Origin of the sequence: Amycolatopsis minnesotensis (genome assembly GCF_039529815.1) — a bacterium.
GTDB lineage: Bacteria > Actinomycetota > Actinomycetes > Mycobacteriales > Pseudonocardiaceae > Amycolatopsis > Amycolatopsis minnesotensis.
This window is the reverse complement of sequence record NZ_BAAANN010000015.1, coordinates 1-115343: the sequence shown is the minus strand read 5'-3', so window position 1 is coordinate 115343 and position 115343 is coordinate 1. Positions and strand designations below refer to the sequence as shown.

Annotated in this window: 87 protein-coding genes and 1 pseudogene (1 of these 88 running past the window's edge); 30 read left to right on the top strand and 58 right to left on the bottom strand. The window is 70.7% G+C overall.

Features of this window, described 5'->3' with window-relative positions:
• From ABD256_RS20245 to ABD256_RS20225, 5 genes are all read right to left on the bottom strand, one after another.
• Positions 1-634 carry the 5' portion of an SDR family oxidoreductase gene (locus ABD256_RS20245; RefSeq protein WP_344420792.1) on the bottom strand. Its footprint begins 6041 nt before the window's first position, so only the first 634 of its 6675 coding nucleotides appear in the window; the start codon lies at positions 632-634; its stop codon lies beyond the left edge, outside the window.
• Positions 635-989: 355 nt separating this feature from the next.
• On the bottom strand, positions 990-2060 hold the full coding sequence (locus tag ABD256_RS20240; protein WP_344420789.1) for a class I SAM-dependent methyltransferase: 1071 nt from the start codon (positions 2058-2060) through the stop codon (positions 990-992).
• A gap of 131 nt (positions 2061-2191) precedes the next feature.
• A complete protein-coding gene (locus ABD256_RS20235; protein ID WP_344421005.1) occupies positions 2192-2986 on the bottom strand; it encodes an APH(3'') family aminoglycoside O-phosphotransferase in 795 nt (264 codons plus the stop codon).
• Between the two features lie 22 nt (positions 2987-3008).
• Positions 3009-3692, bottom strand: coding sequence for a class I SAM-dependent methyltransferase (locus ABD256_RS20230; RefSeq protein ID WP_344420786.1), 684 nt, complete (start codon positions 3690-3692; stop codon positions 3009-3011).
• A 676-nt stretch (positions 3693-4368) separates the two neighbouring features.
• On the bottom strand, positions 4369-5133 hold the full coding sequence (locus tag ABD256_RS20225; protein WP_344420783.1) for a hypothetical protein: 765 nt from the start codon (positions 5131-5133) through the stop codon (positions 4369-4371).
• Between the two features lie 162 nt (positions 5134-5295).
• On the opposite strand from ABD256_RS20225, the gene ABD256_RS20220 reads away from it, so the two are divergent.
• Both ABD256_RS20220 and ABD256_RS20215 read left to right on the top strand, forming a co-directional pair.
• Positions 5296-5952: a peptide deformylase gene (locus tag ABD256_RS20220; protein WP_344420780.1), complete on the top strand. Its 657-nt coding sequence runs from the start codon at positions 5296-5298 to the stop codon at positions 5950-5952.
• A 141-nt stretch (positions 5953-6093) separates the two neighbouring features.
• On the top strand, positions 6094-6588 hold the full coding sequence (locus tag ABD256_RS20215; protein WP_344420775.1) for a hypothetical protein: 495 nt from the start codon (positions 6094-6096) through the stop codon (positions 6586-6588).
• Positions 6589-6656: 68 nt separating this feature from the next.
• Here the strand turns inward: ABD256_RS20215 and ABD256_RS20210 are convergent, their stop codons facing one another.
• Complete coding sequence (locus tag ABD256_RS20210) at positions 6657-8006, bottom strand: sensor histidine kinase (protein WP_344420772.1); 1350 nt, start codon at positions 8004-8006, stop codon at positions 6657-6659.
• Entirely contained in the window at positions 8003-8686 is a 684-nt protein-coding gene (locus ABD256_RS20205) for a response regulator transcription factor (RefSeq protein ID WP_344420769.1), read from the bottom strand. Before ABD256_RS20205 ends, ABD256_RS20210 begins: the two co-directional genes overlap by 4 nt.
• Before the next feature lie 413 nt (positions 8687-9099).
• On the opposite strand from ABD256_RS20205, the gene cmk reads away from it, so the two are divergent.
• A complete protein-coding gene (gene cmk / locus ABD256_RS20200; protein ID WP_344420766.1) occupies positions 9100-9768 on the top strand; it encodes a (d)CMP kinase in 669 nt (222 codons plus the stop codon).
• 245 nt (positions 9769-10013) lie between these two features.
• On the top strand, positions 10014-10466 hold the full coding sequence (locus ABD256_RS20195) for an HIT family protein (protein ID WP_344420763.1): 453 nt from the start codon (positions 10014-10016) through the stop codon (positions 10464-10466).
• On the opposite strand, the gene ABD256_RS20190 is transcribed toward ABD256_RS20195, so the two are convergent.
• The 4 genes from ABD256_RS20190 to ABD256_RS20175 form a co-directional block, all read right to left on the bottom strand.
• Complete coding sequence (locus tag ABD256_RS20190; RefSeq protein WP_344420760.1) at positions 10408-11067, bottom strand: class I SAM-dependent DNA methyltransferase; 660 nt, start codon at positions 11065-11067, stop codon at positions 10408-10410. The two genes, ABD256_RS20195 and ABD256_RS20190, sit on opposite strands and share 59 nt — an antisense overlap.
• Entirely contained in the window at positions 11067-11834 is a 768-nt protein-coding gene (locus tag ABD256_RS20185; RefSeq protein WP_344420757.1) for a hypothetical protein, read from the bottom strand. The genes ABD256_RS20190 and ABD256_RS20185 overlap by 1 nt, the downstream gene beginning before the upstream one ends.
• A gap of 66 nt (positions 11835-11900) precedes the next feature.
• Entirely contained in the window at positions 11901-12983 is a 1083-nt protein-coding gene (gene thiL, locus ABD256_RS20180; protein WP_344420754.1) for a thiamine-phosphate kinase, read from the bottom strand.
• A gap of 29 nt (positions 12984-13012) precedes the next feature.
• Positions 13013-13678, bottom strand: a complete 666-nt coding sequence (locus ABD256_RS20175; protein WP_344420751.1) for an HIT family protein — start codon at positions 13676-13678, stop codon at positions 13013-13015.
• A gap of 309 nt (positions 13679-13987) precedes the next feature.
• On the opposite strand from ABD256_RS20175, the gene ABD256_RS20170 reads away from it, so the two are divergent.
• A complete protein-coding gene (locus ABD256_RS20170; RefSeq protein ID WP_344420748.1) occupies positions 13988-14872 on the top strand; it encodes an endonuclease/exonuclease/phosphatase family protein in 885 nt (294 codons plus the stop codon).
• Positions 14873-14914: 42 nt separating this feature from the next.
• Complete coding sequence (locus ABD256_RS20165; RefSeq protein ID WP_344420746.1) at positions 14915-16852, top strand: glycoside hydrolase; 1938 nt, start codon at positions 14915-14917, stop codon at positions 16850-16852.
• Between the two features lie 34 nt (positions 16853-16886).
• Here the strand turns inward: ABD256_RS20165 and ABD256_RS20160 are convergent, their stop codons facing one another.
• Complete coding sequence (locus ABD256_RS20160; protein WP_344420743.1) at positions 16887-17441, bottom strand: PadR family transcriptional regulator; 555 nt, start codon at positions 17439-17441, stop codon at positions 16887-16889.
• 110 nt (positions 17442-17551) lie between these two features.
• Here ABD256_RS20160 and ABD256_RS20155 point away from each other — a divergent pair, with 110 nt between their 5' ends.
• On the top strand, positions 17552-18175 hold the full coding sequence (locus ABD256_RS20155; RefSeq protein ID WP_344420740.1) for a VC0807 family protein: 624 nt from the start codon (positions 17552-17554) through the stop codon (positions 18173-18175).
• A 6-nt stretch (positions 18176-18181) separates the two neighbouring features.
• Here the strand turns inward: ABD256_RS20155 and ABD256_RS20150 are convergent, their stop codons facing one another.
• From ABD256_RS20150 to ABD256_RS20140, 3 genes are all read right to left on the bottom strand, one after another.
• Positions 18182-18835: a response regulator gene (locus ABD256_RS20150; RefSeq protein WP_344420737.1), complete on the bottom strand. Its 654-nt coding sequence runs from the start codon at positions 18833-18835 to the stop codon at positions 18182-18184.
• Positions 18832-20106: a sensor histidine kinase gene (locus ABD256_RS20145; protein ID WP_344420734.1), complete on the bottom strand. Its 1275-nt coding sequence runs from the start codon at positions 20104-20106 to the stop codon at positions 18832-18834. Before ABD256_RS20145 ends, ABD256_RS20150 begins: the two co-directional genes overlap by 4 nt.
• 496 nt (positions 20107-20602) lie before the next feature.
• A complete protein-coding gene (locus ABD256_RS20140) occupies positions 20603-22357 on the bottom strand; it encodes a sensor histidine kinase (RefSeq protein WP_344420731.1) in 1755 nt (584 codons plus the stop codon).
• Between the two features lie 156 nt (positions 22358-22513).
• Here ABD256_RS20140 and ABD256_RS20135 point away from each other — a divergent pair, with 156 nt between their 5' ends.
• A complete protein-coding gene (locus ABD256_RS20135) occupies positions 22514-23482 on the top strand; it encodes an Acg family FMN-binding oxidoreductase (protein WP_344420728.1) in 969 nt (322 codons plus the stop codon).
• Here ABD256_RS20135 and ABD256_RS20130 read toward each other — a convergent pair.
• The 12 genes from ABD256_RS20130 to aztB all read right to left on the bottom strand — a co-directional run bounded on the left by ABD256_RS20130 (position 23479) and on the right by aztB (position 36159).
• Positions 23479-24132, bottom strand: coding sequence for a response regulator (locus tag ABD256_RS20130; RefSeq protein ID WP_344420726.1), 654 nt, complete (start codon positions 24130-24132; stop codon positions 23479-23481). The genes ABD256_RS20135 and ABD256_RS20130 overlap by 4 nt on opposite strands.
• Positions 24133-24268: 136 nt before the next feature.
• Entirely contained in the window at positions 24269-25693 is a 1425-nt protein-coding gene (locus ABD256_RS20125; RefSeq protein WP_344420723.1) for a CYTH and CHAD domain-containing protein, read from the bottom strand.
• A gap of 106 nt (positions 25694-25799) precedes the next feature.
• The gene (locus ABD256_RS20120; protein ID WP_344420721.1) at positions 25800-26378 is read right to left on the bottom strand and encodes a CBS domain-containing protein; all 579 of its coding nucleotides are present in this window, start codon (positions 26376-26378) and stop codon (positions 25800-25802) included.
• Between the two features lie 452 nt (positions 26379-26830).
• Positions 26831-28363 carry a bifunctional 3-(3-hydroxy-phenyl)propionate/3-hydroxycinnamic acid hydroxylase gene (locus ABD256_RS20115; protein WP_344420719.1) on the bottom strand — a complete coding sequence of 511 codons (1533 nt, stop codon included), beginning with the start codon at positions 28361-28363 and terminating at the stop codon, positions 26831-26833.
• Positions 28360-28818: an alcohol dehydrogenase catalytic domain-containing protein gene (locus ABD256_RS20110; RefSeq protein WP_344420717.1), complete on the bottom strand. Its 459-nt coding sequence runs from the start codon at positions 28816-28818 to the stop codon at positions 28360-28362. The genes ABD256_RS20115 and ABD256_RS20110 overlap by 4 nt, the downstream gene beginning before the upstream one ends.
• A gap of 150 nt (positions 28819-28968) precedes the next feature.
• Positions 28969-29655 carry a hypothetical protein gene (locus tag ABD256_RS20105; RefSeq protein ID WP_344420715.1) on the bottom strand — a complete coding sequence of 229 codons (687 nt, stop codon included), beginning with the start codon at positions 29653-29655 and terminating at the stop codon, positions 28969-28971.
• 3 nt (positions 29656-29658) lie between these two features.
• A complete protein-coding gene (locus ABD256_RS20100; RefSeq protein WP_344420713.1) occupies positions 29659-31227 on the bottom strand; it encodes a hypothetical protein in 1569 nt (522 codons plus the stop codon).
• A gap of 27 nt (positions 31228-31254) precedes the next feature.
• On the bottom strand, positions 31255-31842 hold the full coding sequence (locus tag ABD256_RS20095; RefSeq protein ID WP_344420711.1) for a hypothetical protein: 588 nt from the start codon (positions 31840-31842) through the stop codon (positions 31255-31257).
• Between the two features lie 97 nt (positions 31843-31939).
• Positions 31940-33112 (bottom strand): zinc metallochaperone AztD, encoded by a 1173-nt coding sequence (gene aztD, locus ABD256_RS20090; RefSeq protein ID WP_344420709.1) that lies wholly within the window; start codon positions 33110-33112, stop codon positions 31940-31942.
• A gap of 49 nt (positions 33113-33161) precedes the next feature.
• Positions 33162-34082 carry a zinc ABC transporter substrate-binding protein AztC gene (gene aztC / locus ABD256_RS20085; protein WP_344420707.1) on the bottom strand — a complete coding sequence of 307 codons (921 nt, stop codon included), beginning with the start codon at positions 34080-34082 and terminating at the stop codon, positions 33162-33164.
• Complete coding sequence (locus tag ABD256_RS20080) at positions 34079-35290, bottom strand: hypothetical protein (protein ID WP_344420703.1); 1212 nt, start codon at positions 35288-35290, stop codon at positions 34079-34081. Before ABD256_RS20080 ends, aztC begins: the two co-directional genes overlap by 4 nt.
• The gene (aztB, locus tag ABD256_RS20075; RefSeq protein WP_344420700.1) at positions 35287-36159 is read right to left on the bottom strand and encodes a zinc ABC transporter permease AztB; all 873 of its coding nucleotides are present in this window, start codon (positions 36157-36159) and stop codon (positions 35287-35289) included. Before aztB ends, ABD256_RS20080 begins: the two co-directional genes overlap by 4 nt.
• 55 nt (positions 36160-36214) lie before the next feature.
• Here aztB and aztA point away from each other — a divergent pair, with 55 nt between their 5' ends.
• Both aztA and ABD256_RS20065 read left to right on the top strand, forming a co-directional pair.
• Entirely contained in the window at positions 36215-36883 is a 669-nt protein-coding gene (gene aztA, locus ABD256_RS20070) for a zinc ABC transporter ATP-binding protein AztA (RefSeq protein ID WP_344420698.1), read from the top strand.
• Between the two features lie 344 nt (positions 36884-37227).
• Positions 37228-37647 (top strand): hypothetical protein, encoded by a 420-nt coding sequence (locus tag ABD256_RS20065; protein ID WP_344420696.1) that lies wholly within the window; start codon positions 37228-37230, stop codon positions 37645-37647.
• 30 nt (positions 37648-37677) lie between these two features.
• Here the strand turns inward: ABD256_RS20065 and ABD256_RS20060 are convergent, their stop codons facing one another.
• Together ABD256_RS20060 and ABD256_RS20055 are read right to left on the bottom strand one after the other, a co-directional pair.
• Positions 37678-38841 carry a GDSL-type esterase/lipase family protein gene (locus ABD256_RS20060; RefSeq protein WP_344420694.1) on the bottom strand — a complete coding sequence of 388 codons (1164 nt, stop codon included), beginning with the start codon at positions 38839-38841 and terminating at the stop codon, positions 37678-37680.
• A 12-nt stretch (positions 38842-38853) separates the two neighbouring features.
• Positions 38854-39444, bottom strand: a complete 591-nt coding sequence (locus ABD256_RS20055; RefSeq protein WP_344420692.1) for a TetR/AcrR family transcriptional regulator — start codon at positions 39442-39444, stop codon at positions 38854-38856.
• Between the two features lie 161 nt (positions 39445-39605).
• On the opposite strand from ABD256_RS20055, the gene ABD256_RS20050 reads away from it, so the two are divergent.
• The 13 genes from ABD256_RS20050 to narI all read left to right on the top strand — a co-directional run bounded on the left by ABD256_RS20050 (position 39606) and on the right by narI (position 58617).
• Positions 39606-40196, top strand: a complete 591-nt coding sequence (locus ABD256_RS20050; protein WP_344420689.1) for a TetR/AcrR family transcriptional regulator — start codon at positions 39606-39608, stop codon at positions 40194-40196.
• A complete protein-coding gene (locus ABD256_RS20040) occupies positions 40193-40774 on the top strand; it encodes a nitroreductase family deazaflavin-dependent oxidoreductase (RefSeq protein WP_425546478.1) in 582 nt (193 codons plus the stop codon). The genes ABD256_RS20050 and ABD256_RS20040 overlap by 4 nt, the downstream gene beginning before the upstream one ends.
• Positions 40775-40861: 87 nt before the next feature.
• Positions 40862-41812 (top strand): anti-sigma factor RsbA family regulatory protein, encoded by a 951-nt coding sequence (locus tag ABD256_RS20035; protein WP_344420686.1) that lies wholly within the window; start codon positions 40862-40864, stop codon positions 41810-41812.
• A 358-nt stretch (positions 41813-42170) separates the two neighbouring features.
• Entirely contained in the window at positions 42171-42368 is a 198-nt protein-coding gene (locus tag ABD256_RS20030) for a hypothetical protein (protein ID WP_344420683.1), read from the top strand.
• Positions 42369-43145: 777 nt separating this feature from the next.
• Positions 43146-44432, top strand: a complete 1287-nt coding sequence (locus ABD256_RS20025) for an aspartate kinase (RefSeq protein ID WP_344420680.1) — start codon at positions 43146-43148, stop codon at positions 44430-44432.
• Between the two features lie 83 nt (positions 44433-44515).
• Complete coding sequence (locus ABD256_RS20020; protein ID WP_344420677.1) at positions 44516-45889, top strand: aspartate aminotransferase family protein; 1374 nt, start codon at positions 44516-44518, stop codon at positions 45887-45889.
• Between the two features lie 62 nt (positions 45890-45951).
• Positions 45952-49989 carry a Pls/PosA family non-ribosomal peptide synthetase gene (locus ABD256_RS20015; protein WP_344420674.1) on the top strand — a complete coding sequence of 1346 codons (4038 nt, stop codon included), beginning with the start codon at positions 45952-45954 and terminating at the stop codon, positions 49987-49989.
• Positions 49990-50012: 23 nt separating this feature from the next.
• Positions 50013-50873: a diaminopimelate epimerase gene (gene dapF / locus ABD256_RS20010; protein ID WP_344420671.1), complete on the top strand. Its 861-nt coding sequence runs from the start codon at positions 50013-50015 to the stop codon at positions 50871-50873.
• A 40-nt stretch (positions 50874-50913) separates the two neighbouring features.
• Positions 50914-51438, top strand: coding sequence for a MarR family winged helix-turn-helix transcriptional regulator (locus tag ABD256_RS20005; protein WP_344420668.1), 525 nt, complete (start codon positions 50914-50916; stop codon positions 51436-51438).
• 570 nt (positions 51439-52008) lie between these two features.
• Entirely contained in the window at positions 52009-55716 is a 3708-nt protein-coding gene (locus ABD256_RS20000; RefSeq protein ID WP_344420665.1) for a nitrate reductase subunit alpha, read from the top strand.
• On the top strand, positions 55716-57293 hold the full coding sequence (gene narH / locus ABD256_RS19995; RefSeq protein ID WP_344420662.1) for a nitrate reductase subunit beta: 1578 nt from the start codon (positions 55716-55718) through the stop codon (positions 57291-57293). Before ABD256_RS20000 ends, narH begins: the two co-directional genes overlap by 1 nt.
• Positions 57290-57907, top strand: coding sequence for a nitrate reductase molybdenum cofactor assembly chaperone (gene narJ / locus ABD256_RS19990; RefSeq protein ID WP_344420659.1), 618 nt, complete (start codon positions 57290-57292; stop codon positions 57905-57907). The genes narH and narJ overlap by 4 nt, the downstream gene beginning before the upstream one ends.
• Positions 57904-58617, top strand: a complete 714-nt coding sequence (narI, locus tag ABD256_RS19985; protein ID WP_344420656.1) for a respiratory nitrate reductase subunit gamma — start codon at positions 57904-57906, stop codon at positions 58615-58617. Before narJ ends, narI begins: the two co-directional genes overlap by 4 nt.
• 308 nt (positions 58618-58925) lie before the next feature.
• Here narI and ABD256_RS19980 read toward each other — a convergent pair whose 3' ends face one another.
• Genes ABD256_RS19980 through ABD256_RS19970 form a run of 3 tightly spaced genes read right to left on the bottom strand, consistent with a single transcriptional unit; the run spans position 58926 to position 60940 of the window.
• Entirely contained in the window at positions 58926-59057 is a 132-nt protein-coding gene (locus ABD256_RS19980; protein WP_344420653.1) for a hypothetical protein, read from the bottom strand.
• 12 nt (positions 59058-59069) lie between these two features.
• On the bottom strand, positions 59070-60302 hold the full coding sequence (locus tag ABD256_RS19975; protein WP_344420651.1) for a cytochrome P450: 1233 nt from the start codon (positions 60300-60302) through the stop codon (positions 59070-59072).
• Positions 60299-60940 (bottom strand): TetR/AcrR family transcriptional regulator, encoded by a 642-nt coding sequence (locus ABD256_RS19970; RefSeq protein WP_344420648.1) that lies wholly within the window; start codon positions 60938-60940, stop codon positions 60299-60301. The genes ABD256_RS19975 and ABD256_RS19970 overlap by 4 nt, the downstream gene beginning before the upstream one ends.
• A gap of 139 nt (positions 60941-61079) precedes the next feature.
• Between ABD256_RS19970 and ABD256_RS19965 the strand changes: the two genes are divergently transcribed.
• Positions 61080-61496, top strand: coding sequence for a hypothetical protein (locus ABD256_RS19965; protein ID WP_344420645.1), 417 nt, complete (start codon positions 61080-61082; stop codon positions 61494-61496).
• Positions 61497-61906: 410 nt separating this feature from the next.
• On the opposite strand, the gene ABD256_RS19960 is transcribed toward ABD256_RS19965, so the two are convergent.
• The 5 genes from ABD256_RS19960 to ABD256_RS19940 form a co-directional block, all read right to left on the bottom strand.
• Positions 61907-62446, bottom strand: a complete 540-nt coding sequence (locus ABD256_RS19960; RefSeq protein ID WP_344420642.1) for a DinB family protein — start codon at positions 62444-62446, stop codon at positions 61907-61909.
• 146 nt (positions 62447-62592) lie between these two features.
• Positions 62593-63345: a chymotrypsin family serine protease gene (locus ABD256_RS19955; RefSeq protein ID WP_344420640.1), complete on the bottom strand. Its 753-nt coding sequence runs from the start codon at positions 63343-63345 to the stop codon at positions 62593-62595.
• A 124-nt stretch (positions 63346-63469) separates the two neighbouring features.
• The gene (locus ABD256_RS19950) at positions 63470-63979 is read right to left on the bottom strand and encodes a hypothetical protein (RefSeq protein ID WP_344420637.1); all 510 of its coding nucleotides are present in this window, start codon (positions 63977-63979) and stop codon (positions 63470-63472) included.
• A 162-nt stretch (positions 63980-64141) separates the two neighbouring features.
• Positions 64142-65203 (bottom strand): aminotransferase class I/II-fold pyridoxal phosphate-dependent enzyme, encoded by a 1062-nt coding sequence (locus tag ABD256_RS19945; RefSeq protein ID WP_344420634.1) that lies wholly within the window; start codon positions 65201-65203, stop codon positions 64142-64144.
• Positions 65193-65714, bottom strand: coding sequence for a hypothetical protein (locus ABD256_RS19940; RefSeq protein WP_344420632.1), 522 nt, complete (start codon positions 65712-65714; stop codon positions 65193-65195). The genes ABD256_RS19945 and ABD256_RS19940 overlap by 11 nt, the downstream gene beginning before the upstream one ends.
• Positions 65715-66070: 356 nt before the next feature.
• On the opposite strand from ABD256_RS19940, the gene ABD256_RS19935 reads away from it, so the two are divergent.
• A complete protein-coding gene (locus tag ABD256_RS19935) occupies positions 66071-66478 on the top strand; it encodes a type III secretion system chaperone family protein (RefSeq protein ID WP_344420629.1) in 408 nt (135 codons plus the stop codon).
• Positions 66479-66523: 45 nt separating this feature from the next.
• On the opposite strand, the gene ABD256_RS19930 is transcribed toward ABD256_RS19935, so the two are convergent.
• From ABD256_RS19930 to ABD256_RS19895, 8 genes are all read right to left on the bottom strand, one after another.
• A complete protein-coding gene (locus tag ABD256_RS19930) occupies positions 66524-67153 on the bottom strand; it encodes a class I SAM-dependent methyltransferase (protein WP_344420626.1) in 630 nt (209 codons plus the stop codon).
• 73 nt (positions 67154-67226) lie between these two features.
• Positions 67227-68054: an acyl-ACP desaturase gene (locus ABD256_RS19925; RefSeq protein ID WP_344420623.1), complete on the bottom strand. Its 828-nt coding sequence runs from the start codon at positions 68052-68054 to the stop codon at positions 67227-67229.
• A complete protein-coding gene (locus ABD256_RS19920; RefSeq protein WP_344420620.1) occupies positions 68051-68932 on the bottom strand; it encodes an SAM-dependent methyltransferase in 882 nt (293 codons plus the stop codon). The genes ABD256_RS19925 and ABD256_RS19920 overlap by 4 nt, the downstream gene beginning before the upstream one ends.
• 6 nt (positions 68933-68938) lie before the next feature.
• Complete coding sequence (locus ABD256_RS19915; protein WP_344420617.1) at positions 68939-69208, bottom strand: acyl carrier protein; 270 nt, start codon at positions 69206-69208, stop codon at positions 68939-68941.
• Positions 69208-69735 carry a PaaI family thioesterase gene (locus ABD256_RS19910; protein WP_344420615.1) on the bottom strand — a complete coding sequence of 176 codons (528 nt, stop codon included), beginning with the start codon at positions 69733-69735 and terminating at the stop codon, positions 69208-69210. Before ABD256_RS19910 ends, ABD256_RS19915 begins: the two co-directional genes overlap by 1 nt.
• Positions 69732-70601: a ferritin-like domain-containing protein gene (locus ABD256_RS19905; protein ID WP_344420612.1), complete on the bottom strand. Its 870-nt coding sequence runs from the start codon at positions 70599-70601 to the stop codon at positions 69732-69734. Before ABD256_RS19905 ends, ABD256_RS19910 begins: the two co-directional genes overlap by 4 nt.
• Complete coding sequence (locus ABD256_RS19900; protein ID WP_344420609.1) at positions 70598-72259, bottom strand: AMP-binding protein; 1662 nt, start codon at positions 72257-72259, stop codon at positions 70598-70600. The genes ABD256_RS19905 and ABD256_RS19900 overlap by 4 nt, the downstream gene beginning before the upstream one ends.
• A gap of 17 nt (positions 72260-72276) precedes the next feature.
• The gene (locus ABD256_RS19895) at positions 72277-73473 is read right to left on the bottom strand and encodes a cytochrome P450 (protein ID WP_344420607.1); all 1197 of its coding nucleotides are present in this window, start codon (positions 73471-73473) and stop codon (positions 72277-72279) included.
• A 405-nt stretch (positions 73474-73878) separates the two neighbouring features.
• On the opposite strand from ABD256_RS19895, the gene ABD256_RS19890 reads away from it, so the two are divergent.
• The 3 genes and pseudogenes from ABD256_RS19890 (at position 73879) to ABD256_RS19880 (ending at position 90940) form a co-directional block, all read left to right on the top strand.
• Positions 73879-76038, top strand: a complete 2160-nt coding sequence (locus tag ABD256_RS19890) for an acyltransferase domain-containing protein (RefSeq protein ID WP_344420604.1) — start codon at positions 73879-73881, stop codon at positions 76036-76038.
• A 98-nt stretch (positions 76039-76136) separates the two neighbouring features.
• Positions 76137-84845: pseudogene (locus ABD256_RS19885) on the top strand (type I polyketide synthase); the annotation flags it as partial.
• Positions 84846-84859: 14 nt separating this feature from the next.
• Complete coding sequence (locus ABD256_RS19880; RefSeq protein WP_344420598.1) at positions 84860-90940, top strand: SDR family NAD(P)-dependent oxidoreductase; 6081 nt, start codon at positions 84860-84862, stop codon at positions 90938-90940.
• A 109-nt stretch (positions 90941-91049) separates the two neighbouring features.
• Here the strand turns inward: ABD256_RS19880 and ABD256_RS19875 are convergent, their stop codons facing one another.
• Both ABD256_RS19875 and ABD256_RS19870 read right to left on the bottom strand, forming a co-directional pair.
• Positions 91050-91985, bottom strand: a complete 936-nt coding sequence (locus ABD256_RS19875; protein ID WP_344420595.1) for a cyclase family protein — start codon at positions 91983-91985, stop codon at positions 91050-91052.
• 196 nt (positions 91986-92181) lie between these two features.
• Positions 92182-92799: a type VII secretion system-associated protein gene (locus tag ABD256_RS19870; RefSeq protein WP_344420593.1), complete on the bottom strand. Its 618-nt coding sequence runs from the start codon at positions 92797-92799 to the stop codon at positions 92182-92184.
• Between the two features lie 263 nt (positions 92800-93062).
• Here ABD256_RS19870 and ABD256_RS19865 point away from each other — a divergent pair, with 263 nt between their 5' ends.
• Positions 93063-93620 carry an ATP-binding protein gene (locus ABD256_RS19865; RefSeq protein ID WP_344420590.1) on the top strand — a complete coding sequence of 186 codons (558 nt, stop codon included), beginning with the start codon at positions 93063-93065 and terminating at the stop codon, positions 93618-93620.
• 80 nt (positions 93621-93700) lie between these two features.
• Here ABD256_RS19865 and ABD256_RS19860 read toward each other — a convergent pair whose 3' ends face one another.
• From ABD256_RS19860 to ABD256_RS19815, 10 genes are read right to left on the bottom strand one after another with little or no spacing between them, the layout of a single operon-like run.
• A complete protein-coding gene (locus ABD256_RS19860) occupies positions 93701-104026 on the bottom strand; it encodes an amino acid adenylation domain-containing protein (RefSeq protein ID WP_425546477.1) in 10326 nt (3441 codons plus the stop codon).
• Between the two features lie 4 nt (positions 104027-104030).
• Positions 104031-104807, bottom strand: a complete 777-nt coding sequence (locus tag ABD256_RS19855) for an ABC transporter ATP-binding protein (RefSeq protein WP_344420584.1) — start codon at positions 104805-104807, stop codon at positions 104031-104033.
• Positions 104804-105823, bottom strand: a complete 1020-nt coding sequence (locus tag ABD256_RS19850; RefSeq protein WP_344420581.1) for a FecCD family ABC transporter permease — start codon at positions 105821-105823, stop codon at positions 104804-104806. The genes ABD256_RS19855 and ABD256_RS19850 overlap by 4 nt, the downstream gene beginning before the upstream one ends.
• Positions 105820-106839: a FecCD family ABC transporter permease gene (locus ABD256_RS19845; RefSeq protein WP_344420579.1), complete on the bottom strand. Its 1020-nt coding sequence runs from the start codon at positions 106837-106839 to the stop codon at positions 105820-105822. The genes ABD256_RS19850 and ABD256_RS19845 overlap by 4 nt, the downstream gene beginning before the upstream one ends.
• Positions 106836-107828 carry an ABC transporter substrate-binding protein gene (locus tag ABD256_RS19840; protein ID WP_344420576.1) on the bottom strand — a complete coding sequence of 331 codons (993 nt, stop codon included), beginning with the start codon at positions 107826-107828 and terminating at the stop codon, positions 106836-106838. The genes ABD256_RS19845 and ABD256_RS19840 overlap by 4 nt, the downstream gene beginning before the upstream one ends.
• A 49-nt stretch (positions 107829-107877) precedes the next feature.
• Positions 107878-108732: a siderophore-interacting protein gene (locus ABD256_RS19835; RefSeq protein ID WP_344420573.1), complete on the bottom strand. Its 855-nt coding sequence runs from the start codon at positions 108730-108732 to the stop codon at positions 107878-107880.
• Positions 108729-108977: a phosphopantetheine-binding protein gene (locus tag ABD256_RS19830; protein ID WP_344420571.1), complete on the bottom strand. Its 249-nt coding sequence runs from the start codon at positions 108975-108977 to the stop codon at positions 108729-108731. Before ABD256_RS19830 ends, ABD256_RS19835 begins: the two co-directional genes overlap by 4 nt.
• Positions 108974-109642 (bottom strand): isochorismatase family protein, encoded by a 669-nt coding sequence (locus ABD256_RS19825; RefSeq protein WP_344420569.1) that lies wholly within the window; start codon positions 109640-109642, stop codon positions 108974-108976. Before ABD256_RS19825 ends, ABD256_RS19830 begins: the two co-directional genes overlap by 4 nt.
• 6 nt (positions 109643-109648) lie before the next feature.
• Complete coding sequence (locus ABD256_RS19820; RefSeq protein WP_344420567.1) at positions 109649-111283, bottom strand: (2,3-dihydroxybenzoyl)adenylate synthase; 1635 nt, start codon at positions 111281-111283, stop codon at positions 109649-109651.
• Positions 111280-112488 (bottom strand): isochorismate synthase, encoded by a 1209-nt coding sequence (locus ABD256_RS19815; RefSeq protein ID WP_344420564.1) that lies wholly within the window; start codon positions 112486-112488, stop codon positions 111280-111282. The genes ABD256_RS19820 and ABD256_RS19815 overlap by 4 nt, the downstream gene beginning before the upstream one ends.
• A gap of 407 nt (positions 112489-112895) precedes the next feature.
• Between ABD256_RS19815 and ABD256_RS19810 the strand changes: the two genes are divergently transcribed.
• A complete protein-coding gene (locus ABD256_RS19810) occupies positions 112896-113684 on the top strand; it encodes a 2,3-dihydro-2,3-dihydroxybenzoate dehydrogenase (protein WP_344420561.1) in 789 nt (262 codons plus the stop codon).
• Between the two features lie 7 nt (positions 113685-113691).
• Here the strand turns inward: ABD256_RS19810 and ABD256_RS19805 are convergent, their stop codons facing one another.
• Positions 113692-114414: a G1 family glutamic endopeptidase gene (locus ABD256_RS19805; protein ID WP_344420558.1), complete on the bottom strand. Its 723-nt coding sequence runs from the start codon at positions 114412-114414 to the stop codon at positions 113692-113694.
• Positions 114415-115343 lie beyond the last annotated feature (929 nt).

Genomic DNA, 115343 nt, shown 5'->3' with positions numbered 1-115343 from the left:
CGCGGACCCCGTCCGCGACCACCGATTCCGACCCGTCGAGACCTTCGAGGGCCGAGGAGATCTCGGCCGGGAGTCCGACCTCGTCGAGCAGTGCGAGCTGGGTGTCGAGGACGACGCCTTCGGCTCCGCCCGCGATCGCCGCGACCGCGGTGTACGGCCCGGTCCCGCTCACCCAGATCGGCAGAGCGAGCCCCTGCTCGGCCAGCAACCGTTGCACCAGGACGAAAGTGCCCGTTTCGCCTGCCGGACCGCCCAGTTCGCTGCCGCGAACGATCAGCCCGTGCGCGCCGGCTGACGCCGCCTCGCCTGCTCCGTCGGCCCCGGTCACCTCGACGAGCACGCGGCGTCCTGGGAAGTCCGCGGCGGTCAGCGAGGATCCGGCGGCGAGCACCACTGTCGTCACGCGGGCGGGAAGCGCCGCGGGCGACCAGGTCTCGGCGTCCGCGAGGCGTACGCCGAACTCCCCGCCGGTCCACTCGACGGCGAGCGCGAGCTCTTCCCGTGCGGCGCGGCCACCCGCGGTGAGGTCCAGCACCCCGAGGCCACCCGCCGAGGCGGCAGCGGCGACCGCACTGGCCGACGGACGGCCGAACGGGGTCACCGCGATGATCAGGCCGGCGAGGTCGCCCTCCACACCAGGAACAGTGTGGGCGCGCGCCCCATCACCAGCACTGACACTCGACATGCCGACAACCCCCGAATGGCGGAAAGAAGTACCGGATGGAGATAACGAAGTGCACTAAAGCGGTCACGCACGCATACGTCAACCCATCGGCGGCCATACCGCGTGGACTCGGGGAAAATTCCCAGTCTTTCCAGCATCCGGCTCGAAGTCCGCGGCACGGGAAAATGGGCAGCGAACACCCCGGCAAGGCCCATCGGGACATGTCATCGAGGAAGTGGATCCGGCGCGGAGGACCCTATCACCACGGCGAGAGTTTCACTCTCGTTGATTTTGCTGATATTCGCCTGTCAGCGGCGAAACGGCTTCAGGACCCGGTGCGCCTGGCCACCACTCGATACGCGTTCGACCACCCGCGCTTCCGGCCCGCCGCCGCGCTGATCCGATCCACGACCCCGGCGAGGATGAACAGCGGAACGCACAGCGCGAAGGTGGCCTTGCGCAGGATCCGGCGGAACCGGCCGGGCGGGGTGTCCCGCCAGGCGAGATCCTCGCCGCCGATGGTCAGTGCGTTGACCGCCATCACCGACGCGGCCAGCAGGTCGATCGCCGCGTGCGGCTCGGCGCGCTGCTCGGCGACGACGGTGAACCCGCTCGCGACGAGCTCGGCGCGCAGGTTCCCGATCGGCATCAGGTTCAGGTGCTGGGGTTGCAGCCACGGCATCCACCACCGGCCGAGCGCCCTCGCCCACCGGCACTCGGGATCGGGCAGTTCGATGGCGAGGAAACCGCCTTGGCGCAACGCCTTCTTCGCCGCCGCGAGCTCGTGCCGCGGCTCCGTGGTGTGTTCCAGGTAGTGGTACATGCTGACCACGTCGTACCGGCCGCCGAGATCGTCGGCGAGGTCGACGAAGCTGCCCTGGTACCCGGTCCTGATCCAGCCGCGCTCCCGTGCCGCCTCCACGCCGTCGCTCAGATCGAGGCCGTCGAAATGCGTCTCCGGCAGGCTCTCCGCCGCCTCCTTGCAGAAGTGCCCGTGCCCCATCCCGACGTCGAGCCACGTGCCGGGCTCGACGAACCCGCGCACCAGCTCGGCCCGCGAACGGTAGCCGGCCTGGTTGCCTTCGAACATCGCGTTGATGTTCTTCTCGCCGAGCCCGTCGTAGCAATCCCGGTAGTAGAATTCGAGCCCGGCCGGGTTCAGCCTGGGGTTCTGGAACACGTGGCCGCAGCTACGGCATTCGTCGAGCACGAACCGCCCCGGCTTGTGCTGCAGCAGATCGGTCGTGCGCAACCGGACCCGCAACGAGTCCGAACCGCACCACGGGCAGTCCGTGCGCCGTGCTTCGAAGAAGCGTTCGGTGCCCTCGGCAAGATCGGCCGAATAAGACGGGCGGAGCGCCGCGACGGAATCGGCCGGCGCATCATTGTTGGCCATCGAGACGCCCCCTCGTTTCCTGATGTCGATCCGCTTCTCGCCGGTCACGGGGACTTCGGCCGCATTGGCGTCGACGGTGGCGGGAAAGCTATCACAAACCGGCCGGGTGATACAGCGGCGAAAGCGGCGGACTAGCCCCAGGTAAGGGGATCGAGGTGCAGGTAGAACCGTTGCCGTTCGGTGTCCAGCGCGATCCCGTGATGGCGGGCGAAGATCCCGTCGGCGACGAGCGCCTGCTTCTCGTCATCCCAGGTTTCCCTGGCGTTGGCGAGCAGCAGTGCGATATCGGCGTACCGGTCGGCCCTGCCGAGGCGTCCGAGGTCGATGAATCCCGCGAAGTCGAGCGTGCTCGGGTCGAGGATGATGTTGGGCAGGCAGAGGTCGCCGTGGCAGACGACGAGATCGGCCGGCTCCTGCGCGAGCCGGTGCCCGGTTTGCCCGGCCAGCCGCGCGAGCAGCGCGGCAGGCGGCGTCTGCTGCTGCTCGACCGGCAGGAACTCCGGATTGACCGCACCGCGTGCGACGACATCCTCGGCCAGCGCGAACATCCGCGTCAGGTCCCTGGTGAACGGGCAGTCCCCGGCGGGCAGCGCGTGCAGTTCTCGGACGGCCTCGACGATGGACGGCCACGCCCGCTGAAGCTCTTCGGCCGAGACGCTGTCGGCGGGCACCCCGCGGACGGCGCTGGTCACCAGGCACGCCCCGTCGTCCTCGGCGATCCAGCCGAGCACCGCCGGACCGCCGACCACACCGGCATCGAGCCAGTCGACCCGATCCCGTTCCCGCGCCAGGAGATCCCGGTGCCCGTGCGGAACGCACTTGGCGTACTTCGCGCCGTCGGCGCTACGGAAAACCGCCGCGCCGGACTCGCCGTTCGTGACGGGTTCCCAGTCACCGGGACAGGACCGGGCGAGCAGGGCGCGCATGGTGGTGGTCATCGGAGTGCGCTCAGCCGGGGAGGGTGGCGATCTCCCACAACGCCAGCGACTTGTCGGCGTAGGCGCCGCCCTCCTCGGTGCACCCCTCCACCAGCGTCGCCAGCGGCTCGGGGAACCCGAAGGGCTCGCGGCACAGGTTCAGCGCACGCCAGTCCCCCGTCGAGATGTCGGCGTTGGCCGTCTGCCCAGTGAAAGTCGTGGTCAGCAGGTACCGGGAGCCGCTGCGCCGGAGGTTCTCCACGGCGCTGCGGACATCGGCGAAGCTCAGGTGGACCAGGCAGTCCCGGCACAGCACCGCGTCCGCCGACGGCAACGGGTCCGCGGTCAGGTCGAGCACGCGGAACTCCCGCGTCTCGTCCTGCCCGTACCGCTCGATGTTCTGTGTCACCAGCTCACCGACGATGTCGGCACCGATGTACCGCGCCACGCCGAGATCGACCCCGTTCAACCAGCCGAAGTCGCCGCAGGGCAGGTCGAGCAGCGTTCGCACGCCGAAGCGCGCCAGCAGCTCCGGCAGCCGCGCGCGCAGCTCACGGGTCTGCTCCGCATCGGATCCCGGCCCGGAAACCGAAGCCGAACCCCACAGATTGGACTGGTAGATGTGGGTGAAGCGCTCCTGGTTACCCATGCGCTCGAGCGTCTCGGCGCGTTGCCGGAAGTTGCGCTGCGCCAGCGTGATCGGCCGATCGTCCATACCGGCCACTCTACCGTTTCCGCCCGCCCGAAGGCATTCCCTTTGCCCGCACCGGATTTCGAAGTGGCCTGGTCCGGCTGTCCAACGGGCGACCGTGGCTGGCTGGCGGAAGCGGGGAGCCCCGTGTCAGGACTTGGTCCCTGAAGGGCGCCTTCGGGGAATCTGACGCCGCGAACTCACCCCTCACAACGCACGGCACGGTGCCGCCGATGCCCCGAAGGACGCCTTCGCGGCATCAGATTCCCCCAAAGGCCCCTACAGGGCATGCGCCCCGGAACAAGGCAGGCCCCGCTAAGGCCACATCCGCAGCATTCACGCCTCTGAACGCCCCCGCAGGACACCAGCACGGAAACGAGAAGAGACGCAAGCCGCGAAATCCCAGCACATGCCCGCAAGGACACCTTCGAGGAACCTGACGCCGCGAACTCACCCCTCACAACGCACGACACGGTGCCGCCGATGCCCCAAAGGACGCCTTCGCGGCATCAGATTCCCCCAAGGGCCCCTTCGGGGCATGAGCGTGAGAGCAGGACATGAGCGCGGGGCGGCGCAGATGCGCGGGAACGGAGAAAGCTCGCGAGGGGCACGTCCGCGGCTTTGACCTCCGCGAAGGCGACCTTCGGGGAATTGCGCACCGGCCTCCGCGCGGCACGCGGCACCATGACGGCGTACGCCGCTAACAGGCGGCAGCACCGAGCACGACGGACTCCGTGTGCCGGTCCGATCCGTCGGCGCGGTAAGTGACGACGTCGATGCGCCAGCCCGCCGCGCGCCGGAGGTAGCCGGGCTCCAGGTCGGGGGTCTTGATCAGGTCCTCCGGTGCCAGCACGCGGCGCACCGTGAGGTCGCCGAGGTGCGGGTTGGCGGGGTCCGCTTCGCCGTTCGGTGGCGGGAAGTCCAGCCTGGCGGCGGTGGCCGTGCCCGCACCCCGCGGAACGTCCACATCGGACAGTTCGCCACCCTGCTGCCGGAGGCGCAGCTTGCCGAGTTCGGTATCCGACCCGCCAGCGGAACCGGTGCAGTTCGAGGTGCTGCGCACGCCGTCGAAGGCGGCGTAGGTTCCCTTGCCGGGAACGTCCAGCCGGTAGTCGGTGCCGACCTCCGCGGTGACCTCGTCCGATCCCGCCGCCGTGGTGGCGACGCCGCGGAACGCCCGGTGCGCCGGGTTCACCGCCAGCTTCCACGCCTTGGCCGTGTCCTGGTGCGGGTACTGCACAGCGACCTCCGGCGCGTACCCGGGATCGTCCAGCCCGCTCGCCCCCGGCGGCCCCGGCGACGCGTAGTACGTGGCGTAGGCGGCACTGGGCACGGGCGGCTCCGGATCGGGCAGCGCGTACGCGTAGCCGACGGCGAGCGCGGCGCCGGCCGGCTGAGCGGCGGCGTCCGCCGGGGCGACGATCAGCGTGCCGAGAACGGTTCCGGCGATCAGTGCACTCCGCATGCCTGCGCAACGTAGTGTCGCGACGAGCGGCACTCGAAGGAGTGAGACGGACCTCACCGTTCGCGGAAAAGATCGACCGGGGGTGCCCACTTCACCTGGTCCAGGTACGTGGAGCGTCGAACCGTAGACTCCGGCCGGCGGCATCGACGGGGAGGTACCGGAGTGACCACGACCGCATTGACCGATCTCGTCGACGCACTACTGGCGGGCGCGGCACCCGCCCCGATCGTCTCCGCCGGCGACCCGGTGCTCAGGCAGCAGACGCAACCGTACGAGGGGCAGCTCAGCGGCGCGCGGTTCACCGGCCTCATCGAGCTGATGCGCACCACGATGCGCGAAGCGCCGGGGGTCGGCCTTGCCGCACCGCAGATCGGGGTGCCGCTCCGGGTCGCGGTCGTCGAGGATCCCGCGACACTGCGGCCGGGTACGTCGGCCGAATCGCTCCGGGTTCGCCGACGGGTGCCACAACCGTTCCGGGTACTGGTCAACCCGCATTACACCGCAACGGATCCGGGCGCGGCCTCCTTCTTCGAAGGCTGCTTGAGCGTGCCGGGCTGGCAGGCCGTGACGGCGCGGTACGAACGAGTCCACCTCCTCGGCCAGGACGAGCACGGGCGTGAACTCGACGAGGAGGTCGAGGGCTGGCCAGCCCGCATCGTCCAGCACGAGACCGATCACCTCGACGGCGTGCTCTACCTCGATCGCGCGGAAATCCGGTCGCTGTCCACCACCGCGCACGTGCTCGACCGCTGGGCGGACCCGGTACCGGAGAACGCGGCGCGGGCACTCGGCTTCCCGCTGCCCGGAACCGTCCACTAAGGACAATCACAGCAGAATGTGACGCCGCTCACAATATTGCCAGGAGAGAACCTCCGCTCCGTTCCCGGCGACTAGCCGGATGAGCCCCGCAGCACGGGGATGGCAGGTGTCCCGAGTGGACGCCCGAGGAGGGAGTACGACATGACCACGAGCCGCAGCCGCCGCACCATCACGGCCCTTGCCGTCGCGGGTGCCGCGGCCGTCGCCGCCGGAACGGTCGGGATCACCGTCGCCGTTGCGGATTCCGACGCCACCAGTGCCGGGAGCGGCCAAGTGCACCAGCAGAGCCAGGACGCCGCAGCGGTCAGCCACGCCGCCGCGGGGAACGACCAAGCCGGGCAGAACCAGCCGCCGAAGGGCGCTCGCGCGACCGTCGAGGTCACGCCGAACCCGACCGCCAAGCGCGGGCAGGAGGTGACCATCACCGGTAGCTGCGGGGGTGGCACCGGGCTCAAGACCGTCGTCGGCGGTCTGCTCGCGAACCCGTCCCTGGTCGATGTGCAGATCGTCGACCCCGGCCCGGACCACTACGTCGCCAAGGCGAAGCTCGCGGAGAACATCGGCAACGGGGTGGGCCCGGTCCTCGTCGACTGCGGCGGCGAGGCCGGTGTGACCCTGCTGGTTACGCACGTCTGATCCACTCGCGTGTGGACGGTCACGCCGGTTCGGAATAATCGACGTGACCGTCCACACGCGACTGTCGTTCAGCCGGAATCCGCCGACAGCGCGGGAAAGCGGATGACGACGCTCGTTCCACCGTCTTCGGGCGAAGTGACCTCGACACCGGCTCCGTGCGCCTTGGCCACCTGGGCGACGATCGCCAGCCCCAGACCCGATCCGGGCAGGGTTCGCGCGGCCGGGGCGCGGTAGAACCGGTCGAAGACCATCGGGAGGTCGTCGGGAGCGATTCCGGGACCTTGGTCGGTCACGGTGAGGATCCGGTCGCGGAGGCGAACGGCCACGGTGCCGCCGTCGGGGCTGAACTTGGCGGCGTTGTCGAGGAGGTTGGCGATCGCGCGGGCCAGCCGGTCGGGGACGCCGTCGACCACGGTGGGCTCCAGCTCGGTGGTGAACGCGATGCCTGGCCAGTGCCGGTCGGCGCGATCGCGGCAGTGGCCGACGATGTCGTCGAGCCGGACCTCTTCGGCGGCGTCGCCGGGTTCGTCGCCCCGCGCCAGTTCGATCAGGTCGTTCACGAGCTGGGTCAGCTCGGCGAACTGCTCGTGGACGCGATCGAGGACGCGCCGTTGCCGGTCCGGTTCGAGGGGGCCGGCGAGGGTGAGCAGGTCGATGTCCGAGCGCAGGGACGTGATCGGGGTCCGCAGCTCGTGGGACGCGTCGGCCACCAGGCGCCGCTGGGCGGTGACCGAGTCCTCCAGCGCGGCGAGCATGGTGTTGAAGTTCCGCGCGAGCTGGGCCAGCTCGTCCTCGCCGCGCACCGCGATCCGGTGGCCGGGATCGCGGGTGGCGGTGACGCGCTTGGTCGCCGCGACGATGGCGGCGACCGGCCGGAGGCTGGTGCGGGCGATGAGGTAGCCCAGCGCGCAGGCGAGCAGCACCCCACCCGCACCGGCCGCGACGAGGATCTTCCGGATGCGCCGCAGGCTTTGCTCCACACCGTCCGAGCGCACGGCGACCTGCAGCGCCCGGTGACCGGGCAGCGGTGTTGTCAGCAGGCGCAGCGGGTGCCCGGCGACGACGACATCGGCCCGGAACGCGTCCGCGGTGCCCGCGGCGACCGATCGGGCACCGGCGTCGACCGGCAGGCCAGGTACGTCTTCCTGGCCGGGGCCCTGCTGGTCCGGCGTGATCACCTGGCTGCAGGCGGGGGTGGCGATCCATTCGCAGTCACCCGTGCCGGTCGCGTCCCACCGGCCCGCCTTGACCAGCAGCTGGATCCGGTTCGATTCGCGCGACAGCCCGATGTCGAGTTGCTGGCGCAGCTCGCGGTCGAAGAAGAAGTACGCCGCGACGGCCATCGACGCGGCCACCAGCGCCACGCACGCGGCCGACAGCACCGCGATGCGGGTCCTGAGCTGCCACGGACCGCTCACGGCAGCCTCAGCTGGTAGCCGATCCCGCGGACCGTGTGCACGAGCCGCGGTTCGCCGCCCGCTTCGAGCTTGCGCCGCAGGTACCTGACGTAGACCTCGACCGAGTTGCCGGCGGGGCCGAAGTCGTAGCCCCACACCCGGTCGATGATCACGTCCCTGGTGAGGACCTGGCCCGCGTTGCGGGTCAGCAGCTCCAGCAGCGCGAACTCGGTCTCGGTGAACTGGATGACCCTGGTCCCGCGCCTGCCCTGGCGCGATGCCTCGTCCAAGGTCAGGTCCTCGAAACCGAGGACGGCCGTCCCGGTGCCGCCGACGCGGCGCAGCAACGCCCGCACCCTCGCCAGCAGCTCACCGAGGTCGTACGGCTTCACGACGTAGTCGTCGGCACCGGCGTCCAGCCCGTCGATCCGGTCCTGCGACGCCGAGCGCGCGGTGAGCACCAGTATCGGCGTGCGGTCCCCCGCCGCGCGCAGCGCGCGGCACACCGCGAGCCCGTCGAGCCCCGGCATGACCACGTCGAGCACGATCAGATCCAGGCGGGCGCCGGCGACCTCGTGCAGCGCCGACTCCCCGTCCGGCGCGGTGCGCACCCGGTAGGACTGCAGCTCCAGTGCGTCGGCGAGGGCGGCGCGCACGGCGGGCTCATCGTCGACGACCAGTACCGAAACTCGTTCGTTCATCTCCGCCGACAGTAGCCGACGTCCCCGCTACCGGCGTCTTAAGAAACCTCTCATCGGGAATGTCCACTGTGGCACTAGTTCGCATCAAGATCTGATTCCAGCATCACGCGTAGCAGTCCGAGCCCTGAAGCTCCCGCGATCACGCCATGCTCGATCCCCTCGGCTACTCAGCGGCTCCGAAGCAATCGTTACCCACTCTCAGGGCCTGCCTCAGGCAGCATCGGCACGATCAGAATGATCTTCGCGACTGGTGTACACCCGATACAGCGACACCATATACCGTGCGTCACATTTGCGTACCCTTCGAACACGTCCAGTGAGCTTCGTGTACGGTAGCCGAATTCTAGGAACGTCCGAAGAGTAGCGAGATCAGCTTTCTCATCGATCTTGTCACCCGAATACTCGGAGCAGGAATGCCATCAGACAATGTCAAGTCTTCAGTAGTCTCCGTCGATGGACCGGCAGCGGCGGGTAAGACGACGACAAGTCTCGCGGTGGCGGAGATCTTTGACATGAAGTACCTCGAAAGTGGACGGGCGTATCGCGTGCTCGCCTATGAAGCGTTGCGCAGCGGAGTCGATCCCACTGACCCAAAGAAGATGGTCGCGCTCTGCTCGAAAATCAGCCGTGGTGATCGCGTGTCCGAACTACTCGGCCTGAATCGCTACACCGCTGGCGAGCTGCGCTCACTCGCGGTCGGCAGGACAGTGAGCAAGGTCGCAGGAATAGCGGAACTCCGCCGCAGAGTTACCAACTCCGTGCACATCTGGGCAGCCGGTAACCGGCGCAGCATTGTCGAGGGGCGGGACATCGGAACGGTTGTCTTCCCCACCGCGGTGCCGAAGTTCTACCTCACGGCGAGCGCCGAGACGCGTGCGCGACGACGTCTGGCACAGGAGGGTTCGGGATCTCTCAAGGAAGTTTTTGAAGACGTCGTCCGACGGGATCGTGCCGACACGACGAGGTCGGCTTCACCACTCGTGCCAGCATCGGATGCGATAATCATTGACACGACTGAATTGTCGATCGAGCAAGTTGTGGACCGGATGGCCGAAGCGTGCGGCGCGTCCGGCCTAGCGTGACTATCGAAGACTCGCGCCTGGCGGTGAGGGGAAGGCGCAGGTCGAGGTGTTGACGACCGTACAAGGACATCTCTTGTCGATCACACGAGAGAGTTCACTAGGTTTCGGGTCGGCCCTCCGGGCGCTAAGTTGGCCGTCGAGCACCGGGCGACCCGGTAGCAGCGAGCTGAGGTGAGTTTCGACATCGGCCGACCCGTCTTGCCAGCCGTAACGACCCAGTAACCAGACGTTAGCCGAGGTGTTTGATGAACCAGACGGTCACCATCGACCAGCCCAAGTCCCATCCCGGCCGACAGGTAGGCTGCTTGTTCTGCGAGTTCGAAGATGATGCATTGAACAGCGTTGTCGACCAGACTGAAAACTTCTACGCACGGCGCGACAACTATCCGGCTGCCGAAGGGCACGTCGAAATCGTGCCCAAGCGTCACGTCGTCTCCTTCTTTGACCTGTCCTCCGACGACATGGCAGAGCTCTACGGACTGATGAGTAAGGTCAAAGTGGGCTTGCAGAACCAGTACCATCCACAGGGATACACGATCGGGGTCAACGACGGCCGGGCGGCGGGACGCACAGTCGATCACCTGCACATCCACCTGATTCCTCGTCACGAGGGTGACGTACAGGACCCGCGTGGCGGAATCAGGCAAATCCTCCCGAACTGTCATCCGGACGAGTGGAACCGAGACGACCAGGCTTGATTCCCTCGGCGATGAACCACGTGTCGCGGCCGCTCGGGATCGTCGTGACACCGACAAAGCCGACAGCCCGCATCAGGCCAGCGAACTCGTCGGCATCCACATAGCTGAACCAGCGCTCGTCCGGGAGCTTGCTGCCGGTAGCCCAGCCCTCGCCATGGCCGACCTTCATACTGATCGCGACAGCACCACTGGGCTGTAACGTTCGGAACACCTCCGCGAGTGCCCGCGGATGCCCCGCGCTGGCGAGGTGCACCAGGCTCGCGCAGACCCACGCGCCGGCGAACCGGTCGTCTCGGAAGGGCAGATTGGTCAGCTCGGCTTGAACGACGGCAACTTCCGGCGATCTTGCGCCGGTAATCCGCAGCATCTGTTCACTGAAGTCGACCGCGACCACCGACAACCCCCGGCGGCTGAACCAGTCCGCGTCACGGCCCACTCCGCTACCAAGGTCGAGCACAGGCCCCCCACCCGGCATGCGCTGGACGAACCGGGCCAACTCGGCGTCCAAGCCGGGGAAGAGGCCGACTTCTCCTGTGGTTGCGACATAATCGGCAGCACGCCGATCGTAGAGTTCGCGCATTCTGGTCGCGACCGGATCCATCAGGTGCACTCGAAGTCGTCGCTGGCGATGTCGAGCCCGAGTTTTGTCATCTCTTCAATCAGCGCCGGCTGGTTCAGGGTCTGGTAACCGCGGCTTGCGTCGACGCTGAGGCAACCGGCGAACTTGTTCCGACCGTTCCTGATCGGCACCGCGAACAGGGCGGTGCGGTGCTTGACCCGGTTGAAGTCCTGCCAGGTCAGGTTCATCACCGACTCGGCCCCGCGGTCCACCATATGCTGGATGAAATCTCTTTCCGTGATCAGTTTACCGGCAATCTCGGTCGCGTCGAACGTGTACTCATGATCCTTTTCCCAGCACAACCCCACCGCACCAACTCCTTTCCTCGGCGAGAATGATCGGTTCGCCGGAGCTGCTGCCATCCGGTAAGTCGAAAGCCGTCGGAGTTTGCCAGAAACCGGATGACACAGACTCCTCCTACGCTGCCACACGTGCAGCGCGAGGTCCCCAGTTTCCAGCGGCGGGTCGATCTTGTTCCCGATCTCCAGTATCCGGCCGAAAGTAACGAGGATCCGACGGCGCATGATGACGTTGCGCTTGGACAACGACCGTGCGCGCCAGCTCTCGAACGGCGTAAGCGCACCGAAAACCGCGACCACAACCAGCAGTGCGAGCAGGAGGTATGACCTGTTCTGGAGGACGCTGGACCAGAACCGTGCGGACGGTACGTGGTAGGAGTGTCCAGCTAGGCACAGAGTGGCGAGCAATACTACAGACCGGTCGATCGCCCTCGCTGTGCCGCGTTTCATGTTCGTACGGTAGCCGAACAGCGTCGGCCAGGGAATTCTTCCCAGCCGAACCGACTGCAAGATCCGTCAGCGCTGGGCCTGTTCCGGCGCGTGCCGCCAAGCCTTTCCCGGTAGCGGACTTCGCTGCCCGCTCAGGTGTTCCAGCAGCACGCCCGGCTCTTTTGTCACTACGCCGATGGCGTGAAATCCCAGGCCGGCACTGTCAAATTCGGCTCGAACGGCATCCTGCCTTTCTGGGGCCATGGTGAACACGAGCTCGAAGTCGACCGAGTCGCCCATCACCACCGGCAGCACACTCTTTCCCACGAACTCGCAGACGGCCGTCACCTCGGCGGGGACCTGCAGCTCCTGCTCGAAGACCGTGATGCCCGTGCCGCTCGCTACGGCGATGCCTTCGAGGGTAGCCTTCAGTCCATCCGAGGTGTCCTGACAGCTTGTGACAACTCCGCTCTTACCGAGCGCCATCCCCTCAGCAGTCCTAGCGCGCGGTCTGGCCCAAGAGGCGAGCAAGCTACCCCGGTACCTGGCCTCAATCTCCTCGCTGACCCGACCGGCCCGGAAGTATTCGGTCGCGGCGCCGGCGATCCCGGTAGGCGCGGTAAGACAGACGAGATCGCCCGGCCGAGCACCGCGGCGCAGCACCGAGCGGCCCGGAGGGCAGACGCCCATCGCCGTGGCGGACAGGATCAGACGTTCGGCCCCGCCGATGTCACCGCCGACGTTCGGCGCGCCGTGGTCCGCACACGCGTCGCGGATGCCGAGCATGACCTGCTCGAACACTGCGTCGGTCATGTCCAGCGGGTACCGGACGACGGTCAGTACGCCGATCGGCCGAGCCCCCATGGCCGCGACATCGCTGACGTTGGCAGCCACCAGGTAGTATCCGAGATCGTACTCGGTGAGCAGGCCGCGCTCGTACAACCGGAACTTCGGTCCGCGTACGTAGTCGGAGCCGACGACGAGTTCCTGCTCGCCCGAGAAACTGAAGACGGCGCAATCATCCTGTGCGTCCGCGCCCTCAGCTAGTACAGCCCGCGAACCGTTCGACAGCAATCGTTCGGGGTAGTCCTTCGACTGGCCGGCGAACACGGTTTCGATCGTGTTCGCTAATCTGGCCGGTTCGTCGGAGTGAGCATCGGTAACGGGCATCGGTTCGGATCCTCTCGAATTCCGGCCAGTCAGGCGAGTTCCCAGTCGGCAGTCATGCGCATAGTCAACCGAAGTGCATCCTTTCTGATAACCACCGCGTAGTCCCATTCCGGGTCTTCGATGGCCAGCGCTCGGCCGGCAACCGAACGCAGGTACTGCCGCTGGTGCCCGGCTGGTGGAAGGTAAATACGGCTGCGACCTGCGTAACGCCGGAAGTAGTATGGCATTCTCGTCCACGGCGCCCTGCCTAGATCCGCAATGCCGTCGATGTCTTGATACATCAGCCCTTCCTGTTCAAGAACAACGTCGACATCGGCGCCATGCACTGGCAGCAGGTGCCAATGCGCATGTGTTATGCAGGCCTTTTGGTCAGAACCGTCGGCCGACCCGTGTTCCAGTATCAACGGCGTCGTAAACGTGTTCGCGTAAAGCGCGATCGTCTGAGCTAACACATCCTCCAATTCAGCAAGGTTGTTCTCGATGACCCTGGCAAAAGAAAGGTAATGATCTTTCGGCAGCAGCAGAATATGACCCGCGACAAGCGGGGACATGTCCGCAAGCAGTTCGAAGCGCTCCGTGGCTGCGATCCGGCGGCTTGGTGGTTCACCATCGTAGACTCGAGCGAACGAGGTGTCGCTCGATCCGGATATCTCCTGACAGAAGTCGGCGCCCTCGCACTGAACGGAGTAGATCATTTCTCTCCCCACCTCATCTATACTCCTCCCGTTCCGAGCGTACGCACTCATGCCGGTCCGGTAACCACCGTTCGGGTGGGGGTGGGTTCTGTCATGTTTTCGAGAACAAGGCAAAAGTTAACAGGACACTCGTCATGTTAACTTCGTCCGATACCTGTGCATTTGAATTGATCGTCAACTCGGCCGGAAGACTGGATGGTGCTGACGGTGCCGCACCTGCGCGGCACAGGTGCCGACGTCAGTCGTTCGGTCGTGTGCGGTTCTTGGCGTCTTAAGAAACCTCTCATCGGGAATGTCCACTGCGGCCCCATGCATCGCGAACTCAAGCGCGGCGATCTTCTCGTCACCGCTGTTGCCGTCCTCCTCGCCGGGGCGCTCGCGGGACACGGGCTGCTCCCCGAGGGAAGCGGGATCTCCCAGCTCGTCGAGAGTTTCCTGCCGTGGCTGGCGGTCCCCGTAGTGCTGCTCGCCGTCGTCGCGGGCCTGCTGCGGTCCCGAATCGGCCTGTGCGCCGCGCTGCTTCCGGCACTGGTGTGCGCCGTGCTGGTGGTGCCGGATCTCGTGGTGCTGCCGGAAGGCGGGACCGGGGAGCTGCGCGTCGCCACGCAGAACCTCGGCGCCGGGGGCAACGCGGCCGAACTGACCGGCAACGATCTGGTGTCCCTCCAGGAGGTCACCGATCGCAACCGGACGGCCGTCGCGCGAACCCTGCGGCCGAAGCTCCGGTACCACGTCGATGTCGGCACCGTCGGCCTCTGGAGCCGGTATCCGGTCTCCGCTCCGGACCGGCTCGATCTCGGCCAGGGCTGGCCGAGGGCGCTCCGTGCGACCGTTCACCTGCCGGACGGGCCAGCCACGGTGTACGCGGCCCACCTGGCGTCCGTCCGCTTCGGTGACGTGGAACGCCGGAACCGCACGCTGACCGAACTGACCGAGCTGATCACGTCGGACCGCTCCCCGCGCCTGATCCTGCTCGGCGATCTCAACACCGCGAGCACGGACCGCGCACTGCGGCCGATGCTGGACTCGGTGCGCGAGGCCCGTTCCGGGCCCGGTTTCACCTGGCCGTCGGCGTTTCCGCTGACCAGGCCCGATCACATCCTCATCCGCGGTTTCCGCACCGCCGCGGCGTCCGTGCGCGCCACGACCGGCAGCGACCACCTCGCCGCCATCGCGGCGCTCGGTGCCCCGTAGCGCTTCATTTTTCTCTCATCTTCGATCGCGAAGGTCTCGGACATGAAGGCAAGACTGAGAAAGGCACTGGCACCGGTCGCCGCGCTGACCCTGGTCACGACAGGCAGCGCGTACGGCGCGGGCCAGGACACGCACGTGGTGACCGTCCCCATCGCGGGCGGTCAGGCCACAGTGGACACTCGGACGCTCGGGGTGACGGGGCGCACCGGCGACGGCAGGCTCATGACGCTGTCGGATCCGGCGAAGGAACCCCTCGGCACGCCCGGCGAAGTCACGACGCGAGGCAGCGTCACGAGCTGGTCCTATCCGGACCGCGGCATCGAGGTCGAGGTTTCGGCCAAGGACGGGCGGCTCGTGGTGAACCTGCGCGGCACCACCGGCACCGCGCTGACCTGGCCGGTGACCGGAGCCGATCCCGCGACGACCGCGATGCAGGTCCCCCGTGGCGAGGGCCTGAACATCCCGGTCGGCGACCCGTTCTGGAACTCGCCCGACGGCGGGCTCACCGACGCCGACGGCACCGATCTCAAGGACCTGACCATGCCGTTCTGGGGCACCAGCACGGAATCCGGTGGCGCGAGCTACCTCGTGCCGACGGATCTGGGCACCACGCTCAGGTTCGTCTCGGCCGGCCGGCGGCTGAGCGCGGTGGCCAGGCACGAGTTCACGGCGGCCAGGGACACCGGCACCTATACGGTGCTGCTGTCCCTGACCACCGGCGCGCCCACCGCGGCGGCGCAGGACTACCGCAGGCTGCTCGGGGAGCAGGGCACCCTTTCCAGCCTGGCGCGGAAGATCCGGGACAACCCCGAGGTCGGCAAGCTCAACGGCGCTTTCCACGCCTACCTCTGGGGTGACGGCCGGAGCGCGCGGGCGATCGAAAAGCTCCGCGCGCTCGGGATTTCCCGGATGTGGTTCGGGTACGACGCCGACGGCAAGCCGCTCGACCGCGACGCGACCAGTGCCGCGATCGGCGCCGGGTACCTCGTCGGCCCCTACGACAGCTGGGACAACGCGCAGCCGCCCGACCAGGCGGACACCCCCGTCGCGAACTGGCCTGCCCCGGTGTGGCCGGACGCCTGTGTGCACGACGAGCACGGGAAACCGGTGACCGGGTTCAAGGGCCGCGGGTGCTACGTCAGCTCGGAGGCGCTCGCCCGCGCCGAACCGACCCGGCACTACCTGGAAAAGCGGGTCGACGCCATGACCGCCACCGGGCCCAACAGCTACTTCCTCGACGTCGACGCGACCGGGGAACTCTTCGACGACTACACCGCGGCGCATCCCATGACACAGGCGACGGACCGGGAGAACCGCTTGCGCCGGATGGCCGCGCTGTCCGGCGGGCGCAAGCTCGTACTCGGCTCCGAAACCGCGGGCGGCTGGGCGAACGAGGTCATCAGCTACAGCCACGGGTCGAGCACGCCGGTGGCTCCCGGGCTGTGGGCCGCCGAACGGGACGCGAAGTCCTGGGGCGGCTACTGGCCGTCCGAGCGGCCCGGTTTCTTCTTCACCCCGGCCGAACTGCCCGCGAACGTGGCCAAGGCGATGTTCGACCCCGCCTACCGGGTGCCGCTCTACCAGACCGCGCTCCACGACGCGGTCGTCAGCACCGATCGATGGGAACTGCCCCTGCACAAGCTGCCGCGGCAGGAGAACACCCGGATCCTCCTCGCGATGCTCTACAACACCCCGCTCAACTTCGCGCTCGACGGAAAGGCCATCACCGAGCACGGCGCCCGGATCGCGCGGTTGCAGGAGTTCTTCGCCGTGCTCCAGCAGAACGCGGGCACCCGGCCGATGACCGGGTTCCGGTGGCTCACCGGTGATCACCTCGTCCAGGAAACGCGGTTCGGCGCCCTCACGGTCACCGCGAACTTCGGTTCCGCCCCGCACGACGGGCTGCCCGGTGGCTGCGTGCAAGCCAGCACGGCGGGACAGGACGGCACGCATCTCCTGTGCCCCAACGATCTCCGTTGACCCTCGTGGGCGTTCCTGACCACAGTGGACGCGGTCAGGAACGCCCACGGCTCCCGGACGACGCGTTCTCGGCGGCGTCGATGCGGTCGAGCGCGGCCAGCGCCCAGTCGCGGATCGCGCCGATCACGCGCAGCGAGTAGTCCGCGGCGAGATGGCCGTGGTCGAGCGGATCGGATTCCCAGTCGTCCTCGCGGCCGCTCAGGAAACCGCGGATTCCGGTCAGCTGCTCGTCGGCCGAATCGGCGTAACCGCGCAAAAGCGCCTTCGCTTCGTCCCGTTCGAGCGAGGAGACCAGGAACAGGCGCAGGATGAACTCGTTGCGCGCCCCGGTCTCGGGTGCCCGCATCATCCAGTCCCGGAACTCGGCGCGGCCGTCCCCGGTGATCGCGTAGGTCTTCCGCCCGCGCGCGCCTTCGGAAACCACCTCGACGCGTCCGTCGCCCGTCAGCCGCTTCAGCTCGGGATAGATCTGGCTGTGCCGCGCCTGCCAGGCGAACTGGCCGAGCGCGCCCTCGAACGCCTTCGTCAGGTCGTACCCGCTGGCAGGTTCCCTGACCAGCAGCCCGAGCAGCGCGTGGCGCAGCGACATGTGCGTGTCCCCTCGTCGTCTTACGACGAACTTAACATGTTGAAATTGACATGTCTATTTGAGCATGTCAGGGTGGGCGCACACAGGGTCCAAACCACGGGGAGAATCTGATGACTGCGGGGAACACTCGGCGCGGGGCCATCATCGGCATCGCACTGGACGTCCTGCCGCCCACGGTGGCGTACTTCGCCTTGCGCGCGTTCGGTGTGCGCACCGAACTGGCGCTGGTCGGCGCCACCGCGGTCGCGGGCCTGCGCCTGGCCTACGTCGCCGTGCGGACGCGCCGGTTCGACGTCTTCGCGGCGTTCCTGATGGCGGTGTACGGGCTGTCCTTCCTCACCGCGCTGGTGAGCGGTGACGACCGGTTCCTGCTGCTGCGCGAATCCGTCACCACGGGCGTGCTCGCGGCCGGGTTCCTGCTCAGCTGCGTCGTGGGGAAGCCGCTGGTGTTCCTGGCGGCGAGGCGCGCGTCCGGGGACGCGGAAGCGCCCGGATGGGACCACCGGTGGGCCACGGAGCCGGGTGTGCGCCGCACGTTCACGGTGCTGACGTTCACCTGGGGATGGGGGCTGCTTGCCGAAGCCACCGTGCGGATTCCGCTGGTCTACCTGCTGCCGCCGGATGTGATGGTGGGCGTTTCGAGCGCGTTGCAGGTGGTCGCGGTGGCCGCACTGGTGGCGTGGAGCGTCCGCTATGTCAAGCGGCGCAAGCGAAACGGGGCACCGGTCGGCTGAGCCACTTCACGGCGACTCGGGCGCTTCGGGGGTGAGCAGCCGCTGGTTGAACGCCTCGGCCACGGCGGCGGCGCGATCCCCGACGCCGAGCTTGCCGTAGATGTTCAAGAGGTGGCTCTTGACCGTGGCCTCGGTGATGAACAGCTTGACCGCCGCCTCGCGGTTCGTGTTCCCGGCCGCCACGAGTTCGAGGACCTCGAGCTCGCGCTGGCTGAGCGGCCGCGGGGCGGGCGTCCGGACCCGGTTCACCAGCCAGGCCGCCACCGACGGGGAGAGCACCGTCTCACCGTTGGCGGCGGCCCGCACGCCTCGCAGCAGGTCTTCCCGGGGAGAGTCCTTGAGCAGGTAGCCGGTCGCACCGGCCTCGATCGCCGGGAGTACGTGCGCGTCGGTGTCGTAGGTGGTCAGCACCAGCACGCGCGCGGTGCTGCCGCGCTTGGCCAGTTCGGTGATGGCGGTCAGCCCGTCCATCCCCGGCATGCGGAGGTCCATCAGGATCACGTCGGGTGCCAGCTCCTCGGCGAGCCGCACGACCGTGGCACCGTCCGCGGCCTCGCCCAGCACTTCGAACCCCGGCGCGGAGGCGAACATGGTGCTCAGCCCGTCCCTGACGACGGGGTGGTCGTCCGCGACGAGCAGGCGGATCGGGGTTTCGGTCATGCGGCGCTCCCGGCGGGCTGGGTGGGGATGCAGGCCGAGATGCCGGTGCCCGCGCCGGGCTCGGACTCGATCCGCAGCACCCCGGACAGGTCTTCGACGCGCTGCCGCATGATACCGAGGCCGAACCCGCCGTCGCGGGAAACCGGCCGCGGATTCCCTGCCAGGTCGAAACCCGTGCCGTCGTCACGCACATCCAACGCCACCTCGTGCTCCAAATAGGACAGTGTCACGCCGACCCTGGTCGCCCGCGCGTGCTTGGCCACGTTGGCCAGTGCCTCCTGTGCCGTGCGCAGCAGCGCGAACTCGGCCTCCGGCGCCATCGGCCGCACCGTCCCGGTCGTGGTGACCTCGACGGTCAGTCCGTGCAGCTTCGACCACCGGCCGGCGATATCGGCGACCGCTTCGCTCAGGTGCGCGGTTTCCAGCGGCTCCGGCCGCAGCGCGTCGACCGAGCGCCGCGCCTCGGACAGGCTCTCCCTCGCCAGCCTTTTCACCGATCCGAAGGGACGGCGCCATTCCGCGGGGACCTCGTGGATCTGCTCCGCGGCTTGCAACTGGGTGATGATCCCGGTGAGCCCCTGCGCGAGGGTGTCGTGGATCTCGCGCGCCATCCGCTGGCGCTCGTCGAGCCGCCCCGCCTCCCTGGCCCGGGTGAGCAACTGGGTGTGCAGGCCCGCGTTCTCCGCGAGCGTCGCCTCCAGGAGCCGGTTCGCCCTGCTCACCTCGTCGAGGGCCTGCCGTCGCCGCTCCTTTTCCTTCTCGTCGGCCCAGCTGAACCACGCGACGCCGCTCATGATCGCGACGTTGAGTGCGACGACCGAGAGGTAGACCGCCAGGTCGAAGGCGGTCGCCTTGGGCATGTCGGACACCTGCGCGGTACCGGACAGGACCGCCACGGCGGCGACGCCCGGCAGCCGCCACGGCCAGTGCAGGAGCGTGAACGCGTAGCCGTAGCAGCTGATCACCAGGAACCCGTACCAGGAGTGCCGCAGGACCAGGACCGCGGTGAGCGCCACCAGCACGGCGAAGAAGACCCCCATCACCCGCGGCCGTTCCCGCCAGGCGGGGTGCAGGGTGAACATCCAGAGCGTCCACGCCGCGACGGCGGCGCACAGGACGAGATCGACGAGCAGCGCGCCGCCGTCCGAACGCTCCAGGAACACGGTGAACACCGCGAGGACGCCCAAGATCAGGTAGGGCACCACGGTGACCCACAGGAGCGCACCCCGCCCCTGCGCCGTGAGCCACTGCCACAGCGTCTGTCCGCTCACCGTCTCCTCCCCCTCGTCGAGTCTGTTCCCACCGGAAGGCGACTCCTCAGACGAAGCCGACCTTGTCGCGAAGGTACCGCTTCAGGTCGACCCTGATGAGCGCCGACGTGCACTTTCCGGCGGCCGCGACGGCTGAGAGTGACGGTCGTGAGCGCGCCGAAGTGCCCGACCGCGCGCGACGCCGCACAGCGCGTTACGGGCCGCGCTGCCGCCGGACGCACCGCGAGTCGGCCGACGCCATCACAGTGTCCATAGTGTCCACAATGTCCGCAGTGTCCATAGTGGACTCCGGGCGGCCGTCCGTCCCGCTGGCGGGCGAACCGGCGGACCGGGTTCCAGCAGGTTCGGCTGGCCTGCGCCGTCACCCGCGTGCTGTGCGGCCTGTTCACCCCGGCGAGCACCGTGTGGCGGGTGTTCCTCGACAACACCCTCGCCGCGATCGCCCGGGGGCGCTGGCCCCGCTGCACACCATGTTGTCCACCGCCGGTATGGGACCTCACTTGACGGGGGCGGACCACACCAACTGAGTGCCGGTCCCGCCGTCGTCCGGTCCTCGCACCGAAAGCGCACCGCCCGCGGTATCGGCCCTGTCACGCAGGTTTCTCAGTCCACTGTGGACCGCGCCGCCCTCGATACCGGTGCCGTCGTCGCGGACGGACACCTGGACCAGGTCACCGGTCACCGCGACCGAGACCGCGACGCCCGTCGCACCGGAATGGCGGACGGCGTTGCTGACCGCCTCCCGCACCACCGCCTCGACGTGCTCGGCGAGCTGGGGCGGCAGGGTGTCCAGCGGTCCCGCCATGCTGACCGAAGCCCGCATCCCGGTGTCATCGGTCAGTTCCGCGATCGCGTTGTGCAGCCGGATGCGCAGCCGGACACCGGCCTCGCCCGCTGGCCCGCCGTGCAGGTCGAAGATCGCCGTGCGGATCTCGAGCACGATCTCGTTCATCTGGTCGATGCTGTCGCTGAGCCGTTTGCGCAACTCGGGCGACTTCGTCCGCCGATGCGTGCTCTGCATGTTCAGCCCGACCGCGAACAGCCGCTGGATCACGTGGTCGTGCAGGTCGCGCGCGATCCGGTCGCGGTCGGCGAGCACGTCGAGCTCGCGCGCGGTGCGCTGCTGCGCGGCGAGCTGCAGCGCCAGCGCCGCCTGGTCGGCGAACGAGGCGACGACCTTCAGCCGCGCGTCGTCGAAGGGCGCCGCGCCGATGTCGCGCAGGGCCATCAGGACCCCGCTGGTCCGGTCGCCCGCCCGCAGCGGCACCACGAGCGTCGGCCCGAACCGGAACTCACCCGCCGATTCCAGGCGCAGCACCAACTCCGGGAGGTTGCGCGGCGTCCGATCGCGGTAGACCGAACCCGGCGCCGACGACGCGATGTCGATATGCGTACCGGTCAGCTCGTGCGCGCTCGCGCCGACGGACATCGTCACCGTCAGCTCGGCGACGTCCTCCTCCCCTTCGTCGTCGAGGTCGAGGCCGGAGGTCGGCAGCGCCAGCATCGTGGTGTGGGACCCGGTCAGGTCGAGCGCGCGGCTCGCGATGAGGTTCAGCGCGTCCGCGGGATCGCTGCCCGCCAGCAGTTCGGTGGTGATCTCACTCGTCGCGCCCATCCACTGCTGCCGGAGGCGCGACTGTTCGTACAGGTGCGCGTTCTCGATCGCGATCCCCGCCGCCGCGGCCAGCGCCCGCACCACGACCTCGTCGTCGTCGGTGAAGCTCTCCCCGCCCTTCTTCTCGGTCAGGTAAAGGTTTCCGAAGACCTCGTCGCGCACCCTGACCGGCACGCCGAGGAACGAGTGCATCGGCGGGTGGTTCGCCGGGAATCCCACCGACGCCGGGTGCTGCGCGATCTCGTCCAGCCGCAGCGGTTTCGCCTCGTCGATCACCAGCCCCAGCAGGCCGTGCCCCTCCGGGAGGTGCCCGATCGCCTGCCGCGTCTCGTTGTCGATACCGAGGTAGATGAACTCCGCCAGCGTCCGGTCGTCGGCGATCACGCCGAGCGCCCCGTACCGCGCGTCGCTGAGATCGACCGCGGCCCGCACGATCCGGCGCAGCGTGGTGTCCAGCTCCAGCCCCGACGCCACCGCGAGCACGGCGTCGAGCAGGCCGTCCATCATGTCCCGCGTCCCGATCAGCAACTCGATCCTCGACTGCAGGTCCTGCAGCACCTCGCGCACCCGGAGCTGGGACAACGTCCCGGTCACGCGTGGCGTGCCTCGGTCTTCGCCGTGCTCTGCCCCGCGCATCCGCGTCAACTCACCTTTGTCAGCACCGCCTGGGTGGACGAAACACCCGGGATTGGTGACCTTCGTCCCTGTCTGCCGCACCGGGCGGGGAGACAGGCTTGAGCAACCGTGCCGTCGGCACTTCAGTGTGCCGCGCATGCTCATCAGGGGGAACCCATGACCGACACCATCACCCCGGTTGGCCGCCTGACCGCCGGTACCGTGACCGCGGTGCTGCACGCCGCCGCGCTGGCCCCGTCGAGGCACAACACCCAGCCGTGGCGGTTCCGCTGCACCCCGGACGGCATCGACGTGCTCGCCGACCCCGTGCGGAGCCTGCCCGCCACCGATCCCGGTCAGCGCGAACTCCTGATGTCGTGCGGTGCGGCCCTGTTCAACCTGCGCGTCGCGATCCAGGCACACGGCATCGATCCGGCGACCACGCTCTGCCCTCGGCGGGACGAACCCGATCTGCTCGCGACCGTGCGCCCGTTCGCCAAACGGTCCGTCGACACCCGGATCGCCTTGCTGGCGGGTGCGATCGCCACCCGGCGGACGAACCGCGGCGAATTCTCCTCCCGTGCCGTATCGGCGCCCGCCCTCAACGCGATGCGCTCCGCCGCGGAAAGCGAGCGCGCCTGGATGCCGCAGCTCGACACCACGCAACTGCACCGGCTCCGCGAACTCGTCGTCACCGCTGATCGAATCCAGCGCGAAAGTGCCGCCGTGCTCCGGGAACTGAACGAATGGACGGGCCGCGCGCCGACCGCCGTGGACGGTGTCCCCGTTCTGTCGACGGTGAACGGCAGCGACGCGTGGCTTCTCCACGAGTGCGGTGGCTCCGGCCCGCTCGGCACGCCGACGGTGGTGGTGATCGGCTCGGTCGAAGACGGCCAGCCCGACCGGGTCCGGGTGGGCCAGGCGATGCAGCGGGTCCTGCTCACCGCCACCGCCGCCGGACTGAGCGTGTCCTTCATTTCCCAACCGGTCGAAGTCCCCTCGGCACGGGCGGAACTGCGCCAGGTGCTCGGCGGCGGCATCTGGCCGCAGATCGTGCTCCGGGTCGGCTACGGCGGCCCCGTGCCGTCGACACCGCGCCGCCCGCTGCACGACATGATCGCGGGCGAACAGGTGCGGACGGGTTAGCGTCCCTCGTCGAAGGTGCCTTCCGCGCGCAGTTCGGTGGCGAGCACGGCCGCTTGGGTGCGCCGTTCCAGGCCGAGCTTGGTCAGCAATCGCGACACGTAGTTCTTGACGGTCTTTTCCGCGAGGTACATGCGCTCGGCGATCTGCCGGTTCGTCAGCCCCTCGCCGATCAGGTCGAGCAGGGTGCGCTCCTGGTCGGACAGCTTCGCGATCGGGCCCCGCCTCTGCTGCCCGGCGCGCAGCCGGTCCATCAGCATCGCCGCGGCGCGCGGATCGAGCAGCGACCGGCCGGCCCCGACCTCGCGCACCGCGGACACCAGGTCCATCCCGCGGATGTCCTTGATCACGAACCCGCTCGCCCCGGCCAGGATGGCGTCGAGCATGGCCTGTTCGTCGGTGTAGGAGGTGAGCATCAGGCAGTTCAGCCCTGGCATCTTCGACCGCAGCTCGCGGGCGAGCTCGATGCCGTTGCCGTCGGGCAGGCGCACGTCCAGCACGACGACGTCGGGCCGCAGCGCGGGAATCCGCGCGAGCGCCTGCGACACGCTGCCCGCCTCGCCGACCACGGTCAGCCCGGGGTCCTCGTCGAGCAGCTCGGCGACGCCGCGGCGGACCACTTCGTGATCATCGACCAAGAACACCCGAGTCATCCGATCCTCCCGGAGCGGGCGCGCGCCAGGCGACGCGGGCCGGCACCCCGAGCGTACGACCCGTCGCGGGGGAACGCGATGACCGAAGTCCGCACTCTTCGCCGCGAATGCCAGCCCCCGGCGATGGCGAACACCCTTATCGTCCACAGTGGATAGACGACGGCGCACCGTCCCGCCAGTGCCACGCCAGGTCCGCGGCGCTCCTGGCGGCGGCGTCGCCTTCGAGCTGGCGCAGGAGCACGAACGCCGACACCGGGGAACCTTCTCCCGCCGCCTTCGCGAGATCGGCGAGATGCCGCATCGCGAGCACGGCGGCGCGGTGCTCCTCGAGCGACCGCTGCCAGGTCCGCACCTCGCGCAGCAGCGGGCGGTCCTGGGCGAACACCTCCAGCAGGCAGCCGAACCGCCGGACCGCGTTGAGCGCGCGATGGGCCGCGGTGGACCGGACGCCGCGCTCTTCGGCGTCGACGAGCGCGGCGATCCGGCGGCCGACCTGTTCTCCCGCACCGGCCACGAAATCCCGGAGCACCTCCCCGGCGGGCAGCCTCGCCAGGTCCGGCCGGTCGCATTCGGGTTCCTCCGCCAGCACGAGCACGACCTGGTCGAGCTCGTCCAGCAGGCCACGGTACCTGAGCGAGTCCAGCACCTCGACGACCGTGGCGCGGTGGTCCGCCGCACGCGCGGCGAAGTACTCATCGACCAGCACCGCCGCGCCGTCGGGTCCGAGGCTGTCCGGCACGCGGCCGAGACCGGCGCGCAGCCGGGGCCACTGCGCTTCGTCGTCGCAGGCGGGCGCGAACGCCGACGCGAACCAGCCGAGTTCGGCGCGAAGTGTCTTCGTGAGCTTCTTCCCGCCAATCAGGGGAGCGCAGTGTTCGAGCACGAGCCGGATCCGGCGGGCCGTCTCGCGAATCCGCACCGCGGCATCGGGTGCCTCGCGGCGCACCGCGCAGTCGAGGAACGGCAACGCGGCGACCTGGGTCCGCAGGTACCGCAGGACCAGGTCGCGTCCGGTGAGCGCGCGGTACGACCGGTGCCGCCGCGGACCGAGCACGCGTGCCACGGTCGCCGTCCTGGACGCCCGCGCGGCCGCGCACCGCTGACCGGCGAGCCTGGCGAAGACGCGGCCGCCGGTCCCCGGATCGACGTGGCGTTCGGTCCAGGCGGTGCTCGTCCGGTCGAGCGCGGACGACGCGCTGACGGTGTCGAGCACGACGGCCACGAGCACGTCACCTTCGTCGTTGAGCGCGAGGTCCCGCGTCCGGTTCACCTGGATCTTCGCAACGGGTTCCAGCTCGTCGCCCCGGGTGAACGCGTTCACGAGCCGCCGCAGCTCCCGCGGCACCGTCGGCGGGCCCGGTGTCCCCGTCACCGGCACCGATTCGGCGCCGAGGTCCAGATGCCAGCCGGGCGCGTCCCCGCCGACCGTGCGGCACAAGGTGACACCGCGGGCGTACAGCCGGAGCCCTGCCGTGTCGAAGTAGGTCTCGGTGATCTCGACCGGCTCGGTCTCCCACACCCGCGACACGTCGGGCAGTGCCAGCAGCGGCACCGGGTTCATGGCGCCCTCACCTTCCGGTCCCGGTGGCCCGGGGCACGGCCGATGACGGCCCCGTCGTACTCCGCTGGCGCGACGGCCGTTTCCGCGGACAGCACGTCGACTTCCTTCACGGGGTGGCCTCCAGCACCTCTGGCACGCGGGAGCGCACGTCCACCGCCACGACTCCGCCGACGGTGCCTGCCAGCGCCCGCACGACCTGTTGCTCCGCTTCGTCGGTGAAATCGCCCCACACGGTCACCACGCCGCCCGCCACCTCGACCGACCAGCGGTTGCGGTGCCCGGAGTAGTCCGTGAACAGCGCCAGCACCCGCGCCGAGATCGAGTCGTCCCCGCGGACGAGGGAACGCAGGATGTCGCGCCTGCTCACGATTCCCACCAGTACCCCGTCGTCGACCACCGGCACGCTGCGCAGCCGGTCGCCGAGCATCCGGCTGGCGATCTCGCGCGCGTCGGTGTCGAGCGAGACCACCTCGACCGGTTTCGTCATGATCGCGCTCACCGGCAGCGCGGGCTCCAGCCCGCGTTCGGCCGATCCGACGCGCAAGGCGTCGGATTCGGTGAAGATGCCGACCACGTGGCAGTCGCCGTCGACGACCGGAAGCGCGGCCACACCGTGCTCGGTGAGCAGGGTGACCGCCTCCCTGACCGTGGTGCCGGGGCCGACCCTGGCCACCGGACGGGTCATGATTTCCCTTGCCTGCATGGCGAAGCCTTTCACTCGGGGCCGTGCTTGCCGTGCTGCGTCCGGAGTTCCCCTCTCGCGGGACTCGTCACCGGGCGGGACGTGTCCGGCTGGCTCCCACCTCGCGCGAACGGCCCGGTCCGGAACCGGGCCGATCGGTGCCGGGGAGGTGGCGCCCACGACGGGGCCGCACGCGGTGAAGACCGACGCGATCGTGCGGCGCCTCGTGGGCGGCGGCAACGATCGTCGGACAGCTCTCTGCGGAAGCGTTCATGAGGACACCCGTCCGTCGCGTCTTGGCCTGCCGTGGTGGGCCGGCCGTGCCGACGGTATTTCCCCCGTCCGCCGCGGCGATGCGGTCTTTGGTCACTTCATGGAGCGACCATGGAACTTCGCTCGGTCATGACGACCGGCACCCCGCCGAAAGGACGCGAGCCGGCACCCGCCGGATGGCCCTATCGGGATAGCTTCCCGGCCGGCCGGGTGAGAAGCGCCAGCAGTTCTTCCGCCACTTCCACGGCATCGGGCCCGGCGGCGAGGACGTAGTTGTCGGGGCGCACGGCCGCGGCGGTGGCGCCCAGTTCGGAAAGCCATCGCCGGTGCGTGCCGTCGGAGTCGGCCACCACGGATTTCCCCGCTGCCGCGCCGAAGCCGACGACGGTGATCCCGGCCCGCTCCAGCACGGGCACGTCCAGCGAGGGAAGGGCTTGTTCGGTGACCAGCAGCCGGAACCCGCCGCCGACGATGTCGTCGAGCAGCCCGGTCCGGATCCCGTCGCTGACCCGTCCCTGCACCGAGAGGCTGCCCCCGCCCCCGCCGAGCAGCCCCGGGCCGAGATCCGGTAGCCGGATGCGTTCCGGTTCCTGGAGCGTGGCGCGCCGGGCCAGGAGCCTGACGTCTCGTTCGGCGGCGAGCGCGGGGTCTCGCAGCGTGTGCTGACGGCCCAGCTCGACGCTGGTGCCTGTCACGCTTCGCACGTGTGGTTCGCGTTCGCTCTGGTAGGTGTCGAGCACTTCGGGGCACTGGACTCCCCGTAGCACCAGATCGATCTTGAAGGCGATGTTGAGCGCGTCGCGGATGCCCGAGCACATGCCCTGGCCGAGGAACGGCGGCATCTGGTGCGCGGCGTCACCGGCGAGCAGCACCCGCCCGTCCCGCCACCGCCGCGCGATCAGTGACCGGAAGGTGTAGGTGGCGACGCGGACGAGCTCGCCGTCGTCGCGGGAAAGGTAGGGGCGCACCCGCTCCCACGCCTGGTCCGCGGACCGCTCCTGATCGAGATCGCCGGTGTCGTCGAGCATGAAGCAGAACCGCTGGCGCTCGCGCCCGGTGGTGATGACGGTGGTCGGGCCGGCCGGGTCGCCGATCTGCAGCATCGGGGGCAGCCCCAGCTCGGTCGCGGGGCGTCGTAGCGTGAAGTCGCAGACCAGCCACGGCTCGGCGAAGCCGAGGTCATCCTGCTCGATGCCGATGGCTTGCCGGACGAAGCTGTTGCCCCCGTCGCAGCCGATCACGTAGCGAGCGCGGACGGCCGCGCCGGAGGTCGTCAGCTCGACCTGATCGTCGTCATGGGACAGCCCGGTGACGGTGGTGCCGAACCGGACGTCCACGTTCGGCAGCGACGCGCACAGCCCGTGCAGCGCGTTCTCCAGCGCGGGCTGGTGGAACATGGAGATCTCCGCCCAGCCGCTGCTGCCGACCAGCGGGCACTCCTGGCGGATCAGCAGCTCACCGGAGCCGTTGCGCCATTCGTACGCCTCCTGCGGGTACAGCGTGGGTTCCAGTGCCGCGGCGAGTCCCAGCCCGGCCAGCGCGCGCATGACCTCGCCGTCGAAGCTGGCGGCACGGGGCAGCCCGTACAGGCCGGGATAGCGTTCGAGTACGACGACCGAATGCCCGGACCTGCCCAGCAGTGCGGCGAGCGTCATGCCGACCGGCCCGCACCCGATCACGGCGATGTCCGTCCGGTCGCCGGGGGGCGCGGTCATGGGACCAGCACGAGCTTTCCGGGGGCGTGCCCGGTGATCGAGGCGATGCGCTGCCGGTCGGCCACCAGTGCCAAGGACGTGTCGAGTGCTTCGCCGGCCCCGGTCGCGTGCAGGGCGTGCGCCGCCGTTGTACCGGCGAGCATCAACGCCCCGGCCTCGTGCCAGCCGAGACCGGCGGGCTTCCGGATCAGCGACGTGACCGGCGCGGTGACGTAGTCGGCGTAGGCGCCGGTGGCCGGGTAGACGATGACCTCGTCGCCGACCTCGACGCCGGTCACCTCCGAGCCGATCGCCGTGACCACTCCCGCGCACTCCAAACCGAGGCTGGGCAAGGAATCGGCGAGTCCGACGGAGTCCTTGTGCTTGTCGTCGACGGCGGGCCGCGGCACCGGCGTCTGGACGATCTCCAGTACTTCCGGCGTCCCGAAGGCGGTCGGTCGGACGGTTCTCGGCATGGCTGTTCACTCCCGTACTGGCTTGGCCCGCCTGCGGGCAACGGAATCGAGTCCGGTGCGCGGCACTGGATTCAGTGTCGGACGCGGGTGGCATGATGTCCATTGCATACTTTGCACACCGCTCTTGCGTTGAACGCAATCGTCCAGCACTCAGCCGACGGGCACCGGCCTGCCGTAGGTGGCGGAGATCAGGGGATGCCGCGTGACTCCGTCGCTGTGCAGCAGGTTCCGGGCCGCCGACGCGATGAACCCCGCGAACAGGGTGCCGGCCAGATCGCGGGACTGCGCCCGCAGGTGGAAGTCGTAGATCGCCATCGCCGCGCGCGTGACGCGCAGGCGGTAGCCGTGCGCGCCCGCGTGGTCGAGGCGGCCGCAGACGGAGACGATCCCGGCGGCGGTGGCGAGTTCGCGCTGCACGACGAGGTCCTCGATGTCGCCGATCGCCGACACCGGCGCGACGAACGCGCATTCCCGTGCGGTGACGCGGTAGACGCCGGGCGCGCTCCCCTCGCTCCGCAGCACGAAGACGAACGCTTCGAGCGCATCGGAGTCGTCGAGGCCCCATTCCGCGGAATCACGCCGCAGTGCGCCCTGCAGCAAGGGGAACACCAGCTCGGCGCGCACCGGGTCATCGGCGTACCGAAGCGACGACTGCCGCCGCAGCAACGCGTCGAGCAGCTCCCCGCGCCGGCCGGAGATCGCTTCGTCCAGGTCCACCGGGGCGGGGACGGCATGGTCGAACGGGCGCACCACCCGGTGGGCCGCCTCGTCGACCGCGCTCGCGCGGGAGCCGAAACCCGCGAGCAGCGCCGCCATCGGCGATGGGTCGGATCGCACGGCTCACCCCAGTCCCATGACGGCCGCGATGGGTTCCTCGCCCGGCGAAAGGCCGAGCCCGCCGATGAGGGACGCTTCGTCCCAGTCCTGCTCCAGCGAGTACTCCAGGCCGAGGTGCCCTGCCACCTCCCTGGCGCTGCTCACCGCGCATCCCGCGTCGAGCAGGACGAGCCGGAGCCCGAACGGGCCGTACTTCCGCGCCACCTTTTCGAGGTTCCCGGTGACCACGAGCAGCACCCGCTGCGGCCCCTGGGGGACTTCGGACGGCAACCGCGCCAGCACGTGGTCCCGTTCGAGGTAGGCGTAGACGCCGACCGGGAGCACGGCCGCATCCCGCGACACGAGGTAGGCCGTGACGGACCCGATGTTCCCGGCCGCCGCGGTCCACCGCTTCACCCGCCCCTCGGGTGAAATGTCGCGGACGCCGAAGGCGATCTTGAGCACCAGCCCGAGATCGTCGAGATCGGCGGCCGCGCGATTGCCCGGCGCACCGCTCAGGCGCGAGAGATCCGGCGGCGGCAACGGCACTTCCGAGCCGCCGGGCCAGTCGCGGAACTCGGTCTGCAGCCGGAGGTTCGACGACTGGTAGTGCCCGAGATGCCCCGTCGGGTCGAGGAACCGGCGCGGCGGCAGCGCGACCGCCGCCTCGTACACGGCCGCGACGGGTGCCGCGGATGCCTCGGGCCCGTCCGCGAACGAGCACGCGGGACACCCCGGTCTCGTGGTGCCCGCCCGGTAGGAGGTGGCGAGCGTGGCGAGGTCGAGCACGCTCTTTTCCCTCGGCAAGAAGGTTTTCGTCGCACGGGACAGGAGCGCGACGAGGTGGTGGCCCACCAGACCCGCCGCGAGTTCGAACGCGTGCTCCGGCGGATCGCCGGCCAGGTCGTCCTCGTCCGTCGTCGCGCACGTCAGGCACGGCGTGCACGACGGGTCCACGTACGGCCCGATGATCAGCGACTCCGCGTCGAGCCGCACCCGCAGCAACGGCGAACCCGTTGCCCAGCACCGGCGCCGCACCGCCGCGAGTTCCGATCGCGACGCCGCGGTCTCGAAGAAGACGCACAGCGCGCCGCCGTCCGCGACCACGTCGCACACCCCGGCGACGGCGCGCGCCGCGGCCAGCCGGTGGTCGCCGCTCAGCTCGACGGTCGTGCGGGCGAGCCTCGCGGCACCGTCCACCCAGGACCCGTTCGCGCCGGTGGAATTGCCCAGCCTGGACAGGAAGCAGGCGAACTCCGCGGGGATCCGCCGGTCCTCGGCCGCGCCCTCTTCGACCACGCCCGCCGCCCACAGCAGTGCGACGGACTTGCGGACCGCGGCCTCGTCCAGTCCCACCTCGCTGGCGAGCTCCGCATGGGTCCGGCCGCCGTCGCACGCGGCGACGAGCAGGCTCAGGCTCTCGCGCGCGAACCGCCCGCTGAACGCCTGCGGCCGGTCGGCACCGTCGAGCATGACCGCGTCCCCGACCCGGCGCAGCCGCACGCCCCGTCGCACGGCAGGCCGGGCGGGGACGGCGATCTGCGGGTCCGAGCCGACCGCCCGGCCGATCACCTCGGCGCTCAGGTCAGCCATCCCGCGTGCCCCTCACCACTCGCGTGTTCACGGCAGTCCCACCCCGATCGCGGCGGCGCTCATCGGCGCACCGCGAACTCCGCCGCAGCGCGAGCATCCGTCGGCAGCGGCCGTCGACGTCGTCGACAGGGTCCCCGTCACCAGGTCGAAGCTCCGCACCGTGGCCCCGATCCCGACCGGCCCGGCGCGCAGCTCGGCCAGTGCCAGTGCGAGCAGGCCGTGCGCGATCGCCAGGTGCGGCTGGGCGAAGCCCTCCGCCAGTCCCCTGGTCGCCGCGCCGACGTCGTACGGCCGCGCCGCTTCTTCGTGCCGCCGGTAGCAGGCGTAGCACGCCGTCGCGCCGGGGATGACGGCCGGACCGCAGATGATCGCCGTCGGCAGCAGTTCGACCCCGACGGACGAGACGCCGCGCTCGAAACCCGTCCGGTCGAGCGCGTCACGCAGCGCCTCGTCCCGTCCCGCGTGCAACGCCACCAGCACGTCGGAGGAGGAGGCTTCGGCAAGCGCCGTGAGCGCTATCCGGCTCGGTTCCGGGATTCCGTACGCCTCGGCGTACTGCTCGCCGAACGCGTCGCGGACGAGGTACCGGCATCCCGCTGGCGCTTCGCTTCCCATGTGGCCCCCCGGCACCACATTAGAACACCGGAGCGCTCAGCGGCAGGCCCGTGTTTTCCCGCCCGCGTTCCAGCGAACGGCCCATCCCCGGCGCGCGTCAGGACACCGTGCCGCTGACTTCGTTCGGCACCGACGGCAGCTTCTCGGTGGCGGTCTTCTTGCCCGAGGCGAGGTCGACGGCGTGGATCTCCTTGCGGTTCGTGTCGGTGACGTACGCGGTGCCGCCGCGGACGAACAGCGCCGGGCGCGGCTGCTGCCATTCCAGCGGCTCCTGCCACGGCCCGGTCACCGGCACCGTCTTGGTGACCACGCCCGTCTCCGGGTCGAGCACGCGCAGCCCGCCGTCCGTGCCCAGCACCAGGCCCTCGCCACCGGGGCCGCGGCCGAGCGAGCGGAACGTGTAGCTGGTGCCGAGCTCGACCAGTTTGAGCGTGTGCGTACGGGTGTCGATCAGCGAAACCCGCGTGGGACGCTCCAGTTCGGCATCCTTGTCCTGCTTGTAGTCGCCGAGGGTGATCGGGGAACGGTCGCTGCCCGCCTGGTTCCCGATCCGCCCGTACGCGGCGGGGCTGGGCACCTTCGTGATCTTCCCGTGCTGGTAGACCAGCGCGCCGCTTTCGCAGCCGACCACCACGGCTTCACCCTGCGCGGTGGCCTCCCCGTGCACGCCGGGGCAGGTCTCGTCACGGGCGATCTCCTTGCGCTCGGCGGTGAGCGCCACGATGCCGGAACGCGCTTCCTCGTTGCCGACGGTGGTGACCAGCTCGCCGTTGGCGAGTTCGATCGCGACACCGTGGTGCGGCTGCGGGGTCCGGTGCGTCCGGGTGGGCGGTTTGGCGCCGCCGAGCGCCTTCGGGTCGAACGTGGTGACCTCACCGGTGCCGTCGGCGAAGAGCACCGTCCGGCCCGCGTGCCGCACCACGTGACCGGGTTTGACCCCGGTGAACTCCACGTCGGTGAGCGTGGCGCCGACGGCGTCGAGTACGCGGAACCCGGTCGCGGTGGAGACCAGCAGGTGCCGGTCGTCGCCTGCCGGGTTCAGCCGGAGGAAGCCCGGCAACGGAATGTCCTTCACCACTCGCAGCGTCTTCCCGTCCCTGATGGACAGACCGCCGTCGTAGCTGGTGACGATCGGGTCGGCCACGGAGACCGGTGGCGGCGCGGCGGGGTCCGCAGGCGCGCCGCTGGGCTCCGCCGCGCACGCACCGAGCGCGAAAGCGGCCACTGTGGACAGTGCGATCACCGGGGTGGCTCGTCTGCCGTTCGCCATGGGGGTCACCTTTCTTCGTGGTTGCTGAATTCGTTGCCGCTCGGAGGTTTCAACCGGCGCTGAGGCCACCGGCGATGGCTTCGGTGTTGGCGCGCATCATTTCCAGGTAGGTGCCTGCGCCGCGGCCCGGTTCGCTCAGCGACTCGGAGAACAGCGGGATCACCGCGATCCGCAGCCCCGCCTGGTCGGCGAGCACCCTGGCGAGCCGGTCCGGCTGCGAAGAGTCCGCGAAGATCGCGGGCACGCCTGCCGCGCGCACCGCGTCGGCGAGCGACTTCAGATCGGACGCGCTCGGCGAAGCCAGCGTGGTCCCGCTGGGGATGACCGCGCCGATCACCTCGAACCCGAATCGCTTGGCGAAGTAGCCGAACACGTGGTGGTTGGTCACCAGTTTCCGGCGCTGCGGCGGGATCCGGCCGAACCGCTCCCGCATCGACGCGTCGAGCCCGTCCAGCTCGGCGCGGTAGCGGTCGGCGTTGCGCCGGATCACCTCCGGCGCCACCCCGTCGACGTGGTCGACCACGTGCTTCGAGATCGCGTCGACCGCGTCGCGGACTCGCCGCGGGTCCGTCCAGAAGTGCGGGTCCGGCTGCCCCTCAGCGCCGTCCACCGTGTACCGGAGAGGATGCACCCCGTCACCGACGGCCAGGACCGGGACGCCCGCTCCTTCGGCGGCCCGCACGTGGCGCAACACCCCTTCCTCCAGCCCGAGTCCGTTGTAGACGACCAGCCCGGCCCGTTCGAGATCGGCGGCCTGCCGCGCCGAGACACCGAACGAATGAGGATCGGCGTTGGGCTTCATCAACACGGTCACCTCGGCCTGGTCCCCGACGACGGCACGGGTGATGTCACCGAGGATGTTGGTGGTGACGACGATCGCGGACCGCTCGTGTCCGGCGCCGGAGCACGCACCGACCGCGAGCAGGACCGCCGTGGCGAAGGCGAACAGCTTGGCCGCGCGGCGGATCATCGGCCGGTCTCCACGACGTAGCTGGCCTTGCCCGGCACCGTGAGCGTGCGGGCGCGGCGAAGGCTGTCGTTGTAGTCGATCTCGTGGATCTCGCCGGTCGCCGGGTTGTTGAGGTACGCGCGCGTGTTGTCGACCCGGATCGCCGGTGCCGGTGCCCCGCCCGCGACCTCGGCAGGCAGCAACGGGACGCGCGCGGTTTCCGCACCGGTGTTCCGCTGGTAGCCGTGCAGCACGCCGTCGGCGGTCAACGCCAGCAGCGGCCCGCCAGAGCCGACCGCGGCCGCCGCGACCACCGGGCCGGTTTCCTGACGGCTCCAGTTCTTGTGCGACACGTCCAGCGACCACACTGCCTTGCCCCCTGCCCGCGCCGCGAGCGTGTCGCTGCCCGGCCGATAGCCGAACTCGGTGGCGCGCTCGTCCTCCCCCACCGCGCCGGGATAGTGGATCTTTTCCCCGCGGAAGACGCCGTCCTGCTCGGTCACCAGCAGCGCGCCGTCCGCGCAGCCGAACACGACCCCGCGCCGCGTCACCGCCTCCCCGGCAGGGGACGGGCACGGTTCGGGGATCGCGGCAACCGGTTTACCATCCCTGGCAAGGATTTCGACACCGCCTCCGCGCTCGTGGCCGGGGTCGGCGACCGAAGCGAGGACGTGCTCCCGGTAGGGCACCGCGACCGCACGGGGGAAGGTGCCCGTCACGGCCACGGTTCCTTTGTCGAGCCGGGCGCGGTCCAGCACCGTGGTGGTCCCGTCGGCGAAGGAGAGCACGGCGGCGGCCGGGTCGCTGTGCGCGCCCGTCAGCCCTTTCCCCTGCACCGGGCCGATGTCGCGCGCTTCGGCGCGGTAGTAGTGCACGTGGTCGCCGTGGTCCACCATCCAGGAACCACCGTCCACCACGTGCACCGATTCGTCCACTGTGGTCAGATAGCCGTACCTGCCGTCGCCGTGCACGGCGTGCACCCCGTCGGCCTTGCCGATCTCGGTGACCCGCTCGGTGAGCAGGTCCAGCACGCGGACGGCACCGCTCTCGCGGTCGGCCACGATGAGCCTCGACTGCGCTTCGGCCATTTCCTCGGCGCCTTCGACGTAGCCGTGCGGCGGCGCTTCCCCGGCGGGCGGGGCGTCATCGCCCTTCCCGCAGGCGGACAGCGCCGCTACGACAGCGGTCACGGCGGTGAGCACGATGATCCTGGTGGGTCTCGAAGTCACGATGTCTGTTCACTCCACTCCTGATCGGCTGGGGTATCGGTGTCGGTGGGCCGGACCCGGTGCCACAACCGGGAAGCCAGCGCGGAAAGGAAGAACAGGGCGACGGCGACCGCGGCGATCGTCGCGCCGGTGGCGGTGTTCCAGTACCAGGACACGACCAGCCCGAGCACCGTCGAGACGACGCCTCCCACGGCCGCGCACAGCATGATCAGCGGGATCCGCCGCACCCACAGCACCGCGGCGGCCGCTGGCGCGATGAGCAGGCCGAACACCAGGAGCGTGCCGACCACGTGGAAGGACGCGACGATCGCCAGCGTGACCAGGGTGAGCAGCAGGCCGTTGGCCAGTACGGGGCGCAGGCCGAGCGTGTGCGCCTTGCGGGTGTCGAAGGTGAGCGCGACGAACGAGCGGTAGCCCAGCACCGAGACGACGGCCGTGACCGCCAGCGCGACCGCCAGCCCGGCGAGATCCGCCGACCGCACCGCCAGCACGTCGCCGAACAGGAAGCCGGTGAGGTCGACGGCGAACGACTGGGAATGCGACACGATGATCACGCCGGTGGCGAGCATGCCCACGAAGAGCAGGCCGATACTGGTGTCCGGTGAAAGCAGGCGTGACCTGCCGAGCACCGTCACGCCGAGCGCCATCGCACCGGCGCTGAGTGCGGCGCCCAGCACCAGGTTTCCGCCGGACAGGGACGCGAGCGCGACCCCCGGCAGCATCCCGTGCGACATCGCGTCGCCGAGAAAGGCCATGCCGCGCAACACGACCCAGGTGCCGACCAGCGCGCAGACCAGTGAGACGAGCACACCGGCCACCAGCGCGCGCTGCACGAAGGTCACCTCGAACGGGAGCAGGAGCCAGGTCATGATCCGGCACTCTATAATGAAAACGACATTCACTTCAAATAAGGAGTCGGTGGACATGGTCACACCGGAGGTCGTCTGCCACGACCTGGTCGCGCGCTACGGCAGGCGGACCGTGCTGCGCGGCGTATCGGCCCGGATACCGCGCGGCGCGGTCACCGCCGTCGCCGGAGCGAACGGAGCGGGCAAGTCCTCACTGCTCAACGTGCTCGCCGGGGTGCTGAAGCCGTCGGCAGGCACGCTGACGATGGCGAGCCAGCGCCGTCCCGCCTACGTCGTGCAGCGAAGCGAGGTCACCGACACGCTGCCGATCACCGTGCGGGCCGCGGTCGCGATGGGCAGGTGGGCGCACCGCGGGCACTGGCGACGGCTGCGGAAACAGGACTGGGCAGTGGTCGAGGACTGCATGGCGCTGCTGAACATCGGAGACCTCGCCCGGCGGCCACTGGGCACGTTGTCCGGTGGGCAACGGCAGCGGACGCTGGTCGCGCAGGGGCTCGCGCAGGAGGCGGATCTGCTTCTGCTCGACGAACCTTCGGCGGGGCTCGATCTCGACGCTCAGGTGCGCATCGAGGATGCGCTCGGATATGTGGTTCGGTCGGGGGTGACCGTTGTGCGGGTTACGCATGACTGGGATGTCGCTCGTCGGGCTGGGCATTGTTTGCTCCTCGATCGCGGGAGGGTGGTTGGGGAGGGGGTGCCGGGGAGTGTCCTGGTGACTCGGTGACAGCGCTCGGATTTTCGGGGCACGGCGAGGGTTTCAAGCACGCCTGCGGCGCGCCGTGGGAAACTGTCGCTCCACGGCGCAATGCCGCGTAGCTTAAGATGATCATGTTGTTTGTGGTGTGAGCGCGCGGATGCGAACCGTGGCTGGGCCGGGATGGCGAATGCTGCTGGCATCACTGGGTTTTCTGACCCGGTAGCTGTTGTGGCGAGCGCGTTTCACTGCGCGGGGGCAGGTCCGGTGACGACGTACTACCGGTGTCCAGTGCGCCATGTGAAGAGTCAAACCTGGTAGCGCGGTGTCCCAGTTGTCAGGGGAAACCCGCCTTACCAGTCACGGTATGGCGGATGAGATCAACCAGGCCCCACGGATCGTCGACACTGTTCGCCGAACTGCCGTCCGACCGGGGGCAAGCACTCTACGCCGCCTGTGACCGGGACGCAGTCGCGAAAAAGCGCCAGGGTGATAAGCGCACCATGGACCAATTGCGCTTGGATGCACTGGTCGAACGCTGCCTGGGCGGCCACGGGTGTGCGGGGAAGCCGAAAGCGCAGATCTTCGTCCACATCGACCTGCCGACTTTGCCCGGCCTGCGTGACAATCCCGCTGATTTGGCGGGATGTGGTGACATCTCGCCGGACATGGCGCGGACGATCGCCTTTGCTGCTGATTCGGTCCGGAACCGGATCATCGACGAACCGACCGACCTCGACCACACAACGGCCTGGAAGGACGGCGGCAGAACCGACGAAACCCCACCCACGTAATGGAAATCCGAAGTGGACAGTGCAACGGTCTCAGCGGTCGCGGGCCGCGAACGGGCCGTCGGTGAAGGCGAGCTTGGCGAAGCGTTCGCCAATGCGGCTGTGGCCCGCGGCGTCCGGGTGGAGCTGGTCGGGCAACGGCACCTCGGCGAAGTCGGCCTCGCCGTACAGGTCGCGGCCGTCCAGGTAGTGCAGGTGCGGGTCGTCGGTCCGGCGCTGCTCCACGATTTGCGCCAGCTCGTCGCGGATGACGCGCAGCGTGAGCTTTCCGGCGGCGCGCTCGGCCGGATCGCCCGTGGCGCGGAAGCGGACCTCACCGGCGCGCAGTGCGTCCAGGTCGAAGGCACCGGGGCCTGGCGTGTCCTCGTGGATGGGGCAATAGGTCGCCGACACGACCAGCAGCGGTGCCGTCGGGTGCCCTTCGCGGATGGTGTCCAGGAAACCGTGCACGGCCGGGGCGAACGCCCGCAGCCGCATCAGGTCCGCGTTGACCACGTTGATCCCGAGCTTGACGCTGATCAGGTCGGCCGGGGTGTCCCGCAGTGCGCGGGCGGTGAACGGGTCGAGCAGGGCGTTGCCGCTGAAACCGAGGTTGATCAAATCGACGCCGGCGGCCGCCGAGGCGAGCGCGGGCCAGATGGTGGTCGGGCTCGCCGCGTTGGAACCGTGGCTGATCGAACTGCCGTGGTGCAGCCACACCCGGCGACCGCGCGTCGACACAGCCTCGGCGGGCTCATCGGTGCGGAGGGCGACGAGTTCGGTGATTTCGTTGTGCGGCAACCAGATCTCGACGTCCTTCGGGCGCGCGGGCAAGCCGGGGAACCGGACCGCACCGGAGGGGCCTCGCCGGTTCTCGGTCGAGCCGGTGGCCATGTCGACGGTCAGCGTGTCGCCGCCGTCGGCACTGGCCTGGCCCGCGAGACGGCCGTCGACGACCAGGTCGTACACGCCGGCCGGACGGGGCGGCGCGCCGGTGTAGACCATCCGGGTCGGCACCGTCTCCAGCTCGACGAAGGTGGCGCTGGTGCGGAACACCAACCTGACCCCGGAGGGCTGGGTCTCGGCCATCGCGAGCCGCGCGTCGGGGCACTGGGCGCGGGCCCGCGCCGGAAGCCGGTGCGGCAGCACGCCGCGCTCGGTGGGCTCCAGTTCGAGTGCGCCGCGCAGGATGTCCGTGGTGATCGGGGTGGTGTGCATTTTTTCTTCCCGCTACTCGTTTCCGGGGTGTGACGACGCGGCGGGCCACTGCCGCAGGAGCGCGTCGAGAATGTCCAAGATGCGTTCCCAGCTCTCCTGCGAACCGGGCGCGCTGTGGCTGAAACCGCCATTCAGTTCGAGGCTCACGTAACCGTGGAAGACGCTGCCCAGCAGCCGGACCGCGTGGGTCTGGTCCGGCTCGGCCAGGTCGTAGGCGCGCAGGAGCGCCCGGTTCATCTGCGCGTGCCGGACCCCGGCGCTGGCCATCGCCGTTTCCGGGTCGAGCCGGAACTGGGTGGCCGCGTAGCGGCCGGGATGTTCCGTGGCGTAGTCACGGTAAACGTCGGCGAACGCGGTGAGCGCGTCCCGGCCGGCCCGTCCGGCCAGTGCGGCCGCGGCGAGATCGGCCAGCTCGCCCAACGCGAACAGGGCGATCCTGACCTTGAGGTCGTGCGAACCCTTCAGATGCGAATACAGGCTCGCGACCTTGACGTCGAAACGCCTGGCCAGCGCCGAAACGGTGACCTCGTCGAAGCCGACCTCGTCGGCCAGTTCCGCACCGGCTCGCGTCAGGCGCTCCGCGGTCAGTCCCGCGCGTGCCATAACCCCTCCCTTGATTGCCTATAAGGCACGATAATTTACCTAATAGATTTAGGCAAGCGTAGTTCCCGTCACAGAGGTTGCCGCGGACACCGCTGGACTCGTACAGTTTGGGCATTCGTCCAAGGCAATCGACCTGGACGATCGACCTGCGAAGGAGGGGCATGACTTCCCCGATCGCGCTGCGAGGGCAGGAGGTACGGCGGCGGCTGCTGCGCGCGGCGGTCGAACTGATCCCGGAACGAGGTTGGTCCGCGGTCAGCACGCGGCTGCTGGCCGAGCGGGCCGGGGTCACCCCCGGCGTCGTGCACTACCACTTCTCGTCGGTGCGGGAACTGCTGTCCCAGGCCGCTCTCGGAACGATGCGGGAAATGCTGTCCGGCGTGCACGCCCTGTTCGAGCAGGCTCGAAGCGCGACGGACGCGGTCGACACCATGCTCGCGGCGCTGGAGGAGTACTCCGGGCGCGACCCGGCGTCGATGGTGTTCACGGAGACCTATCTCGCGGCGACGCGCGATGACGACCTGCGGCACGCGATGACGGAGATCGTGGCGGACTTCCGCCGCCGGTTCGCCGACGCGCTCGCCCGGTGGCGGGTACCCGATCCAGCGGGGACGGCCGCGGTCGTGGCCGCGACGATCGACGGGATCCTGTTGCACCGCGGCCTCGACCCTGGGCTTACCGCCGCCTCGATCGGACCGGTGCTGCGCAGGCTGGTGCCCGATGCGAAGACCGTCGAGGAGGATGCCGGATGAAGGTGGTGATCTGCGGGGCGGGCATCGCCGGTCTCGCGCTGGTGAACCGGATGGCCGCGCTCGGCCGGAAGGTCGTACTACTGGAACGCGCGCCGGGGCCGCCGCGGATGACCAAGCCCGTACGGGCGCTGTTCCGCGCCCCGGTCCGGCTCTACGAGCGGAATCTCGGCTGGGTGCTCGGAGAGCGCTTCCTCTGCGTGACCCACACCGGTCGCCGGTCCGGCCGCCGGTACCGGACCGTGCTCGAAGTGATCGGCGCCGGCGACGGCGAGGTCATGGTCGTGGCGGGCATGGGCCGCTCCGCCGACTGGTACCGCAACATCCGGTCCGCTCCCGCGATCGAGGTCGCCGTCGGCAGGCGGAAGTTCGCGCCCGCGCACCGGGTCCTCGGCGAAACCGAGGCCGCCGAGGTGCTCGCGGCCTACGAACACCGCAACCGGTGGGTGCTCCCGGTGATCCACCGGCTGTTGAGCAAGCTCGTGGGGTGGCGGTACGACGGCACCGAGCGCGCGCGGCGACGGCTGGCCGGGCAACTGCCGATCGTCGCGTTCCGGCGGGCCGATCCGCCGCGAGCCTGACGCGCGGGCGGGAACCACCCCCGCGCGCTACCCGAACCACCGGGGAGTCCTACTCTGGCGGGCGGAGTTTCGAAGGCGGTGGCCACGGTGAACGGAACAAGCACGACGGGAATTCTCGAGGACGAGGAGCCGTTCGTGCACCCGGCGCTGTTCTACCGCGGCGAGCGGGAGTTCCTCGACGGCACCGTTCCCTTCCTCGAAGCGGGTCTCGCCGCCGGGGAGCCGGTCGCGGCGGCGTTGCCGGAGCAGAACCTGAAGGTGCTGCGGGCCGCACTCGGTGCGACGGCGCGCCGGGTGCACCTGGTGGACATGACCGAAGCGGGCCGCAACCCGGCCAGGATCATCCCCGGCGTACTGCGGGCCTTCGCCGACGCCCACCCCGGCCACCGCGTCCGCATCATCGGCGAACCGATCTGGCCGGGCCGCTCGGAAACCGAGTACCCGGCGTGCGCGCAGCACGAGGCGTTGATCAACCTCGCGTTCGCGGGCAGGACGGCGACGATCCTGTGCCCGTACGACGCCGCCGGGCTGGACGACCGGGTACTGGACGACGCGCACGCCACGCACCCCGTGGTCATCGGCACCGACGGGCCGCGGCCGAGCGGCCGCTACGACCCCGGCCGGATCGTCGCGGGCTACAACCGGCCGCTGCCCGAACCCGTCGCCGCCACCCGGATCACCGTCGACGTCACGAACCTCGTCGAAGCGCGCCGCCTCGTCACCGCGCACGCGCGGCACGCGGGCCTTGACGAGCGGCGGACCTCCGATCTCGAACTGGCCGCGTCCGAACTGGCGGAGAACAGCATCGCCCACGGCGGCGGAAGCGGTGTGCTGCGGATCTGGACCGACGACACCCACCTGGTGTGCGAGGTCCACGACGCCGGCACGCTGACCGACCCGCTCGCCGGGCGCCACCCCGCCAGCCCCCGGCAGCTCCACGGCCGCGGTCTGCTGCTGGTCAACCAGATCGCCGACCTGGTCCGCGTGCACACCGGCCCGTCGGGCACCACCACGCGGATCCACCTGCGCCTGCCCTGATCCCGGTCGCGCGACTTCGGAAACCGCTGGGGGAAGGCGGATGGCGGACAAGGCTGCGGAGTGGAACGCCGCGTACCGTGGACGTCGATCCGGCGGGGACCCGTGCCCGGTCCCGCGGCCTGCTGAATCGCCTGCTGCCGCTGCTCCCACATTCTGACGGGCCTTGCGATGCGGCCACCTCGCACGGGAAGCTGGTCCACGATCCCTTGCGGCACTACGAGAAGGACAGCCTCCGGGAGCGCGCGCCGGACTGGGTGGCGACCCTGCTGCGGCCGGGTGGCCTTTCCCCTGCGGTAGCAACCGGGCACATCCGGCGAGTTCGCGCTACACCGTCTACCGCAAGGAATCGGACCGGCTGGTGGCCCGCGAATTCGCGTTCAGCGTCGAAAACGCGCGGCCGATCGAACTGGCGCCGCGGGACGCGTTGCACGGTTTCGCCGATGAAGCAGTGGCGGTGCTGCGCCGAGCCGGGTGGAAGGTGTCGCTGAACCCCGTCGGGCACGCGGCGATGCGGCCGGTCGCACCGCCCCCGCCGCCCCCGCCGGCGCAACCATGAGGGCATTCACGCCGTCATCCCTATTTCACCACTCCGCTTAGATTCACATTCGCCGCGCCACCGATTTGCCAGTTGGTTACTTGCACTCGAAGAACCAGGGTTTCCGGTACCGGACCCACTCGCACATCGACAATACTCCACTAGTGCAGCACCATTGCGCACGTGCATCAGTCCGCACCGCCGCGCGCGAGACCTAAACCGGGCAAGAATGACAATCGTTCGGCACAAACCTGCACCGTGGCGACAAACCAGGCATCCATATCGTGCAGTTGATCATGAATAGCGGCGTATCCCGTACCGCCGTTTGCGGCAACTCTTCCGGAGGTATCGGGGAGTTCCCCGTTGCGCTACATTCGTAGACGGTTGAGCCGGGTACGTCCGGCTAATTCCCTGCGCCACCACAGGAGTGGAGAGCTGTGTCCAGTCGCCTCGGCAAGACATCGAGCCGAACAATGGTACCCGGCACAAATGGCTCGAACGAGACATCGTGCACGACTCCGGCCCGCCGCGATCAACCGTGTTGCCAGCCTCGCCGGGAAGCATGCCGATGTAGCGCCGATGGGGGTTCCCGATTCCACGCGTGACCTCGCAGGCCACGCTATCGCGAAGGTAATTCACAAAACTGTCCGCCCCGGCCTTTCTTCCGCCGCCGGGGCATCCGCAGCGAGCTATGGCGCCACCCCTTTGACGTGTTCCGCCATGGCGGCTTCCGAGCGCACCGCGCCGAAGCCAGCTCAGTCGTGCGCGGAACTCTACACATCGAGGGGTCTGGAGCTCATGAACAATTCTTGCGAGGTGCCGGAAACGGTCTCGCCTGATCCGCGCACGTCCATCCGGCTCGGCGGCGCGGCACCATCGGGACTGGTGGTGCGGAAGTACGGCGGTTCGTCACTGGCCACCCCCGAACTGGTGCGCGCGGTCGCCACCAAGATCGCCACCGCCGCCGAGCGCGGTCAGCAGGTCGTCGTGGTCGTCTCCGCGATGGGCGCCACCACCGACGATCTGGTCACGCTGGCGGGAAAGGTCGCCATCCGGCCCGATCCCCGCGAACTGGACCAGCTCATGGCCACCGGCGAGCAGGCGTCGGCCGCGGTGCTCGCGCTGGCGCTGCAACGCCGTGGTGTGAAAGCGGTTTCGCTGTCCGGGGACCAGGCCGGGGTGGTGGTCGACGGGCCCGCGGGTGACGCGGTGATCGCGCACGTCGACGCGAGCCGGATCTTCGACCGGCTGCGTGAGGCGCAGGTCGTCGTGGTGGCGGGATTCCAGGGCCGCGACCGCGACGGGGAACTGCGCACCCTCGGCAGAGGCGGCTCGGACACCACGGCGGTCGCGCTCGCCGCCGCGCTCGGCGTGAGCTGCGAGATCTACACCGACGTCAAAGGGGTCCACACCGCGGACCCCCGCATCGTGCGCGACTCCACACCGCTGCCATCGGTGTCCTACCGCGCGATGACCGAGCTGGCAGGCAACGGCGCACGGGTACTGCACCCGAGATCGGTGGCACTGGCCGAACGACGCGCTGTCCCGCTTCTGGTGACGCATTCCGCGGGCGAGGGCGCGGGCACCACGGTCGAGGACGCGCCGCCGCTGGAGGCAGGGCCCGAGGTCGTCGGGATCGCCCACGAACGCCAGGTCCGGCTCGTGCGGCTCACCTGCGGCGACGTACCGCGGGGCCGGTGCGCCCGCGCTCTCGTCGAACTGATCGGACTCGGCTTGAGACCGGACGTGCTGACCTGGCACGCCCCCGGCGATCTGCGGTTCACCGCGCGCGGGCAGGCCGCGTCCGCGGACGTCGTGCGCGAAGTGGCCGAGCGGCTCGGCGCCCGCTGCGAGATCGACGACGGGTTCGGGTCGATCTCGGTGGTCGGAGTCGCCCTGCTCGACGACCCGAGGTACCTGATCGGGCTGCTGCGCGCCGCGGCGGAACCGGATGCCGCGGTACCCGCGATGGCCACGTCGCCGAGCAGGCTCACCGCCGTGGTGCCCGCACGGCGGATCGAGGCCGCGGTCGGCGCGCTGCACCGCGCGTTCGGGCTGCACCAGCCGCAGGGAGCGCGGCGGTGAGCCCGGCGGCGGACTCGCCAGCCTATCTGGATGTCCACTATGGACCAGACAAGGGGCGTGCGCGCCCCGGCGAGGAGAACCCGATGACCGGCACCCTTGGCGGCCCCAAGGCATCGCGCCAGCCGTGGCCGCACGTAACGGGTGACCTGCCCGGCCCGCGCTCGGCCGAGCTGCTGGCGCACCAGGACCGGTGGGAGTCCAACGCGAGGGTCTACTCCCGGCACTTCCCGATCGCGATCGCCGACGCGCAGGGCAGCTACGTCCGCGATGTGGACGGCAACGTGTTCATCGATTTCCTCGCCGGCGCGGGCGTTCTCTCGCTCGGGCACGCCCATCCCGAGGTCATGCGGGCGGCGACCGGCCAGTTCGCCACGCTGACCCACGGGCTCGACTTCCCCACTTCGGTGCGGCGGGACTTCATCGACGCGCAGCTTTCCATGCTCCCGGAAGCACTGCGCGACAAGATGAAGGTGCACTTCTGCGGGCCGACCGGGGCGAACGCCGTGGACGCCGCGCTCAAGCTCTGCAAGACCGCGACCGGTCGCGGTGACGTCGTGTCGTTCCAGGGCGGCTTCCACGGCTCCACGCACGCCGCGATGGCGCTGACCGGTCTGCTGTCGCAGAAGCAGCCGATCGCCAACGGCATGCCCGGTGTGCACTTCTTCCCGTACTCCTACTGCGCGCGGTGCCCGATCGGGCTGCGCAAGGACACCTGCGACACCAATTGCGCCAGTGTCCTGGAGCGGTCGCTGCACGACGCCAACGGCGGGATGGCGCCGCCCGCCGCGGTGGTGCTGGAAATGGTGCAGGGCGAAGGCGGGGTCATCCCGGCGCGGCGGGAGTTCGTGCGCCGGATCCGCGACGTCACCGCCGAACTGGGCATCCCGCTCGTCGTGGACGAGGTCCAGACCGGCTGCGGCCGGACCGGGACGTGGTTCGCCTTCGAGCAGTACGACATCGAGCCCGACGTGATCGTCGCGTCCAAGGCACTGAGCGGGATCGGCATGCCGGTGGCGCTGCTGTTCTACCACCAGCGGCTCGACACCTGGGCGCCCGGCGCGCACACCGGCACCTTCCGGGGAAACCAGGTCGCCTTCGCCGCGGGCGCCGAAGCGGTGCGCGTCGTCCGGCGTGACGACGTGCTCGGCAACGTGCGACGGCGCGGCGCGCAACTCGGCCAGCGGCTGGCCGTCCTCCAGCACCACCCGTGGGTCCGCGAAGTCCGCGGCCTCGGCCTGATCTGGGGCATCGAGCTCGCCGATCCGCGCGGCGGCGGGCCCGCGAGCGAGGCGGCGGCTTCGGTGCAGGCGCTGGCGCTGCGGAACGGGTTGATCGTCGAGCTCGGCGGCCGCGCCGACGGGGTGGTCCGCCTCATGCCGCCGCTGACCGTGACCGCCGACGTCGTCGACATCGCGTGCGACATCCTCCTCGACGCCATCGAGGACTCCTGCCCGTAGGAGCTTTTTCCGGCTCAACCGCACCGAAAACCGATCTTCGGGGAACGCAGAGGGGACCGAACATGACGAGCTTGGACTCGCCGGGGATATCCACCGGCGCGGTACCGGCGCGCACCACCGCGGTGCTCACCACCCGGCAGGCGCGCGTACTCCCGGACTACTTCGAACAGACCGCGGACCTTCGCCAGGACGCGGTCGCCGTGGTCTGCGGCTCCGCCGAACTCGGCTACCGCGAACTGGACCGCGAAGCGAACAGGCTGGCGCGGCTGCTCCGGGACCGCGGCGTCCGGCCAGGCGACACCGTCGGAATCCTGCTGCCGCGGTCGTTGCACACCTACGTCGCCGTGCTCGGGGTGCTCAAGTCGGGGGCCGCGTACGTGCCGATCGACCCGTCGTTCCCCGAGGACCGGTTGGCCTACATGGTTTCCGACGCCGGCTTGAGCGACCTGGTGACCACTTCGGAGTCGCGGGAGCGGACACGGGCACTCGACTGCCCCGTGCTCGAACTCGACCTGGCAGGCGAGGAACTGGCCGCGCACTCCGGTGACCGCCCCGGCATCGCCATCGACCCCGAATCGCCGTGCTACGTCATCTACACCTCCGGCTCGACGGGCAAGCCGAAGGGCGTGGTGATCTCGCACGCGAGCATCGCCAACTTCCTGCGGGTCGCCACCCCGATCTACGGCGTGACCGCGTCGGACCGGGTGTACCAGGGCATGTCGATCAGCTTCGACTTCCACCTCGAGGAAATGTGGCCCGCCTGGGTCGCCGGTGCCACGCTCATCGCCGGGCCCAACGACGCCCGCCGGTTCGGGAACGGCCTCACCGACTTCCTCACCGAGCACGGCGTCACCGTGCTGTGCAGCGTGCCGACGCTCCTGACCACGGTGGAGGACGACCCGCCTTCGGTGCGCTGCCTGCTGGTGAGCGGGGAGGCGATGCCACCCGACCTGGTGCGCCGGTGGTCCCGGCCAGGCCGCCGCATCCTCAACTGCTACGGCCCCACCGAGACCACCGTTTCGTCGAGCTGCACCGAACTGCTGCCGAACCGCCCGGTCACCCTCGGCACCCCGTTCCCGACCTACCGCTTCTACGTGCTCGACGAAGACCTGTGCGAGGTGGCCGACGGCGAGGCGGGCGAGATCTGCATCGGCGGGCCCGGCGTCGGCATCGGCTACCTGAACCGCGCCGAGCTGACCGCGGAGCGGTTCATCCCCAACCCCGTCGCACGCGATCGCGCCGAGGTGCCGAGGGTGTACCGCACCGGTGATCTCGGCACGCGCACGCCCGATGGCGAGTACGAGTTCCTCGGCCGGATGGACACCCAGGTCAAGATCCGGGGCTACCGCATCGAACTGGGCGAGATCGAACAGGTCATCCGCGACGACAGCGCCGTCGAGAACGCGGTCGTCACCATGCTCGACCGCGACGGGGTGCCGGACCTCGTCGCCTACCTCACCCTTCGCCCCCACAACGGGTCCGATCCCGGGCACGCGCGGCTCCGCGGCCGGTTGCACACGACACTGCGGCAACGGCTGCCGCCGTACATGATCCCGTCGTTCGTCGAGGTGCTCGACCGCTTTCCCTTGCTGGCGGCGGACAAAGTGGACCGTTCCGCGCTGCCGCCACCCACCTCGCGGCCGCTCGGCTCCGTCGCGGGCGCACACGTGCCGCCGGAAGGTCCGCTGGAGACCGAACTCGCCGAGGCCTGCGCGCGGATCCTCGACCAGCCGGAGGTGTCGGTGGAGGCCGACTTCTTCTGCGATCTCGGCGGGCATTCCCTGACCGCCGCCCGCCTCGTGTCGCGGCTGCGCGCGCTTCCCGCCATGCGAGGACTGGCGATGGAAGACGTCTACGCCCACCCGACCTTGCGCGGCCTCGCCAAGTACGTCGAAACGGAACTCGCCGCCGCTTCGAGCACCACCGACCGCACCGCGACGGGAACACCGGAACCGATCCGGCATTCGTCCCTGCGCGTGTGGGCCTGCGGCCTCGCCCAGTTCGTGCTGCTCTACGGCTGGCTGGGGCTGATGTCCGCGCCCACCCTCGCGCTGCTGTTCTTCGCACTGGACAAGGTGGGCGCCGGGCTGGCCCCCGGCACCGGCGCGACCGCGGCCATGGACAGCCTCGACCTCGCCACCGTCATCCCCATCTGGGCAGGCTGGTTCCTGGTCACCACGTTCGCGCTGCCGGTACTGGGCTGCCGCCTGGTGCTGGCCGGCGTCCGGCCCGGCTGGTACCCGTTGTGGGGGCTGACCTACCTGCGGTTCTGGTTCCACGCCAGGATCGCCGCGCTCGCACCACTACCGGTGCTGGCGGGCACCCCGCTGATGACGCCGTACCTGCGCCTGATGGGCGCGAAGATCGGCAAGCGCTGCCAGCTCGCCACCCCGATGATCGGCCTGCCGAAGTTCGTCGAGATCGGCGACGACGTCAGTATCGGCGACCGGGCGCGCATCGAGACCTACCTCGTCGACGGCGGGCGGCTCCGGCTCGCCCCCGTCCGGATCGGCGACGGCGCCCACGTCGGCACGAACACCGCCGTGCTGGCCGGGGCGGACATCGGCGCGAACGCCTCGGTCGGGCACCAGTCCCTCGTGCACGCGGATCTCCGCGTGCCGTCGGACGAGCACTGGGCCGGCGTTCCGCTGCGGCGCCTTCCCGCGATGCCCGCGCTGCTGGCCACCATGGCCGAGCGCGCCGACACCCGCCCGTGGCGCGCGTCGATCATCGCCGGATACCTCGCCGGGAGCCTGCTGCTGCTCCTGCTGCCGACGATGCTGCTGATCCCCAGCGGCGCGGTGCTCGTGATCGCGCTCAACGACGGTGGCATCGGCTTCGTGGTGGCCAGCGCCGTCCTCGCCGGACCGCTCCTCGTACTCGTCGCCTGCGCGCTGCTGATCGTGGGCAAACGGGCGGTGCTGCCACGGGTGCGGCCCGGCCTCTACTCCGACCGCGGGGCCTTCGGACTCCGGCTGTGGCTGTCCAACCGGCTGCTCGACCAGATCGTGCTGCAGATCCGCACCGTCTTCTGCACGCTGTACGCCATTCCGGTCCTGCGCGCGCTCGGGCTGCGCATGGGCAAGTGGTGCGAGGTGGCGGTCCCGACCCACCTCAACGTCGACCTCGCCCGGTTCGGCGACCAGTGCTTCCTCGCCGCGGGGGTCGTCATCGCCCCCGGCGTCTACCACCGCGGGCAGGTCGCGTTGAACCCGGCCGAACTGGGCAACCGCGGGTTCGTCGGCAACGTCGCGCTGGTACCGGGCGGCGCGAAAATGGGCGACAACAGCCTGCTCGGTGTGATGTCGGTACCGCCGGAGAAGCCGATGGACCCGGAGACCACCTGGCTCGGCTCGCCGTCGTTCTTCCTGCCACGCCGCCAGATCAGCGCCAAGTTCCCCGAGAAGCTGACCTACGCCCCCACCCCGGGGCTGGTGGCGAGCAGGCTGTTCCTCGAACTCTTCCGCGTCTTCATGCCGTCCATGCTCACCGCGCTCGGCACGTTCGCCGGGCTCTACGCGATGGCCCAGCTGCTCGCGCACGTCCCGCTGCTGGCCGTGGCCGCGCTCCTGCCCGCGATCACGCTGGCGGTCGGGCTGGCGAACACCCTCGTGACGGCCGCGCTCAAGTGGCTGGTGATGGGCAGGTACCGCCCGCGCACCGAACCCTACTGGGGCACCTGGGTTCGCGGCACCGAGCTCATCACGGGTCTGTACGAAGCGGTCGCGGTGCCCCAGCTCGTCGGGAACTTCACCGGCACACCGTGGATTTCCCCGCTGGTGCGGCTGTTCGGCGTCCGCGTCGGCCGCCGTGTCTGGCTCAACAGCGTCTCCTTCACCGAGTTCGACCTGGTCGAAATCGGCGACGACGCGATGATCGGCCAGGAAGCCGACCTGCAGACGCACCTGTTCGAGGACCGGGTGATGAAGATGTCGTACTCGAAGGCGGGGGCGAGCGCGTCGGTCGGCAGCCACGCCGTCGTCCTCTACGACGCCGAAGCGTCCGCCGGATCGTTCCTCGACGCCGATTCGCTGGTGATGAAGGGCGAAACCCTCCCCGATGCCAGCGGCTGGCGAGGAATTCCCGCCCGTCCGCTGTGACCTGCCCGGAATTGGAGACCACGATGACGCTGAACCTCGACAACGACACGCTCGATGCCGACTACCACGCGCTGCGGCAGCGGATGGTCGGCGAGATCAAGCTGGACCGCGTGCGGTTCGCACTCATGCACGGCAACGGGAACACCATCCTGGTCGTGGACACCGACCTCAGTGGACTGTCCGAAAGCGACATAGACGGCGCACTGGCGCGTGCGCTGTGCCGGAGCTTCACCGCGATCAGGGTGGACGGGATCTCCTTTCTCTCGATGACGCGCAGACATGTGCGGATGACGTACTTCGAAGGCGACGGAATGCATTCCCAGATGTGCGGGAACGCGTTGCGGTGCTCGACGCGCTACTGCGTGGAGCGGAACTACATCTCCCCGGCGGAGGACTTCATCGCCACCGACGACGGCCTCAAATGGGTCTCCGCTGCCAACGACCGGATCAGGGTCGCGCTCGGGCACGGGCGCGAGTTCCGGCGCCTCGAGGAGGACCGGTGGTTCGTCTTCAGCGGGCTGCCCCACCTCGTCCTCGACGTCGGCGACCTGGACGCGGTCGACGTCCGGACCCGCGGCGCGGCGCTGCGGTTCGACCACCAGCTCTGCCTTCGCCTCAACCATCCCGAGGGCCTGCACGTCGACTTCGCGCAACGGCACGGCGACCGGGTCGCCATCCGCACCTACGAACCGGGCACCGAGGACGAAACCCTCGCCTGCGGCACCGGCGTCGGCGGCACCGCCTACATCGCGCACCGCGCGTGGGGCATGCCGTTCCCGATCAAGGTCACCACGCTGGGCGGCGACATGACCGTCGAGGAAAACGACCACGGGCTCGTCATCAGCGGCACCACCGGCTACCTCTTCGACGCGATCGACCGGTAGCCGTACCCGAAACCGCGCACCGTTCGCCTACTGTGTGCGGATGGCCGAGCAGCGCGCGACGGGTTCCGCGGACGAGGACGCGGCGCTGCTGGCCGCCGCGAAGGTGATGGTCGCGGTGTCCGTCCGCGCGACGGCCGCGGTGGCGGACGCGGTGTCGCCGGCGCAGCTGCGGACGCTGACCCTGCTCGACGAGCACGGCGAAACCAATCTGGGGGACCTCGCCGATCTGCTCGGCATCGTGCCGTCGGCCACGAGCAGGCTGTGCGCCAAGCTGGTCGACGCCGGCCTGGTCCTGCGCCGGACGTCCCCGGCGAGCAGGCGCGAGGTGCTGCTGCGCATTTCGGCGGCCGGCCGTCGCCTGCTCGCCAAGGTGAACGCCGTGCGGCTTCAGCGGCTGCGCGCCGTCATGGCGGAGCTTCCTTCGTCGCGGCGGTCGACCGTGGCACGCGCCCTGCGCTCGTTCGCCGACGCGAGCGGACAGCTCGACGAGGACACCTCCCGCGACCGTGACAGCTCCGGGCACGACGCCTCCACCCGCGGTGACAAGATGCGGCACGACGGCTGAGGTAGAGGTTCGGCGATCCGTGCCTGTGCCCCGAAGGCGACCTTCAGGGCATCAGCCTCGGCATGCTCCCCGCCGTGAGGGGTGAGAATGCGCCACCAGGCGCCCCCGGCCCTCGGACGCCCCTGAGACAGTGATCACCTCACCGGGTGATCGACTTCCGGCGAACCGTTGCCCTACGCTAACTGTTGCCTCATGGCAATGATCTTCACGCCACGGCGCCGCCCCCTCGGTGCGGCGCCCCTCCGGCAACCCCTCTTCCCCGGCGCAAGGAAAATTTCTCCGCCTTTATTTCATCAACACTGCTTATCAACGCCGTTCCATTGACGCGGAATTTCGGTAGGTACCCCTACTGGCGCTTACCGAGGCACTTTTCAGACCATTTCGGACAAGCACGCACCAGATCCCCGAAATGCATGGTCGTTTCGAGTGAACCGCACCGCGCATTCCCACCCCGGCGGCGAAGTACCCGGCAACCGCGCTACAGTCGGAGCGTTCCCTGCCACACCTGGCCGAATTCACTCCTCCGGCCGGGCTCATTCATCGCGTCTGTTTCCGATGGAGGCCAAAGAATTGGCTGGTCGTATCACCCGGCGGGCCGGAAAAGCCGCCGACGCACTCGATGACCGCGCCTCGGACGCGCTGCTCCGGCTCGGCCGGTACCTCACCCGCGCGGAAAGCTCGGCCGACCTGCACGCGGTGCACCGGGTCGGCGGCCGCGACGGTGACGCGTTCTACCGGGACCGGTGGAGCCACGACAAGGTCGTCCCGTCCACGCACGGGGTGAACTGCACGGGCTCGTGCCGGTGGAAGGTGTACGTCTCGGACGGCATCATCACCTGGGAGAGCCAGGATCCCGACTACCCCTCGGTGGGCCCGGACAGCCCCGAGTACGAGCCGAGGGGGTGCCCGCGCGGCGCGTCCTTCTCCTGGTACTCCTACTCCCCCACCCGCGTGCGGTTCCCATACGCGCGCGGCGTGCTCGTCGAGATGTACCGCGACGCGCGACGCCGCCTCGGCGATCCCGTGCTCGCATGGCGATCCATTGTGGACGATCCGGTGAAACGGCGGGGCTACCAGCGCGCACGGGGCAAGGGCGGGCTGGTCAGGGTGTCCTGGGACGAGGCTGCCGAGATGGCCGCGGCCGCGCACGTGCACACCATCGCGACCAGGGGCCCGGACCGGATCGCCGGTTTCTCCCCGATCCCGGCGATGTCCATGGTTTCGCACGCGGTCGGCTCGCGGTTCATGGCGCTGATCGGTGCGCCCATGCTCTCCTTCTACGACTGGTACGCCGATCTGCCCGTCGCCTCGCCGCAGGTGTTCGGGGACCAGACCGACGTGCCGGAGTCCGCGGACTGGTGGGACGCGGCCTACCTGGTGATGTGGGGGTCCAACGTCCCGGTGACCCGCACGCCCGACGCGCATTGGATGGCCGAGGCGCGCTACCGGGGCCAGAAGGTCGTGGTGGTCTCACCGGACTACGCGGACAACACCAAGTTCGCCGACGAATGGCTGGCACCGCACCCCGGCACCGACGCGGCGCTCGCGCTGGCGATGGGGCACGTGCTGCTGAAGGAGTTCTTCGTCGACCGCACGGTGCCGTACTTCACCGGCTACGCCGGCCGCTACACCGATCTGCCCTTCCTGGTCACCCTCACCGAACGGCACGACGCGCTGGTACCGGGGAAGTTCCTCACCGAGGCCGATCTCGGCGGCGACGGCGCGCAACCGGAGTGGAAGACCGTCCTGATCGACGACCGCACCGGTGAACCCGTGGTACCGAACGGATCCGCGGGCTTCCGGTGGAACGAAACCGACCGCGGGCGGTGGAACCTCGATCTCGGCGACGTGGTGCCGAGGCTGACCATGCTCGGCAGCGCGGACCGTCGCGACGTCACGGTGCTGCTGCCCCGTTTCGACGCCACCGACAGCGAAAGCGCGGTGCTGCGCCGTGGCGTCCCCGCCGCGCACGTGGGCGGAAAGCTGGTCACCACGGTTTTCGACCTGCTGCTCGCCCAGTACGGGGTGCGGCGAGAAGCGCTGCCCGGCTCGTGGCCGTCCGGCTACGACGACGCGGAAGAGCCGTACACGCCCGCGTGGCAGGAGCGGATCACCTCGGTGCCCGCGGCGAGGGTGGCCAGGATCGCCAGGGAGTTCGCCGAAACCGCGGAAGCGTCGCAGGGCCGGTGCATGATCCTGATGGGCGCGGGCACCAACCACTGGTTCCACTCCGACACGATCTACCGCTCCTTCCTGGCGCTGCTGACGCTGACCGGGTGCCAGGGCCGCAACGGCGGCGGCTGGGCGCACTACGTCGGCCAGGAAAAGGTGCGGCCGCTCACCGGGCACGCGACGCTGGCCGGCGCCGCCGACTGGGTCCGCCCCGCGCGCCAGATGATCGGCACGGCCTACTGGTACCTGCACACCGGGCAGTGGCGCTACGACGGCGTGCGCAACGACGCGCTCGCTTCACCGCTGGCCGAAGGCACGCTCGCCGGGACCAGCGCGGCCGACACGCTCGCCACGTCGGCGCGGCTGGGCTGGATGCCGTCGTTCCCGACCTTCGACACCAGCCCGCTCGATCTCGTCGACCAGGCCGAAGCCGCGGGCGCCGATCCCGCCGCGCACGTCGTCGAGCGGCTGCGCGAGGGCACGCTCGGGTTCGCCGCGGAGGATCCCGACGCGCCGGAGAACTGGCCGCGCGTGCTCACCGTGTGGCGGTCCAACCTGCTCGGCTCCTCGGCGAAGGGGCACGAATACTTCCTGCGCCACCTGCTGGGCACCGACGCGAACCTCCGCGCCGCCGAGGCCCCGCCGGAGCTGCGGCCGAAAACCGTTGAATGGCGAGACGAAGCGCCCGAGGGCAAGCTCGACCTGTTGCTGGCACTGGACTACCGGATGACGAGCACCACGTTGTTCGCCGATCTCGTGCTCCCCGCCGCCACCTGGTACGAGAAGCACGACCTGTCCTCCACCGATATGCACCCGTTCGTGCACTCGTTCAACGCCGCGGTCGACCCACCGTGGCAGACCAGGACCGACTTCGACGCGTTCCACACCATCGCGAAGCGGTTCAGCGAGCTGGCTGAGACACACCTCGGTGTCCGAAAGGACCTCGTGGCCACCCCGATGACGCACGACACCGCGAGCGAACTGGCCCAACCGGGCGGCGTCGTGCGCGACTGGCGCCACGGCGAGGTCGACGCGATCCCGGGCGTCACGATGCCGCAGCTGACCGTGGTGGAACGCGACTACCCCGCCGTGGCGGCGAAACTGGCCGCACTCGGTCCGCTGCTCGACGAACTGGGCACCTCGTCGAAAGGGGTCACCTACGACGTGCGGTCCGAAGTGGACTGGTTGCGCGCGAAGAACGGAGCCGCGAAATCGGGACCGGCCAAGGGCCGTCCGCGCATCGACACCGACATCCGCGCCGCGGACGCGGTGCTCGCGCTCTCCGGCACCACCAACGGCAGGCTGGCCACCCAGGGGTTCCGTACGCTGGAGAAGCGCGTCGGCACCGAGATGGCGCACCTCGCCAGCGAACACGAAGGCAAGCGGATCTCCTTCGCCGACACGCGATCGCGTCCGGCCGCGGTGATCACCAGCCCCGAGTGGTCCGGGAGCGAAAGCGGCGGGCGGCGGTATTCGGCGTTCGTGATCAACGTCGAGCAGCTCAAACCGTGGCACACCCTCACCGGCCGCCAGCACTTCTTCCTCGACCACGACTGGATGCACGAACTCGGCGAAGCGCTCCCGGTCTACCGGCCGCCGCTGGACATGCACCGGCTCTTCGGCGAGCCGAGGATCGGGCCGCACGGCGCCGAGGTGACCGTGCGGTACCTGACCCCGCACAGCAAGTGGTCGATCCATTCGACCTACCAGGACAACCTGATCATGCTCACGCTTTCCCGTGGCGGGCAGGCGATCTGGATGAGCCCCGCCGACGCCGAAGCGATCGGCGCACACGACAACGACTGGATCGAAGCGGTGAACCGCAACGGGGTCGTGGTGGCGAGGGCGATCGTGTCGCACCGGATGCCCACCGGCACCGTTTTCCTCTACCACGCACAGGATCGCGCGGTGAACGTGCCGAAGAGCGAAGCCACCGGGAAGCGCGGCGGCACGCACAACTCCCTGACCAGGCTGCTGATGAAACCGACCCACCTGATCGGCGGGTACGCGCAGCTCTCCTTCGGCTTCAACTACCTCGGCCCGACCGGCAACCAGCGCGACGAGGTCACTGTGATCCGCCGCCGCGCACAGGAGGTGACCTACTGATGCGGGTGCTCGCGCAGCTCGCCATGGTGATGAACCTGGACAAGTGCATCGGCTGCCACACCTGCTCGGTGACGTGCAAGCAGGCGTGGACGAACCGCGCCGGCACCGAGTACGCCTGGTTCAACAACGTCGAAACCCGGCCGGGACAAGGATATCCGCGCCGGTACGAGGACCAGGACCGGTGGCAGGGCGGCTGGGAGCGGACGAAGTCCGGCCGCCTCCGGCTCCGCGCGGGCGGCCGGTTCAAACGGCTCGCCTCCGTGTTCGCCAACCCCCACCTGCCCGAGATCAGCGACTACTACGAGCCGTGGACCTACGAGTACGCGACGCTGATCGAAGCGCCGCTCGGCGACGACGTGCCCACCGCGGCGCCGAAGTCCGCCGTCACCGGCAAGCCGATGCAGCCGGGCTGGGGGCCGAACTGGGACGACGACCTCGGCGGCTCGACCGAGCACGGGACCGCCGATCCGATCGCCGAGAAGCTCCGCGACCAGCTCGGCGTGGAGATCAAGTACGAGTTCGAGCAGACCTTCATGTTCTACCTGCCGCGTATCTGCGAGCACTGCCTCAACCCGGCGTGCGTGGCGAGCTGCCCGTCGGGGGCGATGTACAAGCGCGAGGAGGACGGGATCGTCCTGGTCGACCAGGACCAGTGCCGCGGCTGGCGCATGTGCGTCACCGGCTGTCCTTACAAGAAGGTGTACTTCAACCACAAGACGGGCAAGGCCGAGAAGTGCACGTTCTGCTACCCGCGCGTGGAAGCGGGCCAGCCGACGGTGTGCTCGGAAACCTGCGTCGGCAGGCTGCGCTACCTCGGCGTGGTGCTCTACGACGCGGACCGGGTCAGCGAAGCGGCCGCGGTGGAACACGAGCACGACCTCTACCCTGCCCAGCTCGACATCATGCTCGACCCGCACGATCCCGCCGTCGTCAAGGCCGCGGAACGCGCGGGCATCCCCCACGACTGGATCACCGCGGCGCAGCGCTCGCCGGTGTACGCCCTCATCCACGACTACCGGCTGGCGCTGCCGCTGCACCCGGAATACCGCACCCTGCCGATGGTCTGGTACATCCCACCGCTGTCCCCGGTCACCGAAGCGGTCAGCGAGACGGGGTTCGACGGCGAGGAAGCGGGCAACCTCTTCGGCGCGATCGACGCGCTGCGGATCCCGGTCGAATACCTGGCCGAGCTGTTCACCGCGGGCGACCCCGGCCCGGTGCGGGATGCACTGCGCAGGCTCGCCGCGATGCGGTCGTACATGCGCGCCGTCAACCTCGGGCGCGAACCCGACGACAGCGTGCTCGACACCGTCGGGCTCACCGGTGAGCAGATGTTCGCGATGCACCGGCTCCTCGCGCTCGCCAAGTACGACGAGCGCTACGTCATCCCGACCGCGGGCATCGGGCAGGCGCACGACCTGGAGAGCATCGCCACCGAATGCAGCCTCGACGTCGACGGCGGGCCGGGCATGGGCGGCCCTGCCCCTTCCCCGGAGGACGGCCAGGTGGATCTGCTCAGCTGGCGCGCGGGCACCCGGCCCGATTCGCTCTTCCCGAGCCTGCGCGGTGGGCGATGAGCCTCCGCAAGCGACGGGCGCCGGTCGACCGGCGGACCCGCGCGATCGTGCGCCAGATCGCGGGCTGGTGCCTGCAGTACCCCGACGACGCCGTGCTCGGGAAACTCGTTCTCCTGCAAGCATGTCTCGACGAACTCGGCACCACCGCGCCGGGACACGACGAGCTGACCCGAGTGCTCAGCCATCTCCGCGAGGGCGAAGCGGGCGAGCTGGCCGCCCACTACACAGAGGTGTTCGACCGCAGGCCGCGGCGCACCCTGCACCTGAGCTGGTTCAGCCACGGCGACACGCGAAGGCGCGGGCAGGCGCTCGCCGATCTCAAGGCCCAGTACCGGAAACAAGGGTTCGCGCTGGCCGAAAACGAGCTGCCGGACTTCCTGCCGGTGGTATTGGAGTTCGCCACCGCGGCCCTCGACGACGAGGTGCTCGCCGGTTTCCACGCCGGGCTGAACCTGCTCCGCGACAACCTCGCCGCGCACGGCACGCCGTACGAACACGCGGTCGCCGCGGTCCTCGCGACCATGCCCTCGTCGGAACAACCGCCCGCGGCCGAACCGCCGGTCGAACTCGTCGGTCTCGATCCCTTTCCCACCGGAGCCGGAGGTGGCCGATGAACCTGCTGCTGTGGGGCGCCGCGCCCTACGTCACCATCGCGTTGCTCGTCGCCGGGACGATCTGGCGGTACCGGCACGACAAGTTCGGCTGGACGAGCCGCTCGTCGCAGCTACACGAATCGAAGCTGCTCAAGATCGCCAGCCCGATATTCCACTTCGGACTCCTGATGGTGGTCGGCGGCCACGTACTCGGCCTGCTGGTCCCCGAAGGCGCGACGGAGTTCTTCGGCATCGACGAGGAGAACTACCACGAGGTGTCGCTCGCCGCCGGGACCGTCGCCGGATTCGCCACCGTCGGCGGTCTCGGTCTCCTGCTGTGGCGGCGGTTGCGCACCCCCGCCGTGCGGCAAGCGACCTCGCGCAGCGACCGGTACATGTACGTGGTGCTGGCGCTCGCCCTGATCGCGGGCCTGGCCACCACGCTGATCGACAACGGCTTGCGCGGCCCCTACGACTACCGGCTGACCGTCGGCCCGTGGTTCCGCGGCATCCTGCTCCTGCACCCGCGACCGTCCCTGATGGCGAACGCCCCGATCGACTACCAGTTGCACACCGGCCTCGGCATGCTCCTCTTCGCACTGTGGCCGTTTTCCCGCCTCGTCCACGCCTTCAGCGCCCCGATCCAGTACCTCGCCCGCCCCTACGTCGTCTACCGGCGCCGCGACCGGCACCAAGTCGGCACGCGCACACCACGCCGAGGCTGGGAATGACTCGTGGGTTACCGGGATCGTCGTGACTGACCTCGGCCCGGTTCGATTGCAGGTGCCGATTTTGTTGCTGTGGCGTCGTTTCTCTGTGCGCCCCTGGGACTTGTTGGCTTCGGGTAACCATTCAGGACGACGGCTGGCACCCTGACGACCACTCACACAGGCCCGTGACCCCGAAGCCGCTGATCACCCAATTCCTCCGCGCTGTCAACGTCGGTTTGTTCCCGCATCCGAATCCCAGTTGAAAATCCGCGCTCCGCAACGCCGGCGCCGGAAAACGCCCCCTACTCCTCAGCATGCCAGTGCAGGGGTCATTCGAGTTCGCGGAGCCCCCGCATCCGCACCATCTCGATCATGGGCGTCAATTCTTCCGGCACCTCGTCGCTCACTCCCGGCGAGGCGGCGGATCTGGTCGTGCCGCGCGCCGACATCGACGCCGTCATGGTGGACAGCGGTCAGGTCAGGTGCACCGGGAGGGTGGCGAGCCCGCGCAGGATGAGGTTGTCCTTCCAAGCGGGTTCCGCGGCGAGCCGGAGCGCCGGGAAGCGCGCGAGCAGCGCCTGGAACGCGATGCGCGCTTCGAGACGGGCCAGCGGTGCGCCGAGGCAGAAGTGGATGCCCTGCCCGAAGGCGAGGTGCCGTGTTGGCTCGCGACGGACGTCGAGCGCGTCGGGGTCGGCGACGGCGTCCGGATCCCGGTTGGCGGACCCGATGACGAGGAGCGCCGCGGATCCGCGAGCGATCTCGACACCGCCGATCTCGGCGTCCTCGAGCGCGGCGCGCATGGTGAGCTGGACCGGCGAGTCGTAGCGCAGGAACTCTTCCACCGCATGGTCGACCAGTTCGGGCTCGTCGCGGAGCGCGGCGAGCTGACCGGGTGCCCGCAGCAGTGCCAGCGTGCCGTTCCCGATCAGGTTCACCGTGGTTTCGTGCCCGGCGATCAGCAGCAGGATGCAGGTGGCCAGCAACTCGTTCTCGGTGAGCACGTCCCCGCTGTCGTGCACCTGGACGAGCGCGGACAGCAGGTCCTCCCCCGGGTCGGCGCGCCGGATCGCGGCGAGCCCCCGGATGTACTCGGCGAACTCGCCCCTGGTGCGGACGAGGTTCTCCCGCGTACCCGGCGGCAGCGCGAAATCGGGATCGAGCCCGCGCGCCAGCGAATGCGACCACGCGACGAACTGGTCGCGGTCCGCGTTCGGGATGCCCAGCAGCTCGCTGATCACGGCGACCGGCAGCGGGTAGGCCAGCGATTCGATCAGGTCCACCTGCCCGGTGCGCTTCGCCATCCCGTCGAGAAGGTCGGTGGTGAGCTGCTCGATCCGCGGCGCGAGCCTGGCCACCATCGGCCGCGTGAACGCCTTGGAAACGAGCTTGCGCAGCCGGGTGTGATCGGGCGGGTTCAGGCCGAGGAACGACCGCACCGGGTTGCCGTTTTCGTCCACCAGCGCGGTTTCGGCGTCCGTCGGCGGAGCGGGGCGCAGCAGGTTCGGCTCGTCCGGCTCGGCGTGGCCGAAGCGGGAGTCGCGCAGCACCGCGGCGCAGTCGGCGTGCCGGGTGACGACGAACAGCCCCGGCATCGGCCCGGCGACCGGCGTGTCCTCGCGCCACCGCCGGTACGTGGGATAGGGGTCCGCCCGGTGCGCGGGGTCGAACAGCGCTTGCAGGCCCGGTGCCGCGGTTTCGGTCATGACTGGTCCCTCCGCTGTCGCGTCTCTTCGTCGAGCCCGGCGAACAGCCAGCGCAACGCCTGGCCGAACAACTCGGGCGGCACACTGCCCTGGTCGATGCGCCGCTGGCGGACCAGGCCCTGGAACAGGGCGAGCACGACCGTTGCCACCGTCGACGGCGGCACCGGCGCTTCCGGTTCGCCCCGGCGCTCCTCCACCAGGCGGGCCAGCAGCTCGCGCGGCTCCCGCATCCGTTCGGCGAGCGTGTCCCGCACGCCGGGGTTCCTGGCCGCGTAGAGCCAGAACTCCGCCTGCAGGAGCGAAAAGTCGGTGTCCTTGTCGGCGAGGTCCACCAGGAACCGGCCGAGCGCGTCCGCCGGATCGCCCGCCGTGACGTCGTCGTCGTGGAGGATTTCCGCCGCGGCCAGCACCTGCCCGCTGGCCCTGCTCGACAGCAGTTCCAGGAAGAGCTGCTCCTTGCCGGCGAAGTTGGCGTACAGCGCGCCGATCGAAAATCCGGCCGCTTCGGCGATCGCCTCCACCGACGCGCCGTGAAAGCCCTTGCGCGCGAAGGTGCTCGCCGCCGCTTCGAGCAGCAGCTCCCGCGTGCGCGCCTTGGCCTCCCCACGGGAAAGCCGCTTCGGTGCGTCGGAGGTCACATAGTCGACGCTACTCACATAGTGACCACTATGCCAAGTATCTCGGAAAACTTTCCCGCGGAATCAGGTGTAGACCACGGCCGAACCGGGTACCTGGTATAGGCGGGGGTGCGTTGGTTTGGGGCGAATTGAGGGCAGCATGATCAAGAACGGGGAGTTCGCCGCCACGGGCGGAGCACGACGGCCTTGCTCGGAGGATCGCATCGAGCACGCCAAGGACGCCATCGACACGGTGCTGCACGCGCTCGCGCGCCACGGCGGCACCGGCGAAACCGTCATCGTCGGCGAGGTGGCACAACGCGCGGGTACCACCCACGAGACGGCGAGCCACCTGGTACGGGCGGTGGTCATGGGACTGTCGCAAGTGGACTCGGCGCGGACCGGGCCGCGGCCGACGGGGCCGGGCAGGGCGGCAGTGGCCACGATGTCCGGCACGCGGGTCACCACGATGGGCACGGTGCACGCGGCTCGACCGCGAAGGCGCAGCAGGCTCCAGTGGGTGGTCCGCAGGCTGGTCACTCCACAAAGGACACTGCGCGACCGGGTCAGCCGCTGAGGCGCGAGACGAGGGTTTCGGCGTTGCGGTGATCGATCGCGGCGCGTAGCCGTCGCCGAGCGGATACCGCTTGTTCAGGAACGACACGCGGGCGGCGGGGCGAACGGGAAGTCGCTGCCGTAGGCGATGTGCCTGGAATCGGCGACTTCGAGCAGGCTCGGCAATGCCGCAGGCGACGACGAACTTGATGCCGGGGTACTTCGCCATCGCACCGGAGGGGATCGGCTGATCGCCGTGCGCGTGGTGTCGAGGAGGAAGTCGGCGGTGCACTCGTCGACTTCGCGCGCCCATCGACGGGCTCCGGCCGCATCGCCGAAGCAGACCCCGGCGTGGACGGCGACAGGATGCCGGGACGGCCGGAGCCGCCCCGATACACGACGTATCAGCGTACGTCATGTATCGGGCAGGCTTCAGCCCATGGACTTCGCACCGTCGAGGGACTCCCGGATGATGTCGGCGTGTCCGGAGTGCTGCGCGGTCTCGGCGATGATGTGCGTCAGCACCCGCCGGGCGCTCCACCGGGCGTCCGCCTCGAACCACGGTGCCTTCGGCAACGGGTGGGACACGTTCAGATCCGGCAGGCCCGAGATGATTTCGTCGGTGCGGGCCGCCACCTCGGCGTAGTTCGCCAGCACGCCATCCAGCGTTTCGCCGGGCAGCATCCGGAACTCGTTCGCCCGCGCCGCGAAGTCGTCTTCGGTCATGGCGGAGAAGTCGGGCATCGCAGACGGGCCCTCGACGATGAAGCTCGCCCAGCCGCGCTCGACCGAGGTGACGTGCTTGATCAGGCCGCCCAGGCACAGCTCGCTCTTCGTGGTCCGCAGCCCGGCCTGCTCGTCGGTGAGGTCGCGCGCGGTGAAGCGCAGGAAGTGCCGCTGCTTGGCGAGGACGGCCAGCAGATCGGTGCGCTCGTCGACGATGTTCTCGGTGGTGGCCGCGTCGGTGGTCATAGTGTCCGCCTTCCTGGTGCTTTTCGGTCTGGGACCAGCTTAAGAAGGATAGCGGACACTTTTTGACCTCAATCAGAATTCGTGCCGGCAAGGCCCGGGGAAGTGACCACGACCCCTAGTCGCGTGGTCACTTCCCCGGCCAGGCATCAGGGAGCGACCGTGAAGCCCGCGCCGATTTCCCCTCGGCTGTCGAGATCGGCCTTGATCGCCACCATCGACGTGCTGAGCCCCGCCACCCACTGGTTGCCGATGAGCTTCCCGTTCAGCACCACCGGGGAACCGGAGTCACCGGGGAACTCCAGGATCGTGTGCGCGAAGTACGGGCCGCTGGTGCTCAGCTCGAAGCCGCAGGTGAGACCGCTGCTCTGGCCCTGCTTGCACATCCGGGTGCCGGGTACCGGCGGCGATCCGATCCCGGTGATGGTGGTTTCGCCGACGGTCGAGGTGGGGACGACCTTCGTCCTGTCGAACTTGATCACCGAGTAGTCGAGCCCCGGATCGTTCGGGCTGGCGACCGGGTTGCTCTTGCTGACGTACTCGACGGTGCCGATCACACCGGTCTCGAGATCGGTCTCGGAGGTGTTCAGCGGGCTGGCCGCGGTGCCCGGCGCGGTCTTGTCGTAGTAGACCTTGTCACCGAGGGTCTTGTTCCCGTTGGCGTCGTAGAAGCAGTGGGCGTTGGTCAGGCCGACCAGTTCACCGGTCCGGTCGTAGCCGATCGCGGTGAGCGTGCACCATTCGGCGTTCTGCGCGGGGATCGGCTGGTTGTGGCCGAACACGATGCCGGAACCACCGCCGATCCGCACCGTGGGGGCCGCGGACGAGGCCGAGGCGGCTTCGCCTGCCAGCAAAGTCAGTACCGCGGCCGCGACGACGGCGCCCGCTCGTGTTCGCTTCATGGCCGGAACCGTAGACAGGGCCGATGAAATCGCCGTGACACCGCAGTTCACCGGCTACCCCGGGAACGACGAGGTGCCCCAGCGCCCTGGTGGACGCTGGGGCACCTCGTGGTCGTGGCTTCGGTCAGACGCCGTCGATCTTGATGCCTTCGATGAGGTCGGCCAGCACCGGGGAACCGGCCCTGATCAGCAGCGCGATCGGCTTGAGCACGGCCTGGGGGCTGGGCCCGCCGCTGCTGGCACCGGGGATCGCCGCGACCGGGTCCCCGATCGTCTCCAGCACGCTGGCGGCCACCGGACCGCCGACCCGCAGTGCCTGGACGATGATCGGCTGGGCGAACTTCGCCAGCTCCTTCGGCGCGCCGATGATGTCGATGTGCTGAGCACCGGCGTTGGCGAGCGCCGCCTTGACCGGGCCGAGCTCTCGTGCGGTGGTCGCGTCGCCCGCGGCGATCAGCGCGTCCACGTTCGCCGTGGTGACCACCTTCTGCAGGGCGGCCCGTGCCGCGGGCGCACTGGCCGTGGGTGCGGTTTCCGGTCCGGTCGCGGCCACCGCGGTGTGCCCGTAACCGAGCGCCACGATTCCCGCGGCAAGAACGACGGCCAGCGGTCGAGAGTATTTCGGAGCGGCCATTTCGTTTCCCATTTCAACGGGGTCGGGGCGACTTTCGCAGGCTATGAATGATCGAGCTTTTTGGTCAAGCTGCCCGGAGCGCCAATTCGGTCGCAAAGATCAGATTCACCTCCGCGCCGCGCGGCACGAATTGATCCATCACTTTCACGATTGCCGCCGAGATCAGTTTCCGACGGTCGCCCAGGCGCGTGCCGCGTGCAGGAGGCGGTCGTTGTCGGCCTCGCTCCCGATGCTCACGCGTACGCCGTGGCCTGCGATGGCGAGCACCACCACGTCGTCGTCGGCGCAGTGCGCGGCGAACCGGTCCGCGTTCCCGGCCAGCGGGAGCCAGACGTAGTTGCTCTGCGAATCCCCCGGCGCGAAGCCGATGCGGCGAAGCTCGGCCAGCACGCGGGTCCGTTCGGCGACGATCCGCGACACGTTCTCCCGCATCTCGGCCTGGGCCTCCAGCGCGGCGACCGCCGTGGCCGCGGCGTGGAAGGTGACTTCGCGCGGGACGCCCTCGTCGCGAACCCGCTGAGCCAGCGGCACCGGCGCGACGCAGTACCCGACCCGCATCCCGGCCAGCCCGTACGCCTTCGAAAAGGTCCTGACCACGGCGACGTCGTGGCGCCCCGCCGCCCAGCGGGCCTTCGCGACCGCCAGGCCGTCCGCGATGTCCGTATCCGTGCAGAATTCCCGGTAGGCCTCGTCCACCACGACGGTGATGCCTTCGTCCACCTCGTCGAGGAACGCGCGGAGATCGCTGCCGCGGAGCACGGCTCCGGTCGGGTTGTGCGGGTTGACCAGGATGATCATCCGGGTGTCCGCGGTGCTCGCGGCGAGCATCGCGCCGAGGTCGACCGCCCCGTCCGAGGTCGGGGCGATTCGCTGGGCGAGCGCTCCGGCCTGCCGGGCGAAAAGGTCGAACGCGTCGTAGGTCGGGGCCGTCCACATCACGGCGCCACCCGGCTCCGCGCACGCGACCCGGAACAGGCGCTGGAAAACGGAGGACGAGCCGGCGCCGAGCACGATGTGTTCGGCAGGCGTTCCGAGGTGCTCGGCCAACGCGCTGGTCAACGCCGTGTATGCCGGGTCGGGGTACCTGTTGACCGCTTCGTCGCCGTGGATCGCCGCGAGTACCGGTGCCGGCGGTTCGTACGGCAGCTCGTTGCCGGCAAGCCGTGTCGGACCACCGGTTTCGCGAGGGCGCGCGTACCGCGCCGATGTGGCTTCAGTTGTCATCGCCGGCCCAGAACACCGTGCTGGTCACGGGTTCCTTGAGCTGTCCGGCGAACTTCCCGAGGGCGAAGTCGCGCTGAAGCCGCGCGACTCGGTCCGCGGCGATCCCGTCCAGGCCGGGCAGGAGCTCGACGTCCTGGTTGAAGTGGCGATCGGTCCGGAACTCGACGGCCTCGGCCTTCCCCGTCACGTCCAGGTTCGCGCCGATGTGCGGCACCCCAGCGCCGATCGACATGATCGAGCCCGGTGCGTGCAGGAAGGTCAGCTCGAGTTCGGGACCGGCAAGGGTGACCGCCATCCCGGACACCACGTACACCGAGATCTCGGCGGTCACGTGGAGGTGCGGCAGGGCGTAGTGACCGCCGGCCAAGTGCACGACGCCGCAGGACAAGGAGGTGATCGGCGCGATTCCGGCGTGCACCACCGGTGCCAGTTGCTGGCGTTGCGGCCCCATGCCGAAATCGGGGCGCGGGTTGGACGTGGTGTGCAGAACTCGCTGCAGCTGACGGGTCATGCGGGTCTCCCTGCGGTGCAGCAATTCCAGGAAAGTGGATTTCGGCGCCAAAGCAGCTATTCCGAATAGTGCGAACGTTTGACCACCGGGAACACCGCGTCGGTCCTGGTGGGTCGCCCACTGTCGACTGCGGTCACCATACAAGCCCGAAACCAATCACTTCAAGCACCGAGTTGATCACTCTTTCACAATTCACACTTGCCCTTTTCGCGTTAACCTTTGCGCCGTCCGCGGTTCGTGTTCCCGGCGCACCTGCCCGCCCGCCGGTGCCGCATCCGGACCGGCGAGGTCGGCGGCGTCGGCCCGCGGGCGGGCACTCGATAGGCTCGAACCTCGGTTCGAGGGAAGGAGCCCGAGTGGCGACGTGGGGCGATCTGGTTGCCTACATCCGGCAGAGCTACCGAGTGGTGCGCGACCAGCCTGACGAGATCAGGATCAGGCTGGCGTTCGGCGCGGACGAGGACACCGAGGAACGCGCTCAGGTGATGATCATCGCCAGGGAGGTGCTCGACCGCAAGGAGGACTGGGTGCAGATCGCGACCCCGTTCGCCACCATCCACCAGGTCGACCTGCTGAGCGTGCTGCGCGAGATCGGCAACACGATGGTGGTCGGCGGGGCGGCGGTGATGGGCGACCACGTCGTGGTGCGGCACTCGCTGCCACTGGTCAACCTCGACATCAACGAGTTCCTCGACCCGCTCGAACTGGTCGCGGGAGCAGCGGAGATCCTGGAGCAGACCTTCACCGGCCGCGACGACTACTGACGGGCACGGCGCGGCGGGGCCTCCGGGCTCCGCCGCGCCGCACGCTCAGCTCCGCCGGATCCGCGCGAGCCAGGCCGCGCTGTCCACCACGGTGCCCACCGGCACGCCGAGCTGGGGCGCGGCGCGCTCGTTGACCCAGCCGCGGTACCGCGAGAGGCCCAGCCCTTCCACCTGCCAGCCGTCCGCGAAGGCCGTCCTGATCGCGGTTTCACTGACCTGCGGCCCGATCGACGGCTCGGTGTCGGCCAGCGCGAGCACGTGCAGCACCCCGCCCGGTTTGGTGACCGCGTGCAGCGAGCGCGCGTAGACCAGCTGATCCGCGGGGGTGAACACGTGGAACAGCGCGCTGTCCAGAACGGTGTCGTAGCGCGGTTCTCCGGTCAGCCGCATCGCGTCGGCGACTTCGAACCGGGCTTCGATGCCGCGAGCGGCGGCGTTCGCCGAAGCCAGCTCCACCGCCAGGGGCGAGAAGTCGACACCGAGCACGTCGTAGCCCAGCCCGGCCAGGTGCAGGGTGTGCTCGCCCGCCCCGCATCCCACGTCGAGCACGCTGCCACCGATCCGGTCCTCGCGTTCCAGTTCCACCACCGCGGGCTGGGGTTCGCCGATCACCCACGGCGCGGTCCCCGTGCGATAGCCGTTGTCGAAGTTCTCCCTGGCAGGACTCGTCGTCATGGGTTCGGCACCTCTTCGGTCGGCAGCGGGTCGCTACCAGTGTCCGACCTCCACCATGGTCGAGGTCAAGGCGCTAGACCTTCCTGATCGCGTCCACAAAGGACGCCAGGTCCTGCGCGGAGGCCGCCCCCGACGAGGTCGTGAAGCCCTTGACGAGCCGGACCACGGCGTCGTAGGACTCGGTGTGATCGTAGGACGCCGCGTCCGCGACCTTGAGCGACCAGCGCCAGTACCCGTTGAGCGTGTCCGCCAGCGGCATCCGGAACGTGCCGAGCACGTCCTTGATGTCGGGCACCGTCGAGCCGAGCCCGTGCCGCTTGACGTGTTCGCCGACGAGCTCGGTGTAGAACGCGAAATGCCGTGCCTCGTCCCTGGCCAGCCGCGAGAGCAGATCGCGCAGCACCGGCTCGGTGACGACGTTCTTGAAGCGCTGGTAGAACAGCTGCGTCGCCTTCTCCTGCACGAGGGTGTAGGTGAACGCCTGGATCGGGTGCTCGTACGGCAGCGCGAACTGCTTGCGGCCCTCCTCGGCCAGTTCGAGCATGAGCTTGTCCGGCTCCGCGATCCCGGCCTCCACCTGGTAACGGGTGAGCGCGGACGCGTGCCGCTCCTCGTCGTTCGCCCACGAGATCAGGAACCGGAAGTACTCGCGGTTGAACGCGAACTCCTCGATGGACTGCTCTTCCCCGCCGGGGCCGAATTCGGTGAGGAAGTAGCTCAGGTACCCGGGAATGTGGTCCTCGATGAACGTGATGAAGCGGACCACCGAGCGGTCCGTCCCGGTGAGCCGCTCGGGGTCGACGCCTGCCCAGTCCAGTTCGTCGATGCTCCACTGCCTTCGCTCCGCGCGCGACACCGCTTCCCCGGTCAGCTCGCGCATCCGGGAGAGGTCGATGGTCACAACGGTCCCTCCGGTCCGAGCCTGGTCTTGCGCGCACTCAGCGCGTAGTGCTTGGTGGTGTACCCCCAGCCCGCGTTCGCGGTGCGGAGGTAGGTGACGAGCTGGTCGAACATGCCGGGCACGGCGGCGTCCACGGCGGCGCGGTTCTCGGTGGCACGGCGTTCCCAGTCCTCGATCGTCCGCTTGTAGTGCGCGGTCAGGTCGGTCAGCCCGGTGAGGCTGAACCCCGCGCTTTCGGCGGCCGCCACCAGCGTCGACAGCGGGACCATGTCGGCGAACCCGAAGATCCCTTCGGTGACGCCGATCGTGCCGGGGCGCTCGGCGAACTCCCGGTACGCCGCCTCGCTGCGGAAACAGCTCTCCGACAGGTAGAGCGCGCCACCGCGCCGCAGGTTCCGGTACGCCTTGGCCAGCACGCTGACCCGGTCCGGCATGTGCACGATGGACCCGAGCATGGTGACCGCGTCGTAACCACCCTCGGCGGGAAGCTCCGAATAGGACCCGACCCGCAGCCGGATCCGGTCCGCGACGCCGAGTTCCCGCGCGAGCCGTCCGATGTGGACGGCCTGGGTGGACGACGGGGTGACACCGGTCGCGCGGCACCCGTACTCGGTGGCCATGAACAAGATGAGACTGCCCCAGCCGCAGCCGACGTCGAGCAGTTCTTCGCCACCGGTCAGCCCAAGCTCAGCCGCGACGAAGTGCAGCTTCGCCGTCTGCGCTTCGTCCAAAGTGGACTTCTCGTGCGCGTAGACGCCGGAGCTGTACTTCAGCCGCTCGTCAAGGTACGCGGTGAACAGCTCGACGGGCAGCTCGTAGTGCTGGTTGGTCGCCTGGAACGCCTCGGCGGGCGTGGGGTCGGCCAGTACCCGCGCCATCGCCGCTCAGTCCTTCTTCTCGAGATAGGACAGCACGAGGTCGACGAGTTCGTCGAGGGTGCGCGAGGAGAAGATGTCGTCGTCGTCGAACTCGGTGTCCCACTGGCGTTCGAGCTGGGAAACCACCCTCAGCAGGTGGATCGAGTCGGCACCGGGCAGTTCGCGCAGCACGCTCGGGCCTGCGATCTCCGCCTCCCCGATCTTGAGCTCGGCGGCGAGGAGCGCGCGGGCGATATCGGTGACCTGCTCGCGGGTGGGCAACGTGGTCGAGGTCATCACGGTCCAATCTCGTGGTCGAAGTAGTGCCTTGTCCTGGCGTAACCGGAGTCGTCGAGGCCCATCAGGTCGCGGGCCTGCGCCGAACGGATGGGCCGGTAGGCGGCGCTCGCCATCACGTGCACCTCGCCGTCGGGGCCGAGCACGTCCGCCTCGGTGTGGAAGAGGCCACCGGCGGCGCGGGCGATCCGCGCCGCGGCCAGGTACGGCACGCCCACGCGCAGCGGCAGCAGCATCTTCGTGCGCAGGGTGACCGAGAAGGCGAGCAGGCCGTGCTCGATCGCGAGCGCGTCCCCCATCACCTCGTCCACGAGCACGTGCACGAGCCCGCCGTGGACGACGCCGGGATAGGACGTGTGGTACTCGCCGAAGGTGGCCTCCGCGCCGATCCTGCCGTCGGGCAGCCGCAGCATCGCCAGCGCCAGCCCGATCGGGTTCTCCGGCGAACAGCCGAAGCACCGGAACTCCGGCTCGTCGAGCCAGGGCAGCTCGATCGGCTCGCCAGCGCGGATCAGCGCGGTGCTCACGCGGTGACCGTCGTCTTCGCCGACTCGGCCGCGATCGCGCGCCGCACGTCCGCCATCTTCGTCAGCCGGTGCCCGGTCAGCTCGGAGAAGTAGGCGAACAACTGCTCGCAGCACTTCTGCCATTCCTGGCCATCGGCGTCCACTTCGGCGAAGTGGCGGAACACGTGGTCGATCGTCTCGTGGCCCTCCAGCTCGGGCAGGTGCCCCTTGAACCGGCTCACCGGGTGCCGGTACATGTCCCTCGTGGTTCCCATGTAGACATACAGCGTCTCGACGACGGAGGCGCACTCCTCGGGGTGCTTCGCGAGCCTGCGCGCGGTGTAGTACGCGAATTCCCTGGCGTGGCGGGCTTCGTCGCCGCTGGCGCGCTTCATGATCTTGGCGATCACCGGCTCCTCGACGTCGCGGCTCACGCACTTGTAGAGGTGGTTGGTGAGCACCTCGCAGATCACGTTCGTGGCGAGGCTCGCCGCCTTCGTCACCCCCGGCGGGTACGGCTCGCGCATCGCGGCGATCTTCTCGTAGCCCACCGCGTGCCCCGCCAGCTTCAGCCAGGTCTGGAACGCCAGGTGGTGCTGTACCTCCTGGTAGCCCCAGATGCAGGCGAACTGGGAGAAGTCGTAGTCGTCGGCGAACTCCTCCAGTAGGCCGTGCGTGGCGGCAACGGAGTTGGACTCGCCCATGATGGCGCCCTTGGCGAACACCACGTACTCCGGCTTGACCAGGTCCGCGCGGAACTCGTCCCACGGGATCTGGTCGAGCTCCCAGGTCGCGCGCTGGTAGGTGGTGAACACCCGCGCGCTGTGCAGTTCCGCATCATCGATGACCGGGACCAGCCCGGCCCGCCGTTCGTCGGTCGCGCTCACAGTGTCCCCTTCTCGGCGTCGATTCGGCGTGACGCCAGTACCCGTTGCCATTTCCCGCTCGTCGTCTTCGACAGCCACCGCGGCTCGACGGTGTGCACGCGGACCTTCGCGAGGTCCAGTTCCGCCGCGACCCGTCTCGCCACCTCGGCGCGCAACCCTGCCGCGTCCGCATGGCGGCCGTCCACCTCGACGATCACGCCGACGTGCTCGGACCCGTCCTCGGCGGTGTCGGAGAAGGCGACGCAGTGCCGCCGGTAGACCCCCGGCACGTCGCGCGCGATCAGCTCCACGTCGTCGGGGAAGAAGTTCTGCCCGTGCACGACCACCATCTCCTTGCGCCGCCCCGCGACCACCAGCTCGCCGCCGAGCGAAAACCCGAGATCACCGGTGCGCAGCCACTCGCCGTCGAAGGCCGCCGCGGTCGCGGCGGGATCGCGGAAGTACCCCGTGGTCACCGGGTCGCCCGTGATCTGCAACTCGCCGAGCGCGCCGTCAGGCAACGGTTCGCCGCGTTCACCGGCCACCCGCACGGACACGCCGTGCACCGGTTTGCCAACGGAGACAACGGCTTTGGCGTTCGCATGCCCGCTCTCGACCAGCTCCGCGCGCCCCGTCGCGGCGAGCGCGGCCCGATCGACGGTGAACGTCCTCGGCCGCGAACCCGGTTCCGGGAAGCTGATCGCGAGCGTGGCCTCGGCCATCCCGTACACCGGGTACATCACTGAATCCCGTAGCCCCGCGGGCGCGAGTGCCTCGGTGAACCGCCGCACGGTGGCCGCCGCGATCGGTTCGGCGCCGTTGAAGGCGAGCCGCCAGCGGGACAGGTCCAGCCCGGCGATCCGCTCGGCGGGCACCCCGTCGAGCAGGTAGTCGTAGGAGAAGTTGGGGCCGGTCAGCACCGAGCCCCGGTGGCGCGCGAAGTACTCCAGCACCTCGCCCGGCCGTCGCAGGAAGCTCACCGGCGCGAACGCGTGCACGTCACTTCCGTTGAGCCACAGCGAAAGCAGCCCGATGAGCCCCATGTCGTGGTAGGTCGGCACCCACTGCACGAACACGTCGTCCGTGGTCATCCCACCGCTCACCACCACCGCGCGCAGCCCGGCGACGGTCGCCCGGTGCGGGAGCATCACGCCCTTGGGAGTGCTGGTGCTGCCGGAGGTGAACTGCACGACGGCGAGATCGTCCGGCGCCACCGGCGGCAGCCCCGCGGTGGCGGCACCCCGCACCTCCGGATCGATGATGGTCAGGCTCGGCGCGAGCCTCGTCAGCTCGCGGCCGATCTCCGCGTAGACCTCGCCGAGGACGAGGTGGCGCATACCGGCCGCGCCGACCAGCCGCGCCAGGCGCCGCGCGACCCCGGCGGCGTCACCGAAACCGGCCTGCACGGGCAGCACGCTCACCGCCGCGCCCGCCCGCCACAGCCCGAAGATCGTGGTGAAGAACCGGGCCGCGGTCGGCACCAGCACGCCGACCACGTCACCTGGTGCGACCCCGGCGCCGAGGAAGCCGCGCGCCGTCCGGGTCGCGGCGGCGTCCAGCTCGCCCGCGGTGATCGAGTCGCCTTCGCTGGGAAAGGCCGCCACCGATCCCGGTGCCGCCTTTCCCAGTGTGGCAAGGCATTCGCCGAGTGTCTCGCCCGCGAGCAGTGCCGTTCCCACGATCGCGTCCTCCTTCGTCAGTGCAGGAGCTTCACCGGCAGTGCGGCCAGCCCGCGCAGGGTGAAGTTGGGGCGCCAGGTGACCTCGTCGGTGGTCGGTTCGACGGTGCGGTAGCGCTCGAACAACGCGGTCAGCACGACCTCCGCTTCGAGCCTGCCCAGCGGGGCGCCGATGCAGAAGTGCGGCCCGCTGCCGAAGGCGAGCGCCTTGATGCCACCGCGGCGCAGGTCGAGCCGGTCCGGGTCGCGGTAGCGCGCCGGGTCCCGGTTCGCGGCGCCGTAGAGCACCATCACCTTCGAGCCGCGCGGGATCGTCTTCCCGGCGAGTTCGACATCACCGGTCAGCAGCCGCGCGGCGGCCTGCACGGGCGCGTCGTACCGGGTCAGTTCGTCGACGCCCTCGGGGATCGCCTCGGGGTGCTCGCGGACGAGGTCGAGCTGCTCCGGATGGCGCAGCAGGGCGAGCACGCTGTTGCCGACGGTGTTGACGGTGGTCTCGTGGCCCGCGTTGAACAGCAGCAGGACGTTCGCGATGATCTCGTCGTCGGAGAGCCGCTCGCCGTCCAGCGTCGCGGTGAGCAGGGAGGTCAGCAGGTCGTCGCCCGGCTCGCGCTTGCGCTGGTCGAGCTGCCCTGCCAGGTACCCGCGGAACTCGGTCTCGGCGGAGTTCATGTCGTCGCGCATCTCCGGCGTGATGAACGGGTCGACCACGTGCCCGATCTTGTCCGTCCACTCGCGACACCGCGCGCGGTCTTCGCGCGGGATGCCGAGCAGCTCGCCGATCACCACGATCGGCAGCGGCAGCGCGATCTCGCTGACGAGGTCGACCTCGCCCTCCCCGATCCGGTCGAACTGCTCGTCGACCGCGGCCCTGATCCTCGGCCGCAGCCGTTCGATCGCCCTGATCGTGAACACGTGCCCGACCAGGCGCCGGATCCGCCGGTGCGCGGCGCCGTCCAGCATCATCATCCAGTTGCGGGTGCTGCGCACGATCGGGCTCTCCCCGCCGCCGCGGTGCTTCGCCCACGTCTCGTCCCAGGGGAACCCGCTGCTGGTGCTGGAGTCCTTGAGGATCGCTTCGATGTCGTCGTACCGGGTCAGCACCCAGTAGCCGGACGCCGTCCGGTGCACCGGATCGGTGTCGCGGAGCCTGCGGTAGACCGGGTAGGGATCGGCGCGGAGCGCGGGGTCTCGCGGATCGAATAGTGTCGTCATGGCCTGTCCATCCGTCACCGAGTGCGGGCACCGGAGCAATTGTCTGTCCGGCATCGATTTCGTATGTCCGAAAAGGACTGCGGGATAAATGGGCCCGCCACTGGCGGCGAATTGCTGCCGTCGGCGCGATCCGTGAATTTCAAAGTGCCAGCGACCCAAACACATGTCAACCCCTACCGAATGCCCCTACGCAGCACCGATTTCCATCCAGCGGAGCAGCGGAAACGGCAATCAGCTCAGTGATTCGCACCTGCGCCTTGACAGCGCCCCGCACGCACTGGATGCTCGAATCGTCGGCCGGTGAACGCATCGGGTGCCGGCCACCATATCGACTCCTCGACCGCATTCCGCACGATTGTCCATTTCGTGCGCGCGTCCGCCGTGCAGCGTAGTTGTGAGGTGTACATGAATGTTCCGGCCTGCTTTCCGGATGAGGGCACCGTCGTACTCGCCGGGCTGGCGCACTCCTCCGGTGGCGCGGAATTCGACGCGGAGTTCTTCGGGGTTCCCGGTGACCGGGACGCCACCGCACGCGCGCTCGAACTGACCTGGTCGGCGCTCGAAGACGCGGGTGCCGCCCCGGAGCGCCTCGGCGACTGCGCGATCGGGGTCTGCCTCGGCGACGAGTCCGAGACCGTGGCGGGCTTCCTCCGCCGCCGCTGGGCACGGCTTTCCGTCACCTGCCCCGAAAATCCGTCGGTATCCGAGATGCTCGGCGATGCGGAACTGGTGCTGGCTCCCGTCGACGGCGATGGCGTCGGCGTGTACATGACACCAGCACACGCGTCGGCACACGGCTATCTGATCCGGTATCTCGTTCCCTCGCCACTCGCGCCCCGCCGCCCGCGCGCGGCGCCCTTCCCGGTGCCGCTGGCGTTGTCCGCCACCTCCGAAGGCGGCCTGCGCGGGCTGGCCGCGAGGCTGCTGGACGAACTCGGCGAACTCGATCCGGTCGACCTGGCGTACTCGCTCGCCGCGACGAGGACGTCGTCCGCATGCCGAGCGGTCGTGCTCGGCGCCGATCTCGGCGAACTGCGCGCCGGGCTCACCGCGGTCGCCTCCGGTGGCACCGCCCCGAACGTGGTGCGCGGGACCGCGACGGACCGCGGCGGCGTCGCGTTCCTCTTCCCCGGCGAGGGCGGGCAGCGGCCGGGCATGGGCCGCGAACTCTACGAAACGTTCGGTGTGTTCGCGAACGCGCTGGACGAGATGTGCGGGCAGCTCGCGCCGCATTCGCCGTGGCAGGTGCGCGGGCTGCTCCTCGGCACCGACGACTGCGCCGGGATCACCGCGGGCGAGCGCGAACTGCTCACCCAGGACGCGTTGTTCGTGCTGCAGATCGCGCTGGCGCGGCTGCTCGAATCGTGGCGAGTGGTGCCGGACCGCGTGCTCGGCCACTCCGTCGGCGAAATGGCGGCGGCGACCGTGGCCGGGGTGTTCACCCACGGCGGGATCGCCGCGGTGCTGGCCGAACGCGTGCGGCTGGTGCGCGAGCTGATGCCGTCGGGCGGCACCATGATCGCGTTGCAGGCCGGCGAGGCGGAAACCCTCGAAGCGCTCGCCGGCCACGGGGACGCGGTGTCGCTCGCGGCCGTCAACTCGCCCGCGTCCGTGGTGGTGTCCGGTGAGTACGACGCGGTGCACGCGATCGGCGCGAAGTTCCAGGAGCAGGGCCGCAAGTACAAGGAGCTGAACGTCCGGCGCGCGTTCCACTCGGCGCACATGGACCCGCTGCTGCCGGGTTTCCGCCGCGTGGTGGCGAGCGTCGAACGGTCCGCGCCGTCGATCCCCGTCGTCTCGATCCTGCACGGGCGGCTCGGCACCACCGGAGAACTGCACGACCCGGGGTACTGGGCCGCGCAGGTGCGGCACACGTCCCGGTTCTCCGACGGCGTCGCCGCGCTCGAAAGCGCCGGCGTCGACACGATCGTCGACCTCGGGGCCAACGGCGTGCTCGCCGCGCTCGCGCAGGACTGCCTCGGCGAGCACGCGGACGCGGTCGTGGTGCCCGCACTGCGGGGCGGCGCGAAATCCGATGCCGCGGCGCTGCTTTCCGCCGTGGCGAAGCTGTACGTGGCGGGTGTCCCGGTGGACTGGGCGGCGGTGTTCACCGGCTACGACTTCCGGCGCGTGCGGCTGCCGGTCACCCCGCCGGGCGTCCCCGCGGTGGCGCCCGCCGCACCACCCGACCGGCGCTCGCTCGCCGAACTGGTGCTCGCGCAGGTGGCGGCCGTGCTGGAGGTGCCGGAGGCGGGGGTGCGCGCGAAGCGGTCGTTCCTGGAACTGGGCTTCGACTCGCTCGCCGCGGTGGAGCTCGTCAAGCGGCTCAACGAGCGCACCGGGCTGCGCCTGCCGACGCCGGTGGTGTTCGACCACCCGACCCCGCGCGCGCTCGCCGCGCATCTCGCGGACCGGCTCGGCGCGGAACCCGGGCCGCCACGGGCCGAAGCCGTCGAACCGGCGCGCGCGGACGACGTCCGCGAGCTGGCCGCGCTCAGCGACGAAGAGATCTTCCGGCTCGTCGACGCCGAGGTCGACGCCGCAGGCCAGGGCGGGCGGGGATGACGGACGGGGACGCGCGGCTGCGCGAGTATCTGAACACGGCGGTCGCGAGCCTGCGCGAGGCCAATCGCAAGCTGCGCGAGGTGACCGAGGCCCGGCACGAGCCGATCGCGATCGTCGGGATGAGCTGCCGGTACCCCGGCGGTGTCCGCACACCCGACGAGCTGTGGCGGCTGGCCGCCGAAGGCAGGGACGCGATCACGCCGTTCCCCGCCGACCGCGGCTGGGACGTCGCCGGCCTGTACGACCCGGAACCGGGAAAACCGGGCCGGACCTACGTCCGCGAAGGCGGGTTCCTGCACGACGTCGCGGGATTCGACGCGGAGTTCTTCGGGATCAGCCCGCGGGAAGCGCTCGCGATGGACCCGCAGCAGCGTCTCCTCCTCGAACTGTCGTGGGAGGCGATCGAACGGGGCGGTATCGACCCGCACGCGCTGCGCGGCACCGCCACCGGCGTGTTCACCGGGGTGATGACGAGCGGCTACGGCAGCGGGCCGCACGAGGGCGGCACCGCGGCCGACGACTACCTGCCGATCGGGACCGCGGTGAGCATCGCGTCCGGCCGGATCTCCTACACGCTCGGCTTCGAAGGGCCGACGCTCACCCTCGACACGTCGTGCTCGTCGTCACTCGTCGCGCTGCACCTCGCCGCGCAGGCCCTGCGGCGCGGCGAATGCTCGCTCGCGCTGGCAGGCGCGGCGCTGGTGATGTCGACGCCGCTCGCCTTCGTGGAGTTCAGCCGCCAGCGCGCGCTTTCCCCGGACGCGCGGTGCAAGCCGTTCGCGGCGGCGGCCAACGGCACGGCGTGGGCCGAAGGCGCGGGCATGCTGCTGGTCGAGCGCCTCTCCGACGCGCAGCGGCTCGGGCATCCCGTGCTCGCGGTGCTCAAGGGCAGCGCGATGAACTCCGACGGCGCCAGCAACGGGCTCACCGCGCCGAACGGGCTGTCCCAGCGCGCGGTGATCGAGCAGGCGCTCGCCGACGCCCGGCTCGGCCCCGCCGACGTGGACGTCATCGAGGCGCACGGCACCGGCACCACGCTCGGCGACCCGATCGAGGCGGAGGCACTGCTCGCGGCGTACGGGCGGCGGCGTACGGCGGACCGGCCGGCGCTGCTGGGCTCGCTGAAGTCGAACATCGGGCACGCGCAGGCCGCGGCCGGGGTGGCGGGCGTGATCAAGCTCGTGCACGGGATGCGGCACGGGCTGGTGCCGGCCACGCTGCACGTCGACCGGCCGACCCCGCACGTCGACTGGGACTCCGGCGCGCTGCGGCTGGTCACGGAACCGACGCCGTGGCCGGAGACCGGCGCGCCGAAGCGCGCGGCGATCTCGTCGTTCGGGATCAGCGGCACGAACGCGCACGCCATCTTCGAGGAACCGCCCGCACGCCAGGAAGATCCGCGCGAGATCCGCGACCGGCTCGTGCCCTGCGTCCTGTCCGGTTCGACCGCGCGGGCACTCCGCGCGCAGGCGGCGACGCTGCTGTCCCGTCTCGGCGAATCCACTGTGGACGAATTGCCGGTCGGCGACATCGCGTACTCGCTGGCCACCGGAAGGGCGGCACTCGAACACCGCGCCGTGCTCCTCGCCGAGGACGCCGCCGGGTTGCGCGCCGAACTGACCAAGCTCGCTGACGGCGGCTCCGGACCCGTCACCGGTTCCGTGCGCGACGTGGACCTGGCGTTCGCCTTCACCGGCCAGGGCAGTCAGCGCGCGGGGATGGGACGGGCGCTGGCCGAGGAGGTCCCCGAGTTCGCGGCCGCGTTCGACGAGGTGTGCGCGCTGCTCGACCCGGCGCTGCCCCAGCCGCTTCGCGAGGTCTTCTTCGACGGCAACGGCCCCGTCGACCGCACCGATTTCGCCCAGGCCGGGCTCTTCGCGCTCCAGGTGGCGCTGTTCCGCACCCTCGAAGCGTGGGGTGTGGTGCCCGAAGCGCTCATCGGGCACTCCATCGGCGAACTGGCGATCGCGCACGTGTCCGGCGTGCTCTCGCTCGAAGACGCGTGCACTCTCGTCGCCGCGAGGGGCGCGCTCATGCGGGACCTGCCGCCCGGCGGGGCGATGGCCGCGATCCAGGCGACCGCCGCCGAACTGGAGCCGACGCTCGGCGAGCACGTCTCGATCGCGGCGCTGAACACACCGTCCTCAACGGTCGTCTCCGGCACCGAGCACGCCGTCGCGGAACTCGTGCGCGCGTGGGAAGAGCACGGTCGCAAGGTAAAGCGGCTCGCCGTCGGCCACGCGTTCCACTCGGCGCTCATGGAACCGGTGCTCGCCGAGTTCCGCCGCGTCGCCGAGGGCCTGACCTACCGCGCACCCGAGATCCCGGTGTTCTCCACGCTCACCGGGCGACTCGCCGCCGACGGCGACCTCACCACGCCCGGGTACTGGGTGCGCCACGTCCGCGAGCCGGTCCGGTTCTCCGACACCGTGCGGGCACTGGCCGACGGCGGTGCCGGGCGGATCCTCGAACTGGGACCCGACGGCGTGCTGACCGCACTGGCCCGCGACTGCCTCCCCGACGACGCCGAGCTGATCCCGGCGTTGCGCGCGGACCAGCCGGAATACCAGACCCTGCTCTCCGCCGTGGCCGAACTGCACGCGCGCGGATCCGTTGTGGACTGGAGCGCGGTGCTGTCCGGTCAGGACGTACGCCGGGTCCCCTTGCCGACCTACGCCTTCCAGCACGAGCGCTTCTGGCTTGGCGGCGAGCGCCCGGCGCCATCCGGCCGGTACCGGATCGAGTGGCGCCCGGTGCCCATCCCGGAACGCACCACCGTGGACGGAACATGGCTGGTCATCGGCGACGGCGAACCGCACGAGGCGGTGTGCGCCGAGGCGCTGCGACGACGCGGCGCGACAGTGGTCACCGAGCCCGAGCCAGGACTCGCCGGGGTGGTGGCGCTCCGGCATCGGGACCTGATGTCCATTGTGGACCTACTGCGGGATGACGCGCCGGTGTGGTGCGTCACCAGCGGGGCCGTTTCGGCGGGTGAGCGGGTGCGCGATCCTGGGCAGGCTCCGGTGTGGGGGCTCGGCAGGGTGGCCGCGCTCGAACTCCCCGATCGCTGGGGCGGGCTCGTCGACCTGCCCGCCACGGTCGACGAAGCGGCGGGCGACCTGTTCGCCGCCGCGCTGGTCTCCGGGGAGGACCAGGTCGCCATCCGGGACGGCCTCTTCGGACGGCGCCTGGTCAAGGCACCCGAGCAGACCCCGGCCCCGTGGTCGCCGGGAGAGACCGTGCTGATCACCGGCGGCACGGGAGCACTCGGCGCCGAGGTCGCGAAATGGCTCGCGCGCCGGGGTGCCGGGCACCTCGTGCTCACCAGCAGGCGCGGTGAGGCCGCGCCCGGCGCGGCCGAACTGGTGACGGAGCTGACCGAACTGGGCGCGGGCGCGGTCACGATCACCGCCTGCGACGTCGCCGATCGCGACGCGCTCGCCGCCCTGCTGGCCGAGCACCCGCCGGACTCGGTGGTGCACGCGGCCGGGGTACTCGACGACGGGGTGCTCGAAAGCCTTGACGGCGAACGGTTCGACCGCGTGCTCGCGCCCAAGGTGGACGGTGCGCGAAACCTGCACGAGCTGACCGGCGGGCTGCGTGCGTTCGTACTCTTCTCCTCGGCGTCCTCGACCGTCGGCAACGCCGGGCAGGCGAACTACGCGGCGGCCAACGCCTATCTCGACGCACTCGCCGAGCAGCGGCACGCGGACGGCCTGCCCGCGACCTCGATCGCCTGGGGCGCGTGGGCGGCCGGGATGGCGGACGAGGTGACGGGCGGCGCCGACAAGCTGCGGCGCGGCGGCATGACCCCGCTGCTGCCGGACCAGGCCATCACCGCACTGGACGGCGCGATCGGCGCGAACGAGCCCTGCCTGACCGTGGCGAACGTCGACTGGGCGCGGTTCGCGCCCGCGTTCACCGCGGCGAGGCCGAGCCCGCTGCTGGCCGAACTCGTCGACAACGGGCCCGAAGAGCATGGAGGAGCAGTCCGGCTCGACCTCCTGCCCGCGGCCGAACGCGAGCGTGCCGCGCTCGACCTCGTCCGGGAGCAGGCCGCGATCGTGCTCGGCCACGCCGGGCGTGCCGCGGTGTCACCGTCGAAGCCGTTCCGCGAACTGGGTTTCGACTCGCTCACCGTGGTCGAGCTGCGGGGCAGGGTGAACGCGGCGACCGGGGCGCGGCTGGCGCCGACCGCGTTGTTCGACCACCCCACCCCCGCCGCGCTGGCCGCCCATCTCACCGGCGCGCTCACGGCGACGGCCACACCGAAGGTGTCCACAGTGGACCCCGTCGGTGCCGAGGCCGACGATCCGATCGCGATCATCGCGATGAGCTGCCGGTTCCCCGGCGGGATCCGCACCCCGGAACAGCTCTGGGACCTGGTCGCGGCCGAGGGCGACGCGATCTCCGGGCTCCCGTCCGACCGCGGCTGGGACCTCGGCTCACTGATCGACGACGATCCCGACAAGCCGGGCACCACCTACGCCCGCGGCGGTGGCTTCCTGCACGACGTCGCCGAGTTCGACGCGGAGTTCTTCGGCATCTCACCCCGCGAGGCCGCTGCCACCGACCCGCAGCAGCGGTTGCTGCTCGAAATCGCGTGGGAGGCGTTCGAGCGCGCGGGCATCGACGCGACGACGGTGCGGGGCAGCCGCACCGGGGTGTTCGCGGGTGCCAACGGCGTCGACTACATTCTCGCGTTGCGCGCCAACGCCGTCGCGGAGGGCTATCTCGGCACCGGCGGGGTGTCGAGCGTGATGTCGGGCCGGATCGCCTATTCGTTCGGCTTGCAGGGCCCCTCGATGACCATCGACACGGCCTGCTCGGCGTCGCTGGTGGCGCTGCACCTCGCGGTCGGTTCGCTGCGGCGCGGCGAATGCTCGCTCGCGCTCGCGGGCGGGGCGACGGTGATGTCCTCCCCCTTGCTGCTCACCGAGTTCAGCAGGCAGCGCGGGCTCGCGCCGGACGGGCGCTGCAAGGCGTTCGCCGCCGCGGCCGACGGTACCGGCTGGGGCGAGGGCGCCGGCATGCTGCTGGTGGAACGGCTTTCCGACGCGCGCCGCAACGGGCACCCGGTGCTGGCGATCGTGCGCGGCACCGCGGTGAACTCCGACGGCGCGAGCAACGGGCTGACCGCGCCGAACGGGATCGCCCAGCAGCACGTGATCGAGCAGGCGCTGGCGGACGCGAGGCTCGCGCCATCGGAGATCGACGCCGTCGAGGCGCACGGCACCGGCACCAAGCTCGGCGACCCGATCGAGGCACAGGCGCTGCTGGCCGCCTACGGCCAGGACCGGCGCGCCCCGCTGTGGCTCGGATCGGTGAAGTCGAACATCGGGCACACGATGGCCGCGGCGGGTATCGCCGGGGTGATCAAGATGGTCGAGGCGATGCGGCACGAGACCCTGCCCGCGACCTTGCACGTCGACGCACCGACCCCGCACGTCGACTGGTCGGCAGGCGCCGTGGAGCTGCTGACCGAGGCATGGCGGTGGGACGAGGACGGCCACCCGAGGCGCGCGGGGGTGACGTCGTTCGGGATCAGCGGCACCAACGCGCACGTCATCATCGAACAGCCGGAAGCGGTACCCGCCGCGCGCTCGGTGTCCGCTGTGGAAACGACGGTCCTGCCGTTCACCGTTTCCGCGCACAGCGAAGCGGCGCTGCGAGCACAGGCACGGCAGTTGTCCAAGGTGGACGCGGAACCGGCCGACTTCGCTTACTCGCTCGCGACGACCAGGGCCGCGCTGCCGCATCGCGCGGTCGTGACCGCCGACGGCGACGGCGAACTCCGCGCCGGGCTGGCCGCGCTCGCGGCCGGGTCCGCCGCCCCCGGTGTCCAAACGGGACTCGCCGTGGAAGCGCCGAGGCTCGCGGTGCTGTTCACCGGCCAGGGCAGTCAGCGCGCCGGGATGGCGGCCGAACTGGCCGCCACCCATCCCGATTTCCGCGAAGACTTCGACGCCGTCGTCGCGGAGCTGAACGGGCATCTGGCCGTGCCGCTGGAGAGCGTGCTCGCGGGTGAAGCCGAATCGGTGGACGACACCGGGTACACCCAGCCCGCGCTGTTCGCGGTGGAAGTAGCGCTTTACCGGCTCTTCGAGCGGTGGGGGGTGGTGCCGTCCCTGCTCGCCGGGCATTCGATCGGAGAGCTGGCCGCCGCGCACGTCGCCGGGGTGCTGTCCCTTGAGGACGCTTGCGCGCTCGTCGCCGCTCGGGGCAGGCTCATGCGCGACCTGCCCGGCGGTGGTGCCATGGCGGCGCTGCGGGCGACCGAGGACGAGGTGCGCCCGCTGCTGACCGACGCGGTCGCGCTCGCCGCTGTCAACGGCCCCGAGTCGGTGGTGGTCTCCGGCGACGCCGACGCGGTCGACGAACTGGCCGCGACGTTCGAAGCACGCGGGCGCAAGGTGAAGCGGCTGCAGGTCAGCCACGCGTTCCATTCGCCGCGCATGGACCCGATGCTCGACGAGTTCGCCCGTGTCGCGGCGCGGATGACCTACTCGCCGCCGCGGATCCCGATCGTGTCCACGGTGACCGGGCGCATCGAGCCCGGCGTCGCGACCCCGGAGTACTGGGTGCGCCAGATCCGCGAGCCCGTCCGCTTCCACGACGGGGTGCGCGGCCTGGCCGCCGAGGGCGCCACGGCGTACTTGGAACTCGGGCCGGGCGGGACGCTCGCGTCGATGACGAGGGACTGCCTGGACGCACCCGCCCCGGCCGTCGCGGCACTGCGCGCGGACCGGCCGGAGACCCGCGCGGTCACCGAGGCTCTCGGCGCACTGCGGGTCCACGGCGTGCCGATCGACTGGGACGCGTACTTCGCCGGGCACGGCGCGTCCCGCGTTCCATTGCCCACCTACGCTTTCCAGCCACAGCGCCACTGGCTCCCGCCTTCAGCCGCCAAGGCGGGAACCGGCGAGGATCCGTTTTGGACGGCCGTCGATCTCGGTGACGCGGACTCGCTCACGAGGACGCTGGGGCTCGACGAGACGGCGCGCGGGTCGCTCGAATCACTGCTGCCCGCGCTCGCCGCGTGGCGGCACCGGAAGTCCACGGTGGCGCGGTGGCGGTACCGGGTGGCATGGCGCCCGGTACCGGACGTGGCTCCCGCGAGCGCGCTGGGCCGCTGGCTCGTGCTGTCGCCGCCCGCCACGCCGCTCGCCGACGACTGCCGTGCCGCGCTGGCCGCGCACGGCGCCGACGTCACGGTCGCCGAAGTGGACCCGGCGACGCCGGAGTGGCCGGAACTCGCCGGTGTGGACGGTGTTCTTTCCCTGCTGGCACTGGACGAACGCGGAGAACCGGTCCCGGCAGGGCTCGCCGCGACCGTCTCGCTCGTACAGTCCGTTGTGGACGGACCACGCGTCTGGTGCGCCACGACCGGCGCGGTTTCGACCGGTTCCGGTGACCGGCTCGACTCGCCGGTGCAGGCGCAGCTCTGGGGGCTCGGCCGGGTGGCCGCGCTCGAACTCCCCGGTCGCTGGGGCGGGCTCGTCGACCTGCCGCCCCGGCTCGACGCCCGCGGCGGTGAACGACTCGCGGCAGTGCTGTCCGGACGAGCGGAACGCGAGACCGCGATCCGGCAGCACGGCACGTACGTCCGCCGCCTGGTACGCCCGCCGTCGGGACCGCCTGCCCGGAGCTGGCGGCCGTCGGGCACCGTGCTGGTCACCGGGGGCACCGGCGCGCTCGGCGCCGAAGTCACCCGGTGGCTGGCCGAATCCGGAGCCGCGCACGTGGTCGTGACGAGCAGGCGCGGCGAGGACTCCCCGGACGCCGCCCGCACGCGGGCGGCCGTGGCGGCCACCGGAGCCGAGCTGACGATCGCGGCCTGCGACGTCGCCGACCGCGGCCAGCTCGCCGCGCTGCTCGCCGCGCACCCGCCGACCTCGGTCTTCCACGTCGCGGGCGTTCTCGACGACGGGATCTTCGACGCGCTGGACCCGGAAAGGTACGCCACCGTGCTCCGGCCGAAGGTGCTGGGCGGGCGGAACCTCCACGAGCTGACCGCGGACCTCGACCTGTCGGCGTTCGTGCTGTTCTCCTCGGTGACCGCGACCGTCGGCAGCGCCGGGCAGGCGAACTACGCGGCCGCGAACGCCTTCCTCGACGCGTTCGCCGAAGCTCGTCGTGACCAGGGGCTGCCGGCCACCTCGGTGGCGTGGGGACCGTGGGCAGGCGGCGGGATGGCCGCCGACGGCGCGGTGGTCGAAGCGCGGCTGCTCCGCGGTGGCCTCGCCGGGCTCTCGCCCGCGCTCGCGATCCAGGCGCTGCAGGAGTCGCTGGACCGGGACGACACCGTGGTGACGGTCGTCGACGTCGACTGGCCGCGGTTCGGCGAAACCCGTCCGGAACCGCTGTTCGCCGAGGTCGCCGAGGTTCCCGCGGTGACCGGCGATTCGGCGCCGCTGCGGGAAAGGCTCGCGTCGCTGCCGGTCGCCGATCGCGCGGGGGAACTGGCCGAGGTGGTCAGGGCGCAGGTCGCCGCCGTGCTCGGGCACGCCGGGAACACCGCGGTACCGCTCACCAGGCCGTTCAGCGAACTCGGCTTCGACTCGCTCACCGTGGTCGAACTGCGCAACCAGCTCGGCGCCGCGACCGGGGTGGCGCTGCCGAGCACGGTGGTGTTCGACCACCCGACGCCGAAGGCGCTCGCCTGCTTCCTCGCCGACCAGTTCGGCCCCGCGCCGGAACCGGCGGCACCTCCCCGGTCGGCTCCGCCGCCGGACGACACCGATCTGGACACGGCGAGCCTTGCCGAACTGCTGGACCTCGTCGACGACGAACTGAGCCGCTCCTAGGAATGGTGGAGACGATGGCGGAAGACCGGAACGGCACGGAGGACCGGGTCGCGGAGGCGATCCGGCGGCTCACCCTGGAACTGCGGCAGACCAGACGCCGCCTCGCCGATGCGGAGAACCGCGCTCGCGAGCCCATCGCGATCGTGTCGATGGCGTGCCGGTTCCCCGGTGCCGCCGACTCCCCGGAGTCCTTTTGGGACCTGCTGGCGGCCGGGACCGACGCCGTGACACCGTTTCCCACCGACCGCGGCTGGGACCTCGCCCGGCTCGACGACCCGGACGCCTCGCCGTACGCCCGTGAAGGCGGTTTCCTCTCCGGCGCCGCGGACTTCGACGCCGGTCTCTTCCGGATCGCACCGCGCGAGGCGATCGCGATGGACCCTCAGCAACGCCTGCTGCTGGAGACCTCGTGGGAAGCGTTCGAACGCGCGGGGATGGCCCCGTCCGCACTGCGGGGCAGTTCGACGGGGGTGTTCGCCGGCACCAACATGCAGGACTACCAATGGCTTCTGATGCGCACCGGTGACCGCGCGCACGAGGACTACATGGCCACCGGCAACGCGGCGAGCGTGGTGTCCGGCCGCGTCGCGTACTCGTTCGGGCTCGAAGGGCCCGCGGTCAGCGTGGACACCGCGTGCTCGTCTTCGCTGGTCGCCGTGCACCTGGCGTGCCAGGCGCTGCGGCAGGGCGAGTGCTCGCTGGCGCTGGCGGGCGGCGCGTCCGTGATGACCCAGCCGCAGCTTTTCGTGATCTACGGCAGGCAGCGCGCGCTGGCCGCCGACGGCCGGTGCAAGCCGTTCGCGGACCGCGCCGACGGGATGGGCTGGGGTGAGGGCGCCGGGATGCTCCTGCTCGAACGGCTCTCCGACGCGCGGCGCAACGGGCACCCCGTGCTCGCCGTGATCCGGGGTTCCGCCACCAATTCCGACGGCGCCAGCAACGGCCTGACCGCGCCGAGCGGTCCCGCGCAGCAACGGGTGATCCGCGCCGCGCTGTCGTCGGCCGGGCTGACCGCCGAGGACGTCGACTTCGTCGAAGCACACGGCACCGGCACCCCGCTCGGCGACCCGATCGAAGCGCGCGCCCTGATCGGCACCTACGGCGAGGGCCGCGACCCCGACAGGCCGCTGCTCCTCGGTTCGGTCAAGGCCAACATCGGCCATACCCAGGCCGCGGCCGGGGTGGCAGGGGTGCTCAAGGCGGTTCTCGCGGTACAGCACGGGTTCCTGCCCCCGACGCCGCACCTGGACACGCCGTCGTCGCATGTGGACTGGTCGGCCGGTACCGTGCGACCGCTCGGCGACGGGGTGCCGTGGCCGGAGACCGCGACGCGACGCGCCGGGGTTTCCGCGTTCGGGGTGAGCGGGACCAACGCGCATCTGGTGCTCGAACAGGCACCACCGGAGGACGGCACCGCCGCGGCCGAGGTCACCGGCCCGGTGCCGATCGTGCTCTCCGGCATGACCGAGTACGCGCTGCGCGCGCAGGCCGCGCGGCTGCTGTCGCATGTGGACGGAACATCGGCGCTGACGCCGGGCGCGGTGGCCCGTGCGCTGGCGACCTCGCGCGCCGCACTGCCGGAGCGGGCGGCGTTCGTCGCGGCGGACCGCGAATCGCTGACCGCCGGGCTGTCTTCGCTGGCGGACGGCAAGGAGCCGGCCGGGCTGGTCAGGGGCGGCGGCGACGGCACCGGCAAGATCGCGTTCGTGTTCCCCGGTCAGGGTTCCCAATGGGCCGGGATGGCGGTCGACCTGCTCGCCACCGCACCGGTGTTCGCCGCCAGAATGGCCGAGTGCGCCGAGGCGCTTGCCGCGCACACCGACTTCGCGCTCCTCGACGTGCTCGACGACGTGCTCGACGACGCTGGCGCGCTCGAACGGGTCGAGGTCGTGCAGCCCGCGTTGTTCGCGGTCATGGTGTCGCTGGCCGCGCTGTGGCGTTCGCGGGGCGTGCGACCGTCTGCGGTGGCGGGCCACAGCCAGGGCGAGATCGCCGCCGCCTGCGTCGCCGGGGCGCTCGACCTCGACGACGCGGCCATGGTCGTCGCGGTGCGCGCGAAAGCGCTGGCCGCGCTCGCCGGTGAAGGCGCCATGCTGTCGGTAGCGCTCCCCGTCGGCGAACTGCCGTCCGGTGTGCACGTCGCGGCCGTCAACGGGCCGCGCTCGGTGGTCGTGTCCGGCACGGTGGCCGAGCTCGACGCGCTCGCCGCGAACCTCACCGCGGACGGGGTGCGCGTGCGGCCGATCCCGGTCGACTACGCCTCGCACTCGCCGCAGGTCGACCGGATCCGTGACCGGCTCCTCGCCGACCTGGCCGCGGTCATCCCCAAGGTGCCCGAAATCCCGTTGTACTCCACGGTGACCGGGGAACCGGTGCGCGACGCGGCGCTGGACGCCGCCTACTGGTTCCGCAACCTGCGCGAGCCGGTGCGGTTCGACCTCGCCACCCGCCGGCTCATCACCGAAGGGCACGGGTTCCTCGTCGAGGTCAGCCCGCATCCGGTGCTCCAGCTCGGAATGCGGGAAACCCTCGACGACCTCGGCGCCGACGCGGTCGTGACGGGTAGCCTGCGCCGGGACGAGGACGGCACCGCCTCGTTCCACACCTCGCTGGCCGAACTGCACGTCAACGGCGCGGAGGTGGACTGGTCCTCGGTGTTCCCGCGGACCGGCCCGGTGGCCGGGCTGCCGACTTACGCGTTCCAGCGAAAGCGCTTCTGGGCCGGGCCCGATCGTCCCCCGCACCCGCTGTTCGACGGTGAGGAGCGCGACGGCGACCGGCTCGTGCTGACCGGGCGGCTGTCCACAGTGGCGCAGCCATGGCTCGCCGATCACGTGGTGCGCGGCCGGATCGTCGTGCCCGGTACGGCGCTGCTCGAACTGGCCATGCGCGCCGCCGATCTCGTTGGCTGCCACCGCGTGGAGGAACTCACCTTCACCGCGCCGCTGGCGGTGCCCGAGCACGGCGGCATCCGGTTCCGGCTCCGGGTCGAGGATGCCGACGAAGCCGGGAACCGCGTGTGCGCGGTGGAATCGACCGAATCCACCGTGGACTGGAGAGTGCACGCCGAGGGCGTGCTCGCCCGCGATGGTGTCGAATCCGCCACCGGCGGAACCTGGCCACCACCGGAGGCGCGCGCGGTCGACACCGGCGGCAGGTACGCCGATCTCGCCACGCTCGGGCTCGACTACGGCCCGTCGTTCCGCGGCCTGCGCTCGGCTTGGCGGCTCGGTGACGACGTGTACGCCGAGGTGGCGCTGCCGACCGGTTCGCCTGCCGGATTCGGGGTTCACCCAGCCCTGCTGGACGCGGCGCTGCACGCGATCGGCATCGGCGGCCCCGCCGGTGCGGGCGCGCTGCCGTTCGAATGGCGCGGAGTCTCCTGGCACGGCGCCGCGACCGACCGGTTGCGCGCGACCCTCTCCCCCGCCGGTCCTGACGCGGTCTCCGTTCTCGTGACCGACTGCGCGGGCTCCCCGGTGCTCACCGCCGACCGGCTCGCGCTGCGCCCACCGGCCGCCGAACCCTCCGATGTGGACACCACCGACGCGTTGTTCGTGGCGGAATGGACGGAGACCCCACCCGTCGCGCGCCAAGTCGGCTCCTGCGCGGTACTCGGCTCCGATCCGCTCGCGCTGACCGTCGCCCTGCGCGCCACCGGGACCACTGTGGACCGGTACGCCGATCTCGACGCGCTGTGCGCCGGCGAGGCGGCCCCGGAGTTCGTGGTCGTCACCCTTCCCGGAGACGGCGCGGACCCGGTCACGGCCACGCAGGAGGTCTCCCGCCGCGGTCTCGCGCTTCTGCAGCGCTTCCTCAGCGAGGACCGCCTCGCGGCCAGCAAGCTCGTCGTCGTCACCTCCGGTGCGGTTGCGGTGAAGCCGGGGGACGATGTTCCCGACGTGGCGGCTGCGGCGTTGTGGGGTCTCACCAGGACCGCGCAGGCCGAGAACCCCGGCAGGGCGGTCCTGCTCGACTGCGTGGACGCCGGTCCCGAAGTCGCCGCCGCACTCGCGCTCGGCGAGCCGGAGATCGCTGTCCGCGACGGCAAGGTGCGGGTGCGCAGGCTGGCCCGCGCCACCCCGGGCCACCGGGCCGCCGGGTTCGGCCGCGCGGACGGCACGGTCCTGATCACCGGCGGCACCGGCACCCTCGGCGGCCTGCTCGCCCGGCACCTGGCCCGGTCGCACGGCGTCCGCAGGCTCGTGCTGGCCGGGCGGCGGGGTGCGGACGCACCCGGCTCCGCCGAACTGCTCGCCGAACTGACCCGCCTCGGCGCCGCGGCGGAGGTGGTGTCGTGCGATGTCGCCGACCGCGAGTCCGTCACCGCCTTGCTCGCGGACATCCCCGCCGAGCACCCCTTGACCGCCGTCGTGCACGCGGCGGGCACCCTCGACGACGGCATCTTCGACTCGCTCACGCCGGGCCGCCTGGACGCGGTGATCCGCCCGAAGGCCGTCGCCGCGACCGTCCTGCACGAGCTGACGGCGGGACTCGACCTCGCCGAGTTCGTGCTCTTTTCCTCCGCCGCCGGCACTTTCGGGAACGCGGGACAAGCCAACTACGCCGCCGCGAACACGGTGCTCGACGCGCTCGCCGAGCACCGGCGGTCCCGCGGCCTCCCGGCGCGGTCGCTGGCATGGGGCCTGTGGGCACAGCGCAGCGGCCTGACCGGCCAACTGTCCGAAAAGGACCGCCGCGGACTCGCCGCGAACGGCTCGGTGTCGCTGGGCACCGATGAAGGCCTCGCCCTGTTCGACGCCGCGCTGACCGCCGACACCCCGGTGGTGATCCCCGCACGGCTCGACCTCGGCGCGCTCGTCCCCGCCCCCGCGCTGCTGAGCGGACTCGTCCCGGCCGCCACACCCACGAGCGCCGATGAGCCGGAGCCAGGCGGTGACGAACTGGATCTCGTCCGCGAACACGCCGCGGCCGTGCTCGGCTACGACGGGCCGCAGGACGTCAAGCCGCGCCAGGGTTTCCTCGAGCTGGGCTTCGACTCGCTCAGCGCGGTGAAGCTCCGGAACCGGCTGAGCAAGGCGATCGGTGCCAGGCTGCGCGCGACCGTCGTGTTCGAGTACACCACCCCGCTGGACTTGGCCGCACACCTGCGAGAACTGCGCGCCGGCGACCGCACCGCACCCGCGACGACGGCACCGGAGTCGGAGCCGGAGCCGGAACTCGCGGAACCCGCCGGCCCGGTACTGTCGACGGCGCAGTTCGCGGTCCGCGGCGTAGGCTCCGGCGGCACGCTCGGCGCGTTGTTCGCCGAAGCGATCGCGCGCGGTGAGCTGACGGAGTTCCTCGAAACGGCTCAGCCGCTGCGACGGTTCAGGGCGAAGTTCTCGGGCCCGTCCGATTTCGAGGTACAGCCCGAACCGGTCCGCCTGACTCGCGGCCCGCGACGTCCGGCCGTGGTGTGCATCGGTGGCATAGTGGGCAAAGCGGACCCGTCCCACTACGCGCGCTTCGCGTCCTCGTTCCGCGGCACCCACGACGTCTGGGTACTGCGGCAACCCGGCTACTACACCGGAGAACTGCTCCCGGATTCCGTGGACGCCCTGTTCCGCACCCACGCCAAGTCGCTCGAAAAGTACCTGGAAGCGGGCCCGTTCGTCCTGGCAGGCCAGTCGGCCGCCGGCCTCATCGCACACGCGTTCGCAAGGCACCTCGAACGAGCGGGCACGCCCGCCGGCGGCGTGGTCCTGCTCGACACGTACTCGCCCGGCCAGGACGACGTACTCGGCGAAATCGCCTACGACCTCAACGCCGCCATGATGCAACGCCAGGGCGAAGAGGTCGCCGCCGCCGCCGACCGCTGGGGCGACGCCTGGATCACCGCCATGTTCCAGTACGCCAACCTCGACTTCACCCCCGAGGAAAGCCGCACCCCGACCCTGCTGCTGCGAGCCATGGAACCGCTCGCTCCCGAATGGACGGACGGCTGGCAGGCGCAGTGGAACTTCGAACACACCGTGATCGACGTCCCCGGCGACCACTTCACCATGATGGAACGCTACGCGGACTTCACCGCGGCCCAGGTCCGCGACTGGGTCACCACCGCACTGCCCGAACCGCGAAGTCAAGGAGCCTGACCAACCGGTGGTTCTTTCGGTGTAACCACGAGCTGTCGAACTGCACCTCGGTGGGGATCAACTGTCCAAACACGACACAGGTGCACAGCTCAGCCACGTGCACCGAAAATCAGAACGTGGCAATCGGATTGACCGGACTACCGGACGTACCCGCAAACCGAACCGGCGCAACCGCGAACTGAAAGTCCCACTGCCCAAGCTCGACAGCCGTCGCCGCACACCCCTCCAGATCGCAGTTGTCGAGCAGCCACAAACCCATCGCGACGAGCCCCACGGCATGAACCGGCATCAACACATCCTCGTACCCCGACGGCTGAACGTCCTGCGGGGTGTCCGCGCCGATCAGCGCGACCCCCCGTTCATGCAGCCACGGCAGGCAGGACGCGTGCCAGCCGGCCTGCGTGACACCACCGGAGTCACCAGCCTCGTGTCGAACGCGGCCATAGCCGGTCCGCAGGAGCACCGCGTCGCCGGGCCGCACCCGCACACCCTGGCGACGCTCGGCTTCCTCGAGATCCTCGGGAAGCACACCCTCCCCCGGTTCCAGCCACGGCACATCGCGGACCTTCGCGATGTCCAGGAGGACACCACGTGTGACGATCCCGTTCGCCGCCGCCGTGACGGCCGCCCACGCGGATCCCGTCGCGGCGTCCACCAGCGAGTGCGACCGCCCGTTGTACATCTTGCCGTCCCAGAAGATGTGGCACGGCGAGTCGACGTGGGTGATCGTGTTGCCGTGGAACATGATGCCGAGTTGCTCGTTCGAAAAGCCCCAGTGCCGGTCCTTGTGGAACGGCGAGGGCATGTTCTCGGCGCCCGGCATGTCGGCGGCGCACGGGCACGTCGTCGTCGACCGTGACATCTCTTCCGGTACGGCAACCTCCCATGCGCACGACACGCTCCTGCCATGGCGAACGGCCCGCGCCGCCGCCAGCCGGACGTCGTCGGTGATGTGGTTCAGGGTGCCGCGCTCGTCGTCCTCGCCCCACCGCCCCCAGTTCGACAACGTGTCGAAGTACCCGAGCACCTCGTCCTGCGCGGGCATGGATCGTCCTGCCGTCATCCGAGCATCGACTCCTCCGGTAACGCGGTTCGGGGCACCGCAAGCGGGTCATCCGGCCCTTCCGCCGACCTGCCAAGGCCAGCCGGTCCGGACGTAGGGTACGACGCGCGGAACAGGTACGTGTGCAACTCCGGCGAGATGCGCGGAGGCCGGATTCACCGCACAGCGCGCGACGGCGTCACCAAGGCTGTGCGGCGTTGCGAGGTCCCCACGGGATCACGCGCAGCCCGCCGGGGTTTCGTTGCGCGGCGTACAGCTCGGCGGCTTCCTCCGTGCCGATCAGCATCGTCTCGCGGACGAAGTCGCCGGTCAGCCGGACCGAAGCCGGGCCGCCGCGGTTGAACAGCACGTCGACGTCGCCGTCGAGCAGCTCCACCAGGTCCTCCAGCGTGGCGGCCCGGCGCCATCCCGGCGCACCGATCCGCGCCCGGTGCGGCTCACCGGTGGCGACCACGACGGACTCCCTGCCGTCGGGCGAACTGACCACCAGCGGCCGCCCGCCGACCTGCACCGCGATGTCGACCAGCGTGTCCCGCATCATCAGCTGGATCTGGGCGCTGCTCGCCTGACCGCGCAGCAGCAGCCGCAACGCCGCGTCGAGCGGATCCGACGGCGAGTTCCGGTCGCCGGGCCGGTACGCCGGGTTCGCGCAGAACTTCCCGATACCGCCGTCGTCCTGGACCGGCCAGTACCCCACCACCGCCCTGGCGGGTGGTGCCGCGTCCTCGGACGCGGGCCGCCACGCCGGGTCCAGCAGCAGGAACCGGTCCACCACCCTGCCAAGGGTTTCGGCCATCGAGTCGTCTCTCCCCTTTTCGTCGCACCAAGCCATGCCAGGAACTCCCCCGAGGTGCCGCCGGTTCGTCGATCCCCGCCACCATTTCGCCATCCCACCGGTGAGTACGGCAAGAGCGGTTAGTGCAGCAGCACCGGGAAGATCGGGCACCGCACCCTGCCCCGTGCCGACGCGCCGAGTTTTCGGACACTGTTTCGGCCCGAAAGTCTCTTCGCGGGCCGGGAAGGGCAACCCGGCGCGTAGTTCTGTGCGATCACGGTGGAGTGGATCTATTCGACACCGTCGGCTCGGCGGGTGCACCACTCGTCCTCGTAACCGGGCCCGCCGGTGCAGGACGCACCACGCTGCTCGCCCGGCTCCGCGAAGAACTCGTCCAGCGCGGCACCCGCGTCTCGTCGCTGCGGTTCACCCCGGACGGCACCGCGGCACCCGCGGTGTTCGGGACTCGGCCCGAACCGGCGGCACCCGGCCTGACCGGCCGCGCGGTGCCGTGGTCGTCGATCGGCCCGATCTCGGGCGCCCGCGACAACCCCGTGCTCGCCCGTCGCGCGGCCGCCGCCGCGGCGGGCTCGCTGCTGCGCGGCGACGGCAACGCCACCGTGCTGATCGACGACGCGCAGTGGGTCGGCCACGACTCCCTCGCGGTACTCGAAGCGTTGGTCCGCAGGGTGGCGGGCAGCCCGGTGCGCTGCGTGTGCGCGGTCCGCACCCCGGTACCGGACGCGGTCTCGGAGAACGGCTCCGCGGCGTTGCGCAGGCTCCGCCTCGACGAGCTCGTGCGCTCGGTGCGACTGCCCCTTATCCGTCCACTGTGGACCTGAGACCGGGTTGCCGCGGCTCGCCCGCCATCAGCGGGTGCCGCGGACGTACGCCGGGGTCACCGAGGGGTTTGACCACACGATCATCCACCGATCCGGGACAGGAAAACGGAAACGTCCTCGTCGAGGCGGCCGGGCCTGCCGAGTTCCCGTGCCACCATGACGAGATCGTCGGCGAGCCGCCCCGCCTCGGCCGCGGACACCCGCTCGGGCCGGTGAGCGAGGACGCCCGCCCAGCCGCGGCCCTCCGGCATGACCGTCAGGGTCAGCGGGTGGTGGGTCGCCTCGCGGAACCGGGTCCCCACGACGGTCAGGCCCGGCGACGGCTCGCGGAGCGCCCGCTCGTCCACCGGGTAGTTCTCGAAAACCACCAGGCTGTCGAACAGCCGCGCGCGCCCGGTCAGCCGTTCGAGATCGGCGAGCGACACCGCGTGGTGCGCGGCGATCGCCTGCTGGCGCCGCTGCAGATCCGCCAGCGCGCCCGCGATCGTGCCGGTCAGCAGGACCCGCACCGGCACGGTGTTGGCGAGCAGCCCGATGATCTCTTCGACGCGGTCCACCTCCGGGACGCGGCAGGAGACCATCGTGCCGAAGCAGACGTCCCGCCGTCCCGACCGCGCCGCGAGTACCGCCGCCCAGGCGCCCTGTAAGAGGGTGTTCGGCGTGAGCCCGCGTTCGGCCGCGGCCCTGGTGAGCTCGGCGACCACGGTCGCGTCGAACTCGAAGAGCACCGGTGCCGCCGCGGTGCCGGCCTGCTCCGGCTCCCCGGTCACGTGGGTGCCATCGGGAAGCCCGTCCAGTTCCTCGCGCCACGCACGGAGATCGGCCTCGTGATCGCGATCGGCGCGCCAGCGCAGGTAGCCGGAAAACGGCACGGGATCGGGCAACGCGCCGGTCCCGGTGCCGACGCGGGCGGAGTACCCGGTGAAGATCTCGCCCAGCATGCGCGGGGCCGACCAGCCGTCGGAGAGGACGTGGTGGCTGGTGAGCACGAAATCCACCCGGCGGACCCCGAGCCGAATCACCGTCAGCCGCATCGCCGCGCCCGCCGCCAGGTCGAACGGCTCCGCGAGGTCCTCGGCCAGCAACCGGTCGACCTCGCGTTCGCGCGCCTCGGAGCCGAGCCCCGAAATATCGACAAGGCGGCAGTCCGGCCTGGCGTCCGCGCGGATCACCTGCAGGTGGTCCAGACCGGCCGTGGCCGGGAACGCCGCGCCGAGATTGGGGTGCCTCGCCATCAGATCCGCGCCCGCGGCGTGCAGCGCGTCCACGTCGAGCGGGCCTTCGAGCGAGAAGGTGGACTGCACGGTGTACGGGTCGGGGCCATCCGCCGCCCGCGAGTGCCGCACCATCAGTTCCTGCAGCGGGGTCAGCGGCAGCACGTCGGTGACGCGGTACTCCCGTTCGAGCGCGTCGATACCCGCTTGGTCCACAGTGGACAACGGCACGTCGGACGGGGTGAGACCGGCGTCTTCGAGCACGCCGGAATCCGCCGCGAGCCGGGTCAGCGCGCGCTGGAAGCAGGCGCCGAGATCCTCGATCTCGGCGGCCGCGAACACCGCCGACGGCCAGGTGAACCGGATGCCGAGGCTGTCGTCGCGGGCGAGCGCGTTCACCATCAGGCTGTGCGGCAGCGGCAGCGCGTCACCGCCGCCGGAGCCGAGCGGGTCCGCGTCCGGCGGGACCTGCCACGGCACCTCCCCCGGCGCGGCGGCGGGGAACTGCCCGAGGTAGTTCCAGCTCACCTCCGGGGCGACGGCCAAAGCGGGGTCCGCACCGGCGAGGATGCCGTGGCCAAGGCCGTCGCCCTGCGCGTGCAGCTGTTCCTTCACCGCCTTCAGCGAATCCGAGAACCCCGTTCCGGACAAGGAAATCCGGGCGGGGTGGACGGCGGTGAACCAGCCGACGGTGGACGCGAGATCGACCGGGCCGCTCCGGTCGGGACGGTGCGGCGGGCGGCCGTGGCTCTCCAGCGCCACGAGGAGTTCCGCGGCGCCGCGCCATTCTCGGACGGCCGCGAGGAACGCGGTGAGCAGCACCGCGTCCTGCGTCGTGCGGTAGGCCGAGGGCACCGTCGTGAGCAGGGCACGGGTGACGCCGGGAGCAAGCCGGATCTCGTGGTGCACGGCGGTCGCCGCGGTGTCCCGCGCCGGATCGAGCGGTGTCGCCGAAAGCGGGCGCGCGGGAGCGGCCGCGACATGCCGCCAGTGCGGCAGTTCGGTACGCCGCGATTCCACGGCCTCGCGCAGGGAACGCGCCCAGCCGAGGAACGATTCGCCGTGCCGTGGCAAGGAACCCGTGTCGTAGGCGTGGCGCACGTCGTCGAGCAGGATCCGCCACGAAACCCCGTCGACGACGAGGTGGTGCGCGATCAGCACAAGCCTGCCCGGCCGCGACGGCCCGGCGTCCACCCACACCGCCCGCAGCAGCGGTCCCGTGCGCGGGTCCATCCCGGCGCGCGCGCCGGCGATCGCGGCGTCGGCCGCCGCACGCGGGTCGGCCGACACCGGCACCACGGTCAGCACGTCCGCGCCGGTGACCGCACCGGCCCCGGGGATGCGCAACACCCCCGGCTCGGCCAGCCGCGCGCGCAGCACGTCGTGCCTGGCCAGCACCGCGTCGAGCACGGCGTGCCACGTCGAGACATCGCCGGGCGGGACGCAGATTTCGGTCCACTGGCAGAACCCCGTCGCCTCGGACCGCCTCAGCAGGTCCCGCATGACCGGGGTCAGCGGCGCGTCCCCGACCGCGGGCGCCTCGGTCGCGTCACCGCCGTCGAGGGCGCCGGCGCGCGCGGCGATGCCCGCGATCGTGCCGCCTTCGAACACGTCGCGCGCGGTCAGGAGCAGGCCGTCGCGCCGCGCGCGGGAAACGACCTGCAGCGACACGATGCTGTCCCCGCCGACGGCGAAGAACTCGTCGTCGAGGTTGACCTCGTCGCGGCCGAGTACCGCGCGGAAGACACCGAGCAGGACGCGTTCGGCACCGGTGGCCGGTTCGCGCGCCGGGGCCGCGACGGCGTCGGGTGCGGGCAGCGCGGACCGGTCGAGTTTGCCGCTGGGCCCCAGCGGCAGCCGGTCGAGCGCCACCAGCGCGGTCGGCACCATGTGCTCTGGCAGATCGCCGGCCAGCCACGCGCGCACCTCCGCCGGATCGAACGCGGCGCCGTCGGCCGGGATGACGTACCCCACGAGGCGGCGATCACCCGGCCGGTCCTCGCGGACGATCACGCTGCACGCCCTCACCGAAGGGTGCCGGGTGAGCACGGTTTCGATCTCGGCGAGTTCGATCCGGAAACCGCGGATCTTGACCTGGTGATCGGCCCTGCCGAGGAACACGAGCATGCCGTCCGGCCGCCAGCGCACCAGATCGCCGGTGCGGTACATGCGCTCGCCCGCACCCCCGAACGGATCGGCGACGAAGGCCTGGGAGGTCAGGCCTGCCCTGCCGACGTAGCCCCTGGCCAGCCCCGGCCCGCCGAGGTACAGCTCGCCGGTGACGCCGGTGCCGACCGGCAGCAGCCCGTCGTCCAGCACGTACGCGCGGATGTTGGGATCGGGGCGCCCGATGGGCAGCGGGCCGGGATCGTCCCTGTCGTACTGCCAGGTCACCGCGTTGATCGTGACCTCGGTGGGGCCGTAGGCGTTGAACAGCGCCCTGCGGTCGCCCCAGCGCCTGGCCAGCTCGGGGTCGAGCCGCTCGGCGCCGACGACGAAGAACACGTCCTTCGCCACCGTGCGGTCGTCCGGCATCGCGGCCAGGAACGACGGCAGCAGGTTCACCCCGGTGACGCGGTGTTCGACGATGTAGTCGAGTAACTCGTCACCGGGCACGCGCACCTCCTCCGGCGCGATGACGGAGGTCCCGCCGGAGAGCAGCGGCACCATGGTCTGCCAGAACGCGACGTCGAAGCTCGTCGACGCGAAGTGCAGGTACCGTTCGTCCTCGGTGACCCCGACGATCTCCTCCTGCAGCGCGATCAGGTCCGGGATCCCGCGGTGCGGCACCGCCACGCCCTTCGGCCTGCCGGTGGTGCCCGAGGTGTAGATGACGTAGGCGAGCGCGTCCTCGGTGAGCCCGCGGCGCGCTTCGGCCGGATCATCGTCCCATGTGGACGGACCGGCGAGCGTCGCCGGATCGTCGATGCGCAGCACGGGGATCTCCCGTGCGGCAGGCACCGCGCCGCCGGTGGTCACCGCGGCCGCCGGTGCGATGTCGTCGAGCATGTAGGCCAGCCGGTCGCGCGGGTACTCCGCGTCCATCGGCACGTACACCCCGCCCGCCTTGAGCACCCCGAACAGCGCCACCACCATTTCGACGTCGCGGCCGAGCAGGACCGCGACCGGGTCCTCCTGCCGCACACCGCTTTCGATGAGCTTGTGCGCGAGGCGGTTCGACAGCCGGTCAAGCTCGCCGTAGGACAGGCTCCGGTCGCGGCACACCACCGCTTCCTTGCCGGGACGGTGGCGCACGCGGGCGGCGAACTCGTCGAGGCAGCTACCGCGCTGCTTCGACGGCACCACTTCGGTGCCCGTCCGCACCAGCCGGTCCTGTTCCCCGGCATCCATCATCGGCAGCCGCGCGACGGGGCGCTCCGGGTCCTCGACGATCTCCCGCAGCAGGGTGCGCAGCCAGCGGCCGTAGTCCCGCACGGTGGCTTCGTCCAATGCGTGCGGCTGGTAGCCGAGACCGATCGTGATCTCGTCCTCGGGGATCACGATCACGGTGAGCGGGTAGTGCGTGGCGTCGATGATGTCGACGCCGACCAGGTCGAGCCCCGGTGCCAGCGCGGTGCGGTTCCGGCTGGAGAGCGGGAAGTTCTCCATCACCAGCATGGTGTCGAAGAGCTCGCCCGCGCCGGCGGCCCGCTGGATGTCCGGCAGCCCGACGTGGTGGTGCTCGGCGAGGACGACGTTGTCCGCGTGCACCTCGGCGAGGAGCGCGGCCACGGTGCCCGCGCCGGTGTGCCGCACCCGGACCGGGATCGTGGTGCCGAGCTGGCCGATCATCGTCTCCACGCCGTCGACGTCGACGGGCCTGCCCGAGACCGGGCAGCCGAACAGCACGTCGCGGCGCCCGGTGAGCCTGCCGAGCAGCACACCCCACGCGGTCTGGAGCACGGCGGTGAGGGTGATGCCGCGCTCACGGGCGAACGCGCGGAGCCGGTCGCTGAACTCGCCGCCGAGCGGTACCGGGACGCGGCCCGGTCGCTCCACTGCGGACGTCGCGGTCGCGGGTGTGAGGCGGGTGCCCTCGTCGATCCCGGCCAGCGCGTCGCGCCAGATCTTCAGGGACGCGTCCTGGTCGCGTGTGGACAGCAGTCGGTGGAATTCGGTCAGCCCGGTGGGGACGGGTGCGGGTGGCCCGCCGCCGAGTTCGGCGTAGATCGCCAGCAGCGTGCGGCCGACCAGCGGCATCGACCAGCCGTCGAGCAACGCGTGGTGGTTGGTGAAGACCAGCCGGTGCTCGTCCCCGCCGAGCGTGCCGAGCAGGAACCGGATGAGCGGCGGCCTGGCGGGGTCGAACGGCCGCTTCAGCTCGGCGCCCGCGCGCTCGGCGAACGCCGTTGCGTCTCCGGAGAAATCGACGTACTGCCAGTCCAGCTCGACGTCGGCGGGAACGACTTGGACGACCTCGCCCGCACTCGTGGTGGCCAGGTAGGTCCGCAGCGCGGGGACCCGGCGCAGCAGCTCGCGGGCCGCGTCCGCCATCCGCGCCGGGTCCACTTCGCCGGACAGGGACGTGATCGCCTGTACGACGTAGACGTCCGTGTCGCCCTCGCCGCGGACCAGGCTGTGGAAGGACAGGCCCACCTGCAACGGGGTGGCGGGCAGGACGTCCTCGACGCGGCGGTCGGCTTCGAGCGCGTCGATCGCGGGCTGGTCGAGCGCGACCATCGGCAGGTCCGACGGGGTGAGGCCGCCGGCACCCGTTCTCGCGGCGTGCGCGGACAAGGCATCCAGCGCCGCCACCCAGGCACGCTGCAGGCCGGTCACCGCCTCGGCGTCGAGCACCTCACCGGCGGCGGTCCACTCGACCGCGATGACGGGTGCGCCCTCCTCGTGCACGAAGCAGTTGAGCGCCAGGATCTGCTCCAGCGCCTTGCCCGCCGGTTCGACCACCGCGAAGGCGTCCCGTTCCGGGAGGCGCCAGCCCGTTCCCGGTGACGCGGCGAACCGGCCGAGGTAGTTCAGGAGCACGTCCGGCGGCGGCGTGGCCGCGAATTCGGCACTGGTCGCCGGGTCGAGGTGGCGCAGGACGCCGTAGCCGATCCCGTCGCCGGGGACTCCGCGCTTCGCCTCCTTGACCGCGCGCACCAGCCGTCCGGCGGCATCGCCACCGCGCAACGCGTCATCGAGGTCCACAGTGGACTGAATCGCGCCGGCGGGGGCTCGGACGGGGTATTCGCTGGTGAACCAGCCGACCGTGCGGGAGAGATCGGGACCGTGCGCGCGGCCGTGCCCCTCCATGGTCACGGTCACGGAATCAGGGTGCTGGTCCCGCCGCCAGGTCCGCAACGCCAGCACGAGCGCGGCGAGCAGCACTTCGTCCACTCCGGCGCGGTACGCGGCGGGCAGCGTGCTGAGCAGCGCCTCGGTGACCTCGGGTGTGGCCTTCGTGGTGGACCGGCGCGCGGTCGCCACGAGGTCCCGCGACTGGTCGAGGGGGCGATCGCCGAGACGGGTGACCGCGCCGACGGCGTGGCGCCAATGGGCGAGTTCGTCACGGCGCGCCCCGGACTCGCCCTGCTCGGCGAGCAGGGTCGCGTGCCGTCGCCACGATGTGCCCGACGGCCCGAAATCGGCCACCCCGGCGGTGCAAGCCGCGTGCAGATCGGGCAGCAATACGCGCCACGACACCCCGTCGACCACGAGGTGGTGGGCGACCACGACGAGCCGATCACCGTTTTCGGTGTGCACCAAGGAAATCCGCACCAGATCGCCGGTGCGCGGATCGAGGGCGGCGGCGAGCCGCTCGGCCACCCCGGTGACGTCCTCCTCGGTCACCTCGCTCACGATGTGCGCCGCGGACACCGTGCCACGCGGGCGCACCACCAAACTCGACGCCACCTGGAGCCGCAACGCGTCGTGCCGCTCCAGGATCACCTGCACGCCGAGGACCAGGTCGTCCAGCGCGAGCGCGTCGTCCACGCGCAGCGCGGTCCACTGCGCGTACGCGGCGACGACGTCGACGTCCGGGTGCGGGTCGAGCAGCGCGCGCACGATCGGCGGCGCGGGCACCGGGCCTGCCGGGTGGTCGAGCGGAGCGGGTGCGTCGTCCTCGATCTGCTTGCCCGCCAAGGCGAGCGACGCGAGGCTGCGGCGCGCCAGTAGATCCCGCGGGCGCAGTTCGAGACCTCGTGCCCGCAGCCTGCTGCTCACGCTGATCGCGGTGATGCTGTCCCCGCCGAGTGCGAAGAAGTCGTCGTCGATACCCACGTCGTCGAGCCCGAACACCTCCGCGACGGCCGCGCACAGCAGCCGTTCCCGCTCGGTGCCCGCGGCCCTGCCCCCGCTTTCGGCGCGCGGCACGGGCAGCGCCGTCCGGTCCAGCTTGCCGTTGACGGTGAGCGGCAGCGCGTCCATGACGACCACCGCCGACGGGACCAGGTGCTCGGGCACCTGCTCGGCGAGCGCGCTCCGCACCGACTCCGGCGTGAGCGAGGCGCCCCCGGCAGGCACGACGTAGCCGACCAGCCGTGCCCTGCCACCGTCGGTGCGGACCACGGCGGCCGCGGCGGACACCCCGCCGACCGCGCCCAGCGCGGCCTCGACCTCGCCGGTTTCCACCCGGTACCCGCGGATCTTGACCTGCCCGTCGCCGCGGCCGAGGTACTCGACACCGCGGCCGGGCACCCACCTGGCGAGATCGCCGGTGCGGTACATCACGGCGCCCGTGAACGGGTCCGCGACGAACCGCTCGGCGGTGCTCCCCGGCCGGTTCAGGTAACCGCGGGCCAGCCGCGGCCCGGCCAGGTACAGCTCGCCCACCTCCCCGTCCTGGACCGGTTGCAGCGCGCCGTCGAGCAGGCGGACCCGGCTTCCCGCGAGCGGGAAGCCGATCGTCGGCACGTCGCCGTCGATCCGCGCCATCGTGGCGTCCACTGTGGATTCCGTTGGCCCGTAGAGGTTCCTGGCCGCGACGCCCGATGCGGCGACGCGGCGCCACAACGCCTCCGGCGCGGCCTCCCCGCCGAGGATGAGCAGCGAAGGCCGGTGCGCACCGGTGAGCATCCCGGCGTCGACCAGTGCCGCGGCCATCGAGGGCGTGGTGTCGACGACGTCGATGCGGTCGCGGGCGAACGCCGCCAGCAACGCTTCGGCGTCACGGGTGAGGTCACTGCCGTACAGGTGCAGTTCGTGCCCGCACAGCAACCACAGGAGCTGGTCGAGCGAGGAGTCGAAGGCGAACGAGTAGGTGTGCGCGGCACGCAGGCGCCTGCCCGCGGCCGCCTCCGTCTCGGCGACGACCGTGGAACGGTGGTGGTGCACGAGTCCCGCCAGCGCACCGGCCCTGCCGAGCACGCCCTTGGGGCGGCCGGTCGAGCCGGAGGTGTGGATGACGTAGGCAAGGTGGTCCGGATGCCGCGGCGCGGCCAGTTCTTCCGGTGCCAGCGGCTCGCCGGACAACCCGGCGACGGTCTCCGGGGAATCCACGCGGAGCCGCGGGACGTCCTCGAACACCAGCTCGCCGGTATCGGTCAGCACCAACGCGGGGGCCGCGTCGGCGACCAGCTCGCGCAGCCTGCCGACCGGGTGCGCGGTGTCCAGCGGCAGGTACGCACCACCGGCCGCGAGCACCGCGAACAGGGCGACGACCAGATCCGCCGAGCGCGGCAGCGCGAGCGCCACGACGTCGTCCGGGCCGATCCCCCGTGCCCGCAGCGCACGCGCCAGCCGGTGCACCCGGCCCGCGAGGTCCGTAGTGGACAACCGGTGTTCCCCGTGCACCAAGGCGATCCGGTCCGGCTGCGCGGCGGCGAGGTCCGCGAGCAGCGACGGCACGTCCGGCGGCACGCCAGGCAGCGCGGGCACCGTCCAGCTCGCCAGCAGGCGGTCCCGCTCGGCGGGCGGCCGCAGCTCGACCTGGCCGACCGCGGGCGCGTCCTGCCCGGTCAGCGCCGTGAGCAGGCGGCGCAGCACGGCCAGCTTCCGGTCGACCCCGGCCTGGTCGTGCGTGCGGGCGTCGACCTCGAACCCGAGCAGCAGGCCGCCGCCGGTGGTCGGCAGCACGCTGAGCCCCATGTCCTCCGGCGGCCCGCCCGCGATGTTGCGCATGACGCCGGTCGCGCCCGCGAAGTCGAGCGACAGGTCGAACGCCTTGAGGTTGACGCCCCGCCCGTGCAGCAGCGCGCCGGCGCCTGGCAGGTCCTGCGGCAGGTTCTCGCCGCGGTAGCGCTGGTGCGCGCGCAGCTCCCGCATCGCCGCCGCGACGCGCCTGCCCAGTTCGCCCAGCGTGTCCCCGCCGTGCACGTCGACGCGCAGCGGCAGCACGTTGACCGCCATCGCCGGGGTGCGCAGCTCCGCCGAACCGGTGCGGCACATCAGCGGCAGCGCGCACACGACGTCGGCGAGCCCCTGCACCCGGTGCAGGAACGCGGCGTACCCGGCGATCAGGGCTTCACCCCAGGTGATCCCCTCCCGTTCGGCGAACCCGCGCAGCGCCGCCACTTCCTCCGGCGGGATCACCGCCCGCGCGGTCAGGGTGTCCTCCGGCGCGTCGGAAACCGCGCCACCGCCATCGGCGAACTCGGGCAACGGGGTGAGCCGGTCGCGCCAGTAGGCGCGGTCCTCTTCGCACTGCTCGCTCGCCCGGTAGGCCAGATCCGATTCGACGACGTCCGCGAACCGCCCGAACGGCGACGGCGCCACCTCGCTCCCGCGTGCCAGCGCGGTGTAGTGGGCGGCCGTCCGGCGGGCCAGCATCGCCGCGCTGTAGCCGTCGAAGACCAGGTGGTGCCCGAGCAGGGTGTACCAGACCTCGCCGCGGGACAGCCGGAGCACCTTCTGGGCGCACAGGTTCCGCTCGACCATCCCTCGGCACGCCTCGGCGAGCCGGAGCCGTTCGGCGACCACAAAGGACTCCGCGGCCGCGCGGGGATCGGGCTCGGCGCTCAGGTCGACGACTTCCGGAACCTCGGCCGGATCGGCACTGATCACCTGGAACGGGGCACGTACCCCATCGAATACCCGCAACCGCAACGAATCTGCTTCGTCCACGGTGGACTTGATTGCGGTGGCGAGCAGGGCTGCGTCCACTGGCTCGTGGCCGGAGATCTCGACCACGTCGCCGACGACGTAGAAGCGCGAGTCGGGCTCCAGCCGTTGCGCGTGCCAGATCCCGAGCTGGGCGCCGGTCAGTTCGAGCGGGTCCCCTGCAGACAAGGTGTGCTCCTGGTTTCGTGGCATGGGTTCAGAGCGTCGGCACGACCATCGGGGTGCCCGTAACCGGATCGGGCACCACCATGCTCGGCAGGTCGAAGACCTCCTTCATCAGCGCCGCGTCCACGATCTCCGCCGCGGTGCCCTCGGCGACGACGCGGCCTTCCTTCATCGCCACCAGGTGATCGGCGAACCGGCTGGCCTGGTTGATGTCGTGCAGGACCGCGATCACCGTGCGCCCCTCGTCGCGCAGCCCGGCGAGCAGGCCGAGAAGCTGGTACTGGTGCGTGATGTCGAGGAACGACGTGGGTTCGTCGAGCAGGAGGTAGGAGGTCTGCTGCGCGAGCACCATCGCGACCCACACCCGCTGCCGCTGGCCCCCGGACAGCTCCTGCACGTCACGGCCGGCGAGATCGGCGACCCCGGCCGCGTCCATCGCGTCGGCGACCGCGCGGTCGTCGGCCTCGGACCAGGTCGCCAGCAGCGACTGGTGCGGGAACCTGCCGCGCGCGACGAGCTGGGAGACCTTGATGTTCTCCGGTGCCAGCGGATCCTGCGGCAGGAACCCGACCGAGCGCGCGAACTCCTTGGCGGGGAAGGAACTCACCGCGCGGTCGTCGAAGCGCACGTCACCCTCGGCTGGGCGCAGCAAGCGGACGAACGCGCGCAGCAGCGTCGACTTCCCGCACGCGTTGGGGCCGACGATCGCGGTGAAGGCACCGTCGGGGACGTCCAGGCTCAGTTCCGTCGACACGATTCGCTCGCCGTAGCGCAGCGTCAGTTCCCGTGCGCTCAGTCGCGTGGTCACGCGCTCCGCACCTCCTTGGTCAGCAGCCAGATGAGATAGACCCCGCCGATCGCGGCGCTGACCACGCCGACCGGCAGCGAAACCGGCGCCAGCAGCATCTGGGCGATCAGGTCGGCGCCCAGCAGGAGCACGGCACCGGTCAGCGCGGCGGGCAGCAACGGGACCCCGGGCGCCTTCGCCAGCCTGCGCCCGATCTGCGGCGCGGCCAGCGCGATGAACACGATCGGCCCGGCGACCGCGGTCACCGTCGCCGTGCAGCCGACGCCGACGAGCACCATCACCAGCCGGAGCCGCCCGACGCCGACCCCGCTGGTCACCGCGAGCGCGTCACCGAGCGCGGCCTGGTGCATGGCGTGCGACCGCGTGGCCATCACCAGCAGCAGCACCGCGATGATCGCGAACGGCAGCACCACCTTCGGCCAGCCGACCCCGTTGAGCGAACCCGCGCTCCAGCCGACCGCGGCGATGGCCACCTCGAGATCGGCCCGCAGCACGATCCACGAGTTCAGCGCGGTGACCATCGCGTTCACCGCGATCCCGATGACGACGAGGCGGAGCCCGGAAAGCCCACCGCGAGCCGAAAGCAGGTAGATGACGGCGGCGACGACCAGCCCGCCCAGCACCGAACTCAACGCGAGTTCACCGGGTGTCCCGCCGAACACGGTGAGCGCGATCAGCGCGCCGGTGTAGGCGCCCGCGTCGAGCCCCATGACATCCGGGCTGCCCATCGGGTTCCTGGTGATGTTCTGGAAGATCGCGCCCGCCACGCCGAGCGCGGCACCGAACACGATCCCGGCGAGCACTCTCGGCAGGCGCCATTCCGTTACCACGACGACGGAATCGCCGAACCCGGCCAGCGCCTGGAGCACCTCGCCCGGATTCATCCAGGTGGCGCCGAAGCACAGGCCGAGCAACCCGAGGCCGAGGATGAGGACGAGCAGGGACACCACGAGCACGAGCGTCCGGCGTTCGACGCGGATCGACCTGCCGCGCCCGCGCAGTACCACGGCGGTCACAACGACGCCGCCCCGTAACGGCGGACGGCCCAGATCAGCACCGGGCCGCCGACGAACGCGGTCACGATCGCCACCGGCACCTCACCGGTGGGCAGCAGAACGCGCGATCCGATGTCGGAGACCAGCAGCAGCACCGGACCGAGCACCAGCGCGTAGGCGAGCTGCCACGGGACCGAGCCCGGAGCCAGCCGCCTCGCCAGGTGCGGCACGATCAGGCCGACGAACAGGATCGGCCCCGCCACCGCCGTCGCCGCCCCGGCCAGCACGGTGATCAGGACGAGCGCGGCGAGCCGGACGCGGGCGACGTTCGCGCCGAGCGTGTGCGCCACGGCGTCGCCCAGTTCGATCGCGTTGAGCCAGCGGCTCAGCAGCAACGCGCCGACGAGGGCCAGCCCGATCGCGACCATCGGCAGGAGCACCGGCGCCTGCTCCCTGCCCGCGAGCGAGCCGACCGACCAGAAGCGGTACTGGTCGAAGACGTCGGGGAACATCAGGCGCATCCCGAGCGAGACGCCGGTCAGCACCGCGCTGAGCGCGACCCCGGTCAGCACCAGGCGCAGCGGTGACCGGCGGCCGACCGAGTAGACCACGAGCGCGGCGAGCACCGAGCCGATGACGGCCGTGACGAGCTGCCCCGCCTGCGACACGGCCACCCCGAGCGCCGAGCCCGCGGTGATCGCGAACCCGGCGCCCGCGGTGATCCCGAGCAGACCTGGCTCGGCGAGCGGGTTTCGGGACAGCGTCTGGATCATCGCGCCCGCCACCGCGAGCGCGGCGCCGACACCGACGGCGAGCAGCGCCCGCGGCACGCGGATGTCCAGCACGATCGTCCGGTCGCTCGACCCGCCCGGGCCGTCGACGAGCGCGCGCACGACCTCGCCCAGCGCGACGGCGTGCGCGCCGACGCCGATGCTCACCACTGCCACCACGACCAGCAGTGCCAGCGCGACGACCAGCACGGTCGCCCGCCGCACCGGCACGCGCGGCAGGGTGCGCCCGCGCGGGCCGTCCGTCATCGGGCCAGCAGGGGCGCGAACGCCTTGTCGACCGCGTCCAACGTCAGCTGCGCCGCCTGGTACGTCGCGGCTTCGGTGTAGCGGAAGGGATACACCTTGCCCGCCTTCACCGCGGGCAGGTTCTTCCACAGCTCGGAATCGAGCACGTACTTGACCGGCGGCGGCACGGACCCGTCCGGCTTGACCGAGTAGGTGATGGCGTCCGCCTCGGCGAAGGCCGACGGAAGCTCCTCAATGGACGGATACTCGCTGACGTCCTTCGAGCCGCCGCCCTTCTTCTTGACCTGGCCGTAGTAGTGCGCGCCGAGGTCCTGCGCGATGTTGGTGCCCCACGAGCCGTCGAATTCGCGCTGGAAGTTGCCCTTGGCGACCTCGCCGTACGCGCCGACGTGACCGAGCTTGAGCTTGGGCAGCACCGCCTGGTACTTGGCGGCCAGTTCGGCGGCCTTGGCTTCGTACTTTCCCTTCACGGCGTCGAAGTTCGCGAGCGTGCCCGCCGCGTCGGCCTGCTTGCGGGAAAGGTCGCGCCACGCCGAAGGAACCGTCGGGCCGATCGCGACGACCGGCGCCACGGCCTTGAGCCGCTCGATGTCGACGTCCTTCAGCACCGGTGCCGGGACCCCGATCACGATGAGATCCGGCTTGGCGTTGGCGATCGCCTCGTAGTTGGTCTCGGCGGCCTGCTCACCCGCGACCTTCTTGAGGCCGTCGTAGGTGGCCTTGCTCTCGGGGTCCATCATCGGCAGGCCGCGCGCCCAGCTCGAAATCCCGACCAGCGGCGCCTTCGCTTCGATCAGCGCGGGAACCGCGTAGCCGGTCGCGATCACCCGCTGCGGCTTCGCCGGGATGGTGATCTCGCCGTTGTCCGCGGCGAACTTCCTGGTCTCGCCCGTGGCCGACGAGGACCCGCTCGATCCGCAGCCGGTGGCGACGAGGGCGAGTACGACGGCCGCGGCGCCGAGGATGCGGCTGGCTCTTGCAGTTCTCATCAATGGATCCTCAATGGACTTGTCCACACGGGACAGTGCGGTGGATTTGTCAGTGCTCGTGGTCTTCGTCGAAGTCGGCTACGCCCTGCTTCCAGTAGCCGGTGATGTCGTGGTCGTCCTTGCCGAGACCGAGGTCGTCGCGGACCCAGCGGCGCAACGGTTTCAACGCGCCCGCTTCTCCCGCGAGCCAGACGTAGACGCGCTCGCCCTGCGGCACGGTCACCGCGCGGACCGCGCGCTCCAGCGCGTCGCCGGTGCCGGGAATCCGGTCCCCGCTGTGCAGCCAGCGCACCTCGACGTCCTCCGGCGCGGACAGCGGGATCTCGTGCGCGGGACCCGCGACCTCGATGAACACCCACCCGGTCGCCGTGCGGGGCAGTTCCTCCAGCCAGCGCGCGATCGCGGGCAGCGCCGTGATGTCGCCCGCCAGCAGGTACCGGTCGTAGGCGTGCGGGACGATCAGCCCGCCGGGAGGCCCTGCCACGTGCACGACGGCGCCCGGCTCGACGGCCTTGGCCCAGTCCGACGCGAGACCGCCGTCGTGCACGGCCACGTCGACATCGAGCTCACCGGTCGCCGGGTCGTACCGGCGAACCGTGTACTCGCGGGAAACCGGTGCCGGGCGCGGCCAGCGGAGCATCTGCCCGTTCGGCTCCGGCAGGCGCAGCGTCCCGTCGTCGTCCGGGAAGAGCAGTTTGATGTGCTCGTCCGGCGAGTGCGCCTCGAACCCCGCCGTCCCCGGCCCGCCGAGGGTGACCCTGATCAGGCCCGCGCCGATCATGCGCGTGCCGAGGACCTCGGTCTCGCGGATCCGGATCGGGTAGGGCACCTTCTCCGCGCTCGTGCCGGCCCGCACCTCCGCGATCCGCTCGCGGTGGCGGTCGCGGTGGTCGACCCGGCTCATTCCGCCGCGGCCTTCCCGAGCACGGTGGTCCAGTGCCCGAGTTCGGGCCGCTCGGCCAGATCGGGGAACTCCAGCCCGGCCGCGCCTTCGCCTCGCCAGCGCTCGACGAGGGACATGATCCGCACCGAGTCGAGCCCGCGGTCGAACAGGTTCTCGTCGAGCGCGATCTCCGCCGGTTGGCAGCCGAGCAGCGCGGCGACGTCGGCGCGGACGCGGTCGGCGGAGAGGGCGGGTGTGCTACTCATCGTGGTGCTCCAGCGTGGATCGGGGCCGACAGCGCGTCCAGCGCGTCGGCGGTGGTGAGGACGGCGCCGCAGCGCTGTGCGACGTACTCGCAGGCCTGGGCGTGCCGCTCCGGTGAGAAGTCGGCGACGGCGTCGGCGACGAGGAACGGCTTGATGTCGCGCATGAACGCCTCGACGGCCGTCGCCTGGCAGCCGATGTGCGCGTACACCCCGGTGATCAGTAGCTGGTCACGCCCGCGCGCGGCGAGCTGTTCGGCGAAGGCGCTGCGCTGGAACGCGCTGTAGCGCCATTTGACCAGTACGGACTCGCCGGGTTCGGGCGCGAGATCGGCCACGATGTCCGCGGCACGCGGGTCGGTGTCGATCACCGCGCCGATCCCGTCGCCCCAGAACTCCGTGAGCAGCCCGCGGTCCGCGGCTTCCTGGTGCCCCGGCTGCGCGGTGTAGAAGACCGGAATTCCTTGCGCACGAGCCGAGGCGAGCAGGCCGGCGATGTTGGCCGTCACCTCGGGCACCGGCGCGCCCTCGTAGGGGGCGAGGAAGTACCGCTGCATGTCGTGGACCAGCAGTGCCGCCCTGGCTGGATCGGGCAGCCACGCCACGCGCCCCGCGGGCAGCTCGGCCGCGCCCGGCACCGGGTACGGGCGGATCTTGGGCAGGGACAAGCGGAATCACCCTTCCTTCGTGAGGGCGGCGAGCGCCGCCCGAAGCTCGCGTTTGCTGGTCTTGCCGACGCCGGTCACCGGGAACACATCGACCACCACGACGAGATCGGGCACCTTGAACGACGCGACGCCGCGTTCGCGGACGAACCGGCGCAGCTCGGGCGCGGTGGGCGCGGCACCGGCGGCGGGCACCACGTAGGCGCAGGTCCGTTCGCCGAGGTACTCGTCCGGCACGCCGACCACCGCCGCGTCGAGCACGCCGGGATGGGCCATCAGGTGGTTCTCGACCTCTTCGGCCGCCAGCTTCTCGCCGCCGCGGTTGATCTGCTCCTTCGTCCGACCGACCACCTCGAGGTGCCCGGTCGGCCCGCGCCGCACCAGGTCCCCGGTCCGGTAGAAGCCGTCGGGGGTGAACGCCGTGGCGTTGTGCTCGTCTGCGCGATAGTAGCCGCGGATGGTGTACGGGCCGCGAGTCAGCAGCGCGCCCACCTCCCCCGCGGCCACCACGTCGGTGGAGGACGCCGCCGGGTTGTCCGGGTCGACGACGCGGATTTCGTCGTCGAGCGAGATCGGACGTCCTTGCGTGGCAAGGACGATCGGCTCCGGATCGTCGAGCCGGGTGTAGCAGACCAGGCCCTCCGCCATGCCGAACACCTGCTGCAGGCGGCAGCCCAGCGCGGGACCGATCCGCTCGGCCAGTTCGCGACCGCATTTCGCACCGCCGACCAGCAGGGTTTCCAAAGTGGACAGATCGCGCTCGGTGCGCGCCGCGGCCTGCACCCAGGCCGCGGCCAGCGGCGGCACGACCCCGGTGATCGTCACGCCCTCGGATTCGATCAGCCGGAACGCGGTGTCCGGGTCCGGCCGCGGGGCCAGCACGGTCGCCGCGCCCGCGTGCAGCGCGCCGAGCACCCCCGGCGAACTGAGCGGGTAGTTGTGCGCGACCGGCAGCGCCGCGAGGTACACGCTGTCCGGGCGCAGCGCGCAGATCCGCGCGCTTTCCCTGACGCTGTAAAGGTAATCGTCGTGCGTGCGCGGGATCAGCTTCGGCAATCCCGTGCTGCCGCCGGAAAGCTGCAGGAACGCCACGCCCTCCGAATCGGGGTCCGGCAGCTCGCGCGGGGCGGTCGCGGCAAGGCCGTCGAACTCGGCCGAACCGAGCGCCAGCACGTGCCGGACCGAGGGCACCTCCGCCGCGACGTCGCGCGCCATGGCCGCGTGGTCGTGCCGGTCGTGCTGCTCGACGGTGAGGATCGCGGCCGCCTCGCTCTGCGCGGCGAAGTGCGTCAGCTCGCTGTGGCGGTGCGCGGGAAGCGCGAACACCGGCAGCGCCCCCGCGCGCCACAGCCCGAACACCACCGGCACGAACTCCGGCACGTTCGGTAGCTGCACGACCACGCGATCGCCGTCACCGATCCCGAGCCCGGCGAAACCGGCCGCGATCCGGTGTGCGCGCTCGTCCAGTTCCGCGAAGGTCCAGCGCGTGACCGCGCCGTCCCGCTCGCCGACGACGGCGGTGCGCTCCGCGTAGGCGGCGCTCAACGACGTGAGCAACGCGCCGAAGGTCTGTCCACGCCAGTGCCCCGAAGCGCGGTAGCGGGCCGCGACCTCGGGCGGCCACGGCACGTGGTCCCTGGTCACGCCACTCCCTCCACCCCGAGCGCACGCAACAGCGTGCGGAACTTCGCGCTCGTCTCGGCCAGTTCCGCCTCCGGGTCCGAGCCCGCGACGATCCCGGCACCCGCGAAGAGCCGGACCGTCCGGTCGCACACCTCGGCGCTGCGGATGGTGACGGCCCATTCGCCGTCGCCGCCGGGGCCGGTCCAGCCGACCATGCCCGAGTAGTAGCCGCGGTCCTCCGGTTCCAGGTCCGCGATGGCGGCGTGCGCGGCCGGGGCGGGCACGCCGCACACGGCCGGTGTCGGGTGCAGCGCTTCGGCCAGCGCCAGCGCGGAGGACGAGGGATCCGCCGGATCGGCAGGCCGCCCGGTGATCCTGGTCGACAGGTGCCACATCGTCGGAGTGCCGATCACCTCGGGCTCGGCAGGCACGTCCAGTTCGTCGCAGAACCGGCCGAGCACGTCGGCGACCTGCGCCGTGACGTGCGCGTGCTCGCGGCGATCCTTGTGCGAGGCGAGCAAAGCGGCGATACGACGCCGGTTTTCGGCGTCGGCCTCCGCGGAGTCGCCGGTGACGCGCGGCAACGATCCGGCGAGCGGGTTCGCGACCACCGTGTCCCCGCGCCGCGCGACGAGCAGCTCGGGACTCGCCCCGACCAGGGTGCGCGGGGCCCGGTCTCCCCCGGCGGTGACGTCCACCGCGAACGCGTGCGCACCGGGATTCGCCCGCACCAGCCGGGAAATCAGGGACGGCACCGAAACCGGGGTGCTCGCCGTCAGTTCGAGGCAGCGGGCGAGGACGACCTTGCTCAGTGCGCCGCCGTCGATCAGCTCCAGCGCTTTGCGGACGCCGTCCACGTACCGCCGCGGCTCCGGCCGTGGCGACGCGGACCAGCTCGTGGCACCGAACGCGGCGGGTGTCGCGGTGAGACCGTCGACGGGAGTGTCGGCGCGCCGCACCACGGCGGGCACGACGAGACTCGCTTCGGAGTTCCGCCGGAACCCGATGGCGCCGACCACGACCGCGTCCTCCGCCGACGTCCCGGCCAGCGCTTCCGCCGCCGCGTCGGCCCAAGACCCCTGCCCACGCCGAACGCACGCGCGCACACCGTCCGCGAGCAGCGCGCCGCGCGGCGAGGAGTAGTAGAACGAACCCGGCAGGTAGGCCGACAGCAGATCGTCGGCACGGTGAACGGGCCGTGGCCGGACCAGTGCGGAGGGGGACACGTCGGAAAATCCTTTCGGCGGGCGGAGTGGGCGCGCGTCGCGCCGCGGATGTCTTGCCGCGACACGGAAAGCGCGGTCAGGCGGGAACCACGACCACGGCGCTGCCCGGCGATTCACGCCGGCCCGCACCGAGAAGAGCTTGCGCGGTCACGGGAATCCGCCTCCGGCTCCGCGGGTTCCCGACCACCGCGCGGACTCTGCCGCCAGCCTCGCCACCGGGGTTCGCCCCCATCACCGCACTCCTCGACCTCGAAAGTTAAGTTAGCCTAATCTAATTCACAAAGCGGACAGAAGTCCATCCTCGTGAACGCGGGCCGGGTCACACCGGCCCCGCGCCCACTACCGCAGGCCGCTTCGCCGAATTAGGTTAACCTAACCAAACCCTGATCGGTAGAGAGGTGCGCAACATGGTGCCAGCACACGGGGACACCGGAATCGCGGGATCGATCGCGCTGGTGACCGGAGCCGCGCGCGGGATCGGCGCGGCTGTGGTCGAAGGCCTGGTCCGCGAGGGCGCCACGGTCGCCGCGGTGGACGTCGACGCGGCGGGACTGGCCGGCGTCGCGGAAGGATCGGACGGTCGGGTCGTGCCCTTCACCGCCGACGTCGGCGACCCGGCGGCGATCACCCGCGTGATCGAAGCGGCGGAACGGGATCTCGGGCCGATCGACATCGGCGTGTCGGTGGCCGGGATCCTGAAACCGGGCCAGGTGTGCGACACCACCGACGAGGACTGGGCCGCCACCTTCGCGGTCAACTCCACCGGTGTGTTCACCGTGCTGCGGGAACTGTCCCGCCACATGCTGCCCCGGCGGCGCGGCGCGCTGGTCACCGTCGGTTCGAACGCCGCGGGCGTGCCGAGGATGGGCATGGCCGCCTACGCCGCGTCGAAGGCGGCCGCCACGATGCTGACCCGCTGCCTCGGACTGGAACTCGCCGGGCACGGCATCCGGTGCAACGTGGTCTCCCCCGGTTCGACGGACACCCCGATGCAACGTCTGCTGTGGACCGACGAGAACGGGGCCGACGCCGTCATCGCGGGCGCGCCCGAGCAGTTCCGCGTCGGCATCCCGCTCGGCCGGATCGCGGACCCCGCCGACATCGCCGACGCCGTGCTGTTCCTCGTCTCACCGAAGGCGCGGCACATCACCATGCAGGACCTCTTCGTCGACGGCGGTGCGACCCTGCGCGCCTGACGACCGCTCAGGAATGCAGCCACCGCACGGAAAAGTCGCCGCCATTCAGGTCGCCGGTCGCGGTCAGCGGGGTGTCCTCGCGCACGAGATCGGTCCTGCCAGGTCCGTACTCGGCGAACGCGCGATCGTCCACAGTGGTCTGACTGAACGAGACCGTGCCGAAATCGGGGCACGGCGGGATGTCGCCGGACCCGATGGCCTCCACGATCACCTCGGCGTCGACGTCCTGGTCACCGGACGCGGTGCCGTGGAAGGTCTTCGACCAGCCCTTGGTCGAATCCGCCAGCGTCATCGTGTACCGGTGGCCGCCGTCGTAGGCGGTGGTCGCGGTCATCGTGTCACCGGCGTCGGTCGGCTCGTCGAAGTACACCGAATCCTGGGGGTACAGCTCGTACCACGGCTCGTACCGCAGGCTGCCCGACTCGCAGTTCGCGTCGACGCCGATCTGCTCGACGGTGTTCGAGTCCTGCCCGTCGATCCCGTCCCACCAGGACACGATGCCCCTGGTCGAACAGTCCACCTCGGGATTCACCCACGTGGTGACCACGGTCTTGTGGGTGCCGCCCGCCACGTACCCCGCCCAGTTCGAGGACTGGTGCGTGCGGTGGTGCGGTGCGCCGTGGTGTCCTCGCGCGGCACCGCCGTGGTGCTCCTGCGCGGCTGCGGGTGACGCGATCCCTGCCGTGGTCACGAGCACCACAGCCGCGGACAGCACGGTGAACTTCCTCATCGCACCCTCTTTTCCCTCGATGGCGGGGAATGAGGGTCGCACCGGCGAACACGGCCGGACCAGGGCCGAACGTCGGAATGTCACCAACCGGCCAGCAAAGTGGACAAAAGATAGCTAATGCGACCGTCGTAGGCGAAGAGGCTTCCGACATCACTGGTGGGTCGTGGCGCTCGCGCGTTTGGTGGGCACGGTGAGAGTTTCAGGCACGCCTTCGGCGCGCCGAGTGAAACTGCCGCTCCTCGGTGCCGGTCGCGTCGTTGGTCACCAGCGACAGTTCCCCACGGAACGGACAAGGCGGTCACCTTCACTGCCGTACCCGACTGGCGCTGCCACCGGCGCGCGACCGGGCCGGTCGTCCGGTGGCCCGCGGCTGAGCGGTGGTGGCGCTGGGCGGTTCGGCGCCCGCCGGGTTCGGATGGTGGCGTTTTGTGCCGCTCTTCGTCGGGGAGGGGCTGAAGAACCAGGTTCTGTTCGGCAAATCCGCCATGGACACGGACCACCGGACCGCCAAGAGCGGCGGGATATCAGGCAACCCGGGATTGAGCGGCGGGATGCGGCGGCTGGTCCTGGGGCTCCGCCAGGGGTCAAGGTAGTCACCCTCGCTGCCGCACCCGGCTAGTCCTGCGGTCCACGCGCGACCGGCCGGTCATGTGATGGTTCGCGGTTGGCGGTGGTGGCGCAGGATAGGTCGGCGCCTGCGGTTCAGTTGGTGGGCGTGTTTGTGTTGTCCTTCGCCGGGGGGTGGCTGAAGGACCGGGGTTTTGTCGCTCGGTCCGCGGTGGACGTAGTGGCCGCCGGTGGCGGCGGGGTTTGTCAGGCGGCGCGGGGTTGGGCGGTGGGGCGGTTCGTCCGGGGTCTTCGCCACGGGTCGACGAACGCTGGCGGGGTGAACTCGGGTTGGCCGTTGACCATGCGGAGTGTCCAGTCGC

Excerpts from the sequence above, each read along its gene's own strand:
- ABD256_RS20215 (WP_344420775.1), top strand. The coding sequence starts at position 6,094 with ATGACCACGAGCCGCAGCCGCCGCACCATCACGGCCCTTGCCGTCGCG.
- ABD256_RS20235 (WP_344421005.1), bottom strand. The coding sequence starts at position 2,986 with ATGCGCGCCCTGCTCGCCCGGTCCTGTCCCGGTGACTGGGAACCCGTC.
- ABD256_RS20065 (WP_344420696.1), top strand. The coding sequence starts at position 37,228 with ATGAGATCAACCAGGCCCCACGGATCGTCGACACTGTTCGCCGAACTG.
- ABD256_RS20140 (WP_344420731.1), bottom strand. The coding sequence starts at position 22,357 with ATGCGCGGGGCAGAGCACGGCGAAGACCGAGGCACGCCACGCGTGACC.
- ABD256_RS20135 (WP_344420728.1), top strand. The coding sequence starts at position 22,514 with ATGACCGACACCATCACCCCGGTTGGCCGCCTGACCGCCGGTACCGTG.
- ABD256_RS19980 (WP_344420653.1), bottom strand. The coding sequence starts at position 59,057 with ATGACGGCGTCGATGTCGGCGCGCGGCACGACCAGATCCGCCGCCTCG.
- ABD256_RS20005 (WP_344420668.1), top strand. The coding sequence starts at position 50,914 with ATGGCCGAGCAGCGCGCGACGGGTTCCGCGGACGAGGACGCGGCGCTG.
- ABD256_RS20185 (WP_344420757.1), bottom strand. The coding sequence starts at position 11,834 with ATGAAACGCGGCACAGCGAGGGCGATCGACCGGTCTGTAGTATTGCTC.
- ABD256_RS19920 (WP_344420620.1), bottom strand. The coding sequence starts at position 68,932 with ATGGCGCGGGTACTGGCCGACCCCACGCCCGCCGAGGCGTTCCAGGCG.
- ABD256_RS19930 (WP_344420626.1), bottom strand. The coding sequence starts at position 67,153 with ATGACGACGAGTCCTGCCAGGGAGAACTTCGACAACGGCTATCGCACG.
- aztA (WP_344420698.1), top strand. The coding sequence starts at position 36,215 with ATGGTCACACCGGAGGTCGTCTGCCACGACCTGGTCGCGCGCTACGGC.
- ABD256_RS20060 (WP_344420694.1), bottom strand. The coding sequence starts at position 38,841 with ATGCACACCACCCCGATCACCACGGACATCCTGCGCGGCGCACTCGAA.
- ABD256_RS20190 (WP_344420760.1), bottom strand. The coding sequence starts at position 11,067 with ATGGATCCGGTCGCGACCAGAATGCGCGAACTCTACGATCGGCGTGCT.
- ABD256_RS19830 (WP_344420571.1), bottom strand. The coding sequence starts at position 108,977 with ATGAGTAGCACACCCGCCCTCTCCGCCGACCGCGTCCGCGCCGACGTC.
- ABD256_RS19940 (WP_344420632.1), bottom strand. The coding sequence starts at position 65,714 with ATGACCCGTCAGCTGCAGCGAGTTCTGCACACCACGTCCAACCCGCGC.
- ABD256_RS19860 (WP_425546477.1), bottom strand. The coding sequence starts at position 104,026 with ATGCCACGAAACCAGGAGCACACCTTGTCTGCAGGGGACCCGCTCGAA.
- thiL (WP_344420754.1), bottom strand. The coding sequence starts at position 12,983 with ATGCCCGTTACCGATGCTCACTCCGACGAACCGGCCAGATTAGCGAAC.
- ABD256_RS19950 (WP_344420637.1), bottom strand. The coding sequence starts at position 63,979 with ATGGCCGCTCCGAAATACTCTCGACCGCTGGCCGTCGTTCTTGCCGCG.
- ABD256_RS19890 (WP_344420604.1), top strand. The coding sequence starts at position 73,879 with ATGAATGTTCCGGCCTGCTTTCCGGATGAGGGCACCGTCGTACTCGCC.
- ABD256_RS20155 (WP_344420740.1), top strand. The coding sequence starts at position 17,552 with ATGACTGCGGGGAACACTCGGCGCGGGGCCATCATCGGCATCGCACTG.
- ABD256_RS19945 (WP_344420634.1), bottom strand. The coding sequence starts at position 65,203 with ATGACAACTGAAGCCACATCGGCGCGGTACGCGCGCCCTCGCGAAACC.
- ABD256_RS19835 (WP_344420573.1), bottom strand. The coding sequence starts at position 108,732 with ATGAGCCGGGTCGACCACCGCGACCGCCACCGCGAGCGGATCGCGGAG.
- ABD256_RS19845 (WP_344420579.1), bottom strand. The coding sequence starts at position 106,839 with ATGACGGACGGCCCGCGCGGGCGCACCCTGCCGCGCGTGCCGGTGCGG.
- ABD256_RS19810 (WP_344420561.1), top strand. The coding sequence starts at position 112,896 with ATGGTGCCAGCACACGGGGACACCGGAATCGCGGGATCGATCGCGCTG.
- ABD256_RS19975 (WP_344420651.1), bottom strand. The coding sequence starts at position 60,302 with ATGACCGAAACCGCGGCACCGGGCCTGCAAGCGCTGTTCGACCCCGCG.
- dapF (WP_344420671.1), top strand. The coding sequence starts at position 50,013 with ATGACGCTGAACCTCGACAACGACACGCTCGATGCCGACTACCACGCG.
- ABD256_RS19840 (WP_344420576.1), bottom strand. The coding sequence starts at position 107,828 with ATGAGAACTGCAAGAGCCAGCCGCATCCTCGGCGCCGCGGCCGTCGTA.
- ABD256_RS20160 (WP_344420743.1), bottom strand. The coding sequence starts at position 17,441 with ATGTCGCTGCGCCACGCGCTGCTCGGGCTGCTGGTCAGGGAACCTGCC.
- ABD256_RS20015 (WP_344420674.1), top strand. The coding sequence starts at position 45,952 with ATGACGAGCTTGGACTCGCCGGGGATATCCACCGGCGCGGTACCGGCG.
- aztB (WP_344420700.1), bottom strand. The coding sequence starts at position 36,159 with ATGACCTGGCTCCTGCTCCCGTTCGAGGTGACCTTCGTGCAGCGCGCG.
- ABD256_RS20055 (WP_344420692.1), bottom strand. The coding sequence starts at position 39,444 with ATGGCACGCGCGGGACTGACCGCGGAGCGCCTGACGCGAGCCGGTGCG.
- ABD256_RS19895 (WP_344420607.1), bottom strand. The coding sequence starts at position 73,473 with ATGACGACACTATTCGATCCGCGAGACCCCGCGCTCCGCGCCGATCCC.
- ABD256_RS20230 (WP_344420786.1), bottom strand. The coding sequence starts at position 3,692 with ATGGACGATCGGCCGATCACGCTGGCGCAGCGCAACTTCCGGCAACGC.
- ABD256_RS20125 (WP_344420723.1), bottom strand. The coding sequence starts at position 25,693 with ATGAACCCGGTGCCGCTGCTGGCACTGCCCGACGTGTCGCGGGTGTGG.
- ABD256_RS20050 (WP_344420689.1), top strand. The coding sequence starts at position 39,606 with ATGACTTCCCCGATCGCGCTGCGAGGGCAGGAGGTACGGCGGCGGCTG.
- aztC (WP_344420707.1), bottom strand. The coding sequence starts at position 34,082 with ATGATCCGCCGCGCGGCCAAGCTGTTCGCCTTCGCCACGGCGGTCCTG.
- ABD256_RS19965 (WP_344420645.1), top strand. The coding sequence starts at position 61,080 with ATGATCAAGAACGGGGAGTTCGCCGCCACGGGCGGAGCACGACGGCCT.
- ABD256_RS20130 (WP_344420726.1), bottom strand. The coding sequence starts at position 24,132 with ATGACTCGGGTGTTCTTGGTCGATGATCACGAAGTGGTCCGCCGCGGC.
- ABD256_RS19870 (WP_344420593.1), bottom strand. The coding sequence starts at position 92,799 with ATGGCCGAAACCCTTGGCAGGGTGGTGGACCGGTTCCTGCTGCTGGAC.
- ABD256_RS20110 (WP_344420717.1), bottom strand. The coding sequence starts at position 28,818 with ATGCCGAGAACCGTCCGACCGACCGCCTTCGGGACGCCGGAAGTACTG.
- ABD256_RS20025 (WP_344420680.1), top strand. The coding sequence starts at position 43,146 with ATGAACAATTCTTGCGAGGTGCCGGAAACGGTCTCGCCTGATCCGCGC.
- ABD256_RS20195 (WP_344420763.1), top strand. The coding sequence starts at position 10,014 with ATGAACCAGACGGTCACCATCGACCAGCCCAAGTCCCATCCCGGCCGA.
- ABD256_RS20040 (WP_425546478.1), top strand. The coding sequence starts at position 40,193 with ATGAAGGTGGTGATCTGCGGGGCGGGCATCGCCGGTCTCGCGCTGGTG.
- ABD256_RS19875 (WP_344420595.1), bottom strand. The coding sequence starts at position 91,985 with ATGCCCGCGCAGGACGAGGTGCTCGGGTACTTCGACACGTTGTCGAAC.
- ABD256_RS20150 (WP_344420737.1), bottom strand. The coding sequence starts at position 18,835 with ATGACCGAAACCCCGATCCGCCTGCTCGTCGCGGACGACCACCCCGTC.
- ABD256_RS19880 (WP_344420598.1), top strand. The coding sequence starts at position 84,860 with ATGGCGGAAGACCGGAACGGCACGGAGGACCGGGTCGCGGAGGCGATC.
- ABD256_RS19805 (WP_344420558.1), bottom strand. The coding sequence starts at position 114,414 with ATGAGGAAGTTCACCGTGCTGTCCGCGGCTGTGGTGCTCGTGACCACG.
- ABD256_RS19915 (WP_344420617.1), bottom strand. The coding sequence starts at position 69,208 with ATGACCTCGACCACGTTGCCCACCCGCGAGCAGGTCACCGATATCGCC.
- narJ (WP_344420659.1), top strand. The coding sequence starts at position 57,290 with ATGAGCCTCCGCAAGCGACGGGCGCCGGTCGACCGGCGGACCCGCGCG.
- ABD256_RS20095 (WP_344420711.1), bottom strand. The coding sequence starts at position 31,842 with ATGGGAAGCGAAGCGCCAGCGGGATGCCGGTACCTCGTCCGCGACGCG.
- ABD256_RS20165 (WP_344420746.1), top strand. The coding sequence starts at position 14,915 with ATGAAGGCAAGACTGAGAAAGGCACTGGCACCGGTCGCCGCGCTGACC.
- ABD256_RS20225 (WP_344420783.1), bottom strand. The coding sequence starts at position 5,133 with ATGCGGAGTGCACTGATCGCCGGAACCGTTCTCGGCACGCTGATCGTC.
- narI (WP_344420656.1), top strand. The coding sequence starts at position 57,904 with ATGAACCTGCTGCTGTGGGGCGCCGCGCCCTACGTCACCATCGCGTTG.
- ABD256_RS20170 (WP_344420748.1), top strand. The coding sequence starts at position 13,988 with ATGCATCGCGAACTCAAGCGCGGCGATCTTCTCGTCACCGCTGTTGCC.
- ABD256_RS20240 (WP_344420789.1), bottom strand. The coding sequence starts at position 2,060 with ATGGCCAACAATGATGCGCCGGCCGATTCCGTCGCGGCGCTCCGCCCG.
- ABD256_RS20020 (WP_344420677.1), top strand. The coding sequence starts at position 44,516 with ATGACCGGCACCCTTGGCGGCCCCAAGGCATCGCGCCAGCCGTGGCCG.
- ABD256_RS19960 (WP_344420642.1), bottom strand. The coding sequence starts at position 62,446 with ATGACCACCGACGCGGCCACCACCGAGAACATCGTCGACGAGCGCACC.
- narH (WP_344420662.1), top strand. The coding sequence starts at position 55,716 with ATGCGGGTGCTCGCGCAGCTCGCCATGGTGATGAACCTGGACAAGTGC.
- ABD256_RS20120 (WP_344420721.1), bottom strand. The coding sequence starts at position 26,378 with ATGACCCGTCCGGTGGCCAGGGTCGGCCCCGGCACCACGGTCAGGGAG.
- ABD256_RS20115 (WP_344420719.1), bottom strand. The coding sequence starts at position 28,363 with ATGACCGCGCCCCCCGGCGACCGGACGGACATCGCCGTGATCGGGTGC.
- cmk (WP_344420766.1), top strand. The coding sequence starts at position 9,100 with ATGCCATCAGACAATGTCAAGTCTTCAGTAGTCTCCGTCGATGGACCG.
- ABD256_RS19955 (WP_344420640.1), bottom strand. The coding sequence starts at position 63,345 with ATGAAGCGAACACGAGCGGGCGCCGTCGTCGCGGCCGCGGTACTGACT.
- ABD256_RS20100 (WP_344420713.1), bottom strand. The coding sequence starts at position 31,227 with ATGGCTGACCTGAGCGCCGAGGTGATCGGCCGGGCGGTCGGCTCGGAC.
- ABD256_RS20175 (WP_344420751.1), bottom strand. The coding sequence starts at position 13,678 with ATGATCTACTCCGTTCAGTGCGAGGGCGCCGACTTCTGTCAGGAGATA.
- ABD256_RS20205 (WP_344420769.1), bottom strand. The coding sequence starts at position 8,686 with ATGAACGAACGAGTTTCGGTACTGGTCGTCGACGATGAGCCCGCCGTG.
- aztD (WP_344420709.1), bottom strand. The coding sequence starts at position 33,112 with ATGGCGAACGGCAGACGAGCCACCCCGGTGATCGCACTGTCCACAGTG.